This is a genomic window from Vibrio sp. 10N.247.311.13 (assembly GCF_041467595.1).
GTDB lineage: Bacteria > Pseudomonadota > Gammaproteobacteria > Enterobacterales > Vibrionaceae > Vibrio > Vibrio crassostreae_C.
The window spans coordinates 1-115,343 of record NZ_JBFSUX010000003.1; the positions used below are offsets into that span (position 1 = coordinate 1).

The 115,343-nt window shown below is 45.3% G+C and carries 93 protein-coding genes and 1 pseudogene (1 of these 94 running past the window's edge); 44 read left to right on the top strand and 50 right to left on the bottom strand.

Annotated elements, in window-relative coordinates:
- On the top strand, positions 1-739 hold a 739-nt coding region (locus tag AB6E52_RS01985; RefSeq protein ID WP_372189941.1), incomplete at its 5' end, for an IS110 family transposase.
- An 870-nt stretch (positions 740-1,609) separates the two neighbouring features.
- Positions 1,610-2,947, top strand: coding sequence for a group II intron reverse transcriptase/maturase (ltrA, locus tag AB6E52_RS01990; RefSeq protein WP_102319985.1), 1,338 nt, complete (start codon positions 1,610-1,612; stop codon positions 2,945-2,947).
- A gap of 101 nt (positions 2,948-3,048) precedes the next feature.
- Here ltrA and AB6E52_RS01995 read toward each other — a convergent pair whose 3' ends face one another.
- Positions 3,049-3,702, bottom strand: a complete 654-nt coding sequence (locus AB6E52_RS01995) for a hypothetical protein (protein WP_102321234.1) — start codon at positions 3,700-3,702, stop codon at positions 3,049-3,051.
- Between the two features lie 726 nt (positions 3,703-4,428).
- Positions 4,429-5,343, bottom strand: coding sequence for a competence protein CoiA family protein (locus AB6E52_RS02000; RefSeq protein ID WP_083190303.1), 915 nt, complete (start codon positions 5,341-5,343; stop codon positions 4,429-4,431).
- Positions 5,344-5,681: 338 nt separating this feature from the next.
- On the opposite strand from AB6E52_RS02000, the gene AB6E52_RS02005 reads away from it, so the two are divergent.
- From AB6E52_RS02005 to AB6E52_RS02020, 4 genes are all read left to right on the top strand, one after another.
- On the top strand, positions 5,682-6,638 hold the full coding sequence (locus AB6E52_RS02005) for an integron integrase (RefSeq protein ID WP_102321235.1): 957 nt from the start codon (positions 5,682-5,684) through the stop codon (positions 6,636-6,638).
- Between the two features lie 108 nt (positions 6,639-6,746).
- Entirely contained in the window at positions 6,747-7,646 is a 900-nt protein-coding gene (locus AB6E52_RS02010; RefSeq protein WP_017065219.1) for a homocysteine S-methyltransferase family protein, read from the top strand.
- A 113-nt stretch (positions 7,647-7,759) separates the two neighbouring features.
- Positions 7,760-8,770, top strand: a complete 1,011-nt coding sequence (locus AB6E52_RS02015; protein ID WP_102321236.1) for a Gfo/Idh/MocA family protein — start codon at positions 7,760-7,762, stop codon at positions 8,768-8,770.
- A gap of 10 nt (positions 8,771-8,780) precedes the next feature.
- Complete coding sequence (locus AB6E52_RS02020; RefSeq protein WP_102321237.1) at positions 8,781-10,301, top strand: SgrR family transcriptional regulator; 1,521 nt, start codon at positions 8,781-8,783, stop codon at positions 10,299-10,301.
- A 96-nt stretch (positions 10,302-10,397) separates the two neighbouring features.
- Here AB6E52_RS02020 and AB6E52_RS02025 read toward each other — a convergent pair whose 3' ends face one another.
- The 4 genes from AB6E52_RS02025 to AB6E52_RS02040 form a co-directional block, all read right to left on the bottom strand.
- The gene (locus AB6E52_RS02025; RefSeq protein ID WP_102321238.1) at positions 10,398-11,492 is read right to left on the bottom strand and encodes an HDOD domain-containing protein; all 1,095 of its coding nucleotides are present in this window, start codon (positions 11,490-11,492) and stop codon (positions 10,398-10,400) included.
- A 236-nt stretch (positions 11,493-11,728) separates the two neighbouring features.
- On the bottom strand, positions 11,729-12,784 hold the full coding sequence (locus AB6E52_RS02030) for an alcohol dehydrogenase family protein (protein WP_102321239.1): 1,056 nt from the start codon (positions 12,782-12,784) through the stop codon (positions 11,729-11,731).
- Positions 12,781-13,299: a TetR/AcrR family transcriptional regulator gene (locus AB6E52_RS02035; protein ID WP_102321240.1), complete on the bottom strand. Its 519-nt coding sequence runs from the start codon at positions 13,297-13,299 to the stop codon at positions 12,781-12,783. Before AB6E52_RS02035 ends, AB6E52_RS02030 begins: the two co-directional genes overlap by 4 nt.
- A 155-nt stretch (positions 13,300-13,454) precedes the next feature.
- Positions 13,455-14,588, bottom strand: a complete 1,134-nt coding sequence (locus tag AB6E52_RS02040; protein ID WP_102321241.1) for a multidrug effflux MFS transporter — start codon at positions 14,586-14,588, stop codon at positions 13,455-13,457.
- 97 nt (positions 14,589-14,685) lie between these two features.
- Between AB6E52_RS02040 and AB6E52_RS02045 the strand changes: the two genes are divergently transcribed.
- Positions 14,686-15,459, top strand: a complete 774-nt coding sequence (locus AB6E52_RS02045) for a helix-turn-helix domain-containing protein (RefSeq protein WP_017065211.1) — start codon at positions 14,686-14,688, stop codon at positions 15,457-15,459.
- A 99-nt stretch (positions 15,460-15,558) separates the two neighbouring features.
- On the opposite strand, the gene uxuA is transcribed toward AB6E52_RS02045, so the two are convergent.
- The 3 genes from uxuA to AB6E52_RS02060 all read right to left on the bottom strand — a co-directional run bounded on the left by uxuA (position 15,559) and on the right by AB6E52_RS02060 (position 18,827).
- Positions 15,559-16,746: a mannonate dehydratase gene (uxuA, locus tag AB6E52_RS02050; protein ID WP_017068145.1), complete on the bottom strand. Its 1,188-nt coding sequence runs from the start codon at positions 16,744-16,746 to the stop codon at positions 15,559-15,561.
- Between the two features lie 207 nt (positions 16,747-16,953).
- A complete protein-coding gene (locus tag AB6E52_RS02055; protein WP_017068144.1) occupies positions 16,954-17,736 on the bottom strand; it encodes an FCD domain-containing protein in 783 nt (260 codons plus the stop codon).
- A gap of 107 nt (positions 17,737-17,843) precedes the next feature.
- Complete coding sequence (locus AB6E52_RS02060; RefSeq protein ID WP_029235323.1) at positions 17,844-18,827, bottom strand: TRAP transporter substrate-binding protein; 984 nt, start codon at positions 18,825-18,827, stop codon at positions 17,844-17,846.
- Between the two features lie 299 nt (positions 18,828-19,126).
- Here AB6E52_RS02060 and AB6E52_RS02065 point away from each other — a divergent pair, with 299 nt between their 5' ends.
- The 9 genes from AB6E52_RS02065 to AB6E52_RS02105 all read left to right on the top strand — a co-directional run bounded on the left by AB6E52_RS02065 (position 19,127) and on the right by AB6E52_RS02105 (position 28,978).
- Positions 19,127-19,639, top strand: a complete 513-nt coding sequence (locus tag AB6E52_RS02065) for a TRAP transporter small permease (RefSeq protein ID WP_017068142.1) — start codon at positions 19,127-19,129, stop codon at positions 19,637-19,639.
- Between the two features lie 15 nt (positions 19,640-19,654).
- Positions 19,655-20,962 carry a TRAP transporter large permease gene (locus AB6E52_RS02070; protein ID WP_017068141.1) on the top strand — a complete coding sequence of 436 codons (1,308 nt, stop codon included), beginning with the start codon at positions 19,655-19,657 and terminating at the stop codon, positions 20,960-20,962.
- Between the two features lie 96 nt (positions 20,963-21,058).
- Positions 21,059-22,522 carry a fructuronate reductase gene (locus tag AB6E52_RS02075; protein WP_017068140.1) on the top strand — a complete coding sequence of 488 codons (1,464 nt, stop codon included), beginning with the start codon at positions 21,059-21,061 and terminating at the stop codon, positions 22,520-22,522.
- A gap of 12 nt (positions 22,523-22,534) precedes the next feature.
- Positions 22,535-23,947: a glucuronate isomerase gene (gene uxaC, locus AB6E52_RS02080; RefSeq protein ID WP_102321243.1), complete on the top strand. Its 1,413-nt coding sequence runs from the start codon at positions 22,535-22,537 to the stop codon at positions 23,945-23,947.
- Between the two features lie 3 nt (positions 23,948-23,950).
- The gene (locus AB6E52_RS02085) at positions 23,951-24,943 is read left to right on the top strand and encodes a sugar kinase (RefSeq protein WP_102321244.1); all 993 of its coding nucleotides are present in this window, start codon (positions 23,951-23,953) and stop codon (positions 24,941-24,943) included.
- A gap of 9 nt (positions 24,944-24,952) precedes the next feature.
- Positions 24,953-25,579 (top strand): bifunctional 4-hydroxy-2-oxoglutarate aldolase/2-dehydro-3-deoxy-phosphogluconate aldolase, encoded by a 627-nt coding sequence (locus tag AB6E52_RS02090; RefSeq protein ID WP_102321245.1) that lies wholly within the window; start codon positions 24,953-24,955, stop codon positions 25,577-25,579.
- A gap of 129 nt (positions 25,580-25,708) precedes the next feature.
- Positions 25,709-26,212, top strand: coding sequence for a YgjV family protein (locus AB6E52_RS02095; RefSeq protein WP_017057788.1), 504 nt, complete (start codon positions 25,709-25,711; stop codon positions 26,210-26,212).
- A gap of 272 nt (positions 26,213-26,484) precedes the next feature.
- Positions 26,485-28,533, top strand: coding sequence for a glycoside hydrolase family 3 N-terminal domain-containing protein (locus tag AB6E52_RS02100; protein ID WP_102321246.1), 2,049 nt, complete (start codon positions 26,485-26,487; stop codon positions 28,531-28,533).
- Positions 28,534-28,597: 64 nt separating this feature from the next.
- Positions 28,598-28,978, top strand: a complete 381-nt coding sequence (locus AB6E52_RS02105; RefSeq protein ID WP_102321247.1) for a hypothetical protein — start codon at positions 28,598-28,600, stop codon at positions 28,976-28,978.
- Positions 28,979-29,277: 299 nt separating this feature from the next.
- Here the strand turns inward: AB6E52_RS02105 and AB6E52_RS02110 are convergent, their stop codons facing one another.
- The gene (locus AB6E52_RS02110) at positions 29,278-30,225 is read right to left on the bottom strand and encodes a LysR family transcriptional regulator (RefSeq protein WP_017061092.1); all 948 of its coding nucleotides are present in this window, start codon (positions 30,223-30,225) and stop codon (positions 29,278-29,280) included.
- 126 nt (positions 30,226-30,351) lie between these two features.
- Between AB6E52_RS02110 and add the strand changes: the two genes are divergently transcribed.
- Positions 30,352-31,350, top strand: a complete 999-nt coding sequence (gene add, locus AB6E52_RS02115; protein WP_017061091.1) for an adenosine deaminase — start codon at positions 30,352-30,354, stop codon at positions 31,348-31,350.
- A 118-nt stretch (positions 31,351-31,468) separates the two neighbouring features.
- Positions 31,469-32,035, top strand: a complete 567-nt coding sequence (locus AB6E52_RS02120; RefSeq protein ID WP_102321248.1) for a sugar O-acetyltransferase — start codon at positions 31,469-31,471, stop codon at positions 32,033-32,035.
- On the opposite strand, the gene AB6E52_RS02125 is transcribed toward AB6E52_RS02120, so the two are convergent.
- Together AB6E52_RS02125 and AB6E52_RS02130 are read right to left on the bottom strand one after the other, a co-directional pair.
- Positions 32,032-32,226, bottom strand: a complete 195-nt coding sequence (locus AB6E52_RS02125) for a hypothetical protein (protein ID WP_017072485.1) — start codon at positions 32,224-32,226, stop codon at positions 32,032-32,034. The genes AB6E52_RS02120 and AB6E52_RS02125 overlap by 4 nt on opposite strands.
- Before the next feature lie 93 nt (positions 32,227-32,319).
- The gene (locus AB6E52_RS02130; protein ID WP_017061084.1) at positions 32,320-32,580 is read right to left on the bottom strand and encodes a DUF5062 family protein; all 261 of its coding nucleotides are present in this window, start codon (positions 32,578-32,580) and stop codon (positions 32,320-32,322) included.
- Between the two features lie 450 nt (positions 32,581-33,030).
- Between AB6E52_RS02130 and AB6E52_RS02135 the strand changes: the two genes are divergently transcribed.
- A complete protein-coding gene (locus AB6E52_RS02135; protein ID WP_065607368.1) occupies positions 33,031-33,246 on the top strand; it encodes a hypothetical protein in 216 nt (71 codons plus the stop codon).
- Positions 33,247-33,394: 148 nt separating this feature from the next.
- Here the strand turns inward: AB6E52_RS02135 and AB6E52_RS02140 are convergent, their stop codons facing one another.
- On the bottom strand, positions 33,395-33,826 hold the full coding sequence (locus AB6E52_RS02140) for an acetyltransferase (protein WP_102321249.1): 432 nt from the start codon (positions 33,824-33,826) through the stop codon (positions 33,395-33,397).
- A 119-nt stretch (positions 33,827-33,945) separates the two neighbouring features.
- Positions 33,946-34,602: a Qnr family pentapeptide repeat protein gene (locus AB6E52_RS02145; RefSeq protein WP_017088821.1), complete on the bottom strand. Its 657-nt coding sequence runs from the start codon at positions 34,600-34,602 to the stop codon at positions 33,946-33,948.
- Between the two features lie 318 nt (positions 34,603-34,920).
- Here AB6E52_RS02145 and AB6E52_RS02150 point away from each other — a divergent pair, with 318 nt between their 5' ends.
- Entirely contained in the window at positions 34,921-35,511 is a 591-nt protein-coding gene (locus tag AB6E52_RS02150) for a TetR/AcrR family transcriptional regulator (protein ID WP_017061080.1), read from the top strand.
- A 92-nt stretch (positions 35,512-35,603) separates the two neighbouring features.
- On the opposite strand, the gene AB6E52_RS02155 is transcribed toward AB6E52_RS02150, so the two are convergent.
- The 14 genes from AB6E52_RS02155 to AB6E52_RS02220 form a co-directional block, all read right to left on the bottom strand.
- Positions 35,604-36,851, bottom strand: a complete 1,248-nt coding sequence (locus AB6E52_RS02155; protein WP_102321250.1) for an anaerobic sulfatase maturase — start codon at positions 36,849-36,851, stop codon at positions 35,604-35,606.
- Between the two features lie 119 nt (positions 36,852-36,970).
- On the bottom strand, positions 36,971-38,716 hold the full coding sequence (locus AB6E52_RS02160) for an arylsulfatase (RefSeq protein WP_102321251.1): 1,746 nt from the start codon (positions 38,714-38,716) through the stop codon (positions 36,971-36,973).
- Between the two features lie 108 nt (positions 38,717-38,824).
- Positions 38,825-39,256, bottom strand: a complete 432-nt coding sequence (locus AB6E52_RS02165) for a tetratricopeptide repeat protein (protein ID WP_048610280.1) — start codon at positions 39,254-39,256, stop codon at positions 38,825-38,827.
- 194 nt (positions 39,257-39,450) lie between these two features.
- The gene (locus AB6E52_RS02170) at positions 39,451-40,656 is read right to left on the bottom strand and encodes an iron-containing alcohol dehydrogenase (RefSeq protein WP_102321252.1); all 1,206 of its coding nucleotides are present in this window, start codon (positions 40,654-40,656) and stop codon (positions 39,451-39,453) included.
- A gap of 215 nt (positions 40,657-40,871) precedes the next feature.
- A complete protein-coding gene (locus AB6E52_RS02175) occupies positions 40,872-41,315 on the bottom strand; it encodes a hypothetical protein (protein WP_102321253.1) in 444 nt (147 codons plus the stop codon).
- A 72-nt stretch (positions 41,316-41,387) separates the two neighbouring features.
- Positions 41,388-42,803, bottom strand: coding sequence for a coniferyl aldehyde dehydrogenase (locus tag AB6E52_RS02180; protein ID WP_102321254.1), 1,416 nt, complete (start codon positions 42,801-42,803; stop codon positions 41,388-41,390).
- A gap of 274 nt (positions 42,804-43,077) precedes the next feature.
- Entirely contained in the window at positions 43,078-43,560 is a 483-nt protein-coding gene (locus AB6E52_RS02185) for a MarR family winged helix-turn-helix transcriptional regulator (RefSeq protein ID WP_017061075.1), read from the bottom strand.
- 362 nt (positions 43,561-43,922) lie between these two features.
- Positions 43,923-45,137 carry a choline ABC transporter ATP-binding protein gene (gene choV / locus AB6E52_RS02190; protein WP_102321255.1) on the bottom strand — a complete coding sequence of 405 codons (1,215 nt, stop codon included), beginning with the start codon at positions 45,135-45,137 and terminating at the stop codon, positions 43,923-43,925.
- 2 nt (positions 45,138-45,139) lie between these two features.
- Positions 45,140-45,982, bottom strand: a complete 843-nt coding sequence (gene choW / locus AB6E52_RS02195; RefSeq protein ID WP_102321256.1) for a choline ABC transporter permease subunit — start codon at positions 45,980-45,982, stop codon at positions 45,140-45,142.
- Positions 45,983-46,077: 95 nt separating this feature from the next.
- Positions 46,078-47,049, bottom strand: coding sequence for a choline ABC transporter substrate-binding protein (locus AB6E52_RS02200; protein WP_102321257.1), 972 nt, complete (start codon positions 47,047-47,049; stop codon positions 46,078-46,080).
- 164 nt (positions 47,050-47,213) lie between these two features.
- Positions 47,214-48,926 (bottom strand): choline dehydrogenase, encoded by a 1,713-nt coding sequence (gene betA / locus AB6E52_RS02205; RefSeq protein WP_102321258.1) that lies wholly within the window; start codon positions 48,924-48,926, stop codon positions 47,214-47,216.
- Positions 48,927-48,998: 72 nt separating this feature from the next.
- On the bottom strand, positions 48,999-50,459 hold the full coding sequence (betB, locus tag AB6E52_RS02210; protein WP_102321259.1) for a betaine-aldehyde dehydrogenase: 1,461 nt from the start codon (positions 50,457-50,459) through the stop codon (positions 48,999-49,001).
- Between the two features lie 125 nt (positions 50,460-50,584).
- Entirely contained in the window at positions 50,585-51,187 is a 603-nt protein-coding gene (gene betI, locus AB6E52_RS02215) for a transcriptional regulator BetI (protein ID WP_004732441.1), read from the bottom strand.
- A 430-nt stretch (positions 51,188-51,617) separates the two neighbouring features.
- Positions 51,618-52,715: an alpha/beta hydrolase gene (locus AB6E52_RS02220; RefSeq protein ID WP_102321260.1), complete on the bottom strand. Its 1,098-nt coding sequence runs from the start codon at positions 52,713-52,715 to the stop codon at positions 51,618-51,620.
- Positions 52,716-53,003: 288 nt separating this feature from the next.
- Between AB6E52_RS02220 and AB6E52_RS02225 the strand changes: the two genes are divergently transcribed.
- The 5 genes from AB6E52_RS02225 to AB6E52_RS02245 all read left to right on the top strand — a co-directional run bounded on the left by AB6E52_RS02225 (position 53,004) and on the right by AB6E52_RS02245 (position 60,124).
- Positions 53,004-53,708, top strand: a complete 705-nt coding sequence (locus AB6E52_RS02225) for a response regulator (RefSeq protein WP_102321261.1) — start codon at positions 53,004-53,006, stop codon at positions 53,706-53,708.
- Positions 53,709-53,743: 35 nt separating this feature from the next.
- Positions 53,744-55,063, top strand: a complete 1,320-nt coding sequence (locus tag AB6E52_RS02230; protein WP_102321262.1) for a cell wall metabolism sensor histidine kinase WalK — start codon at positions 53,744-53,746, stop codon at positions 55,061-55,063.
- Between the two features lie 135 nt (positions 55,064-55,198).
- Positions 55,199-55,474, top strand: coding sequence for a hypothetical protein (locus AB6E52_RS02235; protein ID WP_017065177.1), 276 nt, complete (start codon positions 55,199-55,201; stop codon positions 55,472-55,474).
- Between the two features lie 572 nt (positions 55,475-56,046).
- Positions 56,047-58,416: a M4 family metallopeptidase gene (locus AB6E52_RS02240; RefSeq protein WP_102321263.1), complete on the top strand. Its 2,370-nt coding sequence runs from the start codon at positions 56,047-56,049 to the stop codon at positions 58,414-58,416.
- 151 nt (positions 58,417-58,567) lie between these two features.
- Positions 58,568-60,124, top strand: a complete 1,557-nt coding sequence (locus tag AB6E52_RS02245; protein ID WP_102321264.1) for a M28 family metallopeptidase — start codon at positions 58,568-58,570, stop codon at positions 60,122-60,124.
- A gap of 143 nt (positions 60,125-60,267) precedes the next feature.
- Here AB6E52_RS02245 and lhgO read toward each other — a convergent pair whose 3' ends face one another.
- From lhgO to AB6E52_RS02265, 4 genes are all read right to left on the bottom strand, one after another.
- Positions 60,268-61,482, bottom strand: coding sequence for an L-2-hydroxyglutarate oxidase (gene lhgO / locus AB6E52_RS02250; RefSeq protein ID WP_102321265.1), 1,215 nt, complete (start codon positions 61,480-61,482; stop codon positions 60,268-60,270).
- 26 nt (positions 61,483-61,508) lie between these two features.
- Positions 61,509-63,686 (bottom strand): TRAP transporter permease, encoded by a 2,178-nt coding sequence (locus AB6E52_RS02255; RefSeq protein ID WP_102321266.1) that lies wholly within the window; start codon positions 63,684-63,686, stop codon positions 61,509-61,511.
- Positions 63,687-63,903: 217 nt separating this feature from the next.
- Entirely contained in the window at positions 63,904-64,917 is a 1,014-nt protein-coding gene (locus AB6E52_RS02260; RefSeq protein WP_102321267.1) for a TAXI family TRAP transporter solute-binding subunit, read from the bottom strand.
- 317 nt (positions 64,918-65,234) lie between these two features.
- Positions 65,235-66,575, bottom strand: coding sequence for a sigma-54 dependent transcriptional regulator (locus tag AB6E52_RS02265; RefSeq protein WP_102321268.1), 1,341 nt, complete (start codon positions 66,573-66,575; stop codon positions 65,235-65,237).
- 230 nt (positions 66,576-66,805) lie between these two features.
- On the opposite strand from AB6E52_RS02265, the gene AB6E52_RS02270 reads away from it, so the two are divergent.
- On the top strand, positions 66,806-68,869 hold the full coding sequence (locus AB6E52_RS02270; protein WP_017065171.1) for an ATP-binding protein: 2,064 nt from the start codon (positions 66,806-66,808) through the stop codon (positions 68,867-68,869).
- 120 nt (positions 68,870-68,989) lie between these two features.
- Here AB6E52_RS02270 and AB6E52_RS02275 read toward each other — a convergent pair whose 3' ends face one another.
- From AB6E52_RS02275 to AB6E52_RS02300, 6 genes are all read right to left on the bottom strand, one after another.
- Positions 68,990-71,440, bottom strand: a complete 2,451-nt coding sequence (locus AB6E52_RS02275; protein WP_102321269.1) for a family 20 glycosylhydrolase — start codon at positions 71,438-71,440, stop codon at positions 68,990-68,992.
- A gap of 165 nt (positions 71,441-71,605) precedes the next feature.
- Positions 71,606-72,241: a bifunctional 4-hydroxy-2-oxoglutarate aldolase/2-dehydro-3-deoxy-phosphogluconate aldolase gene (locus tag AB6E52_RS02280; protein WP_017084927.1), complete on the bottom strand. Its 636-nt coding sequence runs from the start codon at positions 72,239-72,241 to the stop codon at positions 71,606-71,608.
- A gap of 19 nt (positions 72,242-72,260) precedes the next feature.
- Positions 72,261-73,208, bottom strand: coding sequence for a sugar kinase (locus AB6E52_RS02285; RefSeq protein WP_102321270.1), 948 nt, complete (start codon positions 73,206-73,208; stop codon positions 72,261-72,263).
- Between the two features lie 90 nt (positions 73,209-73,298).
- Positions 73,299-74,813 carry a sodium:solute symporter family protein gene (locus tag AB6E52_RS02290; RefSeq protein WP_102321271.1) on the bottom strand — a complete coding sequence of 505 codons (1,515 nt, stop codon included), beginning with the start codon at positions 74,811-74,813 and terminating at the stop codon, positions 73,299-73,301.
- A 206-nt stretch (positions 74,814-75,019) separates the two neighbouring features.
- Complete coding sequence (locus AB6E52_RS02295) at positions 75,020-75,412, bottom strand: RidA family protein (protein ID WP_017065166.1); 393 nt, start codon at positions 75,410-75,412, stop codon at positions 75,020-75,022.
- A 103-nt stretch (positions 75,413-75,515) separates the two neighbouring features.
- Positions 75,516-76,949: an amidohydrolase family protein gene (locus AB6E52_RS02300; RefSeq protein WP_102320915.1), complete on the bottom strand. Its 1,434-nt coding sequence runs from the start codon at positions 76,947-76,949 to the stop codon at positions 75,516-75,518.
- A gap of 176 nt (positions 76,950-77,125) precedes the next feature.
- On the opposite strand from AB6E52_RS02300, the gene AB6E52_RS02305 reads away from it, so the two are divergent.
- Both AB6E52_RS02305 and AB6E52_RS02310 read left to right on the top strand, forming a co-directional pair.
- Positions 77,126-78,400, top strand: a complete 1,275-nt coding sequence (locus AB6E52_RS02305; RefSeq protein WP_102320916.1) for an amino acid deaminase — start codon at positions 77,126-77,128, stop codon at positions 78,398-78,400.
- An 89-nt stretch (positions 78,401-78,489) separates the two neighbouring features.
- Positions 78,490-79,353, top strand: a complete 864-nt coding sequence (locus AB6E52_RS02310) for a MurR/RpiR family transcriptional regulator (RefSeq protein ID WP_017632021.1) — start codon at positions 78,490-78,492, stop codon at positions 79,351-79,353.
- A 121-nt stretch (positions 79,354-79,474) separates the two neighbouring features.
- Here the strand turns inward: AB6E52_RS02310 and AB6E52_RS02315 are convergent, their stop codons facing one another.
- Positions 79,475-80,017: an AAA family ATPase gene (locus AB6E52_RS02315; protein WP_102320917.1), complete on the bottom strand. Its 543-nt coding sequence runs from the start codon at positions 80,015-80,017 to the stop codon at positions 79,475-79,477.
- A gap of 68 nt (positions 80,018-80,085) precedes the next feature.
- Positions 80,086-80,625, bottom strand: coding sequence for a hydrolase (locus tag AB6E52_RS02320; RefSeq protein ID WP_102320918.1), 540 nt, complete (start codon positions 80,623-80,625; stop codon positions 80,086-80,088).
- Between the two features lie 189 nt (positions 80,626-80,814).
- Here AB6E52_RS02320 and AB6E52_RS02325 point away from each other — a divergent pair, with 189 nt between their 5' ends.
- From AB6E52_RS02325 to AB6E52_RS02345, 5 genes are all read left to right on the top strand, one after another.
- The gene (locus AB6E52_RS02325) at positions 80,815-81,387 is read left to right on the top strand and encodes a porin family protein (RefSeq protein WP_102320919.1); all 573 of its coding nucleotides are present in this window, start codon (positions 80,815-80,817) and stop codon (positions 81,385-81,387) included.
- 231 nt (positions 81,388-81,618) lie between these two features.
- Complete coding sequence (locus tag AB6E52_RS02330; protein WP_102320920.1) at positions 81,619-83,241, top strand: phosphoethanolamine transferase; 1,623 nt, start codon at positions 81,619-81,621, stop codon at positions 83,239-83,241.
- 228 nt (positions 83,242-83,469) lie between these two features.
- Complete coding sequence (locus AB6E52_RS02335; RefSeq protein ID WP_102320921.1) at positions 83,470-84,297, top strand: GNAT family N-acetyltransferase; 828 nt, start codon at positions 83,470-83,472, stop codon at positions 84,295-84,297.
- Positions 84,298-84,482: 185 nt separating this feature from the next.
- Complete coding sequence (locus tag AB6E52_RS02340) at positions 84,483-85,322, top strand: AraC family transcriptional regulator (protein WP_102320922.1); 840 nt, start codon at positions 84,483-84,485, stop codon at positions 85,320-85,322.
- Positions 85,323-85,455: 133 nt separating this feature from the next.
- A complete protein-coding gene (locus AB6E52_RS02345) occupies positions 85,456-86,088 on the top strand; it encodes a triacylglycerol lipase (RefSeq protein ID WP_102320923.1) in 633 nt (210 codons plus the stop codon).
- Between the two features lie 133 nt (positions 86,089-86,221).
- Here AB6E52_RS02345 and AB6E52_RS02350 read toward each other — a convergent pair whose 3' ends face one another.
- Positions 86,222-87,196, bottom strand: coding sequence for an arginine deiminase-related protein (locus AB6E52_RS02350; RefSeq protein WP_102320924.1), 975 nt, complete (start codon positions 87,194-87,196; stop codon positions 86,222-86,224).
- A gap of 586 nt (positions 87,197-87,782) precedes the next feature.
- Between AB6E52_RS02350 and AB6E52_RS02355 the strand changes: the two genes are divergently transcribed.
- Both AB6E52_RS02355 and AB6E52_RS02360 read left to right on the top strand, forming a co-directional pair.
- A complete protein-coding gene (locus tag AB6E52_RS02355; RefSeq protein WP_102320925.1) occupies positions 87,783-89,633 on the top strand; it encodes an ABC transporter ATP-binding protein in 1,851 nt (616 codons plus the stop codon).
- 286 nt (positions 89,634-89,919) lie between these two features.
- Positions 89,920-90,624, top strand: coding sequence for a hypothetical protein (locus tag AB6E52_RS02360; protein ID WP_017065155.1), 705 nt, complete (start codon positions 89,920-89,922; stop codon positions 90,622-90,624).
- Positions 90,625-90,732: 108 nt separating this feature from the next.
- Here AB6E52_RS02360 and AB6E52_RS02365 read toward each other — a convergent pair whose 3' ends face one another.
- Positions 90,733-91,221 carry an Lrp/AsnC family transcriptional regulator gene (locus AB6E52_RS02365; protein WP_004732526.1) on the bottom strand — a complete coding sequence of 163 codons (489 nt, stop codon included), beginning with the start codon at positions 91,219-91,221 and terminating at the stop codon, positions 90,733-90,735.
- Between the two features lie 278 nt (positions 91,222-91,499).
- On the opposite strand from AB6E52_RS02365, the gene AB6E52_RS02370 reads away from it, so the two are divergent.
- Entirely contained in the window at positions 91,500-91,670 is a 171-nt protein-coding gene (locus tag AB6E52_RS02370; RefSeq protein ID WP_017061196.1) for a hypothetical protein, read from the top strand.
- 638 nt (positions 91,671-92,308) lie between these two features.
- On the opposite strand, the gene putP is transcribed toward AB6E52_RS02370, so the two are convergent.
- From putP to AB6E52_RS02390, 4 genes are all read right to left on the bottom strand, one after another.
- Entirely contained in the window at positions 92,309-93,799 is a 1,491-nt protein-coding gene (gene putP, locus AB6E52_RS02375) for a sodium/proline symporter PutP (protein ID WP_102320958.1), read from the bottom strand.
- A gap of 183 nt (positions 93,800-93,982) precedes the next feature.
- A complete protein-coding gene (locus AB6E52_RS02380; RefSeq protein ID WP_102320926.1) occupies positions 93,983-94,687 on the bottom strand; it encodes a 1-pyrroline-5-carboxylate dehydrogenase in 705 nt (234 codons plus the stop codon).
- An 11-nt stretch (positions 94,688-94,698) separates the two neighbouring features.
- Complete coding sequence (gene putA, locus AB6E52_RS02385) at positions 94,699-97,836, bottom strand: bifunctional proline dehydrogenase/L-glutamate gamma-semialdehyde dehydrogenase PutA (protein ID WP_102320927.1); 3,138 nt, start codon at positions 97,834-97,836, stop codon at positions 94,699-94,701.
- A 181-nt stretch (positions 97,837-98,017) separates the two neighbouring features.
- The gene (locus AB6E52_RS02390; protein ID WP_102320928.1) at positions 98,018-98,842 is read right to left on the bottom strand and encodes an AraC family transcriptional regulator; all 825 of its coding nucleotides are present in this window, start codon (positions 98,840-98,842) and stop codon (positions 98,018-98,020) included.
- Positions 98,843-99,088: 246 nt separating this feature from the next.
- On the opposite strand from AB6E52_RS02390, the pseudogene AB6E52_RS02395 reads away from it, so the two are divergent.
- Together AB6E52_RS02395 and AB6E52_RS02400 are read left to right on the top strand one after the other, a co-directional pair.
- Positions 99,089-99,265, top strand: a pseudogene (locus AB6E52_RS02395) (SUMF1/EgtB/PvdO family nonheme iron enzyme); the annotation flags it as partial.
- Between the two features lie 364 nt (positions 99,266-99,629).
- The gene (locus tag AB6E52_RS02400) at positions 99,630-100,412 is read left to right on the top strand and encodes a helix-turn-helix transcriptional regulator (protein ID WP_032546410.1); all 783 of its coding nucleotides are present in this window, start codon (positions 99,630-99,632) and stop codon (positions 100,410-100,412) included.
- A gap of 102 nt (positions 100,413-100,514) precedes the next feature.
- Here AB6E52_RS02400 and pdxH read toward each other — a convergent pair whose 3' ends face one another.
- Entirely contained in the window at positions 100,515-101,150 is a 636-nt protein-coding gene (gene pdxH / locus AB6E52_RS02405) for a pyridoxamine 5'-phosphate oxidase (RefSeq protein WP_017061203.1), read from the bottom strand.
- Between the two features lie 167 nt (positions 101,151-101,317).
- Between pdxH and AB6E52_RS02410 the strand changes: the two genes are divergently transcribed.
- The 6 genes from AB6E52_RS02410 to AB6E52_RS02435 all read left to right on the top strand — a co-directional run bounded on the left by AB6E52_RS02410 (position 101,318) and on the right by AB6E52_RS02435 (position 110,892).
- Positions 101,318-103,240, top strand: a complete 1,923-nt coding sequence (locus tag AB6E52_RS02410) for an ATP-binding protein (protein WP_102320929.1) — start codon at positions 101,318-101,320, stop codon at positions 103,238-103,240.
- An 84-nt stretch (positions 103,241-103,324) separates the two neighbouring features.
- The gene (locus tag AB6E52_RS02415; protein WP_017061205.1) at positions 103,325-104,611 is read left to right on the top strand and encodes a sigma-54 dependent transcriptional regulator; all 1,287 of its coding nucleotides are present in this window, start codon (positions 103,325-103,327) and stop codon (positions 104,609-104,611) included.
- A 112-nt stretch (positions 104,612-104,723) separates the two neighbouring features.
- The gene (locus tag AB6E52_RS02420; RefSeq protein WP_017061206.1) at positions 104,724-106,115 is read left to right on the top strand and encodes an HlyD family type I secretion periplasmic adaptor subunit; all 1,392 of its coding nucleotides are present in this window, start codon (positions 104,724-104,726) and stop codon (positions 106,113-106,115) included.
- Between the two features lie 59 nt (positions 106,116-106,174).
- Complete coding sequence (locus AB6E52_RS02425; protein ID WP_019823329.1) at positions 106,175-106,843, top strand: transglutaminase-like cysteine peptidase; 669 nt, start codon at positions 106,175-106,177, stop codon at positions 106,841-106,843.
- A gap of 5 nt (positions 106,844-106,848) precedes the next feature.
- Positions 106,849-108,759: a LapD/MoxY N-terminal periplasmic domain-containing protein gene (locus AB6E52_RS02430; RefSeq protein ID WP_102320930.1), complete on the top strand. Its 1,911-nt coding sequence runs from the start codon at positions 106,849-106,851 to the stop codon at positions 108,757-108,759.
- Between the two features lie 18 nt (positions 108,760-108,777).
- Positions 108,778-110,892 (top strand): type I secretion system permease/ATPase, encoded by a 2,115-nt coding sequence (locus tag AB6E52_RS02435; RefSeq protein WP_017061209.1) that lies wholly within the window; start codon positions 108,778-108,780, stop codon positions 110,890-110,892.
- Between the two features lie 118 nt (positions 110,893-111,010).
- On the opposite strand, the gene AB6E52_RS02440 is transcribed toward AB6E52_RS02435, so the two are convergent.
- The 3 genes from AB6E52_RS02440 to AB6E52_RS02450 all read right to left on the bottom strand — a co-directional run.
- Positions 111,011-112,681 (bottom strand): DUF342 domain-containing protein, encoded by a 1,671-nt coding sequence (locus tag AB6E52_RS02440; protein WP_102320931.1) that lies wholly within the window; start codon positions 112,679-112,681, stop codon positions 111,011-111,013.
- A 419-nt stretch (positions 112,682-113,100) separates the two neighbouring features.
- Positions 113,101-115,194, bottom strand: coding sequence for a GNAT family N-acetyltransferase (locus AB6E52_RS02445; RefSeq protein ID WP_102320932.1), 2,094 nt, complete (start codon positions 115,192-115,194; stop codon positions 113,101-113,103).
- Between the two features lie 103 nt (positions 115,195-115,297).
- Positions 115,298-115,343, bottom strand: partial view of a ParB/RepB/Spo0J family partition protein gene (locus AB6E52_RS02450; protein ID WP_017061212.1) — the end only. Its footprint extends 929 nt past the window's final position; 46 of the gene's 975 nt are visible here — the last part of the coding sequence; the start codon falls outside the window, past its right edge; the stop codon is at positions 115,298-115,300.

The window sequence follows — 115,343 nt, forward strand, 5'->3', positions numbered from 1 at the left end:
CTGTGAAGCGGTATCTAGACCCAAAACACGATTTGTCTCTATAAAAAGTGAAGAGCAACAAGCTGTGCTTTGCCTGCACCGTATTCGACAGGGGCTAATTAAAACAAGAACGGCGACTATTAACCAGCTCAGAGGTTTGCTTTCCGAATTTGGTATTGTGATGCCTCAGGGGCGCTACTCGGCTCAAAACACTATTGGTAGTGTCCTTGAAGATGCAGAAAATGGTTTGCCTATACTCGCTCGAGAGCTACTTCAAGATCTATCGAACAAGATTCAACACCTTAACCTAGAAGTATTGCACTATGATCGTAGAGTCTCTGCTTTAGTTCGTGAGATGGCTTCAGCCAAAGCGCTCATGGATATTCCAGGTGTCGGTGAACACAGTGCAAGTGCCATTGTCGCAACCGTCAATGACGCCAAACAATTTGGCTCTAGCCGCCAATTTGCCGCTTGGATAGGGTTGGTTCCAAGACAATACTCAACAGGTGGTCATGTTCATCTTGGTCGCATCAGCAAAAGAGGCGAAAAACACATTCGCACTCTACTTATTCATGGCGCAAGAGCCGTTATTGCACGATGTAAAGAGAAAACCGATCGCAACAGTATTTGGTTAAATCAACTCGTTGAACGACGAGGTTATAAACGAGCAGCTGTCGCCCTAGCAGCAAAAAATGCTCGTATAATATGGGCATTATTAACAACAGGAAAAGAGTACAAGATTAACTATGTAAACGGTTAACACTCACCGAGTCAAAGCAATAGCAAATGATGACAATACGACCAGACCGAGATGCCTAAACCTGTTTAATTGGGAAGTAATAAATACTGTTTAACGAATGAGGCTGGCATCAAGCGAATATCATCAAGGTGACGGAACGATTCCGATTAAACACCGAATGTAGAGCTGCTGTCCGATCCACTGTTGTCAGCGGGAGCTATTGTTGACAAAAGAGGGAGTCCATGTAGTCCAATTAAGGTGTGAAGCACGCGACCACAGCACTTAATTTGACCACCGTAAACTCTGAACTAAATCCAAACCAAAAATGCCAAGCGTGCTGAATCACTCTTAAATTGTTTGTGTACGCCCAGCATGGGCATGAACTAATGAGGTGAAAGTCCTCTGTAGGAAGATCACCGTTACTCTTTCTAAAAGAGAATAACATACTGTTATTAAACGTTAACTACTAGCGAATGGCAAGGGCTTATCCGCGAGGATTGGTCTGAAGGAAGCCGCTAGCAAATTTGCGAGCTGATGAACAAGAACATCATATGAGGCGTAGGCTAGAGATGAGTTGGCACAAGACGACGAAATCACGTGATCTAATGGCCACCGTAAATGATGCAGCAGTGCAAAGAAAGTTCATGCTCTTATCTGGGGAGATCTGCTTAACTCGCGATCGGTCACTAACCAGTAAGGCTCTGGTTTATAAGTGCCTTGGCTTTTCAGCGTCATCGACTGAAAAGAGCGAATCAGATGGAAACCGATAGCGCATGACGGGGCAACTCGGCATGTGATTATGCAGAAGTCAGCAGACGGCATAGTAGCCCAACGCCCATCGTAATGGTTGGGATATGGTGAAGGCCTGAACATTTAGAAGAAGGAGGAGTCTTGTCAAACTTGTCGATACCCACTACGTCGCCAGACGATTACTATCAGCAGCGTATTGATCTGCAACCCGCCTTCAACAGCGATTTATTCCAGCAACTACTCGAACCTGAAAATCTACACCGAGCGTGGCGTCAAGTTAAAGCCAATAAAGGCGCACCAGGCATCGATGGCATGACCATCGAAGCTTTCCCGCTTTGGATGCAACAAGGCGGCTGGCAACAGTGTAAATCTCAATTAGAGCGAGGTGAGTATAAGCCCTCAGCAGTAAGGCGTGTTGAGATCGACAAACCCGATGGCGGTATACGCAAATTGGGGATCCCTAACGTCATTGACCGTGTGATACAGCAAGCGATAGCTCAAATACTCACGCCACTGTTTGACCCGTTCTTCTCGACTAACAGCTTTGGTTTTAGGCCGAATAGAAATGCCAAACAAGCGGTACTGCAAGTAAGGGATATCATCAAACAGAAACGCAAATTTGCCGTCGATGTTGATCTGTCTAAGTTCTTTGACCGAGTTAATCATGATCTCTTGATGACTCAACTTAGAAGTAAGGTGCAGGATAAGCGTCTGTTGGCGCTTATTGGTAAGTACCTACGAGCAGGTGTGATGGTCAATGGCCAATTTGAAGCAAGCTTTGAAGGTGTGCCTCAAGGTGGTCCACTCTCGCCATTACTCTCTAACATTATGTTGGATAGTCTGGATAAAGAGCTGGAAAGCCGAGGGCATAAATTCGCCCGCTACGCGGACGACTTTATCATTTTGGTAAAGTCTATTCGAGCGGGAGAACGAGTACTCAAGAGCATCACTCAATACCTTGCCACTAAGCTAAAACTGGTTGTTAATGAACAGAAAAGCCAAGTGGTTAAGGTAAGTCAAAGCAAGTTCCTAGGCTTCACATTTAATCGCGGGAAAATCCAGTGGCATGCTAAAACATTGCACATTTTCAAACAAAAGATGAGACGACTAACGAACCGAAATTGGGGCGTTAGTATGGAATATCAGCTGTTTAAAGTGCGTCAATACATGCAAGGCTGGATCAATTACTTTGGCATAGCTAACGCTTATCAAGGGTGTGTCGATTTAGACCACTGGATCCGACGTCGTGTACGTATGTGCTACTGGCGTCAGTGGCGAAAACCACGGACTAAGGTACAGAATTTACTTAAACGTGGCGTCAGGATCCAAGCCGCAGTTGCTTGTGGTATCACAAGTAAAGGCCCTTGGCGTAGCTCTAAAACGCCAGGGATACAGCAAGCTCTGAGTAATGAGTATCTGAAGAAAGCAGGATTATATTCACTAAGAGATGGATGGATCGCAGTTCATTATCCTAACTAGAAAGTCAGTTAGGTGTTCTAAATGAACCGCCCTGTGCGGAGCCGCATGCAGGGTGGTGTGGGGGCTGGAGGCTAGATACCTCCGGCTACCCGATTATATCACTACTCCACCCAAGTGCTGGTTTCAAAGCCTAAATCTAAATAAAGCTCTTTAGCTAACCAATCATAGCCGAAGTAACCTGTGACCTCTTCGATGCTATCAAATATTTCAGCTTGAGATTTAACTCTCCCATCAATATCAAATTCTTTGCTTATTTTTTCACAAATTACTTTACCTGATTTAGTAAGATATACAGACAACTCGTTGTACTGCTTTACTAATTTATCATCATTACAATATACACTAGCTAGTTTAACCCCGTTAAACATTAGATCTGAAAAGTTTGTACGATAAACCTTAAATTCCCTAAATAAATCTTCAAAATATTCTGGATATTCATCAGCAAACTTTCCGTGTTCATACACTAAACTCTTGAGAACGTTAGGGTTATGTTCATACTCTTCATCTGAGTCATAAGTTAATCGAATTGCATCGTTTATTTGATCCGCTATAAATTTAGCTTTTTCCTCGTCAAAAAATACTTTTGAAAAATCATGATCATTTCGTAGAAAAGGAAGTGTTAAATGATTCTCATATCGGACATTTGGATGCCCTCTTCGTACAATAAACCGTGAATACTTTCTTTGAATTGCATCTTCATCAATATCTTCGAAGTAACCATTCTCAAAATTAAAACCTAGTATGTAATATTTCATTAAACCCTCACTAGTGATATAACGCTGGCATAACACGTTTATTACTATGCAAACCAACCTGAATTAACCGCCTTAATCACGAAACTAAAGGCAAACCCAGAATACCGAATGTAATAAATCGTGTTGATGCGATTGTTGTGCGTGCTTACTTTCGGCTTGGCTAACTTGGTAAAGAACTGCCCTTCCAACATTTTCTAAGCCCTGATTCTAATTTACCGGTAGTAATTAAGCGAACAAAATATCCTTAAATTGCGAGATGAAGTAAATGGAAAACCAACACACTTTTTACATCATTTGAACGACTTAGTTTCAACAAGTTTAGAGCTGATAAACCAAATATCCTAACCACAATTGGGATTGAAAATGCCAAGAGTAAAGCACGGATGCAGACTAAAATGAGGCATAACCAAAGAACAATTGAAGCGTAAAAATGCCTCTGAAACGTCTGAACTTAGGGAAATAAGGGCTAATTTGCCGAACTTGATGAAACGGAAACCAAAAAGCAACAAAGAAGAAATTCACGCTTACTAAGCCGAAACTACGAAAGTCTCGGTTCTATTGATGAACCGTGCAAAAAATTTCGGACTCAGTACGCACAACGCCTGCATAACACGTTTGCTACTATGCAGACCTAGCTGAATTTTAACGCCTTAATCACTGAAACTAAAGGCAAACTGACAACGCCGAGTGTAGCAAATCGTGTTGATGCGATTGTTATGTTCGCTCTTACGTAATGTAATGTACCAAACGAGAATATAAATGAGTTTTACAATTAGGACATTTATTACCATCTGGATCCTTCCCTTCCCATAAAGCATTGCAAATTACACACTCATATCTTGCAATACGCTTAGGTATCTCAATATTAACTTTTGGAGAGTGATTATTCCATGAAATGGATTTCTCAGAGTCTAACTCTATAGCAAGATTTTTTTCATAAATATCAATCGTTTTCCGAAGTGACAATTGAGCATTGTAGCGCTTACTTTCTGCTCTTGGGTGAAATAACCACAATTTAGACTCTAAATTATATTGTAAAAAATCGCTAAGAATTTTCTTATGTGATTTATTTTTAGATTCAGGAGCTTGAAATAATGATAGTAATTCGTCTAGCTTTATTTCAACAACCCCACACTTTTCTTTCTGGTGACATAACTCTTCAGGAGTATCTCGGTTGGGATGGGAAAAGTAAATAACAAATGGGAAACCTTTGATGTTTGCAAGAATATCAACGCATACATGATTAAATTTCTTATCTAACTCAGGGGCTGACAGTTGAACCGTTTGCTCCGATGATATTTCGAATACTTCTGAGAAGTATTCGCCCGATGGTGATTCTTCTCCTACATAATCAATATTCGCGGGCAAATCAATATTTATGCCTTTAATAATTACTTGGCGAGCCATTAAACGAACTGAAACAAAAAAAGAGAAATCACATTCATCTTTTGTTTTCATTGATGATTTACGCGTAATATGAGCAAAATGCCATTGATTGACATCCCCTTGCCTAGCAGTTAAAGGGGTCTCACATGAAGGACAAATACAACCACATTTATTGCCTTTAATAACTTCGCTTACATCAACAATTTCTTGGTCTTCTTCTCTGAGACCAAAAGGAACTAATTGTAAATCACTCACAGAATCCCTCCGAGAACATAACATTTTAATATTGTGCAAACACGAATCCATCCGCTTAACATATCAAAAAGGTCACTCATAACCAACTGAATGCTATGCATTTAATATAAAAGTGGGTCTAAACAATAAGTGTGAAAACGTGCAAGCACATATTGCCGACTATGTAACGCTCGGCCTCATTCTTAACCACCCATAAATCTGCAGTATAATCAATAATTTAAAATAAGCCTCTCGTTAAATTCGTGCTCAATCAGAGTTAAAAACCACTCTTTTTTAAGTCATTAATTATTCAACAAGCAATAAACTGTCTGTATGTACAGATTTTGTGAGGGGAATATATGGCGAGTCAATTCATGCAGGCAATTTGCGAACATATGACGATGCGAGGCTATAGTCGCAAGACAATCAAAGCCTACTGTTACTGGATAAAATACTTCATTCATTTTCATAAGCTTAAACACCCTGAACAGATGCATGCCGATGAAGTTGTCTCCTTTCTTTCTCATTTAGCTAATCAACAAAAAGTAGCCATCAATACTCAAAAGGTAGCTCTCAATGCTCTAGCCTATTTATACAATCAATTTATTAAGCAACCTCTAGGAGACTTAGGGTTTAGCTATGCGACTCGGTCTCGAAAAATTCCTAGCGTACTCAATCATGCGGAAGCTATCTCGGTGATCAATGAAATAGATCCTAAATATCAACTGTTTTTTCGCTTGTTGTATGGTTCAGGTTTGAGAGTATCGGAATGTCTGAGGCTTCGAGTACAAGATATAGACCTAAAACAAGGGTCTTTCACTGTTCACCATGGGAAAGGAAATAAAGACCGAGTGACAATTTTAAGTTTTTCACTCACTGAAGCTATACAAGACAAAATTTCACAAGTTGCAGTTCTGCTTGCTAAAGATAACTTGAATGGGTTTAGGCCATCTTTGCCTCACCGATTAGGCAAAAAATACCCGAGTGCCTATCGACGACTTGCTTGGATGTACCTATTCCCATCAAAATCCGTCACTCAACACCCAGAGTCGGGGATCGTATGCCGACACCACCTACATGATTCGGTGATCCGAAAAACGCTGAAGAAGGCGACTAACTCTAACAAATTGCGCCACAAGCGAATTAGTTGTCATACTTTCAGGCACAGTTTTGCTACGCAACTTATAAACTCAGGCTCCGATATCAGAACGGTTCAAGAGTTACTGGGGCACAGTGGTGTTAAGACAACTCAGATATACACTCACGTTATTGGGCAACACTTTAGCGGTACGACTAGCCCGCTAGACCACCTATAACGAAACTCCCTCATCAATAGTTGAACCTTGGCTTGATGGCTTCTGTCTGACAAGGTTGTCTGATATGGTGGCGGCAGAACTTCAGCAATTGTTTAGATAGTATTGAATATGAAAACACTAACCATACTTGATGGCGGCATGGGCCGAGAACTCAAAGAAATTGGCGCGCCATTTTCTCAACCGCTTTGGAGTGCTCAAGCGCTGATTGAAGCACCCGAATTTGTCAGCCAAGCACATCAAAACTTTGTCGATGCAGGTGCTGAAATCCTAATCACCAATAGCTACGCCTGTGTACCTTTTCACTTGGGTGAAGAGCTGTTCGAGCAACGCGGTTTTGAACTAGCCACACTGTCTGGTGAGCTGGCTAAAGCAGTTGCAGACAATGCTACCCACACAGTGAAAGTAGCAGGCGCGATTCCACCGCCATTTGGCAGCTACCGACCAGACTTGTTTAAGGTAGAAGAGGCAGCGCCAATCATTCAAACGCTTTACGATGCCCAGGATCCAAACATCGATCTTTGGATCGCGGAAACCATCTGCAGCCTGCAAGAGTTCGAATCCATTCATGCGGTTCTTAAGCAGTCAGATAAGCCGTGTTACTACGCATTCAGTTTGGAAGATACCAAGGGCGATTCTGCCAATATTCGTTCTGGCGAGAGCGTAACAGACGCCATCAAACTTGCCTGCCAATCAAACGCGACAGGCATTATGTTTAACTGTTCAGTGCCTGAAGTGATGGATCAAGCCATTATCGATGCCAAGAAAGTGATCGATGAGCTAGGCAGTGATTTAGAAGTTGGTGTCTATGCCAACAATTTTGCGCCTATCAGCAACGAACATGAAGCGAATGATATGTTTCAGGAGATGCGTGAGCTGGATGGCCAAGGTTACTTAACTTACGCTAAACGCTGGCATGCACTGGGCGCGAATATTATCGGTGGCTGTTGTGGCATCGGGCCAAAACACATTAAAGCCCTAGCCGATTGGAAACACTCAATACAGAGCTAATCCTGAGCTTCAACTAGAATAAAAGAAATAGAGAACAGGTTGAGAAATCTGTTCTCTATTTGTATGTGACGTCTCTGAGTACACTGATACAAAACAACGATTTGGAGCAACAGATGAGCGACACGCAACGCAAAATAAAATGGGGCATCGCAGGGCTAGGCAATATCGCCAATCGATTCGCAACCGCAGTCACAGAGCACTCTCTGCATGGTGAGCTTGATGCGGTTGCCGCCAGAGATCACTCACGCGCAGCCACGTTCGCCAACAAGTTTGGTTGCGACAAGGCTTATGGCTCTTATGAAGAGATGGCGAATGACCCAAGTGTAGAAGCGGTTTACATCGCTACGGTTCACCCATACCACCAGCCACTCGCAGAACTGTTTCTAAAGAACAATAAGCACGTATTGGTCGAGAAGCCGGCTTTTACCAACCTTGGTGACTGGCTTGAGATGAAAGCCCTTGCGAAACAAAATGGCGTGATGCTGTTAGAAGCGATGAAAACCGTGGTGTTTCCCGCATATCGTGAGCTCCAATCATTCTTGGTCGATAACAACATTCAGATAGATTCAATCGAAGCCAGCTTTGGTAACCATCATGACTATGAGCCCGATTTGTTTATCTTCAATCCGGATTTGTCAGGCGGAGCAACACTCGATGTTGGGGTCTATGGGCTTTGGTTCTTTTACGATCTGTGCCGAACGCTGGGTGTAAACCCTTCAAAACCTCAGGTAGAGATGTCGTGTCTTTATGAGGGAGCGAATGTTGATACCAATGCATGCTTTACATTCTCTGGTGATATAAGCGGTAAGATATCGGCATCAACAGTGCAAAACCTTCCCCGATCAGCACACTTGAGTGGACCTGAAACCAAAATCACCATTCACGAAAAATGGTGGAATCCGGCCTTTATTGAGATTGAACATCAAGGCAAAAAGTCGACCATTAACTACCGAGTGACAGGGAATGGATTCGAGTTTGAAATCGACCATTTTTCAGATTTGGTGCTTCAAGGCAAAACTGAATCGAATATCCTGAGCTCAGAGATAACCTCTCGAGTTCTCGATACGATGGAAAACGCACTGATTGATTCTGGCTATTCACATTTAACTCAACCTCGTCGTTAGGAAAAGCAAATTGGGCAACCTTAAGCGTAAGCTTGAACTGTATGAAAAGATATTTCAGGCTTTTGGGCCTGGAGTATCACACTGTCAGGTCAACCAACTGGCCACACTGCTGCACGTGAGTGAACGTCACGTTCAGACCTTACTCAAAGCGATGACAGCACAAGGCTGGATTGAGTGGCAAGCTAGCTCAGGCCGCAGCAAGAAGGCACAACTCACGTGTCTGGTTGAACCCATTGAGGCGTGTTACCAATACGCACAAACCCAAGCTGACGCAGGCAACATAGAACAGGTGTTTAGCACCTTGAGCTTCAACGGCCGCAATGCTGGCACTGAGTTGCAAGCCTTTCTAAGCAATACCAATCCGTCGACGCAGAATATCGCGTACATCCCGTTTCACCGAGAACTCGAAGCGCTTCACCCTCAACGCGTGCTTAGACGCACCGAACGTTTCTTAGTTATGCAAGTTTGCCAACGCCTAACCTCCGTTAAGCACAGCAAACTCAGCGGCGATCTGGCTTATCATTGGCAGCCTAATCAAGATGCGACACAGTGGCACTTTCAGATTCGCAATGGTGTTCACTTTCATAACGGAAGAACACTCGAACCTCAAGACATAGCACGCAACCTTAACTCTCTCTGCCAAAGCAAAATATGGCGTCGCTGTTATCAGCATATTGATGAGGTCTCTGTCTCGGCAGGCAATGTGGTTGTCGTAAAGTTGAATCAACCTGATTGGCATTTACCGCGCCTACTTGCTAGGGCTGAAGCCTCCGTATTCGATCACTCATCACCGACTGATAGGCTGATTGGATCTGGCGCGTTCTCATTAGACATCTTCTCAAGCAAGATGTTGAGATTGAGCCGCAATAGCGCCTATTCACACAGCACGCCGATTCTGAATCGAGTCGAGTTGTGGGTCTATCAGGAATGGGCACAGAGCAAAGCCTGCGCTCAAAATCAGGTGTGCGTGAAACTGCCCGAGAAGACGACCACCGTGCGTGGGGATGACCATTCTTCCCAACCGGATTTCGGCTCAACCTTCTTTAAGATTCAAAGCCCGATGTTGTCTTCAACCGTTCGTGAGTTCACCGTTGAAGACACCTCTGAATGCCAAGCCCTTTTCGATCAGTTGTCAGTGTCTGGCGACCACAAAACCAGCGTGGAATATGGGCACTACCTAACTCACTACCTAACTACCAAAGACGTCGCGCTGTGCAGTATTATTGATGAGAACGACACCTTCACTTCGTGGTTAAGCTTTTTCACTCGCTTCCCGTTTGAGGAATTAACTTTACCTTCTGAGATGCTAGAGACAATCGAACAAGGCTTAGCCTCAATAACAAACCAACCAGACTTTGAGTTAGCGATGAATGCACTGTTGTCGCTCCGGCATTGGTTGCATGAATCTGGGGTTGTGGTTGAGCTCAAGCAAGAGGCGTTCAACTTAGAGGTTTCTGAAAAGATACACGGCGCACAAGTAAATGGTTTCGGTTGGTGCGAACTCGACAAGCTGTGGATTAGCCATTTGTAAGCGTATTTCGTAGCTGAATGTATTTCACAACCTAGCCCAACCAAGCTGCAACCAATCATTATGTTCAGTCACAGCGTAGGTCGAATAGGCTAAGGGTTAGCTCACTAGCGCCAATTCAGACTCTTTATAGATACGGTTAGCCACTTTGTATGCAGCCGGAGACATCAGTGTCTCTTTGCATCTGCGCTTAAATTGCTCGACTTCAATCGTTTGTTCTTCCAGTAAATAGCACAGCTCACTCAAGTAGTTAGCTTCAAACACAGCTTGACCAAGTGGTGTGCATTCGTATCGGCTCGACTCTTGGTAGCCAATTGCGGTCAACACAGACTCTGGCAGTTCCCAGAACTTAGCAATGGTGTAAGTCAGGCGAATAGAGTAGCTGTTCATCAGGCGCTTCAATGCCAACGAGTTAGGTGGAACAGAAGGATCAACATGCTTGAAGGCTTCTACCATCATCTGGAAAATGATCATCTTGCCTAAGTTGCGAATTAACCCAACAAAGTATGCCGCTGCTTGATCTTCTTGAGGTGAAGAGTCTTTCATCAACTCCTTAGAAAACGACGCAGTCTGAACACTGTGATTCCAAATTTTCTCACCGAAGTGACGCCAGTAAATATTGTTCCCCGGCGTGAAGTTCTTCATGTAGCTATTCACCACCCCTTCAACAAGCCCCTGAGAACCCATATTTAAGAATGCTGTTTTTAGGTCGGTAACCTGTTTTTCATTGCGTTTGTAAAAGGCGCTATTTGCCAGTTTAATCACATCGGCAGCCATACTCGGCTCGCGCTCAATCACTCTTAACAGAGTATCGACATCAAACTCATCGCTCTGTAATTCGCCCATTAACGTGGTCACAGAGGCTGGCATCACTGGCAGTTCATTAAGCAAGGCTTTTGGAGAGCGAATCAAGCGTTCGATTTGGCAAGCGACAAAATCACTAAATGGGTCTGACTCCGTGCGAAGGCGAGACTCTCCAAACAAATAATCAAGGAACTCACCATCGTGAAGGCTAAGCGTCTTATCGACGATTAATGATGATGGCTGAGCGGACGACGGCGGAACAAAGATTGAAGACTGAACAGAATCAGTAGCAACGGTTTGTTGTTGCTCTTGTTGGGCAGGCTCTGCAGAGGGTTTGTTTTTTGAATAAACAAAAGGTGAGAATAGTGCCTGCAATACCCTTTTAAACATCAATACGGCTCCTTGATAAATACAACATAGATAGGGATATATAATGGCGGTAATTATCGCACAGTTAATTCATAAACCACACAATGATAAATGAATCATTAACTTTTCAGCTGTATAGGATCTGTTACTCAACGGGTTGCAAGACTGAGCCCGCCAGTATTCGCCAGAAACAAGAAGAGCGAGCACATAACGCTTGCTCGCTCTTCCATAAATCTAAACCGTGAAGCTGACTAAAACTAGCGTTCTGCCACTTCCAACACGATCTTACCAACATGCTTTTTCTTTAAGAACTCATCTTGCGCTTTATGGATATCGGCTAGCGGATAAGACTCTGCAACGATGGCACCAATCTGCTGTTTCTCGATACGGTTGACTAGATTCTGAAATACTTGTGGTTCTAAAACTGTGCAACCAAAAAAGCTGAGATCTTTGAGATACAAAGTGCGAACATCAAGCTCAACCATAGCGCCACCAATTGCGCCAGATACGGCATAACGGCCATGTGGTTTCAGCACTTCAAGGAATTCCGGCCATTTGTCACCTGCCACTAAATCGATAACCACATTGACGCTACTTTCGCCTAGCGCTTTAACCAAATCCGCATCACGAGCAATCACTTCATCAGCGCCAAGTTCAAGTAACTGTTGGTTCTTGCTTGGGCTGGTAATCGCAATCACATACGCGCCGCGAGCTTTTGCTAGCTGAATAGCCGCAGAGCCCACACCGCCCGATGCACCAGAGATAAGCACGCGATCACCTTCAGCCACATTCGCGCGAGTTAGCATGTTCTCTGCTGTTGAGTAAGAACATGGGAAAGATGCTAGTTCAACATCCGACATGGTGCTGTTCACCGCATAAGCGTGCTTCGCTGCAACTTTGGTGTATTCAGCGAACCCACCATCGCACTCAGAACCGAAATACCATGGCTGTGGCAGATCTCGTCCGTATACTTCTGTTAAACAAGGTTCGATAAGAACACGCTCACCAATACGGTCAGCAGAGACTTCATTACCGACTGCTACGATGAAACCACACACGTCAGCACCTTGGATACGAGGGAACTTCAACGCTTCACCCGACCAACTTGCATCGTCTGAGTCATCGCTTTTTGAGTACCAGCCGATTCGTGTGTTGATATCGGTATTGTTAACACCTGCTGCCATCACTTTGATCAGCACTTCATTAGGTTCGATTTGAGGAACCGCGATATCTTCGCGGTAGCCAAGCATTTCTGCTCCGCCGTGCCCCAACATCTCTACGCCTTTCATTGTTTTCGGTATTTCGAATTTCATCGTGTTTCCTCGAGTAATTTTGTAACCATATTCTGTGCTGATGCCACCGCTTCTTCGCCTAATACTGGCCACGCGCTTGATACGCCTTCATGAAGTAAAAACAGTGGTGTCGCGAGATCATCTCGCAGGCTCTGCTTGCCTATTAGCAAACGGACTTGTTCTTTATGCTGTGTAACCGCTTGGCTGATAAGCTCATTATCGGGAAACGCGGCCATCGCATTCATCGACATACACCCGTGCGGCGCATACTCTTCTAACCATTGTTGGAGCTTGTTGAAGATATGAGTAACCGATTCGAGACCCTTTTCAGGAGACGTTTCCAACAAGAAATCTAGGTAACGTTGGTGTCGATATTCCAAGGCACCAACGATCATCGCTTCTTTTGAAGGGAAATGTTTATACAAGGTTCTTAGGCTTACATCGCACGCCGTTTTCAGCTGTGCAACGCTCGGCTCAGCAAAACCTTGCTGGCTAAATGCCACCTCTAAGCTTGCTGCAATCTGTTCTCTCAACATAGTGCTCTCTTAATACCCGACAAAGGGTAGAATGATTGTTCTACCTACAAGATAGAACGATCACTCTACCCCTGTCAATATCCAAATTTACACACCAAGAAATGATAAATTCCGCGCCAAACAGGACACGGAATTTATCAATACAGATGAGAGACTTAGCGTTTAAGCTGGAGTCGACTGCGTATCGTCACCAGAACAGATAAAGCGCCGCAAAGTACCAACACCCCCCCTAAATCTTGAATCATTCCCGCTAAAGCGAGCCCTGAGCCGATCAAGGTGTAATACATCAAACCAAACAGTGCACCTGCACTTCCCGCTTGAGATTGGTAGCTGACTAATGCTCGGCTCAATACATTAGGGATCGCAATACCAAATGCCATGACCACCAGCATCATCGGAAGTAAAAACCATATTGAGTGTTGTGAAAAATAGACACCCACCGCACCTAATGTTTGAAGCCCTGCCGCGATACCAATCAGAGACATTGAAGACACTTGTCTCTTCAACAATGTCTTGTTCACCAAGCTTCCCAACAGAGTCCCGAACCCAAGCACAATGCCGCTGTAGCCAAACTGCTCAACGCTAAATCCAAGTTGAATGAAGGCAAATGAACCCAATTGATAATAGGAAAATAGCGCAATATTGAACGACGCAACTAGCAACGCAGACATCCATATATCGCTATCTTTGATCATGTGAATACTGAGTGACTTTAACTGCAATGGCTGCTTAGATTGTTGCGTTTCAGGCAATGACCATAGGCTATGTGCCAACAACGCTAACACCATAATAAACAAGGCAATAAACACATATTGATGCCCGCCCGCTTGGCTTAGTTGACCGCCAAGAAGCAGCCCGATGATTGGACTAATCGACAGCCCCATCCCCATGTAACCAAACACCTTGGCCAGTTCCGCGCCGCTAAAGGCATCGCGCAACATGGTTTGTGTCACCACCGAGCCCACCGCAAGCCCGAAAGCACCCATGGCTCTGGCTATCATCAACCACGTAAAGCTGTCGGTTTGCATAGCAATAAGTGCTGAACAGGCGAATAACCCCATGCCCAGTAACATGGTTGGTCGGCGCCCCCATTTGTCTGCCAATATGCCCCATACCACAACACCGAGCGCAAACGCTGAGAAGTAAATCGATAGGGTTTGAGCAGCTTGTGTGTAACTGACATCAAAGGATTTCGATATTGAATCCAGAGTCGGGCTATAGATGGTTTCTGCGATTTGAGGGAACATCAGCAATAGCACCATTTGCCATAAAGAAGGTTTTGTTTTCATCATTTTTCCAAGACCAGTGAACTTGACGAGGAGTCTAGGGGAAACTAACCTTGGCTCGTTAACAACATTAAAACCAAAAACAACAAGATTGGGACAAATGGCATTAATCAGCGAAACCATTGAGTTTGATGCAGACAGCTTACCTGCGCCCGTAATAGGGATTGCGGCAGAGCTAGGTCAGCATGACTCAGGAATACATCACCACGTAAAAGGACAGTTGCTGTATGCTCCGCAGGGTTGCATCACCTTGACCTTAGAAAACGCCATTTGCATTTTGCCGCCGACTAAAGCCGTGTGGATCCCGCCTTATACCAAACATCGCGCGCAGATGACCAATGTGGTTGCTTATCGGTCGCTCTATTTTGATAGCAGTATTTACACCTGCCCAGAAGCGATTGAAATTGTGGAAGTGAATGAGCTTTTAAAAGCCCTGATCAATAAGATGGCTTTCTGGGATTGGGACGTTGCCCGCGAGCAAACCACCAATACCGCCAACCTATTCTGGGAAGAGTTTTACAGTGCTAACCAACACTCGTTTATCTTGCCACTACCGACAGATCGCCGCTTTAAAAGCTTTTGCAAACAAGTCCGAACCGCTTCCTTTCTTGCCCCAGCCCTCTCGACATTAGCGAACTCGGTTGGCGCAAGCACCAAAACGATTACTCGATTATTCAAAGCCGAAACAGGCATGACTTACCAAGAGTGGCGACAGCAATGGCGCTTGTTTAAAGCGATTGAACTGCTCTCAGAAAACCGACAAGTCGTTGATGTGGCTCATCTGCTAGAGTTCTCATCCAACAGTGCGTTTATCGCTTTTTTCAAACAGCAAACTGGACAAACCCCGTTGGCCTTTACCAAGTTAGGGGCGTGATTGTTGTTATCCAAACTCTGAAGTTTTACTGAGCTCAGATACAAAAAACCAGAACATGAGTTCTGGTTTTTAAAAGTATTTTAAAGCTAGATGCCGTCGTTACTTGGTATAGAAAGCGCGTTTCAATGCCATCTCTAAACCACGAACTTCAGCTAAGCCTTTCAATCGACCAATCGCCGAATAACCTGGGTTAGTGGTTTTCTTAAGGTCATCCAGCATTTGATGACCGTGATCCGGACGCATTGGAATTAAGCGGTGATCGCCCACTTCTGCACGACGATTTTCTTCATCCAAAATAGCCATCACAACGTTGTACATGTCCACATCACCATCGAGGTGCGCTGCTTCGTGGAATGTCATTGGGTTGCTCTCTTCACGCTTAGTTGAACGCAGGTGCGTAAAGTAAATTCGGTCACCGTGCTTTTTGATCATATTAACCAGATCATTGTCGCCACGAACACCGTATGAACCCGTACACATCGTCAAGCCATTCATTTTGCTCGGTACATGCTCGGTCAACCAATCAATGTCTTCGATCGTTGAAACGATGCGAGGCAAGCCTAGAATCGGACGCGGTGGATCGTCTGGGTGAACCGCCATCTTCAAGCCATTCGCATCACAGATAGGCATCAGCTCAGCGAGGAAGTAAGACATGTGCTCACGTAGCTTGTCTTTGTCGATTCCCGCATAGCGATCTAGCTGTGCTTGAAACGCTTCTAGTGTGTAACCTTCTTCAGCGCCTGGCAGGCCAGCGATGATGTTATTAGTCAGTTGCTGAATTTGCTCTGGCGTCATGTTGTTGAAGTAATCCAACGCTTGAGCTTGCTCTGATTCTGAATAGTCCGATTCTGCACCTGGACGTTTCAAGATATGCAGCTCAAATGCCGCAAACGCGATTTGGTCAAAACGCAGTGCGCGCGAGCCATCAGGCATTTCAAATTCTAAATCGGTACGCGTCCAGTCCAACACTGGCATGAAATTATAACAAACCGTATCGATGCCACACTCAGCAAGGTTAGACAGAGTTTGCTTATAGTTATCAATCCACTGCTGGTAGTTGCCAGTTTGAGTTTTGATCTCTTCGTGCACAGGCACGCTTTCTACAACCGACCACGTTAAACCTTTCTCTTCGATAATGGCTTTACGCTTAAGGATTTCTTCTTTTGTCCAAACTTCACCATTTGGAATATGATGCAGTGCATTCACAATACCAGTTGCGCCCGCTTGACGAATATCGTCTAGCGAAACTTGATCATTAGGGCCGTACCAACGCCACGTTTGTTCCATGAGACTTACCTTTCTTTAAGACGCACTTAGCCGGCTCGAATTAATCAAGCTAAATGCAATAACGACTTCTTAATGGCAGCAATGACAATTACTGCCCGAGATAGCACCGGTCTACGCCGGTCTAAAGACGATTACCTATCTACAACCTATTGAATGAATCAGCTTTCAAGAGGAGCCTTGTCGCTGAATTCAACATTAGCTTCAGAACTAGCTTTCTGAGCTAAGCAGCACCACTGGGTTGGAGCTAAATAAGTAACCATCAAAGTTTGGGTCATCAATGTCTGACAGCGCTAACAAACGCTGTTTAACATTCTCAAGGTGTTGCCACATTGCGTTCTTAGCAGCGACAGGGTCTTTGCGCTGTAAGGCGGCGAGGATACGAGCGTGATCATCTAACCATTCTTCACGGTAATCTTGACCACTGATGTGAGAGTGGAGTTTATTCCACATTGGACTCTTTTCGCGTCGATCCCAGGATTGTTTCAACATATCTACCAGCACAGAGTTTTGAGTTGCCTCTGCAATACACATGTGAAATCTTTCATCTCCGCTGCAATCGGTAGTGCCGCTTGCAAGCTCTTCGCGCTCGAGTTCGAGTGCAGAGCGCATCTTAATGATGTCGCCCGGAGTGACCTGAGTTGCCGCAAACTCCGCGATATTACTTTCCAGTAATTGGCGGGCCTGCAGCATCTCGAATGGACCAGCGTCATCACTGACCACATTCTCGCGAGAATGAGTTGGAATGTTCAGGACATAAACACCCGACCCTTTTTTCACCTCAACTAAGTTTTCAAGCTCCAGCATGATGATCGCTTCACGCACCACAGTGCGGCTTACATCTAGACGATCAGCAATATCGCGTTCTGGAGGTAACCTATCTCCGACCTTATACAGGCCTTCAATCAGTTCTTTTCTTAGTACTAACCCTATCTCCTGATAAGGTCTTTTCGGCTCGAAAGGCATCATGATGATATTGTCACTTCTTTCCATTGTATTTCTCTCGCCATCATAATGACCAAATATAATTGGTCAACCTCTATATCTTAAAATGCAGTAACACCTTGTTTTTGTATTACTCTTTTTTCTATATTTGCTCGTTATTCAACAGCCTGAATACGGTCAATCAATGCGCTCAATTCTGGGTCCGCTTTATCTAGCGCGTCGTACATAGGTTGAACCGCTAGTGCGAACGCAGCCTTGTCTGGTTCCACAAAAGTAACGCCCATTTTCTCGGCTTTAGCACGCTCTTTTGCTTCCGATTCAGCCCACAATTTTTTCATCAATTCAGATGAATCACTTGCCGCCTTCATTAGCGCATCTTGTTGTTCTGCAGTCAGTTTATCGTATGCTTTGGTTGAGATAACCAACACATCCGGAACCATCGTGTGCTCATCTAAGCTGAAGTATTTAGACACTTCACTGTGACGGCTCAAGCTGAAAGAAGGAATGTTATTTTCAGCCGCATCTACGACACCTTGCTGCAGTGCTGTGTACAACTCACCGTAAGCTAGTGGCGTTGGGTTACCGCCTAACGCTTTCACCATCGCAATTGCTGATGGGCTTGGTTGAACACGAACTTTCAAACCTTTCAGATCTTCTGGTGTGTTAATTGGCTTATTGGTATAGAAGCTACGCGCACCAGCGTCGTAGTAAGTCACACCAATAAAGCCGCTATCACGAGAAGAGTTAAGAATGTCACGGCCTACTTCACCATCTGTCACACTGTAGTAGTGCGCTTGATCGCGGAATAAGTAAGGCATGTTGAATGATGAATAAGCAGGAGAAAAAGCTTCTAGCTCAGCAGCATTACTTTTCACCATATCTAAAGCGCCGTTCTGCATCAGCTCCATAGATTCACGCTGTGTACCCAATTGAGCATCAGGGTAAATACGGATACGCACCTCACCATCAGTCAATTCACGTACTTCTTTCGCCATAAACGTCATCGCTTCATGTACTGCATGGTCACGAGGGTGGTTATGGCTCAGTTTCAATGTTGTCGCTGCATAAGCAGAAGCTGTTGCTCCAAAAGTCAAAGCAGCACCGACAACCGCACTAATCAAAGTTTTACGCGTCATCATCATTCTTATTCTCCGTGGATTGGTTATCCAAAATGTAGGGTGTTTTTTGTTATGGGCTCATATTGGGGCTCAAAAAAGGAACCGTCAAAGCTGAAATTAAAATTGATTGACCAATATCACAATAAAAACCCATAAATTGGTCAACCAAAATCATTTGTGAAGTTGCTCACGCCAACAAAAAAATGAATAGCTTATGATTCAGCCAGATTTTTGAACATCCCATCCCTACATAGAAACAATTTCTTACATTGGTAAACCAATTGTTATGAGATACGCAATTTTGTTGAAAGGAAATAAACATGAATAAATTGGTCAGTTACATAAATAGAGGGTTGGCCGCCTTTACAGTGTCTCTATCGTCTTTCTTGGTGCTATGCGTGATATGGCAGGTTCTATCCCGCTATGTTATTGGCAAACCAAGTACTGTTACCGACGAGCTCGCTCGTTACCTCTTTATGTGGGTAGCCCTGATTGGTGCTGCTTACACAACAGGTCTGAAACGCCACCTTGCCATCGACCTACTTACGATGAAGCTGACTGGCAAACGTAAATTAATCAACGAAATCATTATCCAAATAGCCATCGCTTCTTTCTCTTATATCGTTCTGGTACACGGTGGCAGCCAACTTGCAGCTAAAACACTTGCGATGGGACAACTGACTCCCGCTCTAGGTTTAGAAATGGGCTACATCTACTTCTGCTTACCGGTTAGTGGCGCTTTGATGATTTTTTACTCAGTCGTATTTACCTACGAACGCGTTAAACAATTAATGTCAGGTGACGATTTGATCACCGACTCACAACTTGATTGATAGAAGGATTTCACAATGGAATGGCAAGTAATACTGACATTATTCGGTAGTTTCGCTGTACTGCTTACAATCGGTGTACCGGTCTCTTTTGCGATTGGTTTATCGTCACTAGCAACCATCTTAATGAGCTTACCGCTTGAGCCTGCAATTGCTGTAGTTGCTCAACGTATGGCGGCAGGCCTTGATAACTTTGCACTATTAGCAATTCCGTTCTTCATTTTGGCGGGCAACATCATGAACCAAGGCGGCATCGCGCTGCGTTTGATCAACTTCGCGAAAGTGTTGGGTGGTCGTCTACCAGGTTCACTCGCCCACGTAAACGTGATGGCAAACATGATGTTTGGGTCTATCTCAGGCTCAGCGGTTGCATCGGCTGCTGCAGTTGGTGGCACTATGTCTCCTCTGCAAAAGAAAGATGGATATGACGAAAACTACTCGGCTGCGGTAAATATTACGTCATGTCCTGCGGGCTTGCTTATCCCACCCAGCAACACGCTGATCGTGTTCTCATTAGTTTCTGGTGGTACCTCTATTGCAGCATTGTTCTTAGCAGGCTACATCCCAGGCCTATTGATGGGGCTGAGCATCATGATGGTGGCAGGTATTATCGCGAAACGTCGTGGCTACCCAGTCGCAGCTCGTCCTTCCACATCAATGGTATGGAATACCTTCCTAAAAGCAGCACCTTCTTTAGCACTGATCGGCATCATCATGGGCGGCATCATTGGCGGTATCTTTACTGCGACTGAGGCTTCCGCAATTGCTGTGGTATACACGTTTGTTTTAGCTGTGCTTGTCTACCGCGAAGTGAAATGGGGTGATATTCCAAAGATCATCCTTGAGTCTGCAGTAACAACATCTATCGTTCTATTACTGGTTGGCGCATCAATGGGCATGTCTTGGGCAATGGCGAACGCCGATGTACCTTACATGATTGCCGATGCTCTACTCGCGGTTTCCGAAGACCCACTAATGATCCTACTGATTATCAACGTGATTCTGTTGATTGTTGGCATCTTTATGGATATGACCCCTGCGGTTCTTATCTTCACACCAATCTTCTTACCAATCGCGCTAGACCTAGGCATCGACCCTGTGCACTTCGGCATCATGATGACCTTCAACCTTGCTATCGGTATCTGTACACCGCCAGTAGGCAGTGCTCTGTTCATCGGTTGTTCGGTTGCCAACATTGCCATCGACAAAGTCATCAAGCCTTTATTGCCATTCTATGCCGCACTTATTGCAGCCCTAATGGCCGTTACTTTTATCCCTGAGCTGAGCTTGTTCCTACCTGAATTGGTACTGGGCTACGGTTCGTAATTTGGTCACAGATAGATTCTAAGACTGCTAAACACTCAAACGCTTTATCAAATAATAAAATCCCGCTGGTTCGCTGGCGGGAAAAGGAACTGAATAATGAAGACTGTTGCTAACTCTACGCTGCCAAACACTGTACTACGACCTGACTACGACCGTTCAGCACTCCAAAGCCGTATCGTGCACCTTGGCTTCGGTGCATTTCACCGAGCGCATCAAGCGTTGTTCACCAATGAAATGCTCAGCAAGACCAGCACTGATTGGGGTATTTGCGAAATTAACCTATTCGGAGGCGAAGACTTAATTGAATCACTTCGCACGCAAGATCACCTTTACACGGTTGCTGAAAAAGGCGCTGAATCCACAGACGTTAAAGTGATCGGCTCAGTGGCCGAATCTCTTCACCCAAGCCTAGACGGCATCGAAACCGTATTAGAAAAAATGGCCGAACCTCAAGTGGCTATCGTTTCTATGACCATCACAGAGAAAGGCTACTGCGCAGACCCAGCGACAGGAAAACTCGACAAAAATAACCCATTAGTCATCGCTGACCTAGCTAACCCAAGCGAACCTAAATCAGCATTAGGTTACATTGTGCAAGCGCTCAAAATTCGACGTGAACGTGGCTTAACACCATTCACGGTCATGTCTTGCGATAACGTGCAAGAGAACGGTCATGTAGCAAAAGCAGCGATCATTGAGTTTGCTCAACTGCTTGACCCAGAATTACGTGATTGGATTGAAACCAATGTCACCTTCCCATGCACCATGGTTGACCGTATCGTACCCGCAGCAACAGAAGAAACACTGACAGAAATTGCAGAACTGCTTGGTTGTGAAGACCCATGTGGCATCGCCTGTGAACCCTTCCGCCAATGGGTGATTGAAGATAACTTTGTGGCAGGTCGTCCAGATTGGAATGTCGCTGGCGCAGAGTTCGTAGAAGATGTAGTGCCTTACGAAGAGATGAAACTGCGCATGCTCAATGGCAGTCACTCTTTCCTTGCTTACCTTGGATACCTTGGTGGCTACGACCATATTTCCGACACTATGACGGATGCTGGCTACCGAAAAGCCGCTTTTGACATGATGATGAAATCACAGGCACCTTCGTTAACGATGCCTGAAGGGACTGATTTAGAAGGTTACGCAACCTTGCTGATCAACCGCTTCACTAACCCAAGCTTGAAGCACAAGACGTGGCAGATTGCGATGGATGGCAGCCAGAAGATCCCTCAACGTATGGGTGGCAGCTTACGATTCCATTTAGATCAAGGCTCAGATTTCTCGTGGCTTGCAACCGCCATCGCTGGCTGGATGCGCTATGTATCTGGCGTTGATGAGCAAGGCAATGAGATTGATGTCCGCGATCCAATGGCAGACACACTTCGCCAGATCTGCGACCAGCATGGACTCAATGTTTCTGTGGTTCCAGCATTACTTGCGGTTGAAGCGATTTTCCCTGCCGAGCTAGGCCAAGACCCGCAGGTCATTGATGCGGTAAGTTCAGCGTACCAATCATTAATTGAACACGGTGCCGTTGCGACCGTGGCTGCGTTATAAGGAGTACAAACAATGAAGAATTTCTTATGTGAAGACTTTTTACTGTCGAATGAGACTGCACGTCGTTTGTACCATGAACACGCAAGCCACCAGCCGATTTATGACTATCACTGCCATCTAAACCCGGCAGAAGTGGCTCAAGATCGTCAGTTCGAAAACATGTCTAAGATTTGGCTTGAAGGTGACCACTACAAATGGCGTGGTATGCGTTCAGCAGGGATTGATGAGCGTCTGATTACTGGAGGCGCAAGCGATTATGATAAGTTCATGGCCTGGGCTAGAACCGTCCCTCAAACCTTGGGCAACCCACTTTACCATTGGACTCATTTAGAACTACGCCGCCCATTTGGTATTACTGGCACTCTCTTTGGTCCAGAAACCGCAGACCAAATTTGGCACGAAGGCAACGAGCTATTAGCGACACCAGAATTTAGTGCTCGCGGCATCATGCAACAGATGAATGTGGTAATGGCAGGTACGACAGACGATCCTATTGATTCTCTTGAACACCACAAAGCGATCGCAGAAGACTGCACTTTTGATGTGAAGGTTCTTCCAAGTTGGCGCCCGGATAAAGCATTCAAAATTGAACTCGATGGCTTTGCTGATTACCTGCAAAAGTTAAGCACGGTTGCTGACGTTGAGATCACGCGCTTCCATCACCTATTGAATGCTTTAGACAGCCGCCTAGCGCATTTCAACGACCATGGTTGCCGCGCAGCAGACCATGGTATCGAAGTGGTTCGCTACGCGCCGATTCCATCAGAATCCGATCTGGATGCCCTGCTAACTCGACGCCTCAGCGGCGAAACACTCACCGATTTAGAATGTGCACAGTTCTCAACAGCGGTTCAAGTTTGGTTAGGCAAGCGCTACGCCGCAATGGGTTGGGTAATGCAACTTCACATTGGTGCTCAACGCAATAACAACACACGTATGTTCCAACTGTTAGGTGCTGATGCAGGATTTGATTCGATCAGCGACAAGACATTTGCCTTCGAATTGGCTCACCTGTTAGACGAAATGGATCAAAGCAACGAGTTACCTCGCACCATTCTTTACTGCTTAAACCCTCGCGATAACGAGATGATGGCAACCATGATTGGTAACTTCCAAGGTGGCGGCATCGCGGGCAAAGTTCAGTTTGGTTCTGGTTGGTGGTTCAACGATCAGAAAGACGGCATGCAACGCCAAATGGAACAGTTATCTCAACTTGGTCTGCTTAGCCAGTTTGTCGGCATGCTGACTGACTCTCGCAGCTTCTTGTCGTACACACGCCACGAATACTTCCGCCGAATTCTGTGTGACATGCTTGGTCGTTGGGTTGAAAACGGCGAGGTGCCAAACGACATGTCACTGCTTGGCCCTATGGTCGAAGACATCTGCTTTGAAAACGCAAAACGCTACTTCGAAGAGAGGGCGTAACCCATGAAACATATCGCCATTATTGGTGAGTGCATGATCGAGCTGAACGGCAAACCGTTCGGCTCAATGCATCAAACGTTTGGCGGGGACACACTCAATGCTGCGGTCTATCTAAGCCGCGGCTGCGAGGCCAACCTCAATCAAGATGACATAAAAGTGTCCTACGTCACGGCTTTGGGCGCAGACCCGATTAGCAAGGGAATGTTAGAACGCTGGCAACAAGAGGGGGTGTCGACGGACCTTGTTCTACAAGACAGCCAACGTACTCCGGGTCTATACCTAATTCAGCTTGATGACGCAGGTGAACGTACCTTTCTGTACTGGAGAAACCAGTCGGCTGCACGCTACCTGCTACAGCACCCAGATTTCAATCAGATAAAGCAGGCACTGCGCAATGTCGATATGGTCTTTCTCAGCGGCATCACATTAGCGATTCTGCCTGAACAAGATCGTATCGAGCTATTGAACATCTTGGTTGCGTTGAAGGCACAAGGTGTTGAGATTGCCTTCGACAGTAACTTCCGCCCTGCACTTTGGCCACAAGACGAAAACCAAACCGTCAAAAACAGCTACCAGGCCATGTATACATTGACGGATTTAGCGTTGGTCACATTCGATGATGAACAATTAATTTGGGGCGATAGCTCTCCAGAACAAACTATCGAACGTCTAACGACGCTGGGTGTTAAGCGATGCATCGTCAAACTGGGTGCAGATGGCTGTCTCATTCAAGATGCCACCATACAAAGTAACATACACCCAGATTCTGGTGCCGCTTCGGCTCCACTAGCGGTGCCAACCCTGCCTGTTGATCATGTCGTTGATACGACCTCGGCAGGAGACTCATTCAATGGCGGATTTTTATCGGCTTACCTTGCGGGCGAAGACTTAACAAAGTCATGCCAGCGCGGCAATACCATGGCAGGCGTCGTTATCCAACATCGTGGTGCCATTATTGCAAAAGAACTCACTCAAGCGGCCATCACAGCCATTTAAGGAATACCAATGTCTAACATCAAACAACAACTGAAAACACTGAAAGTTATCCCTGTGATCGCTATCGACAACGCTGAAGACATCATCCCTCTGGGTAAAGTGTTAGCTGAAAATGGTTTACCTGCAGCAGAAATTACATTCCGTTCGGAAGCTGCAGTTGAAGCTATTCGTCTACTTCGTGAATCACAACCAGATATGTTGATCGGCGCAGGCACTGTGCTCAATCGTGAGCAAGCTATTGCGGCTAAAGAAGCAGGCGCAACGTTCGTCGTCTCTCCTGGATTTAATCCAAACACGGTAAGAGCCTGCCAAGAGATTGGTATTGATATCATTCCTGGGGTCAACAACCCGAGTACAGTAGAAGCCGCTCTAGAAATGGGCTTAACCACATTGAAGTTCTTCCCTGCTGAAGCATCAGGTGGCATCAACATGGTTAAGTCACTTCTTGCGCCTTACACGGATATTGAAATCATGCCGACCGGTGGTATCAACCCAACAAACATTAAAGACTACCTAGCGATACCTCGCGTGCTCGCATGTGGCGGTACTTGGATGGTGGATAAGAAGCTGATTGAAGAAGGCAATTGGGAAGAGCTGGCTCATTTAACTCGTGAAGCCGTTCAGTTAGTCAATTAAACCTAATGCAATAGCATTTTGACGTTATATCTAGCCCTCCTTTTGGAGGGTTATTTTATGGTTGAGCATTATTCTTTCAAAGTTAATATTTAATCGTGCTCGATAGCATCTTAAAAATAAAGGCTAAATATGGAAAACTGGATAACACAAGGAGTTGGCGGCCTGGCTTTTTGTATCGGTGTAATGGCCTTTTGGCAAAAAGATGATATGCGTTTTCGCTACCAGATGATGATCTTTTGTTTTGTAATGAGTATCCATTTCATATTAATGGGCGCCATAGTGGCGGCTATAGGCGTAATTATTAATGCTATTCGCAGCTATGTATCGATAAAAACTCAATCGCGCAAAGTGATGTGGTTCTTTATTGGCTTGATGTGGTGCATGACTTTACCCAACATGAATCATTTCTTTGAATTTATTACGGTTGTTGGTTCATCCGTTGCGACATGGGCACTCTTTTCAAGACAAGGCATCGCATTGAGGTCCTTGATCTTATTCAATTCTTTCTGTTGGGCTAGCCATAACATTTGGATTGGTTCGATTGGCGGGTCCTTTGTCGAAATCACCTTTATTGTCACCAACATGGTCACTATCTATCGTTTACATCAACGCAGATTGTTAACTATAAAATAGGCAATATATTTTTTATTCTAAATTTAAAATATGGAAGTAATACATCACTAATTAAATGGGGGATTAATTGGATATCAAAAAATTAAATCTAGTTAAGTTTACGTTATTTAAACTTCGTCAATATATTTCCAATACTAAATTGAATTAAATCACCAATTAAATTTATATGGTGATCCAAACCTTTAGTTTGACCTATTTTGGTTAACCAATAGTCCATTAATTATTAAAATTGGTCATGTACTTATTATTATACTAACAATAGGATCGTGACCATGAAGCGTCTTACCCTGACACCTATAGCAATCGCGTTGCTTCTTGCAGGATGCAACTCATCTGATAGCGACAATAACTTCCAACAACCCCAAGTTCACTCTCGTGTTCATGATGTATTGAACGTTGAAGGTTACCAATTCCGAGATTCTAACGGCAATGGAACACTTGAACCCTTTGAAGACTGGCGATTATCTCCAGAAGAGCGAGCAGCAGACTTGGTTAGCCGCATGACGCTAGATGAGAAAGCCGGCATGATGCTCATTGACACCTTAAACTCGTCCAAAGGTGGGCTCGTTAGTAGTAAAGGACAAGACATGATTGCCGATGCCCAAATGACGCGCTTTATCTTCCGTAACAGCGTAGTTGAAACACCTACCAATGCGCCTGATTGCGATTCAGGCCGTTCAGGTTGTCAGATAACCCCAACAGAAGCTGCCCAGTTCATGAATAGTGTTCAAGAACTGCGTGAACAGACGCGAATGGGTATCCCCGCTCTATTCAAATCCAATGCTCGTAACCACATAGATCCATCAGCTAAAGCAGGGATCAACGTTTCTTCAGGTGCCTTTTCTGCTTGGCCTAAAGAGGCAGGTTTAGCAGCCACTCGCGACATGGATTTAATCACTGAATTTGCAGGTATCATGAATGAAGAATGGTCTTCAATTGGCCTACGCAGTATGTACGGATACATGATGGATTTGGCGACAGAACCTCGTTGGTACCGAGTACACGAAACCTTTACCGAAGATGCAGATTTAGCGTCTGACATTATGCGCTCACTTATCAAAGGGTTGCAGGATGGCGGTGAGGTCAACGAAGACAGTATCGCGCTAACCATCAAACACTTCCCTGGTGGCGGTCCACAAGAAAACGGTGGTGACCCACATTATGACTTCGGTAAAAACCAAGTCTATCCAAAGAACAATTTTGATTACCACCTAAAACCGTTTATTGCTGCGATTGAGGCTGGCGCTTCTTCAATCATGCCTTACTACGGCATCCCTGTAGATCAAAAGTGGATGCCAAACGATGTTGGTATGTCCTTCTCAAAAGGCATTGTTACCGACCTTCTCAGAGACGAATTGGGCTACACAGGTAACGTGAACTCAGATACCGGCATTATTGGCGATCGTGCATGGGGTGTGGAACACAAAACGATTGATGAGCAGGTTGCCATGGCGGTCGAAGCTGGAGTCGATGTTCTTTCAGGTTTCCATGATAAAGAAGTCATCGTGAAACTCGTGGAAAAAGATCTGCTTACCGAAGAGCGTGTCGACCTATCAGTCACACGCTTACTTGAAGAACAATTCAAGCTTGGCCTTTTCGAAAACACTTACGTTGATGAGAAAAAAGCCCAAGAGATTTTAGGCAACGAGAAGTACCAAGAACGCGCTGATTACGCACAGAAAAAGTCTGTCGTATTACTTCAAAATACCAATAAGACTTTACCTCTAGCTGAATCAACCGCACAAAATCCTGTTGCTCTGTATGTCATGGGAATGGACGAAAACATTGCAGGAGACGACAAGTACAACTTTACCGTGACTTCCGGAGATTACGAAGCGGGAGAAACGCGTCCACCAGTACCAGCCGATACGGACTATGCGGTTATTCGTGTTCGCGTATCTAACGAAGGCTCAGATCCTGATCTTATCTTTGGTGGCGCGAACCCAGATGAACTCGATATTCTTGCGTTCAGTGAAATGGCTACAGCTGCATCTTGGCATATTGAACCAAGCCTAAGCGACATTAAAGCCGTTATGAACGAAGTGGGCGCTGACAAAACGGTATTGTCCATCAACTTTAGACAACCCTTCGTGCTAGACGATCAAAGTAATCTTAAGCAAGCCGGTGCCGTGATCGCCACATTTGGTGTCTCGGACAGCAACCTAATGGAAGTACTTTCAGGCAACTTTGCTCCTCAAGGAAAACTGCCATTTGCTTTAGCGAACAGTGCCCAAGCCATTCAAAACCAAGACTCAGACTACCCTGGGTATGATCAAGCCGACACCCTTTACCCGTTCGGACATGGTTTAAGTTACGAATAATATTTGAGCTAATTCAGGCAGTGTTGAGCACTGCCTTTCCTTCTTAGATACCAAGGACAAAGTCATGGAACATATCTTACAACTGGGTTGGGATGATCACGCTATTCCACATAAAATCTGGATAGAACAATACTACGATGGGTGTCGTATCTGCTTGAAAGTCGTAAAAGACGTTGAGCCAGAAATGCTCTCATTGATTGTTCCAAATATTGATGTGCAAACCACTCATAAGGCGTGGCAAGGCAAAGCGACGAACATTACACCAGCCTATGATGACGGCGTGTTGTTCACTCAAACTCGCTCGCTATTCAATTTGCCTCATGGCTGCGTGATTTGGGCGGTAACACATATCCAGATGCAAAACGGCTTAAAAATGTCGGCAGACAAATTGTGCTTCGTACCAAAATACAGCAATCAAGTTTCTTGTTTTAAGGTTCCAGCATAACGTAACAACAAGCCGAGTCGCTTATCCAACTTGGCACTAATCTGCGAAGAACCATAAAAAAGGCCAGCGTATACACGTTGGCCTTACTTCTGTCTGTCTGTCTGTCTGTCTGTCTGTCTGTCTGTCATCAGGATTAAGCACTAATCAATCAACACCAACGAATCGATGGCATTGGATTCATTTAGATATCTCATTCTTGGCGGGCATTTGGCACCCGTAATAAGACAATGCTCATTCTAAAAAAACGAAATAAATTTAAAAAAACTTATTTCGCCGTTTTGATCATCGTAGCTCGCGGTTTACAGCTGAGGTTCTTGGGTCTTATTGACTATGAGGTCGCGAAGCCATTTGTGGCTTGGTTCAGAATCAAAGTAACGGTGCCAAAGCAAAAACAAACCACCGGGAACCAACTCAATAGGAATCGGCTTCATCACCAGTTCGCCACTCTCAATATAGTCACGAACCGAGTTGTACGGATAACACATCAGCAAATCGCTTTGTTTGCACAGCTTTACTGCGCTGGTGATGTCCGACACGTTGGCGGCTTTGTTAATTTGAAGCTGTTTGGCTTGCAAGATTTCCAGTAGCAACCAGTCGCCAACGCCACCGGTCACCAACTGAATATGACGGTATTTAAGGAAGGCTTGCAGATTCCACTCTTCTTGAAGTACTGGGTGATCATTTCGCATCAAGCACACAGAGTAATCTTGCAGCAACTCGACGTGGTTTAGCTCGGCAGGGATATTTTGAATGTGGGTGCTAGCCCTTTCATCGAGCTCAAAAATTCCAATCCCGAAATCGACCTCACGCTTTAGTAAGCGCTTAAAGGTTTCGCTGCTCCAAGTCGTGCTGTTTACCGTAATGTTCGGCGCATCTGCTAGCGCGTTAGGCATAAATTTAGGGTAAATCGCGGTATAAGCGGTTTCAACAAGATCGATATTAAAAGTACGTTCGCTGTCTTTCGGCTCAAAAATGTCCGGCACGGTTAGCTGTTCAACTTGCAGAAGGATTTGATGAATTTTAGGCGCTAAAGAGGTGGCTTTCGGTGTTGGAAACAGGCCTTTTGACTCACGTTCAAACAAAGGGTCGTCAAACAAAGAACGCAGCTTAGTGAGTTGTTTACTCACCGCAGACTGACTAAGGAACAATCGCTCTGCCGTTTTGCTCACGCTGCGCTCTTCAAGCAACACGTGTAAACACAGCAGTAAATTCATATCACATTTGAGTAAGCTTTTAACATCTACCATGATATTCCTTAGATTCAGATTAATGATGACTTTATGTCACTTTAAATCATATCACAAACTTGTTAATTTAAGCCCATGTAACCTATGAGTTAATAACTCAAAAAATAATAGACCTAAGGAATACTCATGAACTTTCTAGCACTCCCTAAGATTGATCTGCACTGCCACCTAGACGGAAGTGTTCGTCCAGACACCATTATTGATCTGGCGAAACAGTACGGAATCGAACTTCCAGAAGACCGTGAAGCGGTAGTAAAGTCTCTAACAGTGCCTGAAGATTGCAAAAACCTTGATGAGTACCTAGCTTGCTTTAGCCTGCCACTGCAAGTGATGCAAACGGAAGAAGCGATTGAGCGTATCTCTTTTGAGCTTTACGAAGACGCAGCACTAGAGAACGTTAAGTACCTAGAAGTTCGCTTTGCACCGATTCTGCACGTAAACAAGGGCTTGTCTCTTGATGCAATCATCGCAAGTGCGGTTAAAGGCATGAAGCGTGCAGAAGAGAAATACGACATTAAGGGCAACTACATCATGTCTGTACTTCGTATGTTCCCGAAAGACTCAATCAAAGATGTAATCGACGCTGGTAAACCATACCTTGGTAAAGGCGTGGTTGCGTTTGATATTGCAGGCGGTGAAAAGCCGGGCTTCTGCGCTGAATTCCCTGAGTACACGCAATACGCTATTGAACAAGGCTACCGTGTGACGGTTCACGCAGGTGAGCAATGGCATGGTCAGAACGTTTACGATGCAGTCACACTGCTTGACGCTGAGCGTATCGGCCACGGTGTCCACATCCAAGGTAACGAAGACGCGTACAACATCGTTAAAGAGAAGCAGGTTGCGCTTGAAACTTGCCCAACAAGTAACGTGCAAACTAAATGTATTCACAAATTCAGCGACCACCCAATTGCTGAATTCAAGAAAGACGGCATCGTTGTAACGATCAACACAGACAACCGCACTGTGTCGAACACAACCATGACTAACGAAGTGAAGCGTGTATGTGAAACGTTCGGTCTAACACAAGAAGACTACGCAGAGATCTACAAGTACTCTGTAGAGAGCGCTTTTGCTTCAGACGAAGTGAAACAGCACCTAATGGGTTTCGTTGAGCAAATCTAATTTGAGCAATCTTGATTGCTAAGTAGAAAAACAGGAAGAGAAAGGCTTAGGCTTTTCTCTTTTTTTATGTCCAATTATCCGTATTCTAATATCGATGTTGACGAATGGGATGCAAACAATGAAAACAGAACTCGAGAAAATGCTGTCCGGCGAGATTTTTGATGGCGCAGACCATGAGGTAGACCACATGCGCACTCACGCCAGCAAGGCGCTATCAGACTTGAATCAATGTTCAGACGATACTCAACTACCAAGTCTTCAGGCTAATCTGTTTGGTAAAGTAGGAAGCAGCGTTGTCCGTCCTCCTTTTCATTGCGAGTTTGGCAAAACCATCGAGATCGGTGACGACACCTTTATCAACATGAACGTGGTGATGCTTGATGGCGCGAATATCAAGATTGGTAACAATGTATTGATAGGGCCAAGTGCCCAGTTTTACACAGCCTCCCACTCACTGGATTATCTCAGCCGCCGTAAGTGGGAAACTTTCTGCCTACCTATCACAGTCGAAGACGATGTGTGGATTGGTGGAAACTCAGTCATCAACCAAGGCGTTACGATTGGCGCTCGCTCTGTTATCGCAGCGAACTCAGTGGTTAACAGTGATGTACCACCAGATTGCCTGTACGGCGGCACTCCAGCCAAGTTGATTCGGCATTTGAATGCCGAACAAACTCGCGATTAAACAAGAAAGCGCGTATCCAAATCTAAAAAAGAGCGATGTTTCAATAGCATGGCTCTTAATCTAATTATCAGCGTTGTTTTATCGCACGCTTGTTCACCGCGAATTTGAAGCACGACAGCCGCAACTAAAACCAGCGCTGATATAGTCAAAAACAAGAATGCAACGATAGACTTAGGTGGGTATCTTTTCATTTTCTACACCCTCAAATTTTTACTGCTCCATAAAGCAAAAAACCCAGCGAAAAATCGCTAGGTTTCAAATATAAAAAATGAGGTAATACAAGTTTACTTCAGCGGGTCATTGTCCGGCAGTGCCTTATGAAGCCAGAGTGCTAAACGCTTCTTGATGTTCGCGCCATCAAGCTTATCGTCCGGTAACGGTGTGATCTGATTGACTTCAACAAGGAACAAGTACACCGCTTTAACCTTTATCGGTTGGGATGAATTTGGCAAATCAAAACCTTGTAGCTTAGCCATCTTAAAACCGACTTCAACTGCTTTTTTTACCAGCTTATCTTCATTAATGATCTTCGCGGTTTTCGACATATCATCTCCATCACATTTATCGAATGTACATTGAGTATATCAAACAGAATTGCGAACGAGATTGCCGCGATCTCAAATCAAAAAATCTCTTTGATAAATAACATAAACCCCATCATAGACTAAAAAATGATTCTAATTATGTAAACATTGACGAGACAAATAATGATAAGCAAACGGTCCCTTAATAGAACACTCAATAAATGAGACCTTCAGTCAAGAAACCAAAAATCGGACAATTTTTGACTTATCATCATAAAGAATACGGAATATTATGAATTATCATATAGATGGTAACCATTCTATCAACAAGAGGTAACTTTATGTTATTTAATCAGTTTTATAACACAAAGGCCTAGATCATATTTACAGTCACCTGTAGTGAAAAAGATATTTACAAAACACTCACTAGGGAAATAGAATAAACCCACTAATATTATACTGGTGTTAAAAATGCGTTACCTATGGGCTTCATTCTGTCATAAAAATCCAATCCCTGGTCGGATCGTTCATATCTTTATTATCTTGGTAGCGTTAGCTTCTATCGTCGTACCACTGGTTTCAAAAGACGCAACAACGATCTTAGTATCACTAGGTGTTGCTCTAGTCTGTTTTGTGCTGTTTGTCTTCTTTGCGCTTGCCGATAAAATGCGCTCAGGTATGCACTAATCAGCTCAATATTCGCCAAGCATTATCTTTTCTAAACTTCATTATAAAATGCATGCGACTTAATACGGAAAAGCCCAAAGTTATTAGCTTTGGGCTTTTCTTCTAGCGACTGTGGTTGATTACAACCGAGTGATACGACAACCGAGTCTTACAGCGTCATATGCAGAATTGGAAATGGTTTTCCCATGTCATCATGTGGGGAGCGTGATTCAATTTTGAACCCCATGTGCTGATAGAAACCTACCGCTTGTGGGTTTTGCTCATTAACATCAACTTTGGTGGCTGCTAACTGCTCAATGGCATGTTGCAACAGCACCGTACCTACGCCTTGTCCTCGAACTTCATTCAAAACGAAAAGCATCTCAACTTTTGCATCATGGACACCCATGAAGCCAACAATCGAACCACTTTCATTTTTAACGCATTTCAAAGAAACCGCAGGGAGAGCATGTTCCATGATGATAGGTTTAAAAAACTCAATATCTTCTTCTGTAATAAAGTCATGAGTTGCTCGGACCGAATTCTCCCAAACCTTAAGCATCTCTGCATAATCTTCAGGAAGCACATTTTCTATAGTCATAATTTTCTCTAGATTAAACTGAATATAAACATGTGCAGCCGCGAAGCTATAGTGTAGCAGGCATTAATAATACAAAACAACAACGTTCACTATCGACTCACTCTACCTCACTGCCTCTATTAATCGGGCATGACCACAATACCCATGGTTTCAAGCAGTTGCTCTTGCTGCCACGCAACAATTTTGATTCCTGTTGTATCCACTTTTCTTGGGTCCAACCCTTCTAATTCAGCATGGCATAAATTAGCACCTTGCATACTGAATTGCCCCCATACTTCCTCCGAGAACACACCTCGGCTAAGATCGGACTCTTTTAGTGACGCGCCGCCAAGGTAAGTGCCTATCCAACGGTTCTCAAACAGCTCGCACTTCTCTAAACAAGCTTGTTCAAAATTGGCGTATGACAGGTTACAGCCCGTAATATATGCTGAGCAAAAGTACATTCTATTGCTTACCTGATTGGCAAAATTCGCACGAGTGAAGTTCGCCCCTTTCAGGTCGCATTCACGTAGCTCAATACCATAACAATTCGCGTTACTGAAATTCGCCATCGCCAACTGACAATTCTGAAAGCTTGCATCTCGTAAGTCGGCAATATCAAAGTGGCATCCCTCAATATCGCCTTGCTCAATAAACTTACAGTTAATAAACGTTGCATCACGTAAGTTAGAACGTCTGAAATCACAACGGATAAACGTGCAGGCTATAAATGTAAGCTCTGATAAGTCTTGCTGAGCAAAACTGTGGTGATGATAAGTGCTGTTATTGGTGTCCATTTAGCCCCCTAAAGAAATTACGCTAAGACTATCATTGCGATCTCAAGAAAACACTAAATTAAAAACCAATAAAAACAGCAACTTAAAACACCCCAATTTAGCCATTTTAAGGCACCAAACAAGCTCTTTAAGGTTGTTATTTTCGTTTTATAGCATGCGCTTATCTTGAAAAAAGTTTTGTCGCTTAGAAGGGGTCATAGAGAAAAATCACTTTGACGAAACGAGTCAATTATTGACCGCGTCCTAACGCGCTAGACTGGACGGTTGGTATGTTGCTCGTTACACTATTCCTCATTCTCAGCATAAAGAGTAAGAACAATGAAAGACATGCGACAAGCTATGCTCGATGCAGGATTTAGCCTTATTAATGAACACGGGTTTGCTGGTGTTGGCCTGATGAAGATCATCAACCAAGCGGAAGGCACGAAGGGTTCTTTTTACCACTACTTTAAATCCAAAGAGCACTTTGGTGAGATCCTTCTTACTAACTACTTTGATGAGCATCTCGCTAAGCTGGATGACTTTTTAAGTGATGAATCGCTTTCTCGTCGTGATCGCGTTAAAGCCTATTTCGAGTTTTGGTGTGCATCGAAACTGACTGAAGACTTCAATATCCAATGTCTTGTCGTAAAACTGGCGGGAGAAGTAGCTGGATCTGAAAACCCGTTGCAATCGACCATGGCTGAAGGCGCGGAAAAGATCATCCTGCGTATGGCGAAGCTGTTTGAAGAAGGCAATGAGGCCGGTGATTTCACTATCGCAGAGCCAGAATCGCTATCTCGAACGCTTTATGGTTTATGGCTTGGCTCAACGCTCATGGCCGCCATGCAGCGTAACCGTTCGATTCTAAACAATGCCATGGAAGAGACTCTTCTCGCCATGAGCCCAGCCCAAGAATCGGCTGACTAGATACCCGTTACCAAATACCAAAAGGCTCGCACAATTTAGCGAGCCTTTTATCTAACTTTAAATCTAGATTGAATCCATTCACGCTTACTCCGTTACCCCAGACGAGACGGGATATTATTGGCTTTGAATAAGTCCTTAATAACAGGGTCGATATGCTTGAAGAAGCTCAGCCAACCTTCACAGAGATAATTTAACCCCGCCTCACCATCTCGGCTTGTGATGATACGGTTTTTGGGGCATTCGCCATGACATGCAAATTTAAACTCACAGGCTTGGCATTGTTTCGGCAGAGACTTTTGTTTGGCGAACCCAAAACGCTGCTGCTTTGGCGAAAAGGCTAAAGTTGAAAGTGCTTGTTCCTGAATATTACCCAGCTGAAATTCAGGAAAGACATAATGATCACATGAGTACACATCGCCATTGGGCTCAACTGCTAACCCTTTGCCGCAGATCTCACTCAAGGTACACATGGTGCTTTCTCTGCCCATCCATACGCCGACAAAATTTTCAAAGTACGGCACTAATACCCGACCAAAATCATGCTCGAACCATTCGTCAAAAATGGTAGTGAGGAACTCTCCCCATTGCGCAGAGCCGACACTCCACGGTTCAACCTCACCTGATACAGGAATGATCGCTTGTTGGTTGCTCAACCATTTATTGTTGGTATGAGCCTCACGCTTATCGACCACAGGAATAAACTGCAATTGCTTCGAACCCACTTCATCGCGTAGAAAGCGATAAACCTCGAGTGGATACTTACCTGTCACATCATTCACGCAGCTTAGAGTCGCGAACTCGACGTTATGTTGTTTCAAGTAGCGAATGCCACGCATTGTTTGAGAAAAAGTGCCTTTGCCTGCACGGTTAGTTCGGTAGTGATTATGTAGGTGCTCTGGTCCATCAATACTGACGCCAATGATAAAATCATTGTTTTTGAAGAACTCGCACCACGCATCATTCAATAACGTTCCGTTGGTTTGAAGGTCATTGCTGATCTTACTGTGGTTGGGACAATATTTTTTCTGCAGCTCGACGACCTTTTGAAAGTACTCAATCCCCAACAAGGTAGGCTCTCCACCATGCCAAGAAAAGATGATTTCAGGCGTGTTCTGCCCCTCTATGTACTGTTTGATATAACGCTCTAACAGGACTTCATCCATCGTATATTGAGAGCCTTTTGGGTATTCAAGCAGCTGCTGTTTTTCTAAGTAATAGCAGTAGGTGCAGCTGATATTACACACCGCCCCAATCGGTTTTGCTAACGCCTGAAGTTTGCTGTGTGCTTTGCCATTAAACTGCGGAACTGAACTCAAATTTGATAGCGATAATGTCGTCATGAAGAGTGCCTCGATGTAAAAGTTATTGTATTAGCCAAAACAATTCGTAATTCCTTTACACGGCGTTCATCGGCCAACCAAGCTTGGTGGCATTAGGTTGGCCGAGTGGTTTTTTTCCTCTATTTCACGTTTTCAAACGGGTTCCACGCTTCGTCAACTGGGACGATATTTTGCGCTTTTTCGTATTCTTGATATTCAGCGACCATTTCAAGGAACAGATCTGGCATTTGGTTTCTCAAGTCATGTTGCTCAGCTGGATCTTTCTTGGTGTTGTATAAGTGCCACTCGCTGTCGCCACCCATTCCCGTAGAAATTCGGATGATCTTATGATCACCTTTAAGCAGAATTCCGCTACCAAACAATTCAAATGGAATCGCATTGTTGGCACTGTGCACGTCTGCCGTTTCCCCTTTGAAGTAAGGCAACAAGCTCACACCACTCATCGGCGCTACTTCTCGACCTTGATATTCCGTTCCTGGATGCTCTACCTCTGCAATCTCAAGAATCGTGGCTGCAATGTCTTTCACTTGTGATAAGTCATCTGTTTGAGTTCCCGGCTGTAACGCATCTTCTCCTTCTAGAAGCGCTTTGGCTGGCTTAACGATAAACGGCACACGGATACCGCCCTCTGCTGTGTAAGCTTTGTACCAAGATAGGCCGCCGGTTGAAGCGCTTGCCCACTCAGGTCCAAGTGACACACTGGAGCTCGCCTTACCTAAGTTTTCGGTCGAATTATCGAAATGATGAGCAGTCCACGTTCGGATCAGGTCACTGATATTTTCACCAGTAATATCCGCCGCTTCTGGGCCGTTATCCGCTAGATACATGATGTAGGTATTATCGTATTCCCCGATATCTTTCAGGTAATCGACTATCTGGCCGACTTGTTGGTCCTGCATTTCCATCATGCCCATTGCGACAGCCATTTTCTTGCCGTACCACTTTTGTTCTTTCTCTGAGAGCGAGTCCCAAGGTCGGCTTAATGCGTTACGATCTGAAATATCGGCGTCTTTTGGAATCACACCCATATCTTTCATACGTTGGAAACGATCTTCTCGAACCGAGTCCCAACCATGTTCAACGTAGTAATCGACTTTATCTTGATAAGCAGACTCAGGCGCTTGCAATGGCAGGTGAATACCGGTGAATGGGACGTAAGCGAAGAAAGGCTTACCGTCGTCTTTTTTGCTGTCGATCATCTTGATGATCTCGTTGGTGTAAACTTGGTCTGAGTACTCGCCTTTGTACTTGTCCTCAACCACTTCACCGTTACGGTAAGTTGGCTCAACTTCGACGCCGGGAATATCCCCTTTTTGCAGCGCATCCGCTGTCGCGGCATTTTCGGCCGGGAACATCATATCTCGATTAAAGTGATTCGAGCCGCCCGCTAAGATACCGTAACTCTCTTCAAAACCTCGATCGTCAGGTAAGAAACCATCGTCGTGCCCCAAGTGCCATTTCCCAGAGAGGTAAGTGTTATAACCACTCTCTTTAAGCAGCGTTGCGACCGTAACCCCTTTCTTGGTGAGGTAACCTTCATAACCCGGCTTGCCAATCGCACCCGGATAGACAGCATAGTCGAAGGTGCCTAGCCCAACCTCGTGGCTATTTGCTCCGGTTAACATCATAGAGCGCGTTACCGATGAGGTTGGTGACGCGTGAAAGTTAGTAAACTTAACCCCCTCTTCAGCCAGCGCCATTAGGTTTGGTGTATTGGCTTCTGAGCCATAAGGCTGAGTATCGGCAAAGCCCACATCATCGCCAACAATAACAACAATATTCGGTTTTTCTGATTCAGCCGCAAGAGCAGCACTGCTTGCCGCAGCCATTGCAGTGAAGACTAAAGATTTCTTGAATGTCTGCATAAGACGTTCTCCAATTTCTGTGATTAACTTGTTTCAGTAATTAACTTTTCTGCGAGTAACTTTTTCTGTGGTTAACCGTTCTGTGATTAACCTGAGTTAGAATTTGAATTAGTGCGCGGCTTGCGACATCCAATGTAATAAGTCGAGCGCAGGGTCATACTCTTGAGCTGCTGCCATGCCGATCCAGGTGACAGCTTCCGCTTGGCTGGCTTGAACGCCACTTCCAGAGATATACATCAACCCAAGCTGCGTTTGAGCTTCAGGGCTACCGTTATTGGCTGCGGTGACGAACCACTCCGCGGCTTTTTCATCATTCTGTTCTACGCCCTCTCCGCTCAGATATAGGTAAGCGACAGAGAGCTGGGCATCCAATTGCCCTTGGTAAGCCTCATCCAACAATTGCACGACATCTTGGTGCTGCTGCGATTGATCCATGGTGGCTGCGTTCTTAGAGCTTTCGCTTCCAACGCTTGCTTTGGCAAAAAACAGAGCAGCCAAAACACCAGTCAGAATCACGGTAGTTAAACGTTTATTGATCATTTATTTCCTCCTCGGGAATAAAGGTCACAACGTCCCTGTCGAATGAATTAGGTGAAAAGTAGGAATGGCGCGATGATGCACAAGCTTGATAGCAATACGTTTTCAATTTTCATAATTGGCTCTCGAGTAATAGTTGTGAGTGAATCAGGGACTGAACTAAATGGTCATAAGATTCAGTCGATTAAGACAGAGACTTAAATCGCTTTCTCAATGATGGTTTCAATCGTCTGTTTCGAGATTGGGTAGAACTGAAAGCAGATGTCTTTTTCAATAGCTTCCGCAATATTGCTCTTCTCTTGCTCATCAAAGTCCCAGCTGCTGAAACGCTTCATCGCACCGACGCGGGTTTGGAAGTTATTTAAAAAATCCAACACTCTCTGGTAAACCATCTCATCGGTTCCGGTAGTATCGACCGAGAAAGCTTGAGCTAACTTCGCCGCATTAGGCATATAGAATTCAGGCAGAGCTTCAATCACAACCGGCATCAGCACCGTGTTGGCATCGCCATGTGGAATGTGACTAATCGCACCAAAAGCGTGAGCACAGTTATGAATCGGAATACCGCCCAAAGACGAATAGAAAGCAGAGATCGCCATGGTGCTCGCTTGAAGAAGATTGCCGCGTGCTGTTAGGTTTTCTGGCTCTTTAAGTGCCAAGGGTAAGTTCTCAACAATCAGTTTTGCAGCCTGAATGCCGTAAGCGTCGGTGAATGCATTACTCATTGGTGAGACAATCGCTTCAACAGCGTGTGTTAGTGCATCCATAGCGGTAGAACGAGTCAGGTGAGCTGGCAGCTTAGTGGTAACGGTTGGATCAAGAATTGCGATATCGGCTTCCAATCCCGATGCGACTAGGCTTGCCTTAATGTTTTCATGTTCGTTGTAAAAAACAGCAATAGGAGAAGCTTCTGCGCCCGTACCAGCCGTTGTCGGAACAGCAATGTGGGGGACTCGAATATCTTCATTATTTGGCCACACATCCATATGACCACCACCTGCAATTACGGTGCGAATGTCATCTATCTGCTTATGAAATGCGTATTTCACACCTTTAGACGCATCAATTACGCTGCCGCCGCCAACAGACAAGATCGCATCAGCATTGACGCTGTTTGCAAACCCAATGGCCGCGTTGATGTTGTCGCAAGTCGCGTCTGGCGCGATATCGGTGTAAACGCCAACAAGCTGAACCGCTTGTTGGTTCGCTTCCTGATTCCCATTCTGGTTTACAAACAACGCCGAGAACTGCTCAACAAAGCCAAGAGACTCCAAACCTTTATCAGAAAAGAGCACGACTCTTTGCGCACCTAAGCGACCAAACAAAGAAGGGATATTTTCAATACCGTTCTCTTGAGCATGAACAATGGTTTTAAGTTGAAAGTTAAAATTATTGGTTGTCATGGTGTTTACCTCATTTCTAGTTGATGACTAAACAATAACCAAAACAAACCGGTCGGTCTAGAGCGTAAATGTCAAAGATATGTCAATTAAGATCTTTATGGATCATTGCCCCAAAACGAAAAAAGCCCGCAAATGCGGGCTGTAATCATAAGTAAGCTATTGATCATTAAAGAAGTGTATTGACTCACCCTGAGCAACTCACAAACAGTTAACGATTAACGAAGGTGAGCTGGGACCTTGCTCTTATCTCTAGTGAGGTAGTAGTACAGGTAAACCAAAGAATAAACGGTCACAAATCCATCGAGCGCAAACACGCCGCTCCAGCCATAGAGCCACTCATAATCGTTGATACACACGTTGTATAAGAAGATACCAACAAACATCGACTTCTCAAATGCGCTGTAAATCATGGTCGAGGTTCGCAACGATTTGTACTTCGCCGAGAACATCAACAACACACCAATACAGCCAACCATCACACCCCAGTGTTGATAAGTACCGAGCAAGTACTCCTTGTTTTCCATCATGGTATCGTTGTACGAGAACAGCGTCTGCATACTCCAATCTGGCGCTAGGAAAGTGGAAAATGCCGTCGCTGTTAAGAAACCTGTAATCATCAAATACGATTTGATCGTACGTTCAAAAAAACGTTCCAACATAAAAGTAACCTCTTAAAATAATTTCGTGAAAATAACTTTTTGAAAAATAAACAGTGTCATACCAACAGTGATTTACTGGCCAAGCATGCCCATCACTGCTGTTTTTAATTCGTTGTCTTCTTTTGAAAACAGATGCTTAACGCGGTGATCTAAACCTGTTTCCAACACAGTTTTAGCGTGGGAGAAAGTCAGGAAACCTTCTTTACCGTGATAGTTGCCTTGACCTGATTCACCAATGCCACCAAACGGCGCGTCATCAACCGCTAAATGAAAAACACAGTCATTAATACACATACCACCGGAGTGAACTTGGTGCTTAACCTGAGCCTGTAAACTCAAATCAAAGCTCATCAGGTAGAGTGCTAACGGCCTTGGTTTGCTATTGATGACTTGGAACGCCTCTTCGACATTGCGATACGTAATCAAAGGTAATAATGGGCCGAAAATTTCTTCGTTCATCACTTTGGATGACAGGCTTGGTTCAACGATCAAATGTGTCACCAATCGATGAGTATCTAAGTCCATCGCTTCGTCATGGCAAGCAACGATTCGTGTCCCAGCTTGCTGCTCTTCATTCAACAGACCAACAATACGATCACATTGGCGAGGGTTAATGAGCGAGGTTAAACCCTCAGAGTAGATCCCTTCATCAAACGGCTGTTGGTATTGTTTTTTGTACTCCAGAATGAAGGCTTCGAGCTTATCTTCAGGGAGTAGCACGTAATCTGGAGCGACACATACTTGGCCGTTGTTTAAGCTTTTACCATAAATAATTCGCTCTACCGCAATATCGATCGGCATGTCTTCTGCCACGATAACCGGTGACTTACCGCCTAGCTCTAGCGTGACTGGAGTTAGCGTGTCAGCCGCTGACCTCATCACTTGGCGACCCACTTGGGTTGACCCCGTAAACAGAAGATGATCAAACGGCAACGCCGAAAATGCGGCTGCGATTTCTACCTCGCCTTCAACCAAGCACACCTCATCGGATTGGAAGACTTCCGCCAATAGCGCTGTTAATACTTGGTTCGTCGCTGGGGTAAATTCACTCATCTTGATCATGGCGCGATTGCCCGCTGCCAACGCCGAAATAAGCGGGCCGACGGATAACATGATCGGGAAGTTCCACGGAGCAATGATCCCGACAACACCTTTGGGTTGATAAACCACTTCAACACGAGAGGTTGAAAGCAAAGAGCCGGAATGACGAATTGAAGATGTCGACCAATGAGGCAAACATTCAATGCTGTGATCAATATTTCCGATACAAGGCAATATGTCAGCCATCAAAGTATCTTGTCGGCTGCGGTGACCATAGTCCTCACTCACGGCTGAACACAAACGATCTGTGTAATCGATAAGCGCAGATTTAAGTGCAAGCGACTGCTCAATTCTCACCGATACCGCTGGCATCGGGTTCTGTGCAAAAGCTCCCTGCATGTTGTTCAACGTCATGGTCATTTGTGTTGGCGTCAATTCGTGTTTCATACATCACCTCGTGGTTAAGATGAGCACACAATAATACACAACAGACCGGTCGGTCTAGCGTTTTATTGTCAGAGAATAGTCAATGGAGTTTTGATGACAATCCAATGAGGCGGCTACAAACGGGGCAAAAAGTCAGGGGAATTTAAAATAAGAAAGCGTAACTAACACACAGGGTAAATAGAGATTTTAAATGGCAAGATCAAAAATGGCCGCTTAATGCGACCATTTAATAATTACTTAAGTTATTGTTCTAAAAAACAATTTAAAATTAACGTTAACTCTTGGCTACGTTTGCAATGCCTTCAAGCTGAAGTACTGGAGCGGCGTCGATGTCTTCTGCGTTCATCATTGATGATACTCGCTGCATTGAAGAAAGCAGTAAGCTTTGCTCCCACGGCTCTAGGTTTTGGAATTTTTTAACGAAGTTATCTTGCAGCGGTGGCGGCGCATTGTTTAGCAACTCTTGACCTTTTTCAGTCAGGTTTGCGTGTACTTTGCGTCGGTCTGACGAGCTGCGAACACGTTGTACATAGCCATTCAGTTCCAAGCGATCGATGATCGTGGTTGTGGTGGCTTGGCTTACATTGGTGTGATTAGACAATTCTTTGATCGTCACATTACCCATTTCTTGGATTGCTCTCATTAAGATTAATTGAGGGCCAGTCAAACCATACTCTTTACTCAGCTTTTTCGAGTGTAAATCGATAGCGCGAATAATTTGGCGAATAGCGACCAGGATTTCGTCATGTTTGTCCAAGATGCAGACCTTTGTACTAATATACTGTGAATGGTTTTACAGCGTCGAAGCGATGATATGTCCTGATTATTTACGTCAGGTGAGCTCGAATTACACTGTAAATTGATAAATTACTTCATTGATTTTTCCGCATTGTACTGATGTTCATACTATTCTCAATCTTTTCTATACCACTAAACTTGTGTGGTACGGCACTTTTACTTAATGAAGGGGAAATGCAAGCTTCAATGAAGGTAAAAATAGTGAGTCCGAGAATACAAGTTCAAACAATAATATATTTTAATAATCATAGAGGTAGAGAGACTTAACCCTCTCCACCTAATAAAAAACCAGCCCTAATCGCCAAACTGCAAAACGAAATTTTACGCGGCTGTATTCATCTGAAAATTACCCGTTAGTGCGTTGTAAAACTCGCTGTTATCCAGAATACCGACCAGTTGATTGTCTTCCACCAGCAAAATCGGGTGGTTACTGATCTGCTTGAGCTTAATCGCATCACGCATGCCAATTTCCGGACTTGCCACGACCACACTCGACGCGCTGATCGCGGTTAGGTCGTCAGACTCGCTCCACTCGACAAGCGCCAAAGCAGATTCACCTTTCACAGATAAAGCACCTTCATTCTGTTCAATCCAGAGATCTTTAGAATCGCAGATCTTCCAGCTTTCATTCTCTTGCGTCAGTGAATCAAGAGGCTGCATCAAAGAACGACCTTTAAGCACATTCAATGGATTGGTGTGTGCAACGAAGTCTTTTACGTATTCTGTTTTTGGCGTCAATACGATCTCTTCAGGCTTACCGTGTTGAATCAGCTTTCCTGACTCCATGATCGCGATGTTGTTACCAATCTTCAGTGCTTCATCTAGGTCGTGACTCACGAACAGAATCGTTTTGTTGAGTTTGTTTTGCAGTGTGATCAGTTCATCTTGCAGTTGAGCACGAATCAGTGGATCAAGCGCCGAAAACGGTTCATCCATCAATAGAATGTCGGTGTCCATTGCGAACGCACGCGCCAAACCAACACGTTGCTGCATGCCGCCAGAAAGCTCATGAGGGAATTTGGTTTCCCACTCCGCTAGGCCGACCATTTCTAATTGTTCACGCGCTTTAGCACGACGAACATCTTTGGCTACGCCTTGCATTTCTAGACCAAACGCCACGTTATCTAACACGTTTAACCAAGGCATTAGGGCAAATTTTTGGAACACCATAGAAACGCGGTGAGTACGAAGATGACGCAAGGTCGCTTCGTCGCACTGTTCACCTAAATCAACCTGCTTGTCTCCATCTTTGATCGCCAATGAGCCACGGCTGATCTCATTCAGGCCGTTAACTGCGCGAAGCAAAGATGATTTACCAGAACCAGACAACCCCATCAGCACACAAATCTCGCCTTCTTCAACGGTCAGCGACACATTATCTACGCCGACAACTTGACCTGTTTCATCGATGATCTCTTGGCGAGTTTTACCTTGGTCGAGTAGCTCAAGCGCTTGTTTCGATTTATTACCAAACACAACATCGAGATTCTTAATGGTAATCGCGTCCATTGTCTTTTTTTCCTGAGAGTTAGACATGATTAAGCCTCCTTCTGGTTTGGTGTTTTGCACAAGCGATCAAGAATGATAGCGACTAATACAATCGCCAATCCGGCTTCAAAACCTTGTGAGATGTTCACTGTGTTCAGTGCACGAACTACTGGTTTACCAAGTCCGTCTGCACCGACAAGAGCGGCGATAACCACCATCGAAAGCGACAACATAATACATTGGGTTACACCCGCCATGATGCTTGGTAGAGCCGCCGGTAATTCGACCTTCATCAGCAATTTCATGCGGCTGGCACCAAACGCTTTACCCGCTTCAATCAACTCTTCAGGCACTTTGGTGACACCTAAGTAGGTCAAACGAATTGGCGCGGCAATGGCAAATATGATGGTCGAGATTAAGCCAGGAACGATGCCCAAACCGAATAAAACCAAAGTCGGAATCAGATACACAAACGTTGGAACCGTCTGCATTAAATCAAGAATGGGTCTAAGCACCGTATATAACCAAGGGCGATGCGCAGCCATGATGCCAACCGGTACGCCAATTAATACGGAAATCGTTGTCGCCGCAAAGACGAGAACAAAGGTTTCCAGCATTTCTTGCCAATAGCCGAGGTTAAGAATAGTCAGCAGTGCTGCGACCACAAAGATCACCAGCGAAGGTTTACGGTGTAAGTACCATGCAATCGCAGCAGTCATCACGATTGGCAGTGCAGGCGGCATCCACTTAAATACATCGACTAAAAACATAATGACGGTTTCTAGAAAAATCGAAATAGCGTCAAAGAATCCTGCTGCATTGATTGTTAGCCAATCAACACCCGCTTCCATCCATTGACCAACAGGGATTTTGTTTTGCGTAATAAAATTCACAATATTGCCTTTTATTATAGGTGGGCTACTTCAAACCAATCGATAAATTGGCAAGCCCACCTTTATTATTTATGTAGCTGTTGAGATAGGTAGAACTAAGCTTTAACTTGTTTTAGGTATTCAGTAACCGCTTGAGTCGCTGATTCACCTTTATGCGTTTTTACGTTGTCTAACCAAGCTTCAACTTGTTGAGGGTTATTGTTCAACCATTGTTGAGCCGCTTTCTCTGGCTTAACTTTTTGGTTAAGAATCTCTTCCATCAACTGGTTTTCCATCTCTAGAGTGAACTCTAGGTTTTGTAGAAGTTGACCGACGTTTGCACATTCAGACAGGTAGTTTGAACGAACATTGGTGTAAACATTCGCGCCGCCGTAATTAGGGCCGAAGAAGTCGTCACCACCTGAAAGGTATTCCATCTCAACATTGCTGTTCATTGGGTGCGGCGCCCAACCTAGATAAACGATCCACTGGCTACGACGAGCAGCGCGAGATACTTGCGATACCATGCCCGCTTCACTTGATTCCACTAGGCTGAAATCTTTCAAGCCAAACGCGTCAGAATCAATCATTGATTGGATTAAGCGGTTGCCATCGTTACCCGGCTCAATACCGTAGATGCGGTCTTTAAATTTGTCGGCATGTTTTGCTAGGTCGGCGAAGCTTTTCACGCCAGAGTCGTACACGTATTTTGGTACGGCTAGTGTGTATTTTGCACCTTCAAGGTTGGCACGCACGGTCTCAACCGTTCCCGCTTCGCGGTACTTAGCGATGTCGCCTTCCATAGTTGGCATCCAGTTACCTAGGAATACGTCAATATCGCCGTTCGCCATTGAAGAGTAAGTAACCGGTACTGAAAGTAGGTCGGTTTTGGTTTTGTAGCCTAGGCCTTTCAGTAGCTCAGAAGTGACAGCGGTTGTTGCGGTAATGTCTGTCCAACCAACATCAGCGAAGCGTACGTTTTCACATTGTTGTGGTTCAACAGAAGCGTTCGCACCAAATGCAAATGAGCTGATGGCTAGTGCTGTTAACGTTTTTGTCGTCACGTTCTGAATATTTAGAGTCGTCATAATGGTTCCTTTTTATCTTTCCTTTTACTGCTCGATATCAACACCGATAGAGAGCAGTTCTTCTGACTTTTGACTTTTGACTAATTAGTTTTATTATTTTTTGCTTGTTACTTGTTGTTTTTATTCTTTGCTGCTTTTGCTATTTTTTAACCAATAACAGACGCTTACGCTTCTCGTACTGGCTTATTGATTCTTTGTGTTTCTTCCCAATCCGGTGCTATCCATACCGGAACGTTTTGCTCTTTTAGAACGGGCTTGCCCAAAATCAGGTCCGAGGCACGCTCAGCAACCATAATGGTCGGTGCGTTCAAGTTACCGTTTGGAATAACAGGGAAAACAGACGAGTCGACCACGCGCAGATTATCAATGCCGCGAACACGACACTCTTCATCAAGCACCGCCATTGGGTCGTTATCAGCACCCATTTTGCAACCACATGAAGGGTGATACGCACTTTCTACGTTCTGCTTAACCCATTCATCGATTGCTTCATCGGAAGTAATATTTAGACCCGGCTGAATCTCTTCACCACGGTAAACATCCATCGCAGGTTGCGACAAAATCTCACGCGTCAGACGAATACAATCGCGCCAATCTTGGCGGTCTTGTTCGGTTGAGATGTAGTTGAAAATGATCTCTGGCTTGGCATGCGGATCAGCAGAGGTGATCGCAACCGTACCGCGACTCTCTGGCTTGTTAGGTCCAACGTGTACTTGGAAGCCGTGGCCATCAAAGGCCGCTTGGCCGTCGTAACGCATTGCTGCTGGTAGGAAGTGATATTGAATATTTGGCCACTTCAATCCTTTACGAGAGCGAATGAACGCGCACGATTCAAAGTGGTTAGTGGCACCAAGACCCTTACGAGTCAGAATCCACTCGGCACCAATCATGCCCTTACTGACCAAGCCAAGCTTGCTGTTGAGCGTGATCGGTTCGTTGCAGTGATATTGGAAGTACACTTCTAAGTGATCTTGAAGGTTTTCACCGACGCCATTCAGTTCGTGTTTCAGCTCAACGCCGGCCTTTTCAAGCACGGCTTTCGGGCCGATACCAGAAAGCTGAAGCAGTTGAACAGAACCGATAGAACCCGCAGAAGAGATCACTTCTTTGTTCGCTACCGCCACTTGGGTATTGCCTGACTTTTCAAACTCGACACCAACCGCTTTCAAGCCCGATAGACCTTCTGAGTCTTGCGCTTCAAGTAAGAAACGACGCGCCACGATACCCTTCTTCAAGGTTAGGTTTGAACGCTTCAATGCTCGACGTAAATAAGCGTTAGAGGTTGAGGCTCTAACACCCTTGTCTACCGTCATATGCATAGTGCCGAATCCTTCTTGCTGGTAGCCGTTGTAATCGTTTGTTTCTGGGTAACCGGCATCTTTACCTGCATCGATGAACGCTTGGTAAAGCGGGTTGAGCTCCATATCGTTACCGTTACAAGTGCCGACAGGGCCATTGTCACCACGGTATTCATCACCGCCTTTGTTCCATGATTCAGCACGGCGGAAGTAAGGTAAGCATGCTTGGTAGTTCCAACCCGCTGCGCCCTCTTCTTCCCATTGGTCAAAATCACACGCGTGGCCACGAACATAAACCATCCCGTTGATCGATGAGCTGCCGCCTAACACTTTGCCACGTGGGCAGTGCAGTTCACGTCCATCAAGACCCGGTTCTTTCTCTGTTTCAAATTGCCAAGCGTACTTTTCAGTATTCATTGGGTAAGAAAGCGCGGTTGGCATCTGGATAAAAATACTCTTATCCGTGCCACCAGCTTCCAGTAATAAAACGCTATGTTCACCGCTTTCCGTTAGCCTATCCGCTAACACACAGCCGGCCGAACCCGCGCCGACGATAATATAATCGTAGCGTTGTTCCATGTTTTGATTTCCCTGAGATGAGTCAGTAGGGCTAGCTCTGTTAAGCTAACCCATAAAATTGAGTGTTACGCTTTAGGCATAAGGGCTGGCGTAGTCGCCAAGTTCAATAAGAATGCTCTTAGTCTGCGTATAATGAAGTAGGGTTTCTGGTCCATTTTCACGGCCAATACCCGAAAGCTTGTAACCACCAACAGGCATTTCTGCCGGTGAGTCGCCCCACGTGTTCACCCAACAAATACCTGCCTGCATTTGATGAATAACACGGTGCGCACGAGAAAGGTTTTGCGTGAACACACCAGCCGCCAGGCCGTATTTGGTGTCGTTAGCGCGGCGAATCACATCGTCTTCGTCCGTAAACTTCAACACTGACATCACAGGGCCGAAGATCTCTTGTTGAACATGAGGCATGTTGTCTTCGCAATCCACAAACACCGTTGGAATAACAAAGTTGCCGTTTTCGAGACCGTTGTCTGTCACTTGATAGCCGCCCGTCAACAGGGTTGCACCCGACTGCTTAGCTAGCTCAATTGCTTCAAGGACTTTTGACAGGTGTTCTTTAGAAATCAACGCGCCGATCTGAGTCTCCATGTCCATTGGGTTACCAATGATCAGCTTCTCAGTGCGTGTTTTAAGTTGATCGATGAATGCGTTGTAGATGTTTTCGTGTACATAAACACGAGTACCGTTGGTGCACACTTCGCCTTGGGTGTAGAAGTTAGCAACCATCGAAGCGGAAACCGCATCATCCAATTTCGCATCATCAAACACGATCATTGGTGACTTGCCGCCAAGTTCCATGGTGACTGATTTCAGCGTCTTAGCGCTATCTGCCATTACCGCTTTACCGGTACCGGTTTCGCCCGTGAACGACACTTTCGCGACATCTGGGTGCGCCGTTAGCATTTGACCAACACGGTAATCGCCCTGAACCACGTTAAACACGCCATCAGGAAGACCAGCTTCAGTAAAGATTTCTGCAAGCTTGAGCGCCGTTAGCGGCGTTTCTTCTGAAGGTTTGAAAATCATCGCGTTACCCGCGGCCAATGCCGGAGCCGATTTCCACATCGCGATTTGAATGGGGTAGTTCCACGCGCCAATGCCCGCACAAATGCCTAGCGGCTCGCGGCGAGTGTAGAAAAATTGAGATTCGCTCAGCGGCTGTTGGTCGCCTTGTAGCGTTGGAGCCAAACCAGCAAAGTATTCAATAACATCAGCGCCAGACGCCACATCCACTTCAATCGCTTCTTGCAGCGGCTTGCCCGTATCAACAACCTCAAGATTTGCAAGGTCATTATTTCGAGCTCTAAGTATTTCCACTGCCTTCAAAAGAATGCGGCTGCGTTCCACAGCGGTCATTGCTGACCATACCGCAAATCCGCGCTTCGCAGATTCAATAGCACTGTCGACATCCGCTGAAGATGCTTGGCCTAACGTCGCGATAGGTTCGCCGTTTGCAGGGTTAATGCTATCAAAGGTTTCACCAGAGGTTGCTTTAACCGCTGCGCCATCGATGTATAACGAGTTCATTTCCATTTGAGATTCTGACTTAATTATTGTTATTAGACTCTACTGGTCTATATGTGAGTATTAGGTGTAAATAGTGGTCGTTCTAGCTCTTGCTCTAGGTCTAGCTCAAGGTCTAACGCTACCACTTCGATCTATTTGCTGTGACACGAGTAGAATGTAAGTTGTTTATCTAGATAATCATTGATGATGGCACGCGCCTTTTGAGCATCGATACCATCTGGGTTTAGTGTGCCTCTCAGCCACAAACCATCAATCAGAGACGCAATCCCGTGAGCAACGAGATCCGCTTGTTCATGATTCAAAATACCTTTCAACTCAAGACGTAAGTGTGAAATCAAACGTTTTTCATTCACACGCTGCAGTCTTTTCAGCTGCTCGTCATGCATTGAATATGACCAAAATGCCAACCACGCCTTCGCGACCTTATTTTCTGCTTGGTAACCTTCGAAGTTACCATCGATGATCGCGTTAATTCTCTGTTGGTGAGCATCAACAGGAAGTGCTTTTAGTGACGTGGTGATGGTATTAGAAAGTTGGCGAAGGATTTCACGCATGGTCTCTTCTAGCAGCCCATGCTTTCCACCAAAATAGTGATTAATAATGCCAGTGGAGACTCCCGCTTCTTTGCTGATCAACGCAATACTCGCGGCATGCAAACCCACTCGATCAATCACCGTCATGGTGGCTTGAACAAGCTGTGGTTTACGTATATCAGGCATCCCAACCTTCGGCATTTCTTAGTCCTTTTATTTTATATTGAACGTTCAGTTAAATATAAAATGACAGAAATTTAGTTAGGGTTCAAATGATTATTTAAAACAAACTCGTAACAATACAGCATTCAAAACAACAAAAATCATTATAAAACAATAAATTAAATATCATTTAGAGCACTAACGAAAACAATTAAAGATTTGAGGTGTGATAGTTATTGGTCAAATGTTTTTGCTTAGAAAGTTCAAGAATCAATCAGTGAGAGTCCTTGTAGAAACTTTTTGGGGAGGGAGTGGAAAGGAAGTATCAAGGAATTTTTATACTGAAATGTAAGACAAGGAAATCCACAATCAACACAGGTAACGAATCAAAAAATGAACAAAAAAGGTTGGCGACAACAGCGTCATCACCAACCTTCTCAGTCGTTTCTAATGTTATTGCAAGCCTAAGCTACTCAATGCGTGTGATGAAACCGTATTTATCTGACTCAGCCTTAGTCACCCAGTGTTCGCCAGAAGCCGGAGCAGAATCCAACGTGAAGATATAGAAGTCGATTCCTTTGTCTCCCATTACCTTTTTAAAGTAGGTCGCTTGCTTGCGATGGCTTTCGTTCGTGTATGGGAAGTCTTTGGCTGTTTTATCATCCTCAGCCCAACTGTGCACACCAACCTGCTTATTAAGCTCAATGGCTTTAGTGGTATCTGCTCGTTGCAAAACTCGTGGGTTACCCGCAGCGAAAAGATCCGTGCCGCCAGAGAACACCGACCCCGTAGGCGTTACGATCGTCGTCATGTTGTTACTGTGGATCATGCGACCGGTGTACATATTGATATCATCGTCGGCACTTCCACCAATATGGTTGGTAAACTTCAACGTCATCTCACTGCCTTGATACAATTTCACGATATCAAAAAGCTGAGAATAGGTTGATGCGCCTAGAGTGGAAGTAATGCGATCAACAGCGCCAGTCTCGTTGAGCACATCACGGTAAAAAGCGTTGAAAGCAAACGAGGTGGTTATCGTTACCTTATTCCCACTTTTAGTGTTACTCAGAATGGTAGACCCAAGGCTAGTCACGTATTGAACCAGTTCATTGTGATACTCAAGCTCGACGGGCTTATGAGTATTCGTCGTCGTGTTAATTAACGTGGTGTCATTGCCGATTGAGCGTTGAGCCGCACCACAATCAAACACGTCCAAACCCTTGCTCTCTGTGTAGATACCGCAGCTATCAAATCCTGCATCAGGGAGGTACAGATCTACACTTTGACCTAAACTATCCGCAAGCCTAGCCACTTTTTGCTTATCACTAATATCTTCCGCAAACAGAACGATTTCATACTGCACACCGTTGTAATCAAGTTTTATGGATTCTTGGACCTCTTGTCGCTCTTTATACAACTCACCCAGTTTCGCTGATGAAAATACGTAATCCGCTTGAGGTTTTGCTTGCACTTTGGTGGCAGCTTTACCTGAGTTAGAGCTTGAATTACAGCCCGCTAACAGAATCAAAGGTAACGCCAGTAATGCATTTCTATAGTCGTTCATACCGTTATTCCCAAAATGTTTGATGAGAAAATTCTATTGTTTAGCGCTGAATTTATCTGTCGTGGAAATGTATGAGAATGTCGAGCCTATTTGAACGATGTTTTTTATTTTCCTATAAATGCCAATTCATCATTGAACTAACTTATAAAGTGTTTAATCATTCGCTTTAGGTATTTGGCGAAGCATCTGAACTTATATGCAATAGCGTATAATCGTAATGGTTCATCACGACGAAGACTCGCTCACCTAATCTCAATAAGTGAAACGCACGACAAGGCTGATAATGGAATGACAAAACCTAAAATGATCATCGTGGAAGACGATTTGAAACTTCAGAAAATGTTGCAGGACTACTTCGTCGCGCAAGATTTTGATGTCACGGTGTTGGACGATGGCAGTGATGCCGCACACACCATCCTCACGGAGCAACCTGACATCGTACTGCTGGATTTGATGCTTCCTGTAACTGATGGACTTACAATCTGCCGACAGACGCGTACGCACTATAAAGGTAAAATCTTGATGCTCACTGCTAGCGATGACGACTTTGACCACGTCGCTGGTTTAGAGACAGGGGCTGATGACTATGTCACCAAGCCAATCAAACCAAGAGTTCTGCTGGCCAGAGTTCGTTCGCTATTACGCCGCCAAGACACCAATACCGCTTCAGTCGATGACTCAGACACCCTTCAGTTCGATCAACTCGTTCTGAAAAACACTTATAAGAAGTGTGAACTTTCAGGTGCGGTTTTATCACTCACTGACAGCGAGTTTGACCTACTTTGGTTATTGGCAAGCAACCCAGACACGCCGTTATCTCGTGACTACTTGACGCAAACATTGCGCGGGATTGAGTACGACGGAATAGACCGGACGATTGACAACAAGATTGTACGTCTAAGGAAGATTTTGGGCGACGACCACACACCAGCAGAGAAAATTCAGACCATTCGCGGTAAAGGCTACTTATTTGTTTCGACCGCCTGGCGTTAACCTCGCTCAATACGAGCGTAATAGAGAGAGCGATTATGCGACGTATCTTTTTGGAGTCCCTATTAGGGCTGTTAGTTTGCTTCATGGCCGGCCTTGTCGCCTACGAGATTAGCGTCTATCAGCTCAATACCGACTACGAATATGTACTGGAAGATTACGAAGCGACTGCCCACCAGCAATTGATCGAAAATATCGCTAAAAATCAGGGTCTTGAAGCTGCTCATCAAGCGATAAACCAATTTGTAGAAACCACACGAAATAAACTGGTTACGTTCAGCCCAGACGATGAAATACCAGGCCCCGTTTCAGAGTTCTTCAGTACCAATCCGAATACCTTTATCTTTCACGATGATGAGCGTGACCTATGGTTTCGCTTAGCAAGCAGCGACAATACCTATCACTACCTCCCCAACAGTGAAGCGTTCGTTAGGCAAAAAATTGAGTTGGAGGATGACCTCATTTGGTTGTTCTTTTTAGCGAGCTTTATCTTATATGGCTTGTGTCATCTATTTATTATCTTCCGCCGAGTCAAAAAGCTTGAGTCTGCCACTCTGCGTTTTGCTGAAGGGGATCTCTCCACACGAGCCGAGACTTCAAGCGGTGTTGCGATTGGTTCACTGAACAAATCCTTCAACCTGATGGCCGACAGAATTCATCGCTTAGTTGAAAGTAATCGCTCACTCACTAATGCTGTCGCTCATGAACTGCGCACGCCAATATTCCGTATTCAGTGGCAAGCTGAAATGTTGAAAGACACCCAGCTAAACGCAGAGCAAGAAAGCACGATTGAGAGTATTGTCGAAGACACGGAAGAGATGGAAAAGATGGTCGATGAACTATTGTATTACGCCAAACTCGATAGCACTGACCTAGAAAACTTAAAAAAGCCATTAGAGATTCGAGACTTTCTCGACCACGCAATGGCGCGTTGGAACAAAGACACTCAGCTCAACATCGACCTATCGCTACCAGAGCAACCTAGCTCAATAATGGCGGATGAAACGCTATTTAACCGAGCACTAGATAACCTAGTGCGTAACGCAATGAAATTCGCACGCTCACAAGTGTCGATTGCAGCGACCGTGCATCAAGATCAGCTACAGATTGCGGTACACGATGACGGTGATGGTGTGGCTCAAGAACATCAAGCTCGCCTGTTCGAACCCTTTTACGTTGGCGACAAAGCGCGTAACAAAGCCAAGAGCGGCCATGGTTTAGGGCTGTCTATCGTCGAGAAGATCTGTGCTCAACACGGCGCTACCGTGGAGGTAGGTCAGAGCCAAGCCTTAAAGGGTGCGGTATTCACCATTACCATTCAGCTGTGTAATGATTCAGCTGACAAACCCATACAGTAACTAAAAAACACCTCTGGAATAATGTTCAACATCGGTCGGGAGATGCTGTCTCCCATGAACTTATTAAATCTAGATAATCATGCCACTGCCTTTGTGCCTTGCCATCTAGGTTCCAATCATTCTTAAGGTATTTTTATGAAAAAGTTATTAGTTGTTTTAGGCATTGTTTCTCTAGCGGGTTGTTCTGGTATCAGCCACAACGAAGAAGTGTACACAGCGCACGCAGAGAGCTTCAACATTGTCGGTTTCCAAGTGCCAGGTAACACTCAAGACCGCGCAATGGAATTAGTACCTGAAGGTGCAACGGTTGATACGATTCGCTCAACAAACTCTGATACGAGCTCTGTTCTGGGTATCATCAACCGTATTATCGGTATCGACTACGTACAAGTTGGCGGTAAAAAGCAGTAATTCGCTATAGTGACGTTAGCCACGTACCATAATTAAGTGTCGCAGTTGCCTACCTATATTCAGTAGCCTGCACAAACTAAGTTAATCTAAGCCAGTGACCCGTCGCTGGCTTTTTTCATCCAGCAGATTTTGTGCTCTGTGCCAAACAAGTGCCCGATTCCCCTTCCCTCTTTTAACTAACAATTCGAAAAATAAGCCGAAAAGTCTTCGATTTCTTATCAAAATTGCCCCTAAATTCGCTAAATGGCCTTCTGTTTAAAGTGACACTTTCAAATCGTTGATCCTTCTATCAACCCAGAATCCGTTAATTGAGGCACAGATCAATTTACTCGAAAATCTTAATTTCCAAGAGAAATAAACACTTAATAAAAGTGTCACGATTTTATAAATAAACATATAGGTGCGTTCAAAAATAAACAGAAATGATAACTATCTGTAAATACGAGAAATATAAGTTGCATGAATAAAAGAGATCATTGCCATGCTACTAATTAATCAGATCGAATGATGTAAATTCGCTGTGATTAATTTGTTACGTTTTCTTGGATTTTACATGGAAAGAGAAAACAACAATGAAAATAAGAAAACGTTTAGTTGCCGTTGCTATAGCCAGTGCTATGTCTTTGTCAGTGCATGCAAGTGAATCCGTTCAAATCGATCAACCGATCAACTTTACTAGCTTCTCTGGGTTAAACGCTCAGTTAGGAGTCAGTAACGCCTCTAGCTTCAAGATGGTGAAAGAAGTAAACCTGAAAAAGCGTGGTATCTATAAAGTTAAGATCCAGCAGAACATCTGGGGAACACCGGTATGGGGACATTACCTAAATGCCACCCAAAGTGTCCAAGGTGGCGCACTTAAGTCCGTTCAAGGTCGCTACCTTAAAACAACGACCTTAGAGCGATCTTTTGTTAAGCCATCAATCAACAGCGCTCAAGCGGTTGAACTCGCAAGTAAAGATCTAAAGACTCAAGGCTTAACCAGCAAATCTCTAGACAACGTTCAACATCAGCTATTTATCTATCAAGGCTCTGTGAAGCAAGGCATCGGACAGCAAAGCGTAGATAAAACACGACTAGTGTACGTTGTCTCTTACCTAGTAGAAGGCAGTGAACAGCCGACTCGACCGTTCACCATGCTAGACGCGCACACAGGCGAAGTCATCGACCGCTGGGAAGGTATTGCCCATGCTCAGATCGGCACTGGCCCTGGCGGCAACGAAAAAACCGGCATGTACGAATACGGCACCGACTACCACTACCTTGATGTTCAAGAAGTGGGCACAGAGTGTGTAATGGAGTCTGAAAATGTCGTTACCGTTGACCTTAATGGCGCGACCGACGGCGACACCACTTACAGCTATGAATGTCCTCGTAACGAATATAAAGCAGTGAACGGCGCATTCTCACCACTCAACGATGCCCATTACTTTGGCAACATCGTGTTCGATATGTATAAAAACTGGTTCGACACAGCGCCACTCTCCTTCAAGCTCATGATGCGTGTTCACTACGGTGAAAACTACGAGAATGCATTTTGGGACGGCAGAGCCATGACCTTTGGTGATGGGGAGAGCTTCTTTTACCCGCTTGTTAGCCTAGATGTATCAGCCCATGAAGTGAGCCACGGTTTCACTGAGCAAAACTCAGGTTTGATCTACGCAAACCAATCCGGCGGTATGAACGAAGCCTTCTCTGACATGGCCGGTGAAGCCGCAGAATACTATATGAAAGGCACCAACGACTGGATGGTCGGACGCAATATCTTTAAAGGCGAAGGTGCGCTGCGTTACATGGACGATCCATCACGCGATGGCTCTTCAATCAACAACGCATCCGAGTACTACGATGGCTTAAACGTGCACTACAGCTCTGGCGTGTTCAACAAGGCGTTCTACCATCTTGCAACCACACAAGGTTGGGACACCAAAAAAGCGTTCGAACTGTTCGTGCTAGCCAACCAGATCTACTGGTCTGAAAACAGTGACTTTTGGCAGGGCGCCTGTGGCGTGAAAAACTCAGCAACCGACCTTGGCTACAGTGCCGATGATGTTGTTTCTGCGTTTAACTTAGTGGGTGTATCACCGTGTGGCGAACCACCACTTCCACCAGAACCGGAATATCAACGCCTTGAAAACGGTGTTGAAGCCGCAGTTGCTGGTGAAACAGGCTCAAAAACTTACTTCGATATCGAAGTACCAGAAGGCCAAGACAAGCTAACGATTGATCTTGCTGTGTCTACTGGTGATCCGGATATGTATGTTGGTCTAGATTATGCGCCAAGCTCTCAAGAGAATATCTGTAAGAGTGAAAGCGTAACCGATGAAGTATGTGTAATTGAAAACCCAACAGCTGGTCGCTACACGGTGAACATTCTGGGTTACTCAGATTACGCAGGTGCAAATCTGAAAGCGTCGTACGAATCAGGCAGCGCTAACGTGCCGCCCGTCTCTTCTTTCGAACACACGATTGTCGGTAAAGAAGTCGAGCTACGCAGCACAAGTTCAGACAGCGATGGTCAAATCGTTTCTTACCAATGGAACCTAGGCGATGGCAACACACAAACCGGTGAAGTGGCTCGTTATACCTACGCTGAAGCTGGCGACTACGTGGTGACTCTGACCGTGACTGACGATGCAGGCGTTGCAACATCAACCAGCAAGTCGATCACGATTGAAGGTGACTCTGCGGAAGGCTTCCCACTAAAACTGAAGTTTGGTAACAAAAATCCGAACGGTAAGGCGCGCGTTAAGCTGGCATGGGATTACGACACCAATGACTACTTTGTGATTAAGCGTAATGGCAAAAATGTTGGTGCTACAGACTTCAACTCATACGTCGACAAGTTCCGTCACAACGGCACAGTGGATGTGGAGTACCAAGTGTGTACCTCAAGCGATATCTGTTCAGAAACCAAGCATTACCGTTTCATTAAAACTCAATAATCGAAAGTAGATTCAGGGCTCCTTATAGGAGCCCTTTTCGCTATTTGGCAATGAGCTATTTAGCGAATGAAACGTCTACATGAAAAACCTACGCATTACACAAAAATCGAACCCATCAACATAACAATACTCACCATAAAAAGGACGACAAATGGCTATTCAAAAAAGCATGCTAGCTTTAGCTGTGCTCGGGGGATCGTTAACCCTAATCAACAGTACTGCGGCTTACGCATCCCTAGGTATCACACCACCAGCGAACGAAGAGGTTTGGATCACCACCGATGCGGACGCACAACATATTATGACTCAACATGGCGCAACGGTTTACCCAGGCGTGACCGGAAACAAGCATTCCATCGTCGCGAAAATCAACCAGAAAGAGCTCGCGAAGCTCTCCAGCCACATGCACGAAGAAACTCACCGTTGTGGTGGCTACATGGTGCACGAAGACAAAGCAAGCGCACTCAAAGCCGCAGCGATGCCATTGACAATGAGCACCTTCGAAAAGCCGGTGATCAGCCATCAAGACACAGTGAACGACCTACTCGCTCAGGTCGAGCCGAACAACATGGTCACGACCATAGAAAATCTAACCAACTTCACCAACCGTTTTTATACTACTTCTACTGGTGTTGCTGCTTCGGATTGGCTTTTAGAGCGTTGGGAAACAGAAATTAAAGATGTGCCGTATGCGTCTGCACGCCAAATCACACATGCTGAATATCCGCAAAAATCTGTTGAAGTGACACTGCTTGGCGCGAAATATCCTGCAGAGATCGTCGTGGTTGGCGGACACCTTGATTCAACGGCTGGTTCTTGGACAAGCGAAGGCACCATCTCACCGGGAGCCGATGATGATGCGTCTGGCATTGCAACGGTAACAGAGTCGCTTCGCCTGATGATCGCCAGTGGTATTCAACCAGACAAAACCATTAAGTTCTATGGTTATGCTGCTGAAGAAGTAGGGCTACGTGGCTCACAAGATGTCGCCAACGCTTTAAGAGATGAGCAAGCCAACGTTGTATCGGTATTGCAATTAGACATGACCAACTACAACGGTTCAGCGCACGATATCACCTTCATCACAGACTACACCGACAGCAACCTCACCGCCTATTTAAGCGAGCTGATCGACACTTACGCGAGCGACATCAGTTACGGTTTCGATGATTGTGGCTATGCCTGTTCTGACCACGCCTCTTGGCACAATGTTGGCTACCCAGCTGCCATGCCATTCGAAAGCATGTTCAATGATTACAACCCAAGTATTCACACTGAGCACGACACGCTTGAGAACTCCGATCCTACGGCGACACACGCGACCAAGTTCGCCAAACTAGCCATTGCTTACCTTGTCGAAACCAGCCTTGATTCACCCGTTGCAGGCCCTAAAGAGCTGCAAAATGGCGTGCCTGTTAAAGGACTTACTGCAGGATATGGTGAAGAGCAGTTCTTCACATTTACGACTCAAAGTGCAGGTCAGTTAACGGTAACATTAACCGGCCCTCGAAGTGGCGATGCCGACTTATATGTGAAACACAATGGCACCGTATCGAAAGCGAACTACGACTGCCGCCCATACCAGAACAGCAGCAACGAACAGTGTGTATTGAACAAGCCAGCGGGTGAATTCAGCATCATGGTGCGCGGTTACCGTAACTTTAGTGATGTCACCATCGTCGCTAACTTCGTTCCTGATTGGCTTTAAGGTTGGTTAATTGACTAACAATTAAACCTAGCAAACACGGCTAAAACTAAAAATCCGCAAGCCCACGATCATAAATAGATTGGAGCTTGCGGATTTTTTATTGTCTTCGGAGAGCATCTCAACTTAATAACCTTTAGTTATCATCAAGCCGTCTTTTTCATTACCTTGCCACAGATGTACTCACCAATCGGCATTGCAGAGGTCGCAGCCGGTGATGGCGCGTTACATACATGTAAGCTTCTTGGGCTTTCGGCAAACAGGAAATCATGGACCAAGGTGCCATCCTTCAGTACCGCTTGAGCACGAATCCCAGCAGGATAAGGCTTAAAATCATCAACCGTAATACTCGGGCAGTATTTGTTCACTAGCTTTAGATATCCCGGTTTCCACCACGAGTTCTTAAACTCGACCAAACCCGTTTTCAAGTGATTCGCAGTCACTTTCCAAAAACCCACAAAGCTCAGCATCTGCCAAGTGTCCTTGAAGCTAAAGTTAAGCTTGCCATAACCTTCTCGCTTCCAGCCTTGAACTGCATTTGGCCCTACTGTTACGGAGCCATCAATCATGCGTGTTAAATGCACGCCCAAGAAAGGCAGTTCTGGGTCAGGGATCGGATAGATAAGGTGATTCACCACTTGGTTGTGTTTGGCGTCCAACTGATAATATTCACCGCGATATGGAACGATTTGGAAGTCGGTTTCAATGCCAAGCATGCTGGTCATTCTGTCGGCCATCAAACCAGAGCAAGTGATCAAGAATCGGCTGTTCAGTTGTAGAGTCTGACCATCGACTTTGCACGTTAACTGCACCTCATCTTCTTGCTCATCCGCCATAATCACTTCCGTGCCTAGACTGAGCTTACCACCCGCTTCAACAAACTCTTGAGCCATCACTTCGGTGACTTTTTTGTAGTCCACGATACTGGTGGTTTTGACATAAATCGCGCCCAAACCGGTGATGTTAGGCTCTGCAAGTTTCAGTTGCGCTTGATCTAAGAGGTCGACATCAATATCGTTATCATGACAACGTTGATAGAGCGCGTTCATGCGCTCCACTTCCTGCTCATTGGTCGCGACCAACAGCTTGCCACAGTTTTCGACAGGGATATCGTGTTGACTGCAAAAGGCGATGGTGCGCTCTACGCCACGCTTACAAAAATCCGCCTTTAAACTGCCCGGAGCGTAGTAAACGCCAGCGTGAATCACACCACTGTTATGGCCAGTTTGGTGCTGCGCGAATCCACGCTCCTTTTCGACTAAAAGGATACTTTTATCAGGGTGAGCTTGCTGTAATTGCCATGCCGTCGACACGCCAACAATGCCACCACCAACGATAATATAGTCGTATGTTGAGTTCATAATATTCCTACATTCAATCCTTTTAATTATAGGGAAGACGCGACAGTGTTAGACCCAGTTTGAGGTAACTTTTGTTCCTCACTTTCTAATTCTTTTTTAACTTGATTTGCATCGTATTTACGACCGCTGTAGATGAAGATGCCAACAAAAATGGCGACACATACCAAGCGAATCACGACTGAAACATCAGGCCATACTAAAGCTGCACCTATTACTACCAACACTACTCGAGTAATGACATTAATTTCGCTCTCTAGATAGCCTTCAATCGCCGCGATAAATGCGTAAGTGCCAATAATAGCAAAACCACCAGTGACCAATACCGAGGTAATATCCCAACTCACCAAGTTAGTGTAGGCAATCAACAACGGCACTAGGTATAAACCTTTAGCTATCTTCCAAGCCATTAAACCGGTTCTCATTGGTGGTGTTTTAGCGATAGTCGCTGCGGCAAACGCAGTTAAACAAACAGGCGGTGTTACGTTACTGTCTTGCGACAACCAGAAAATAATTAAGTGAGCCGAAAGCAGTGCAAGACTGATCGCTTCTAACCCCAAGCTTTGCTCAAGCAGAGTTTCCACAAAATCAGCAGGGACTAACGCAATCATCTCTTTGGCTGTTTCGAGTGTCATCGGTGCATTCAACAAATCAAGCTTATCTGGTGCAGCCAACATGAAGATGGCTTTAGCTTGCTCAGGAAGCTGACCTGACACCAACAAGTCGAGCAGCTGACTTTCAGCAATCAATTTATACAAGGCAGGAGCTGACAGAGTGCCCAACACAATATAAGCCGCCGTTACCGGTAAACCCATACCGAGAATCAAAGACGCCAACGCGATCAACGCGATCATCACTAGCAACTCGCCATTCGCCCAGCTGTTGATCATTAAAGAAAAGGTGTTACCAATTCCCGTGGTACTGATGACATTGACGACTAAACCAATGCCCACCAACAACACCGCCGTGGTCGCCATGTTTTTAGCGCCTTGAGAAAGCGCTTCAATGATCGCCTTTGGACCCATTTTGTGATTTTTAGAAAACCATGATGCCACCACCACAGAAAGAATCGAGATACCCGCAGCGTAAGTCGGCGTAAAGCCCTTCACCAACAAAGTCACTAACACGGCCAGTGGGATCAGGTTGTGCCAACCCGACAGCAATACCTTTAACAAAGGTTCACAGCCAGAAGTCACCTTTTGTACTCCACTGCGCTTCGCTTCAATACGCACGAAAAAGGCCACCGACAAAAAGTAGATAAGCGCAGGAACGAAGGAAACCGCAATAATATCGACATAAGGAATTTGCGTGTAAGACGCCATGATAAACGCGCCCGCACCCATCACAGGTGGCATCAGCTGCCCGCCAGTAGACGCAGCCGCTTCAACACCCGCTGCGAAACGCGAAGGGAAGCCCGCCTTTTGCATCAAAGGAATACTGATTACGCCCGTCGATACGGTATTTGCTACACTCGAGCCGGAGACCGAGCCCATCAAACCAGAGCCAATCACGGCAATGAAACCGGGGCCGCCAATCACCTTGCCAGCGGCGGCGCGAGACACATCAATAATGAAATCACCCACCCCCGAACGCACTAAGAATGCGCCAAATAGGATGAACATGAACACGAAGGTCCAACTGATTCTTGAGATCGAACCGAACATACCTTCTGATGAGTAAAAGCTTCGATAAAGCAATGTTTCAAGGCTCAGGCCTGGAAAGTGAAAGATACCGCTGGTCCATTGCCCCCAAAGTACCACATAGCTCAAACACACCAAGATAAGTACCGGAATGAACCAACCCATGGTGCGGCGAATCAACTCAATAACGATGGCAATCGCCAAGATAGAGAAGAACCAATCACTGGCGATGAACTTCACGCCTCGCTCATAAAGAGCGTCTTCCGCAAACGGAATATAGATAAGACAAGCCAGAGCAGCGAGGGCAATACCGATATCAACGGCTAAGGCGATTTTGCTATTTTTAAGTGAAATGTGGGCGGGATACCAAAGCGCGCATATAATCGCGAAGCCAGCAAAATGGGTCGCCGAAACCCAAAGTTCCGGTAAGGTAGATAAGGTGTTAAACCAAATGTGTAATAAAGAGAGAATCACGCCCATTGTTGTTATAGCTTTACCCACCCACGGGAAATCCGTCCGGGTCGGTAATTCAAATTTTTTCAGTTCCTGCTGCAGCGAATCGCTCATAGAAAACTCCTGCTCTCCACAGCAAACGCGCAGAGAAAATCCATAAAGTGAGGAGGTGCACGAACACATTTTTGAGCGAGCGCGCACCAAGCAATTAAGTCACGAAGGGGTTAGTTGATGGCAAATAGTAGTTCGTAACAAACCGTTAGTTCATAGGCCAGTATTTAGTTCACAGGCCAACAGCTCATAAACCAATAGTTACCTGACAACAGATAAGCTAGTTAACGATCAACTCAGAAGGGATCTCGATGCCCATCTCTCGATAATAACGAGCAGCGCCTGGGTGAAGAGGAACAGGCAGACCTGCGATCCCTTTCTCGAGTGCCATTGCTTTGGTTGCTTTATGGATACCTTGTAGGAAAGGTAGGTTTTCATAGATAGCTTTGGTCAGCTGGTACACATCTTCTTCAGAGATGTCTTCACGAACCGCTAGAAAGTTAGGTTGGGCGATAGTGGTGATCGGCTTATCAACACCTGGGTAGGTGTTTGCTGGGATCTCATACTTGGTCCAGATATTGTAATCGCCGTTCGCTTGTTTGATCTGCGCATCGGTAAATGACAGGATTTGAATGTCTTCCCCCAAGGCAGCAAACGCTTGAGTTACTGCGCCAACCGGCACGCCAGCAGGTGTGTTCATGCCATCAATGGTGCCATTCTGTAGTGCACTGGCACTGCCGCCGTAACCCATAAAGGCGAGTTTAAATTGTTCTGGATCTACCGACAGGCCTTGCATGATCTGGCGTCCTGAGTTTTCAGTACCTGAGTTTTTCTTACCGATAGAGAATTTCTTACCGTTTAGATTTTCCAAATCGCTCACGGTGCCTGTTTTTGCTAAATCAGAGCGCACAATGAAGTGTTCTACGTTTTGCCATAACATAGACACAGAGCGAAGCTGTGTTTGTTGACCTGATTTCTCATATGGACCAAGCCCTTGCCACGCCCACGCACCATACAAACCTTGCAGAATGGCAAACTGTGCTTCGTTCTCGTTCAACAACTTTACGTTCTCACCCGAGCCCGCAGAACTAATAGCCGCCAAAGAAAAGTGCTGCTTAGGCGCAAGCTTAACTTTACTCAATGTCGCTAGAGCAACACCTACCGGATAGTAAGTCCCACCTGTTGAGGCCGTCGCTAAAATATAGCTGCGATCTTCTTCAGCTGACGCATTACTGATAAGGCCAAGAGAAGCCATTGCTAGCGCTAAAGTTTTAACCAGCTTTTTGTATTTCATTGTTACTCTCCATGTAGGGTTATTCACGTTATATTTTTGTTAACAACAATAGATAGCAAGCGTAATGCCAGTTTTTAACTATTTGTTTTAATTTACTTTTATTTTAAAACCTATTCAAAATAAGCCGTTTTTTGCTTATTCCCCTGTTATTAAGTAAGCCATTTTTGGCTTATCGGCTACCGGAATTAACACCTGTAGATCGGGAAGCAAGTCACACTATGTTGCAGTTGTGTGATCAATGTATGTAAATTGATAAATATGCAATGAGCCATTTATTGCTCATTAAAAATCAACAAGCACTGCGATGAAGCCGCTCTCTAAGGGTCAACATAGTCACTTCGATTTAACCCATAACGCACCATCTTTTGGTTCAATGTTCGACGAGGTAAATCCAAATCTTGCATCACGTCATTGATACGCCCTTTATAACGAACTAAGGCATCATGAATCACTTTCCTTTCAAAGCTCTGTACTTGAACCGCCAAAGGGATGCCCGCCGTTGTGGACTCTGTGACAGAATTGGGACGACACGCCAAAATATCCCCAACGGTCAAGCTTTCATCCAATGCAAAACGAATCGCAACATTACGCAGTTCACGCACATTGCCCGGCCACGCATACGAGAGCAGTGCATAGCGATCAGCCTCACTGGCTATACGTGTTTCGGAATTGGCTTCTTGGGTGAAGTGTTCAAACAAAAGTAAGGCATCTTCTTCACGCTCACTGAGTGGAGGCAAATGCAGCTGGGCAACATTCAAACGATAGAATAGATCTTGGCGAAAGTCGGGGTGATTCAGTAGATCGCTTTTCGAGGCAGAGACCACTCGTAGATCAACATGTTGTTGCTGATTCCCCCCCACGCGTTCGACGACATTATCTTGCAAGGTGCGCAGCACTTTTACCTGCATCGACAGCGGCATACTCTCTATTTCATCAAGGAACACTGTACCTTTGTCGGCAAATTCCAGCTTACCAATGCGTCGTTTGGCCGCACCAGTAAACGCTCCGGCTTCGTGTCCAAACAGCTCGCTTTCAAAGAGATTTTCTGGGATTGCGCCACAGTTGAGCGGAACAAACGGATGGGTTTTACGTTGGCTGAATTCATGTAAGCAAGAGGCGACCAGCTCTTTACCACAACCCGTTTCACCATAGATGATCACGTTGGTGTCTATGGAAGCGACTTTCTGGATTTGCTCGCGCAGTTCACACATCACTTTACTGCGACCGATCAGCACCTGTTCAATGCCCTTAAGGTTATCCAGATAGTTCTGACGACTGTTTCTGTCTTGGCCACTTTGATGTTTATCTACCGCTTCCGATACCGTTTGAGACAGACGCTCTGGGTCGAATGGCTTCTCAATGAAGTCATAGGCACCTTGCTGTAAGGCTTTCACCGCCATATCGACATCACCATGCCCAGTAATCAAAATAACAGGCACATCTGGCACAAGACCTTTGAAACGCCCTAGCAGATCAACACCATCAATATCAGGTAAACGAACATCGGTGATAATGGTTTGAAAATCACCCTGCTCTACGGCGTTTAACGCATCTTGTCCTACTTCAAATGCGGTGACATCGAAGCCCGCCAGCTGCAACCATTGGCTGGTTGCTTGACGCACAATCGCGTCATCTTCAATTAAAGCAATACGCTGCATAGTTTGGTTCCGCCACTCTACATCTGATTAATATCGTCCACGGTATGTAAAAAAACCTCAGACGAAAAGGAGCTAGCTCCCACTTTGAATAACACTCCTTTAACAGTTTAATAATGTTTGTTAGCTTCGATTTGTCTCACTCTCCATTCGCTTAAAAAGCAAACATAAAACCTTGTCAAACCACTAGCTCAAAGAGGCAAGCCACTAATTTTAAAGGGATTTGATCAGAAATGATGAATAACAATCGATATTGGTTATTCCTGTGTACCTGTTTATTGATTGGTTTGGTGCAGGTCACCACCAAGAATGGCATCAGCCAGTGGAAGCTTGAACAAGCCCAACGCTATGCCGAACAGCGCTTCCTTGGCTACATTGCCGAAGCAAGGCGAACCCTTAAGCGTTTCTATTATCTGCCCTACCTAGTAACCAATGATGAAACCAGTGTGCGCTTCATTGATGGTGAAGCCCGCCTAGAAAAACGCATTAAGAAGCAGCTAATTCAATTGGATAAAGCCGCCAACACCAAGGGCTGGTATCTGCTTTCTGGCGAAGGGGACTTGTTGGTATCGAGTGTTGAAAGAAGCAAACTGAGCAATAAGAACGCCAGTACAATTGTTTCGAAGATCCACCAACAAGGTGGTGCGATTTCAGTGGTGACAAAAAACAAAGGCGTGACACCCGATTACTTCATAGCGGCACCCGTATATCGAGCCTCTGATGTGGTTGGCATTGTCGCGGTGCAAATCGATTTGTCATTGTTAACCGATCAATGGTTTGCCGATGGTGAGGCGATACTGTTTCAGAACCCTCGCGATCAGTTCTTTCTCTCCAGTGACAACAGGTTGAGTGCCGATTGGTTCAATGACACCTTCAATTCTCAGCCCACAGCGACAAAACGTGAGCTGTATGACCAAACCCATATTCGCGTGTGGCGATTGCAAGATAAAGATTACCTAATTCAGTCCATCAAGTTAGACGATCTGAATTGGCGTTTAACCTACCTAACGCCATTAACCAGCCTCAACCAGACCACGAACTGGATCAGCTGGAGTGTGGCGGTTGGCTGTCTTTTCATTCTGTTACTGTTGGTTATTCTTTACCAAAGACGCCAGAAAAAGCTCAGCAATCTGAGAATCCAAAAGCTTATCGAAGAGTCTGAGAAACGACTGTCTGGGATGATCAATAAAACCCATGTTGGGTTAATACTGATCGATAAACACGGACGCATTCACGATATCAACCTGATGGCGAAGAACTACTTTTCACTATCTGATTCAATGATCAATAACATCAAGGCGTGGCAGTTATTTGAGGCAGGTAATCCGAATTCAACCACCTTGCAACTGCTCAAAAACTTAGAGCAGCATCAAGAGCTGGCCGAGATAACTAGCGTCGAAACCATGGCAAGACGCAGCGATGGCAGCTACTTCCCTGTTTTATTCTCTATTAGCGCCTTTCCTTGGCATGCGACGACTTACTACCTGTGTACCGTAATCGATATCAGCAAACGTAAGAAAGCCGAAATTGCGGTGCAAAACGCCAATAAAACGCTACAACTGCGGGTCGAAGAGCGAACTCAAGATCTAAAAGATGCGCAGCAAGAACTTGTCGAATCTAGCAAACTGGCTGCACTAGGGCGGATGTCGAGTGCGATTACTCATGAACTCAATCAGCCGCTTACTGGCCTAAAAACCCTACTTTCGAGTAACCAGTTGCTGATGGAAAGAGGCGAGACTAAGATGCTGAAAGCGAACATGGATCTGGTGATGAGCCTAATCGACCGAATGGCTAACATGACTAGCCAGCTGAAGTCATTCGCCTTCCAAAGACTTGAAAAGCCTTACCCAGTTTCACTGACAGACGCATTGCAAGAAACCCTGCGAATTCATCAAGCCGAACTGGAAAACGTCGATATTCGCGTGCGTGTCGCTTCCAATATTTCGATGGTAATGGGAGAAGAGGCGCGACTTCGTCAAGTGCTTGGTAACCTGCTTAGAAACGCTGTCGATGCCACGCAGAATCAGAAACCAGCAACCATTGTGATCAGCGCTCATACCGAGCAACAACGCGTGATCATCAAGGTTCAAGATAACGGTTGTGGTGTGTCTGAAGATCAACTCGAAACCATTTTCGAACCATTTCATACCAACAAAAAGATGGGCGAAGGCTTGGGGCTCGGGTTGGCTATCACAGCGAACAACGTGCGCGATATGCAAGGCACATTAATAGCGAAGAACAATTCAGACCAAGGCATGACATTTACGTTAACACTAAACAATAGCGATAGTGAGTAGTTACTTACACAGACCTTGAACTCCACATTCTATTGAAGCGCTAGAACTAAAAAACCGCCCACAGAGGGCGGTTTTGATTCACTTATTGGCGTGTGACTTATTCACTAATCCGTTAACGACTTACTCAGCTAACTGCTTCAACAACAGTTCTGTCGGGCGAACAATCGCGATGATAGATTCATCATAGATCTTCGCTGACTCAGACAGTATCGCTTGGTAGGCATTCGCATCTGATGCTCGAATTTTTTCACCCGCTTGTGCTTTAGCAATCAAGGTTAACGCCAAGTCTGCGACTTCCGCCGTTTTCTCTGCGACAACCACAGTATCTACCGAAGACACATTACCTGCAAAAACGGTCTCAGCCGCAAGTGCAGCCGCTTTTGCTTGATGATAATGCTCTGCAAGTTGCTCAAGCGCTTGTTGATTACCCGTCGCGACTTCATTGACCAAATCTTGCATCTCATACACGGCGTAGCTTTCTACTGGCAGCGCATCAACAAAGCGGTTTAAGCGCTCGTATTGGCTATATAAAGTGCCCTTAGGTTCAGTAGAATTCCACTTTTCCCAGTTACGTGCATAGTATTGAGCTGGCTCGGTGTATTTAGCTAGCACTCGCAGGTCGTGAATATCTTGGCCTTTTGCAATGCGCTTCAACAACATGTCAGCATCGGCGTGGTGACGCAGGCCTACCGACACTTCCGACCATGTATCCATCGCTTTCATGCGCTTGTACATGCTGCGTTCGTCAGTCAGTTCTGCATCCGACCAGAAACGCTCTGCAATTGCATAGCTGCGAGGCCATAGGTAATTTTCTACCGTGAGGCTGTCTTTGTTCTCTAGCCACATGGTGATCTCGCCGCCCAAGATAAGCTCTTTTTCTTTGTCGGTTAATTCTGCAGGGTAACCACCATTTGGTTCAGGAATCACGCTGCCTTCAACATCACTGCTCGCAATCACTTCACCTGTGGTTGGCCAACGCACGTTACCGACCAATTGGTAACTGCCTTCTGCAAAACCCTTTGGATTCAGGTTTAGGTTGAATTCGGTGTAAGACATGAAGTTATCGAAGTGGCCAACAAAGGTTTTACCCGGCACATAATTAAGGATGTAAATCTCTTCGCGAGACTTGCCGTTGTAATCACTGAATGCGCGGAAAGTGCCGTCTTTCGCTTCAATAATAGTCAGTGTTCCCTTACGTGGGCCGCCTTTTGAACGTGGCTTCTCCCATTGATACGTCACGAACTTTTCGCCGCTGTGCAGCTTATCGTCAACTGTGATGCCACTTGGCATTGGGTCATTGCGATAGTGGTAGCTAGTCGGCTGAGGTTGATCTAGGTAGTAACCTGTAGAAAGAATACCTGGGTAGCCCTCTTTCGCAGCACGACCAATGCTATCGTGCCCTTGCCAGCTTTGAATCACGATTGAAGTCGGCAGGTCTTTATGCCAAATCTCATCCCAACCGGTCATCTTCTTACCACGCTCTTCGAGCATCTTCTCAACTTTTACATTGAGGTAAGACTGCAGACCACGCTCGCCATCGATATTGTTCTCTTCAATGAACTGTTGGTGCTTTTCGCTGTTTTTCCATTGCGCATAGTTCGGCTCATCGCCACCGATATGAAAGTACTCATCAGGGAACAGCTCGGTCACTTCGTCAAACACGTCACCTAGCATCTCGTAGACTTCTGGGTTCAGTGGATCCATGAGAGGTTCAAACACGCCCCAGCCTCTTTCTTGCTCGTAGTTTTGCCCTTCACCGCCCGACATCAAACGCGGGTAAGCGTGAGCCACCGCAGAAGAGTGACCCGGAAGAGACACCTCTGGAATCACACGAATACCAAGGTTACGCGCGTATTCAACTAGGTAGCGAACCTGGTCTTTGGTGTAGTAATTACCATCAGCGGTTTCAGACCACAGACGCGGCCATGATTCGGTTTGAATGCGAATGCCTTGGTCGTCCCAGAAGTGCCAATGAAATACGTTCATCTTCGCCGACGCCATCGCATCTAACTGACGAATCAGCACATCGAATTCAATGAAGTGACGTGAAGTATCGTAAGAAACACCACGCCAGCGGAAGCGAGGCTCATCGACTATCGTAACGGCAGGAATATGGTAGCCAGTCGCAGTGGTCTCAACGAGCTGTAAAAGGGTTTCGATGCCGTGAATAGTGCCGTATGGGCTTGGAGAGCTCAGCGTGATTTGTTCACCCTGAGTGGTAATTTTGTAGGACTCTACAGAGTCGATGTTCTGTACTTCAGACTTTGGCGCCGCGTCGATATCAATGATCAGGTTCGCTTGGTCTGCACTATCCACCTGCCAATTTAAAATCGGCACACCCGTCTGACGCTCAAGGCGATCAATAAATCGTTTCGCCGTGTATTCAACGCGATCAGAATTAAAGCCTTTGATGTAAACCTTGAAGTTACCGTCGACCTTCACTTGCCCAGCTTTCAGCTCGACCGTTTGTGGGTACGGCATTAAATTTAGATCGGTATTTGGAGCCATTGCTAACGCCATTGGGGACACTACTGAACCTGAAATCAATAGGGATAATATAGTTTTTTTCATTATTAGTTTTCCTATATAAATATGGTTCTGTTTTGTTTATCGGAGGCGATTCACAAAACAGAACCATCAGCCACTGCTGTTGCTCGTTATCTCTGATTCGAAAGCTTGTTCTCACTAGTTAAAAAAAATTGTTGCGAGCTTCAAGCTTATCGTTAGGTCAAAAACTTATTGCTCGTTAACAAGAGCGACCGCTTCACGAACCAATACTGCAATCTCATCCCATTGCTCGTTCTCGATCATCTTTGGCGACACCATCCAAGTACCACCACAGCACACCACGCGATCCACTGCTAAGTAGTCATTCACGTTGTGTTTACCGATACCGCCCGTTGGCATTAAAGACACATCAACGTATGGCGCTAGCAGAGACTTCACCATGTTGATGCCACCAGACGCTTCTGCAGGGAAGAACTTCAAGAAGTTAAGACCAAGCTCTAGCGCTTGCTCAACTTGGCTTGGGTTGTTTACGCCCGGAACGATTGGCATGCCTATTTCTTGGCAACGTTTTACGGTGTTTGGATTCAGGCCCGGAGCCACGATGAATTCACTGCCCGACTCTTTCGCAAGGTCGATCTGCGCTGGCGTTAATACTGTGCCGGCACCGATACACATTTCTGGATACGCATCGCGCATCGCACGAATCGCGTCTGCTGCCGCTTCAGTACGGAATGTGACTTCAGCAACTGGTAGGCCGTTTTCTACCAACACTTTTGCCAGTGGAATCGCGTGTTCAACCTTGTTGATTTGGATAACAGGGATAACTTTGAATTGCTTAAGTTTGTTGATCATTTCTTGAGACATAATAATTCCGCTTTTTATTTTATTTTTTAATCAGTTGGCTCATAGCGCTCACGGGGATGATCGCGCCAGAGTATTGAATAACGATTGAAGCCAGTTGGTGGCCAAGTTCGGCTGCGTCGGTGGTGCTCTCGCCAGTAAGACGCGCAGCTAAATAACCCGCGGCGAATGAATCGCCCGCCGCGCAGGTGTCGACCACGTTAGAAACACGCATCGCTGAAACATAATTCTCAACAATGTTGCCCTGTTCAACTTGAACAATCTTGCATGGCTCACAGCCACGTTTGATGACGATCTCTTGGCAACCCAAACGGATACAACGTTGTTGAACGCTCTCTGAGTTCCCCCAGACAAGCAGATCGTCGTCTTCGGTAATCAAGGCGATGTCCACCAGCGGCAGTAACTTGGCATACCAATGTTGAGCTTGCTCGGTGCTCCAAAGTTGCGGGCGATAGTTATTGTCAAAAATCACCTTACCGCCTTGGTTTGAGAACACGCTAATCGCTTTGAATAGGCGCTCGCGAGAGGCATCATCCAAGATCGCGATACTGATACCGCTGATGTAAACCGCGTCGACTTGCTTCTCTGTCAGCGCGATTTCAAGCTTATTCAGGTCGTCAGTTTGAAAGTAAGATTTTACTGCCGCGTCATTGCGCCAATAGTGGAAATGTCGCTCACCCGTTTCGTCCGTTTCTACCATGTACAAACCGGGCAACTTGTTTGGAATACGTTCAACGAAATTGGTTTGAATGCCTTCTAGTTGCCAGCTATCAATCATGTTTTGAGACAGTTCATCGCTACCCAAACCAGTCGCGTAATGAACAGACAGGTTTTGATGTTGGGTTAAGCGAGAAAGGTAAAGCGCGGTATTGAGCGTGTCACCGCCAAATTTTTTGGTTAATGGAGAGCCGCTTATTTCGACCATACATTCGCCGAAGAAAGCAATATTGAAATGAGAAGATGCAGGCATAGCCGATCCTAAAATAGAGAGATATATGTGGGAGAAGGCCCTGCCACTAAGCAGGACCTGAATTAAGCAAACCAGTTGTGGAGACTAGGTTTAGCTTGTTTGATTTGCAGGACGTTGAGGTGCCGCTTCTTCTTCAAGTACGCCAGTCTCAGACATTTCCATCTCCATCAGAGCACGCTCGTCATCAAGAATCGCTTTTGCCATTTCAGGTGTTACTTGGTTAGCCGGAGTCACTAGGCTCACAACCACACCTGCCGTTAGAGCAAGCAGACATGATGGGATAACTGGGTTGCCCCAGAAGGCTGTGTAGTCAGCGTTTAACATTACTACGAATGAAGCTACAGAAGCACCCGCTAGTGTTGCAAGCGCACCTTGCCAGTTGTAGCGTTTCCAGAATTTACCCAACATACCGCACACAAACATGCCCGACATAACCGTTGAAATCATCTTAGTGATGTAGCCAATGATGTCGTTTGACGTCAGTGCGAACAGTAGTGCGAAGCCAATCACCACAACCAAAGCTAGACGAGAGTAGTTCAACATTGATTCTTTGTTTGGTACGCGGCCTGTGAACATCACGTACACGTCACGCAGTAGGATAGATACACCGGCAATCGCATCTGAGCTTGCACTCGACATGGTTGCTGATAGACCTGCGATAAGAACAATCATGCCTACGCCAACAGGTAGTACCGTCGCTGCAATGTAAGGGAACGAGAAGTTCGGGTTATCCAGCGTTGGGTCAATAGCGTGTGCCGCCATACCTATGATTGCTGGAATAATAGAGAAGAAAAGGTACAACACACCAGAAGCCACGAAAGAGCGACGGATAGTTGAAACATCTTTACCAGAGTAGATACGCTGGCGGAATGAAGGTGTTGCAAGTACGCCCACACCGATAACCACAGCCAGAGAAACAGCAGGCAGAATGCCCAGTTTATCGATTGCTAAAAAGCTTGTAGCAGCAGGGTCCATCGCAGCGTAAAGGTTGTCCATGCCACCAATGTGATCAACAGACATTACCGCCATTAGGATGAAGCCAGCAAAAAGGATGATTGCTTGAATCGTATCGGTCCATACAACTGCTGTGTAACCACCGATAACAACGTAGATAGTGAAAGCTGCAGCAATAATAATTTTCGCAAGGTTAAGGTCGATGTCTGCAATCCACGCTAGGTACATGCCGCCACCTAGAATGTGCGCACCTAACCAACCGATTGACGCGATAAAGATAAGTAGGCCAACCACGTTTTTTACGATTCGGTTAGCGCCAACGTAATAAGCCAGCTCTTCACTCATGGTCATGAAGTTCAGTTTACGAACCGGAGCAAACCAAAGTGCAAGCAATAGGATGCCGACAGCACCGCCTATTCCGTACAGAGCACCCGCCCAACCATTTGCGTAGCCGAAGCCAACCGCGCCCATACTTGAACCCGTGCCGACCATAGTCGCAACTGTTGTACCAAGTACTAAGAATAATGGCAGGCCACGGCCGCCTAATAAGAAATCTTCGCCAGATTTTTGATTACGCGAGACAAACCAGCCTAACCAAATTAAAAAACATACGTACACGCCGAAGCCTGTAAGAAAAAGTGTGCTGTTCATTTGACACCTCTCAGTGAAATATTAAGTTCATTCTTGAACTTTATTTATGATTCATTCATTTTTATATTTCATATAATTACTTCATTGATTTTATCTATTTTAATTAAAGTAATTTTTATAAATGTAGGGTGAGAGTATTAAAGGATAATAACAGGGATGACTAACCCCTAATACTCTCTAAGTAGGTATTTGTGATTAGGTTATTACTAAACGCGATCCGCGCGGTAGCAAGTCACATCTACTTCAACCTTCACGTCTACAACTAGGTCGCAAACCATGCAGATACGAGCCGGTGGGTTAGCACCGAAGAACTCTTTGAATACCTTATTAAAAGATTGGAAGTAACGAGAATCCGTTAGTACAACCTTTACGTGCATTACGTCTTCTAGGCCGTAGCCCGCTTCAGTCATGATATCGACACAGTTTTGGATCGCTAGACGAGACTGGTCAACAATGCCACCCTCTACCACTTCACCATCTGTCATCGGTGTCTGGCCAGAAACGTATAGGAAACCACCCGCTTCAGTTGCGCGTGCAAATGGTAAATGTTGTCCGCCTGTACCTGTACCGCCTTCAACACCGTAACGTTTAATAGTCATTTTTTAACTCCACTTCTTTATAGATAATATTGGTTCTTTACCAAAATATTTAAATTAATTCGTCGTTTTCTTATTACTGTATATTTAATAAAATAATTAAATTCTAGTTACGGTAAATAAAAACGCCTGAACGATTATTTTTTACTTTTCCTTTTTGGTAAGTTAACTCACCATTTACAAATACACTTTCTATTCCCTCAGCAACTGAAATAGGATTTTCAAATGTTGCTGTGTCTTTAATATTCTTTGGATCAAATAAAACTAAATCGGCAAATGCGTCTTGGCGAATCTCACCTCTTCCCGCGAGGTTGTAACGCTTCGCAGACATTCCGGTCATTTTGTGAATCGCTTCTGGCAGCGCGAACAGTTTTTCATCTCGGCAGTAATGGCCTAAGACTTTCGGGAAAGTGCCCCACAATCTTGGATGTGGATGCGGGTCATTGGGTAAACCATCAGAACCAACCATGGTCAGTTTGTATTTCAATACTCGCTTTACGTCGTTCTCATCCATGCAGTGGTAAACCGCACCTGCTGGTTGAAGCGCTTTTGCTGCGTCCATCAAGGGTAGGTTCATCTCATCAGCAATCTGCTTAAGCGTTTTGCCTGCATGTTCTGGCTTTGCTTTAGACCAAGTGATGAAGATATCGAAATCGTCTGTCACCTGTTTCAGATCTAATGTCGAAGAGCTCGCTGAATATGGGTAGCAGTCGCAAGACACATCTTGGTGCTCAGAAACCTTGTCCATCAAATCAAGTACTTCAACGGTTCTGCCCCAGTTACCTGCACCTGCACATTTAAGATGAGAGATAACAACGGGCACTTTCGCGTATTGGCCGGTCTCAAACGCTTCTTCCATCGCGCTTAAGATCTCTTCGAATTCGGTACGCATATGCGTGGTATAGATGCCGCCATGGCTAGAAAGCACTTTTGCTAACTGCATTACTTCATTAGCGTTGGCCTGTTTCGCGCTTGCGTAAGCCAAACCTGAACTCAAACCCAGTGCACCTTGCTCCATCGCTAAATCAAGGTTGGTTTGCATTGCTGCAATTTCTTCTTCGCTTGCGGTGCGTTGTAGGTCGTCCATCACTTGGTTACGTAGTGTGGTGTGGCCAACTAACGCTGCTACGTTCACCGCTGGTTGCGCTTGCTCTACAGCTTGTGCATACGCGGCAAAGGTTGGGTATTTGAAATCAGCCTGCGCGCCTAATAGGTTCATTGGATCTGGTGGATCGCCCGCCAAAACCGTTGGCGATGCGCTAATACCACAATTGCCAACAATTACGGTTGTCACACCTTGGCTGATCTTAGGTAGGCAGTCTGGGTAACGAATTACATTCGTATCGTCGTGTGTGTGTACATCGATGAATCCAGGAGCCAATGCTAAGCCAGCTCCCTCAACCAACTGGCTACAATCTTCATGATCGATTTTGCCAATTTCGGCGATTTTTCCATCTCGGATTGCTACATCGGCACAAAACGATTGTTCGCCGGTGCCATCAAACACCTCTACATTTTTAATTATCGTATCGAACAACATTTCTCACTCTCTCAATCCACTTTGTTGATGGCGTTATATTAGAAATCCAGCCGATTATTTTCAGTGACAAAAAACACATAATATTTTAATTTGTGTGATAGTTTCTATCACAAAGCACATTACAGATATATTTAAACATTAAATAACAACCACTTAAATCATGTTAGGAATCAGCAATGAAACATAACCCTGCACAAAAAGATGTTATAAAGTATCAAAAAGATAGTTTCATCTTGACTGAAAAAGGCCAAAAAGGGAGAGCAATATCACAATCTGAGAACGGTATTTATCGATTGATTGATGAAGACATTTCGCTTCCGGTAGCAATTATCAAACAATCAGCGTTGACCAATAACCTGAATTGGATGCAATCATTCGCCGATCATCACCAGGTTAAATTGTCGCCACACGGCAAAACATCGATGACACCTGATTTCTTCCGTCAACAGCTAGAAAATGGTGCTTGGGGAATTACCGTTGCGACACCTGCACAAGCAGAAATTGCAGCAATGGCAGGTGCAAAAAGAATCATCATGGCTAACCAATTGGTGGGTAAAACCAACATGGCGATCATCGAACAGCTTATTAGTGAGTTCGACGTTGATTTCTATTGCTGTGTGGATTCGTCAGTCAACGTGCAGCAACTCAACCAATATTTCTCCAACAAAAAGCAGACGCTAAAAGTTCTAATCGAGTTTGGTGTTCCGGGTGGCCGTTGTGGTTGTCGTTCACCTCAAGAAGTTCTAGAGCTAGCGCAAACTATCCAAGATTCGCCTGCGCTTTCGCTAGCGGGTATTGAGGTATACGAGGGTGTGATTCATGGCGACAATGCCGAGCAAGACATTCGTACCTTCTTAAACCAAGCGCTCACTTCGGTCGAAAGCCTCGCATCAGACGGCTTAATTACCGGTCAACCTATCATTACGGGCGCAGGTTCGGCTTGGTATGACGTGGTGGCAGAATGTTTGGCGAACCTAACTGATTACTTAGCGATTATCCGCCCAGGTTGTTATGCCATTCAAGATACTGGGATCTATCTCGATGCCCAAAGCAAGGTGTTGCAACGTGCCCAAGTAAACCAAGGTTACGCGTGTGAATTGGGTGGTGATTTAGAGTCGGCACTTGAGGTTTGGGCGTATGTTATCTCTCGTCCGGAGCCAACCAAACTGGTGATCGGGCTAGGTAAGCGTGATGTGGCCTTCGATGCAGGTTTACCTATTGCCGAGCGCGGCTATCACAATGGTGAAGCTATCTCAGTGAAAGGTCTGACTGCTACCGCGGTAATGGATCAGCATACTTTTGTTGAAACGGACGGCTCTGCTGAGATTGAAGTGGGCGACATGATTGCGTTTTCAACCTCACACCCATGTTTAACCTTCGATAAGTGGCGTTACATTGCTATCAGCGATGACGACTATCAGGTAACAAACTGGGTAGAGACCTGCTTCTAGCTCGATTTTTCAATAAGCTAGAATCAGCGAAGCAATCAGATATACTAACGGGGCTAAGCCTTAGCCCCATCAACAAAGGATCAGGATTCTTGAGTTTAGAAGTAGATATCATTTCACAGATAACCGAGCGTTTTCCCGCTCTTCGTGATGCAGAGAAAAAAGTCGCTAAGCTGATCATGGACGACATTGATTTTGCAGCCAATGCCAGTATCACAGAGCTTGCTGAAGGTGCTCAAGTCAGTGAAGCCACGATTACCCGTTTTGCTAAGGCGATCGGCTGTAACAACGTGCGTGATATGAAAATCAAGCTTGCTCAAACCCTAACCGTCGGCCAGCGCTTTATTCTTGAACCGGTAAACCAAACGGGCTATCAAGGTATCTACGAATCGATCAAGCAGAGCCTAGACATCAACCGCACTCTATTCAAAGAGCAAGACGTAGAAACCGCGGTGAGTTGGTTGCACAACGCCAGACAGATCATTGCTATCGGCATGGGTGGCGGCTCGACCATCGCCTCTCAAGAGCTGCAACACAGACTGTTTCGCTTAGGTTACCCAGTGGTGTCGTACAACGATGGCTTGATGTCACGCATGGTTGCTGCCACGGCAGATGCCAACGATGTGATGGTGATGATTTCCGCGACAGGTTTTACGCCAGTGATCACCGAAACCGCCGAACTAGCAAAGCAGTATGGCCTTAAGATCATCGCGATTACCCCGCAAGACACGCCACTGGCAAAGATTGCCAATATTGTTTTGCCAATCAAACACATGGAAACCGACTTCATCTACAAACCATCAGCATCTCGCTACGCAATGCTGGCATTGGTGGACGTGCTTTCGATGGGTATGGCGGTCAATCATAAGAACCGCTCGCGCGATAAACTGCGTCGCTTGAAGGTTGCACTCGATTCTTACCGAGGTGGTGGCGACCGACAACCTCTCGGTGATTAAACGTTACCGAAACCAAGCTTCTCGCAGCTAAATCAAAATAGAATCTGAATGAAAAAGCCCCGCAGTATTCACTCAATCGAGTCGATACTGCGGGGCTTTTTAGTTGTGGATTTGCTAGAAATTACTCGCCTGAGTCAATTGAAGTTAAAATGAACTCGACTCGTTCCTCAACAGATAACTTAGGCACTTCCACCAGCTGATAACCAAACTGGGTATAGGCTACGACCATTTTTTCGTAAGTGGCGATCGCTTCATCTAAATCTTGCTTGCGCTCTTGGTCATTGATGAAAATCGAATCCCATGGCGGGAAGATAAATACCTTGGCGTTGTATGCGAGTTCATTACAGCTGCTCAGCAAGAATTCGGGAACGGGTAACGTTTCTAGCAAGCTGTAACCGTATGAATCCACAATGCTTCTATCAAAGAAAACGAGTTGCTCACTTGCCTCAAACACTTGGTAATTGGCTAACTCTTCTCGCACCATCTCATCACGAAAAGCCACTTTGTCTAACCATGGTAAGGCGTGACCTTGTTGCTCAACTTGATGCTGAATCACTTTACGCCCAACTTCTGATGCGCAGCTATAGCCCTTGCTTTTCAAAGCGTCGATGACCGAGGTTTTGCCCGATCCCGGCCCACCGGTAAATACGATTAGATTGTTCAAATAGACCTCTTCAAAGGGGGAAAATAACGAATTGAACGTTAACGAAACTCAAGTTAACGAAACTCAAGTTAACGAATCAAGGACAGAATGGACTTAAATTCTGGTGCGCGGCAATCTTTCACTAGCTCATATAAGCTCATTTCTAATCCCGTAATTTGGACACCAGCGTCACGCAAACGGCTGATAGCCAGTTTCTTATTCAATGCTGTTCGTGAACTAATGCAATCACCAACGACCTGAACCTTGTAGTCAAGTTCCAACAAACCCATTGCGGTTTGATAAACACAAATATGAGCCTCAATGCCACACACCAACCACGTATCCACATCTTTAGCTTGCACTGCCTCAACAAACTTGGGCTCGTTACACGCGTTGAACGTAAATTTTGCTATCGGCTTAGAGTCACTCAATAGGTCATTCAGCTCACTAACGGTTGCCCCCAACTTCTCTGGATTCTGCTCCAAGCTCACAATAGGAAGGCCTAAAACCTGAGCTCCCTCAATCAGCTTTCCACAGTTAGAAATCAGTGTATCGCTCTCATCAACAAGGCGTGCGAGCTTGCCCTGAACGTCCACAACCACCAAGCCTGTCTTATGTTTCGTTACCATGTGTATTCCTTGTTTTAGCAGCCTAACTCAATAAGCAATCTGATTAGTATTTTTTCTACTATGTAATGATTTAGCTTACAAAGCCATACAGTAATAGGTATGAGACTACGGAATAATACTCACCAACGGTCGAAAGGCCGAAAACAAAAATAATTGATACTGCATGACATTAAAGAGTGAGTAAGAACAATGAACAAATTCGCGAAATCAGCATTAGCACTGGGTTTAATCAGCGCGGTTTCTCTTCCAGCTTTAGCCGCAGGTACTGACGGCGGTGCGTACATCGGTGGTGGCCTTGGTGTGTACCAAGATTCTGATACAGACGGTCAAGGCAACCTAGACTCAGACGGCATGGGTTACAACCTATATGGTGGCTACCAGTTCAACCGTATTGTTGGTGTTGAACTTGGCTACAACGATTACTCAGACTACAAACAGGGCACTGCAAAAGTGTCTCCAACGTCTGTTTCTGTATCTGCAAACCTAGGTTACACGTTCGACAACACGATTCGCCCGTTCGTATTGGCAGGTTTAAGTTCTGTTGACCTAAATGCAAATAAGAGTGCTGGTTACGCTGATGACAGCGGTACAGGCTTCCACTTTGGTGTTGGTGTTGAATACACGCCAATCGAAAACCTGACACTGCGCCTAATTTCACAAGCTGATGCTGTGAGCGTAGAAAACTACTACGGTCCATTCAAAACCGAAGATAAAACACTGGCATTCAGCAGTGTTAGCCTAGGTGGTTCATACAACTTCTAATGTGATTGAACCACATAGGATAAGCTAAACATACTAATTCACTTTGCTGTTCCACCTTGTCATGAAGGTCACTCAGTAAAGTGAATTTTTTGTTTCTACACGCCTATCGCGTCATTTCACTTTAACCAGTTATCGCTCATCACCACCCAATTGAGCTTTGTGCGTTGATATTAGAGCTTTCTTGGTAGCGAGACTAAAATAAAGGAATAAGAGACGCAGGAAAACAAACCTATGAATCTACCAAGCTTAAACATGTCGATAAACAAACTGCCCTTTGTGTTGGCTGTGTATTATCTGCTTGTCATCAACATCCCTCTCTCCCACGAGTTGTTTAGTATTGTTCAGGCATCTAAGTCTGAAAGCGTTGCGTTTCTTATATCCATCCCTATCTTCTTCCTTGCTGCCTTCAATTTTATCTTCCAAGTCTTCAACTGGCCGATATTCTCCAAGCCATTTTTTATCTTCTTACTCATCACCTCAACACTCGTCAGCTACAGCATGTTCAATTACGGCATCTATGTCGATTATGGGATGATAGAGAACGTCTTCGAAACCAATAGTGGCGAAGCAGCAAGCTATGTAAGTACCCACTCCATCTTGTGGTTATTCGCGATGGGTATTGTCCCGTCACTGCTGCTACTGTTTACCAAGCTTAAGCGAGAATCATGGAAAGATTTCTTTGTCTGGAAGTCGATTGGATTGCTCTCTTCATTGATTGTTATCGCGATTATTGCAGGGCTGTTTTACAAAGATTATGTCTCGATTGGTCGCAATAACTCGCACATCAAAAAGATGATCATCCCAACCGAATGTGTGTCATCCGCAGTCAAATACATCAATAACACCTACATCAAAGAGCCTATCCCCTACCAAGAGCTAGGATTAGATGCGAAGCAAACACCGCAAGCTAAAGCGGCAACCAAACCGACCTTATTGGTGTTTGTGCTAGGTGAAACTGCGCGCGTGTATAACTACCAATATCATGGCTATGAGAAAGAAACGAACGCTCACACTCAGCCTTACAACCCGATATTTTTCTCTGATGTTCAGTCGTGCGGCACAGCCACTGCGGTTTCTGTGCCGTGTATGTTCTCGAACATGAATCGCAGCAACTACGACCGAGACAAGGCTTACAATCAAGATAACGTGGTCGACATCATGAACCGCGCGGGCATACACTCTATCTGGCGAGAACATGATGGTGGAGACAAGGCGGTTGCACACCGAATCAAAGAGATGACGCTAGTACCCAAAGACAGCGATCCGTTGTGCAATAACGATGTGTGCTACGACACAGCAATGTTAGAGAACTTCGAGCAAGATACTCAAGATCTCAACCAAGATAGCATCATTTTCTATCATATCGCCGGATCTCATGGCCCTACTTACTTTGAACGCTATCCAGAAGAACATAAGAAATTCACGCCTGATTGCGCTCGCGCCGATATTGAAAACTGCACCAAAGAGGAAGTGGTTAACACCTACGACAACACTATCTTGTACACGGATTTCTTCCTATCACAGGCGATGCAAAAGCTTGAGAAACTCACCGATAAATACAACGTGGCGTTGATGTACGTGTCCGATCACGGCGAGTCTCTAGGAGAAAATGGCGTCTACTTACACGGTATGCCTTACTCTCTAGCACCAAAGGAACAAACCCACGTTCCACTGATCTTTTGGATGTCGGATGGCTTTGCTGCCGAGAAAGGCATCAGTGACACGTGCTTGCGTAAAGCAGGAAAAGAGCAGAGCTTCTCACACGATAACCTGTTCGACTCTTTGCTCGGGCTGATGGACGTTCAAACCCAAGAATACCGAGAAAACCAAGACATTTTCGCACCGTGTCGTTAATTCTCTTCACTACTGATTTTAAAGGGGCTCATTGTATGAGCCCCTTTTGGTTTTCTATCTAGTCTAAAACTGTCGTTTTTGTTCAATACCTATCTCAGTTACTCGCCTACACTAGCTGTCATTGAAACGTGGCTCAGCTAATCAATTTATCTCATCGTCAATCGACGCACCTGAGAACCAGACAGCAGCCACGCACTCTACCGAATCGAAACAACAGGAATTAAAGCGATGTTAGACATCAAAAAAATCACAACACTGAGCGACTTAAGCGAACTTAAAACGGCTTACTTTGCTGATTCAACAGCACCACTTGATGGCATGTGGCACTTCGGTTTTGTGCCAATGTCTGACCATTACGGTTTTTACGAAAATGACAAGCTTGTGGGTTACTGCGTGTTGAATGGTGAAGGTTACTTACTTCAATTTTACCTAGCACCAACAGCCAGCGCGAACATTGCCGACTTGTTCACCTTGATCATCGAAAACAACAGCTCTGTGATTGGTGAAGTGAAAGGCGCATTCGTCAGCACCGCAGAGCCACAATACCTGTCACTGTGCATGGACAATACTGAGTCATTCAAAGTAAATGCGATGATGTACCGTCAAAACCAAGAAAGCGGCGCTAGCCGTCATTCAGGTCGTATTGAAGATATTAAAATGACGCTCACGACGGAAGAGCAACTCGATAAGCTTGTGGAATTTGCTTCATCAGCGATTGGCGCACCTAAAGAGTGGCTAACTGGCTACTACAGCAATTTAATTGCTCGCCAAGAGTTGTGGGGTTACTGGGAAAATGAAAGCGTTCTTGCCACGGGAGAGTGTCGTAAATTCGATGAGCACCAAACGCAGTTTGCAGACTTAGGGATGATTGTCGCGCAAGCAGAACGTGGCAAAGGGTTAGCAACGCGCGTGCTGAACTTTCTAACACAGCACGCTAACAGCCAAGGTTTGGAAGCGATGTGTTCAACAGAAAGCAGCAATATTGGCGCGCAGAAAGCGATCGCTCGTGCTGGTTTGTCATCGAAGAACCGAATCCTGCAGTTCGATTTTGATTAGGGTTCTACCCTAACGACTTGCTCGCGCCCGAGCGAAGCCAACTAAATAAAGCCCATAACTGTGACTCTATACATCCACAGTTATGGGTTCAGCTTTTGGTGGCTATCGATTTCATAGACAAAACTATCTTCCTCAACAATAGACACATATAGTTATTACAACGCTAACCTCAAATAGAATGTCGAATGATCAATTGGTTACAGTCTCCGAAATCCTCCGTTGTTGCTCAGTACATTGATTGCTATTGGCTAATCGAGAAGACGCCCGACGCCCAAACTCATCAATTTCCTAAGCTCAACCCTGATCCTTCAGCGCATTTGATTTTGTCTCCAAGCGACCAGCCTTATCACTACACGATAGAGCAGCAGGTCGATCAAGGCATTGGCTGTCATTTACTGCTACCACACCATAGAGCGATTGAACTGGATCACTCAAAGCCGTTTATTCATTTAGGTATCAAATTCCATGTTGGCGCCTTGTACTCGTTAAATATTCCAGACTGTCCGCATCCTAGCCTAGACAGTGTTAACCCTATCGATCTCGCGAGTTTGTTAGGTAATCCTAATGCCGAAGCAATGTCGCTGATCAAGCTCGCTCAAACCGACTTTGAGGCCTGTTGTCAGCAGTTGGATGAATTGCTGCTGCCTTGGTTATCGTCAGCTAAAACAGACAGGCACAGCGAACTCACCTGCAAAGTGTTAGAAGTGCTTGGTACAACACCCATTGCAGAGCTCGGCGACAAGCTGTTTTGCTCGCAGCGCACCTTAGAAAGAAGCTTCAACAAAGTAACAGGACTGACGTTAAAGCAGTGTCAGTCGATGAACAAACTCGAAGCGATGCTCGAATACCTTTATAAGCGAAACTTTGATGACATTGATTGGATAGATGTCGCCTATCAGTTTGGATTTAGCGATCAACCACACCTGATTCGATACCTTAAGAAAACCATTGGCCTAACGCCGAACACCTATGCCAAAGAAGGTGGCTTAACCATAGATGTATATGGTGGAGTGAGATCGGAATAACTCATTCTTTATCTATAACGCACATTCTTTCTACAGTGAATACTCTGTCTGTTGTGTCCCATTAGCCGCAAGTTTTATTGAGTTTAGATTTGCGACTAAATATACTGGAGACACCATCAGACGGAGGACAAAAATGAATAATAAAAACAAACATATAGTTTTAATTCATGGTCTATATATGCCTGCGTTGATCATGCAATATCTGGATAGAAACTTCAAAAAACGCGGCTTTCAAACTCACAAGTTTGCCTACAACTCGCTGCGCTTCCCTTCTGCCGCTAAGCGCCTCAATCGCTTCGTGAATGCACGCTTTGATGAGCACGATGAAGTCTATTTCTTTGGTCACTCACTCGGTGGCTTGCTGATTCGTCACTACTTTAAATTTTACCAACCCGACTTTGCCGACACCTGCATCATTACCGCGGGGACTCCACACAACGGCGCGACTATCGCTAAAACGCTGTCGAATCATGGTCTTGGGTTTATCTTTGGTTCGAGCAAGATGATCTTAAGCGATGGCTTGGGTGATTATGATATTGATGTACCGATTGGAGTGATTACTGGCACCTACGACGCAGGTGTAGGTCGCATTGTATTGGGCAGAAACCCAGGTGATGGCACGGTGACGCTTGAAGATGCGAACCTGCGGGGTGCAACAGACACCTGCGCCCTCAAACTCAACCACACCGCGCTTGTGTACTCTAAGGAAGTGGTCGCACTCTCAACTCAGTTCATCCAACACAGGGCTTTCAAGAGCGCTTCATAGCTTATTTACGTTAGCTTTCGCACATTTACTCCTGTATCGAGCTCTTGTTCTCTTATTTGTGATAGATAAAAACAAAAATACCACTCTGCAATGAGAGTGGTATTCAAGATTTATAACTGCAACTGAATACTTGTTATAAGCGATTCACTCGTGTTGGTAAGAACACCTCACCCAACATGCATCGCACCGAACCACCACCAATATCTTCAATCGTTTTCACGTTAAATGGTAACAGCTTACCGTGTGTCGAAAGTTGCGCGAGTTGAGCAGGAGAAAACGCATCGTAAGCCGATTGAGACATAGCAATCACCTTGTCGCCATTCACGGTTTCCAACTGTAGGATGTTGCCACAGAATCGGTTCATCTGATCGATTGAGATAGAGATAACCTGCTTATCTTTAGCAAGTGACTTCACCACAAAACGGCGTTCAAACTCTGGGATCACTTCATCACAGATCACGCAGAAGTTATCACCAATCGCCATCATCACATTGGTGTGGTAAATCGGCTGACCAGACGGCAGTGCTGTTTGGAATGACACCACGCGAGAATAACCAATGCGCTTTGCATAGTCTTCTAACACTTCACGGTCACAACGCTGAGAAAGCGCCGCGTAGATGGTCTTATTGATATGGTCGATCACCATCACGCCCGTGCTCTCTAGATAAGAACCTTGAGCAATGTAAGATTCTAGAGACTCACTGTGATTGACAATGCGACCAGATGCTTCAAGCGCTTCAATAAGGGCATTTGGCTTCACTTCATTTTGACGATTTTCACACGCCATAGGGAACGTAAATAAGCTTCCGTCACCGCAGGTGCTGAACCAATTATTAGGGAAAACCGCATCTGGCGTTTCCACACCAAGTTCTGGGTAATCAAACTCTACAACCTGCACACCTTCTTTACGCAATGAAGCGACCATCGCCTTAAATTCGGCCATCGTTTCTACTTTCACCTCAGCTTCGGTCAGATTAACTCTGTGCTGAAATTCGTTATCACGTGCTGTTTCTTCGTTAAATTTAAACTCTTTTGGTGGCACCATAACAACGCAATTGGCGTTTTGAACATTAGTGATATGAAGTGATTTTTTGTGTAGGTTTAACATTTCAACCGTCCCTATCTTTTATTTACTTCAGAATTGTAAACAACTTGTTACGACAAGATTCACTGAAAAGAATATTGATTTGAATATTTGTCCCAAACAATTACTGCAGATCTTAGATTAATCGGTAATTTTTACTGCAAGATAACAGCACATCAGAAAGAACCAACTGTATGCATATTCGTTAAGTCACTTTATGGATAAATATTCTGATTCCATTTTCTCGCCCATCACGAGTTTTGATTACAATTCAATCCATTTAACGTTAGGATTATCACCGTTGCATAACAATCAATTACGTTTGAAATCAGCTTAACTTTTCCTGTCTAATTCAATCTAAAATAAGCGTCATGAAAGACACTCTTTGGACCTTTCCTGCATCGCTTAGACAAAGTTTTAGTGTTTTAAAGCCAAGTGCCTAAATAGGCGCTAGAACAAAATCCATCGAATGATTTAATACTGATAAGAACCCATGGGCGCTTATATAATTTCAAACTAAGACAGTTAAATTTCAAATCAAGACTATAAAAACAAAGCTGCACCAACGATGCAGTCGCTTATAGATGCACTAGTTTATAAAGGGAAATCTATGTACAAGAAATTTGAAGGCTTTACTGAAGCCTTTCCAAAGGGAGAGCCGATACAACCTCCTACTGGCATACTGGCATTCTGCCGCCATTACACTCGAGGTTTCGAAAAACCATTGATTTTGCTCGGGTTGATGAGCATGACCATCGCGATCATCGAAGTCGCGCTGTTCGGTTACATGGGGCAATTGGTCGACTGGCTATCAACAAGCAACCCAGACACTTTCTTAGCAGACAACGAATCGACATTGATGGGGCTCGGTATTCTGCTGTTGGTTGTGATGCCAATCTTGATCAGTGTTTACTCGCTATTGCTTCACCAAACTTTGCTGGGCAACTACCCAATGTCGATTCGTTGGTTAGCACACCGCTACCTTTTGAAGCAAAGCTTGTCCTTCTATCAAGATGACTTCGCCGGACGTGTCGCGACCAAAGTGATGCAAACCTCGCTTGCAGTGCGCGAAACTGTGACCAAGATGGTCGATGTGTTTGTCTACGTGACGGTTTACTTCACGGCGATGCTGTTCATGCTTGCTGAATCAGATTGGCGCTTGATGGCTCCGATGCTGATTTGGCTATTCGTTTACATCGGTATTCAACTGCACTTCGTGCCAAAGCTAAAAGACGTGTCTTCAGAGCAAGCGGATGCTCGTTCACTGATGACAGGTCGTATTGTTGATAGCTACACCAACATCGCGACGGTGAAATTGTTCTCACACAGTAAAAGAGAAACCGAATACGCCGAAGAAGGCATGGAAGGCTTCCTAGATACTGTGCACCGCCAAATGCGCTTGGTAACCGGCTTCAACATCTGCGTGGAATTCGCTAACTATCTATTGGTGTTCAGCATTGCGGGTATCTCTATCTACCTATGGCTAGATAGCGCAATCACCGTGGGTGCAATCGCGATTGCGGTCAGCTTGGCTCTGCGTATTAACGGCATGTCGAAATGGATCATGTGGGAAATTGGTGGTCTGTTTGAGAACCTTGGTACCGTGATTGACGGCATTAAAACTCTGTCTAAGCCTATTGCTATTGAAGACAAGAAAGACGCGAAGCCTCTGGAGGTTCCACAAGGCGGTATCAACTTCGACAATGTAAGCTTTAACTACGGTGAGAATAAGGGGGTGATCAACAACCTAAACCTCAACATCAAACCGGGTGAAAAAGTGGGCTTGGTTGGCCGTTCAGGTGCAGGTAAATCGACCCTAGTTAACTTACTTTTGCGTTTCCACGATGTAGAAAGTGGCCGCATCCTGATTGATGACCAAGAGATCTCGAGCGTTACTCAAGATTCTCTGCGTAGCAACATTGGTATGGTGACCCAAGATACTTCACTGCTGCACCGTTCGATCAAAGACAACATTCTTTACGGTCGACCAGAGGCATCAGACGAAGAAGTATACGCGGCGACTAAACAGGCACACGCGCATGAGTTTATCGAAACGCTAACCGACCCGTTTGGCAACGTTGGTTACGATGCTCAAGTGGGTGAACGTGGCGTAAAGCTTTCTGGTGGTCAGCGTCAACGTGTGGCTATCTCACGTGTTCTTCTAAAGAATGCTCCATTACTTGTTCTCGATGAAGCAACTTCTGCACTCGATTCTGAGGTAGAGGCAGCGATTCAAGAGAGCTTGATTGAGCTAATGGAAGGCAAAACGGTTATTGCGATTGCACACCGCCTGTCGACCATCGCAGCGATGGATCGCCTGATCGTGCTTGATGCCGGCAATATCGTAGAAGAAGGCACGCACCAAGAGCTGATTAACCAGAATGGTATTTATGCGCAGCTATGGAATCACCAAACCGGTGGCTTCATTGCCGATGACCTTGAGCAAGCCACGAGCGCTTAATTTTTGTGCTATTTTAAAAGTGCGGCGTGATTCACATCAATTTGTTTATTAGCGGTAAATTACACGTGGCAGAATGTTATGTCGTAATTATATAATGACATTAACACCAAAGACGCCTCGCTTGCGCGTTCTGGAATAAGGCTAGACTTCGGGGGGAGGCTAGCCTTTTTTATGCCTGCTATTTGGTGCTCTTTGCTAGCTGTCCGATAAACTTCATCGATCCTTTTGTTTTTTTCTTGGCGTTTTTTTCTTAAAATGCGCGCAATATTCTTTCTAGAGATCAACCATGAACAAAAGTGTCTTAACTAACGTTATCGCGTTAGCGCTGCTTGCTGGCGGCTATGCGACAGCAAACCAATACTTGCTTTATGCAGGCCTATTCGCCTTTTCTGGTGCCATCACCAACTGGCTTGCGATTCACATGTTGTTCGAGAAAGTACCCGGCCTATACGGTTCTGGAGTGATTCCAGCGCGCTTTGAAGAGTTCAAGGCAGCCATCAAGCAACTGATGATGGAGCAATTCTTTACAGAAAGTAACATCGACCGCTTCCTAAGCAGCGAGATGACAGGAAAGTCGCTCAATCTAGAGCCTGTGATTCAGAAGATCGACTTTAACCCTGCATTCGACTCACTGGTGCATGTTATCGAGAACTCTCAGTTTGGCGGTATGTTGGCAATGTTTGGTGGCACAGAAGCACTAGAGCCAATGAAAGCGCCGTTTGTTGAGAAGATGCAAGAATCTGTGATTGAAATCAGCAAGAGTGATTCTGTAAAAAATGCCATCAAAGACGAGCTAGAATCGCCTGCGATGATGGATGAAATCAAAGAAAACATTGAGGCGATCATCGATCAGCGCTTGAATGAACTAACACCTAAGCTGGTTAAAGAGATGGTTCAGACCATGATCAAGAAACACCTTGGCTGGCTTGTGGTTTGGGGCGGTGTATTCGGTGGTGTGATTGGCTTAATCTCTGCGGCCATTACGCTTTAAGGCGAACAAGTTTATCGGATTGCTCTTTATCTGACGCTCAACAAAAAATGGAAGCTTATTGCTTCCATTTTTTATATCTAAATCACGTTGGTAAGCGAAATTAGGCCACTATTTTAGAGTTGCCAACAACTCAGGGTTCACGCCGAAGCCCTTTTTATGCTCTTCAATCACCACTTCACTACGTGTCTGAATCACACCAGGCAAGGTGCCCAGCTTGGTGGCCATAAACGCTTGGTACGCCTTCATGTCTTTCACTCGAACCTTGATCATGGTGTCAAAGTCACCCGACAGTGAGTAGCACTCTTCCACCTCAGGCATCATTTCCACGGCTTGGGCAAATTTGTCGAAGATCGAAAAGCTAGTCTGATCGAGACGGATATGGATAAAGACTTGAACATCGAGTCCCAGCTTTTCTGAACAAAGCTCAGCATGATAGCCCGTGATGTAGCCCTCTTTCTCCAATCGCTTGAGTCTATCAGAGCAAGGTGACGTCGTAAGGTTGACCTGTTTTGCCAGTTCAACAACAGGTAAACGCCCTTTCATATGCAGAATTCTTAGTATCTCTTTATCGATACGATCGAGCTGATGCTGAGACATAACATTCCTTAAACATTCTAAATTCCGCTCAGTATATTCCATACCAAGTGCAATCGAAGAAAACCTCGCTCACACATTTAAAAACTAAATGCACGGATGATATTCACGCCAGATATAAACACATACAAATAGATAAGAACCCTTATAAATCAAACTCTGGTTATTAACAAATTATTATAGAAATGACCCGATTAACAAATAAGTTGAGCCGGAAACGAAAGAAAGGATATAGGCCAAAGTGAATAATATAATTATCAAAGAGAAAGGATGACTCTATTATGAAAACGCAAGAACTCGCATATAAACCTTACGGTATTGGTTCATGGACACACGTAACGGTATCAAAAGATGTTGCTCAGGCACTAGCAAATGAATACTCAAACTATGGTTGGGATGTGAAGATTGATGGCGACGCCATTGTTGCCGAGCTAGCACTCAAAGCCGCATAGAAACGCAAAAACCTCCTAAAACGGAGGTTTTTTGATCTAAGTTAGTGAGCGCTTACTGTAAGTTAAGCTAAACCAATTTGGGGTACAGTACTTCCTGTTTCGCAACGACAATTGCACGTGCGGCAGAAGTGCTGAGTTTCCATATCGTAGTACAGGTTTCCACTAAATAGTTTTGACGTCCATTGCATCATACGGCCAGAAGCTGTCTCGGGCTCTGATTCACAACGTTTCATTATAGACTTATGTAGTGTTGTTTTTTTACATCCTTTGCAATAGAGATCAGGCATACCTTTGTCCTATAGGTCTTTAGTGGTTACTGACAATTGACACATCATGTCCAATTCGGTTCCACAATTCACCGAGCTAATGACAAAAGTGAGCGCCAAGTTCAAAAAATAGCCATTTTTCTGTTTTATTTTTTGACATCACACGCCACCAACAAGACAGACCTTTCATTTCTCGCTCAAGATCCTTCGCTTTCGATTTACATTGTAAACCCCCATTTCAATATCAGAAAACCTCGAATAAACTTAATTTGAAATAAGACAAAGGTCGTACTCACATAAAAAAATAGAGTCACCGAAGTGACTCTATTGTTCATGTCTTTTGCTAATTCATTGGTATTTTTACAATGTAAATTAGTCTAGCTCAACAAGGTTCTTCTCGAACTCAGCGTGTTGCTTCTTAACTTCGTCTTCTGGCTCGCCAGTGATTAGGCTCACGATAACGATAGAGATAGTTGATAGGATGATTCCCGGTACGATTTCGTAAACATCGAACCAACCGCCCGTGAACTGTTTCCAAAGTACAATCGTAACACCACCAACAACGATACCCGCTAGAGCGCCGTTACGGTTCATACGAGACCAGTATAGGCTCAATACGATAGCTGGGCCGAATGCAGCACCAAAACCAGCCCATGCGTAAGACACAAGGCCAAGTACTGAACTGTCTGGCGTCATCGCTAGTACAAGTGCAATAAGAGAGATTAGGATAACCGCGAAACGGCCTACACGAACAATCTCTTCTGACGTAGCGTCTTTCTTCAGAACTTGCTTATACAAATCTTCTGCCATTGCAGATGAAGAAACAAGAAGTTGTGAATCCGCAGTACTCATGATTGCCGCTAGGATTGCAGCAAGTAAGATACCTGCGATTACTGGGTGGAACATCGCGTTCACAAGAAGCATGAAGATCTTCTCGCCATCGTCTAGCTTAGGCGCGCCAGAGTTAGTCACGTAGATTAGACCAACAAGACCTACTAGCATTGCACCAACCATAGACAGAGCAGACCATACCACCGCGATACGACGCGCTGTTGTTAGGTCTTTGTTGCTACGTGTTGCTTTGAAACGAGCAAGGATGTGTGGCTGACCGAAGTAACCTAGACCCCATGCCGCTAGCGAGATGATCGCGATAGCAGAAAGTGGCTCACCTTTCACATCATTCCATAGCGTGAGAAGCTCTGGGTTGATGTTGTGAAGATCAGTCGATAGCTGACCAAGACCACCGTTCATCGCTGCGATTGGTACAATCAATAGCGCAGCAGACATCAGCAGACCTTGAACCAAATCCGTCCAAGATACCGCAAGGAAACCACCAAATAGCGTGTAAGAAACCACACATACTGTACCGATGATTACCGCTGTTGTGTAATCTAGGCCGAATACTGTTTCAAACAATTTACCACCTGCTACCAAGCCAGAACTTGTGTAGAAAAGGAAGAATAAAAGGATAAAGAAAGCAGAAATTGTTTGGATCAGCTTAGAATTATCATTGAAACGACGAGATAGGAACTCAGGTAGCGTCAGTGACTCTGTTGTAATGCTGTAAGTACGCAGACGCTTAGCACTGATTAACCAGTTCGCCCAAGTACCAACTAGCAGGCCACCAGCAAGCCAGAATGCTTCAAAACCAGCAGCATAAGCGTAACCCGGTAGACCAAGTAGTAGCCAACCACTCATGTCTGATGCACCAGCAGAAAGTGCAGCAGGCCATGGGCCTAGCGAACGACCACCTAGGAAGTAGTCTGTCGAGCTAGAAGTACGTTTGTAAGCAATAACACCGATTGCCAGCATCATAATTAGATACGCAATGAACGTCGTCGTTATTGCAAAACTGTTTTCTATCATTTGATAGTCCTCATTTGTAAAAAGCCTTCCATACCTAATTCAATGCAAGACACTCACCGTAAAGGCAAGCGAGTGCATTGAGTTAGGTATTGAGGCTCCAAGGCACTATGAGTTAAATCCAAAGATGGTGAAACCAACAATGGAGAAAACAAAAGTGCTTAGAGCCAATGTTACTGAAGGTTAGTGAGCTTCGCTTCCAAGTTCGAGCAAGGTCGCGTTACCGCCCACGGCTGTTATATTTATAGTTCGCGTACGCTCGGTAATGAAACGCAGCGATAAGTGTGGATCGTGAGCAACATGCATTGCTGTCAGATCCGTTTCAGCTACTAAACTGACGATGGCACCGTCACGCTTAGCAAGTTGTAAATTGATAGCTTGAGCCGTTTGTGAGTTACCTACGTAACCTGCGCTACGTACATCGCAAGACAGCAGCTGTTGAGCCGCGTCGTACGAAGCAACCTGCACCAAGTTCGTCGGTAAATTCGCTTGTTTCGCTGCATCAGCGATCAAGGTGTTGAACTGCACGTCATCACTGCACAATTGAACGCTGTTACCTGCCAATAGTGCTGCAGTAATCATCGCTGTTGCAGTTTGCAGTGCCGGCAGCTTCTCTTCGCAATCATCAACAATCACCAAAGCCACACCGCGGCCTGCGGCATACAGCTCATTGGTTTCGCCCGTTGGACCCGCCATTAGGTGATGCTCAGAAAGCAGCGCAGACGCTTGCTCTAGGTGATAAGTTGCCACTGCCGCCAAAGACGTAGATTGGCTTTCGATCTCTGATTTGAATGCAAGTACCTGAGCACTCTTATGATCAAAGTCGGTAAGATTCCATTGTTCCCACGCTAACAAAGCATCAGAAAAACCTGTCACTTGATGAACCATGATACTGCTCCTTATGCCTTGTCTTGTGATTGAGAAAAATGAACATCAGTAAAGCGGTATAGGTAGTGAGGACCACCCGCTTTAGGGCCAGTACCCGACAAACCTTGACCGCCGAATGGTTGAACACCAACAACAGCGCCCACTTGGTCACGGTTGATGTAGCAGTTACCCACACGAATGTGTTTCTCGATCCAACGGTAAGTTGTTTCGTTACGGCTGTGGATACCCATAGTTAGACCAAAACCGGTTTGGTTAATTTGGTCTACTACTTGTGTCAACTCACTCGCTTTGAAGCGAACGATATGCAGTACAGGACCAAACTGCTCTTCTTTCAAACAGCTGATGTCATCGATTTCAAATGCACTTGGTGGAACAAAGTCACCATGTTCACAATCCGCTCCTAGAGAAAGTTGAGCCACTTTCTTCTGGGTCTTAGTCATATTTTCTAGGTGCGTCATCAACTTCTGCTTCGCGTTTTGGTCGATAACTGGGCCCACATCCGTTTTATGAAGATGTGGAATACCAACGCTTAGCTCATCCATCGCACCGTGAATTAGTCCAATCACGCGATCTGCAATGTCTTCTTGAATGTAAAGCACACGTAGCGCAGAACAACGTTGACCTGCTGAAGCAAAGGCAGAACGAATCACATCACGAACCACTTGTTCAGGCAGTGCAGTACTGTCGACGATCATCGCGTTCTGACCACCGGTTTCCGCGATAAACGGTACTGGTTTAGCGTTGCGGCTTGCTAGTGACACGTTAATGCGTTGTGCAGTCGGTGTTGACCCCGTAAAGGCAACGCCCGCAATCGCATCATGACTGGTTAGCGCACTGCCGATCTCAGCGCCACGACCCGGTAGTAACTGAATCGTGCCAGCAGGGAAACCCGCTTCATTCATCAATTCCACTGCGCGAGCTGCAATTAAGCTTGTTTGCTCTGCAGGTTTCGCCACAACCGTGTTACCCGCCACTAGTGCAGCTGCAATTTGGCCAAGGAAGATCGCCAATGGGAAGTTCCAAGGGCTGATACAAACGAATACACCACGACCTTGTCGCGAAGCGATTCGAGTTAGACCATCAAAGCCTTTTAGCTCAAAACCTTGTAGGTTGTTCGCTTGTTTTGCGTAGTAACGACAGAAGTCGACCGCTTCACGCACTTCATCAATGCTGTCGTGAATTGTCTTACCCGCTTCTTGATGACAAATTGCCACCAGCTCAGCCAGGTTTTCTTCCATCAGATCCGCCAACTTCTCAAGCGCAGCGGCTTTGGTTTCAACCGATGTCGCATTCCAATCAGCAAATGCGGCGTCTGCACCAGTGATCGCTGCGGAAACATGATCAAGGTTTGCAAAAGCCACCTGACCCACGCTAATACGACGATCGTAAGGTGCTGTTACTTGTTCAACATTCTGATCAGCCTTGATCATGCTTTCGGCAAGAGATTCGCCGTTGATCACAGGTCCAGCAGTCCATTGATTGTTCAAAAAGCCTTTTACTTGCTCTTCAAACTGATGCGCTTCGCTCTCGATATCAATGTTCACACCGTATGAGTTCTTACGCTCAGGGAATACCGCTGGCGGCAGAGGAATCTTAGTGTTGTTCAACGTATCGAATGCCAAAAGCATGTCGACTGGATGCTGTGTTAGCTCTGCTACAGGGCAACGAGCATCAACCAAACGGTGTACAAACGAGCTGTTTGCGCCGTTTTCTAGCAAGCGACGTACTAGGTATGGCAGTAGATCTTTGTGGCTGCCAACCGGTGCGTAGATACGTACCGACTGTTGGTAAGCTTCCATCGCATGGTTGTAAAGCGAGTCACCCATGCCGTGTAAGCGTTGGAATTCAAAGTCTTTATGATCTGTCATCACTGCAATAGCGGAAACCGTATGAGCATTGTGGCTAGCAAACTGCGGGAAGATATTGCCACGAACACTTGGGCTCAATAGATAACGCGCACACGCTAGGTAGGCTACATCAGTCGCTTCTTTGCGAGTGTAAACAGGGTAGTTATCGAAACCAGCTTGTTGTGACCATTTGATCTCACTATCCCAGTAAGCACCTTTAACTAGGCGAAGTGGGATTAAGTCACCCTGCTCTTTTGCTAGGCGGTTTAGCCAAACTAGAACCGGTAACGCACGCTTTGAATACGCTTGAATAACCAGACCAAACTTGCCCCAGCCTTTCACTAGCTCGCTGCGATACAGTTTTTCGAATAACTTAAGCGAAAGCTCTAGGCGATCCGCTTCTTCTGCATCAATCGTGATCGCAACATCAAGCTCAATCGCACGGCGCAGTAACTGCTCTAGCGTGTCGCATAGCTCAGTCAGTACGCGGTCTTCATTCGCCACTTCATAACGTGGGTGAAGCGCAGAAAGCTTGATAGAAACAGACGGTGCTGGGCTAGATTTTGAAGAGACGTATGTGTCTCGACCTACGGCTTCAATCGCCATTAGGTAATCTTTGAAGTATTTGTTTGCGTCAGCAGTGGTCAGTGCCGCTTCACCTAGCATGTCGTATGAGTAGGTAAAACCTTTATCACGCATAGACTTACCGTTCTTTTGCGCTTCAGCAATGCTGCGGCCAAGAACGAATTGGTGACCCATGACCTTCATTGCTTGGTGCATCGCTTTACGAATTACCGGCTCAGAAAGCTTGTTCACTAAACGGTTAACCGCTTGACCTGCACTCTGCTCTTTAGATGAAAGCCCAACCACCTTACCCGTTAGCATTAATCCCCAAGTAGATGCGTTGACAAACACTGAGTCAGAATTCTTTAGGTGAGATTTCCAATCCGCAACGCTTAGCTTGTCGCGAATCAGTGCATCAGCCGTTGCTGAATCAGGAATACGCATCAAGGCTTCCGCCAGACACATCAGCAAGATGCCCTCTTGAGTATCTAAGCTGTATTCAAGCAACAGTGCATCGATCATCTGGATAGAAGTCTTATCCGCACGGATAGCTTCGATCAAAGAAGTCGTTTTGTCTGTGATTTGCTGCTTTTCAGACTCAGAAGGGGTAGCTAGTGGCAGAAGTTGCTCTAGCCATTGGGTTTCATCCACCATATATAATGGTGAGATAAGCGACCATAGATCATCAAGCGACTGCTCGTTGAATTCTGGCTTTAACACATCAGTAGCTGTAAACATGCGTTTTCCTTAATCTCACACCCGGAATTAGCCCGGGATCTCTACAATGGCTGCAGTGTATTTAGAGTATATAAGGATTACTTGTCAAAAACTCCGAGTTTTTTGCTAAAAACTCGCTTTATTAACAAAACAAACACAACGTCACATATGAAACTTTAAAATAATATGCCGTTTTGTTTCACTATTTAACAGAAATTTTCTTTTTGTATTGGGATGGAGACATGCCTTGAAGGCGTGAAAAGGTGTGAGTAAAAGAGGATTGACCGGAGAAACCAGCCAGTTCTGCGACCTGACCAAGGCTAAGGTTACCCTGTTCAATTAAACGGCGAGAACGATCGATACGCTTACCAAGAACATACTGGTGAGGGGTAATGCCCATTTGCTCTTTGAACAGCATATGGAACTGGCTTTCGCCCAAGAACACGCTGCCCGCAAGCTGCGCGACGGAGATCTTATTTGCTAAATGCTGTTCTATGTAGCGATCCAACGCTTCAAGATCAAAGCGTGAATCTTTGATTGAGGTTTCAAATGCCGAGATGTGTCTTTGCATCAACGCAATCACCGTATCATTGCACGCACGGCTTAATAACAGATCATCAGGACTGGCCTGCATCTCTTGCACCAACATATGGATAAGCTTTTGAATTTGCGCATCTAATTGGAAGTAGACGTTCGATGATTCTAACTGGTTAATCTTCTCTAGCATCAGAGGGTCATCATCGGTTGGCATAGGCATGTTGAGCACGAGAATATCCGACTGACCAACCACTCCGCCGAAAGCATGATCAGAGCGAGCCGTGACTACGCAGCCTTGCCCCGGACCGACAAGATTACCTTTACCGCTCACTTCAAATTCCGCCTGACCTTTTAGCCCAATAACCACCTGCGAATAGTGATGCTCGTGGCAATTCATATGCGATGGCAAAGTAATGATCTCCGCAGGACGAGGGCCAGTAAGGCCTAGCGGGGACAGGTCTAGGTTTGGAAAAGGTAACGGTTTTGGCATAACAGCAAAATATTCAGGTCGACATAGTAAGAATAATACTCTGAAATCTGCATAAGATGAATTTGTAAATGATCATGAGAGTCATTTCCTCACCTTTAGCAAAAGATCATTATCGCGATCGTCTTGATCATGCCTCCGGAAAGATGATCAAGAGCGTACAAACTACGGGCATTGTAAAACCAATCGTTCCGGCGAATTTAGGGGCTTCACAAGCAATCACACGAACACGAACACGAAAAACATTTTACAGGCTTCTACGACATGGTGGGTAATGTATGGGAATGGACAACCGTTCAGAAAGGCCTAGCGAAAGGTGGCGCGTGGAGCTTCTCTCCTGAAGAAGCAAAAGTGTTTAACGAACTGTACGTACCGCCTTCAACGGCAGCGAACTATCTAGGATTCCGAGTAGTACGAGAGCTGTAGGCTCCCAGTCATAGGCTCAGAACCCCAAATATTTACTCTAGGTTCTCAATTATCACATTGAGCAACATTTATAGGGGAATTCCCCCCTTATGCATAAGCACTCCTAGGAGTAGATTCGTCGATAGAGTAGTAAGTCACTCTGGGTATCAAATTGATGCCTCAGTTTAATTTACCTGACCCTCGTAAATTAGACTGAAAATCTTCTACATGTCGACAAGGCATATCTTGTCTTTAGCCAGCCCCTCTTCAGGCTGGCTTTTTTTTGCCTGATTATCACCCTTTATGCCCATCGATTCTCCGTGATTGACACAGTTAATCAACAGTCCGTTTAACTGTCAGTCACCCCTTATTTTTCGTACTCTAATTGCCATTGCAGCGCTATAAGAAACTGATATTATTGCAACATCGCAACACACGAGATAAAACCTTGCCAGATCCACTCAACTCCATACATCGTTCTTTATTCGAACAACTTCCAGGCTGCTGGGGCTGCAAAGATACTGACTCGGTCTTCGTGTACGCCAACCTTGCTTACAACCAATTGATTGGCTTAAAACCCAATGAGACTTGTACTGGCTTGACCGACTTCGACATGCCCAGTCAAACCACGGAGTGCGCACAAGATTTCAGGGCTCAAGATAAACATGTGATGGATACACGCAGTACCCTTAAGATTCTCGATATTCACCCCTATCCAGACGGACGCTGGCACGCCCATATCTTTACCAAAACCCCTTGGCTTGATGATGACGACAACGTCCAAGGCACCATCTTCTATGGCCAAGAGCTTACCGATACCGCGATCTTAGAGGTTGGTCATTGGGTTTGTCAGGCCACAGGAACAAAAGGCGATCAGGCATCGCTTGCGGGGTCAGAGCCGCGCGTGTCTAAGCTGCAAAAGCGGCTGACTTCGAGAGAATCAGAGGTACTGTTCTTACTGCTTTTCGGCAAGAAACCACAGTACATCGCGTCGACGTTAAACATTTCAATCAAAACGGTCGAAGGTCATGTCGCCAGATTGAAACAGAAGTTTGATGCACGCAGTAAAAGCCAATTGATTGAGTATGCATTGGATTCAGGATTGGGCTCAGTGATCCCAGAAACTCTGCTCAAAAAACAGATCTCTGTTGTTCTTCACAGTGACTGATTGACTGTTCAGCTGAAAATGCAGACAAAAAAATGCCGTTGATTTGATCAGTCTAATCAACGGCATTTTTGGATCTGTTAAGCAGCTAAGCGATCAAGCAGCCTAAGGCGCTAGGCGATCAATATCCCAACTGTTGTCTTGGCGTGAGAACAAGAAACGGTCGTGCAAGCGGTGTTCACCACCCTGCCAGAACTCAATACTATCCACACGAACTCGGAAGCCACCCCAGAAAGAAGGCACAGGAATCTCGCCTTTGGCAAACTTCTGTTTAAGCTCTAGATACTTACCTTCTAAAATCCCACGCGCTGAAATGCGGCTACTCTGCTTACTTGCAATCGCGGCCAATTGGCTCTCTTTTGGGCGTGACGAGAAGTACTTCATATTTTCCATAGCCGTCAGCTTTTCAGCCGTGCCCGTAATATGAACTTGTCGCTCAAGTGGATGCCAAGGAAAGTGCAAACTGATTTTGCTGTTGTGCTCAAGCTGGTGCGCTTTACGGCTACCTAGGTTGGTGTAAAAAACGAAACCGTCTTTATCCACATTCTTCAGCAGAACAATGCGTTGGAATGGCTGACCATTTTCATCAACCGTAGCAACTGTCATGGCAGTAGGGTCCGTCAACTTCGCTTCAATGGCTTGCTCTAGCCATAAATTGAATTGCTCAATCGGGTCTGCGGCCAAGTCTTTACGTCTCAATCCACCCTTAGCGTATTCGCGACGAATATCTGTCAGTTCCATTTGCTTGCTCCTTTAAATTTTTTTGTGATTTTGCGCCGTAATCCTTTGAAAAACAAGTCTAAGCCATGGTTTTGTCTCACAGAAGGTGCTCTGTGTTAACAAGATCTCGGTACTCTCTCCATCATATTGATAATCTTTATACAAACCGATGACAAGCTGAGATCCGAGTGACCAAAATACTGCCTAACCTAATGACACCCTTTGTTTTATTCTCATTGTTATTGGGAGCTGCAGGGCTGACCGCAACCCACTTTATGGCAGTGCAATTCCAAGAAAAAATCGTCACTCAGCAACTCGATGAAGCAGCAAGTAAAGCCAATCTACAAATCGACTCTGAATTGGATAAATTCAAACAGATCCCGGATTTGCTCAGCCATGACCCGCGCTTGCTCTCTTATTTTGACTCAACACAACGAGCAGACAAGATTTCCGCTGCGCAGCTCAATCAATTGCTATTTGAATGGTCGAATCAAAGCCAAGCCGACACCATCTATATTCACGATCCGAACGGTACTGTGGTCGCTTCCAGTAATTACCAAAAGCCTCGCACTTTTGTGGGTGAGAACTTCTCGTTTCGTCCCTACTTTGCTTCTGCCATTCAAGGTAACAACACACAATATGTCGCGCTAGGCGCTCGTTCGAACGTACGCGGTTATTTTCTGTCTTCACCTCTGTATATCGACAAGGAAATTGTTGGCGTTATCACCGTAAAAGTGAGCTTAGAAAATCTCGAAAACATCCTAACCAGCGACGATTTTGAGATCGTAGTACTCGACTCTAACCAAGTGGTCTTTCTATCAAGCCAAGCTCCATGGCTTTACCATTCATTGTTGCCACTAACTCAGCAACAACAAACGGATATCGCACTTCAACGCCAATACGGTCAAAGCGAAATTTCGATCATCGAAGCCTTTCGCTCTTCAAGCTCTCAATCAGAAACTAGCAACGCCAATCAATCTAGCAACCTTCAATCCAATGAAATCCGAAAAGAGCTCACCGCCAACCAGTTATTCAAGCTTGGTGCATTTAATCTTTACCCCGCTACCATCAGCAACAATCAGTACCAAGTTGTTGCCCTAAAAGAGACCAGAGCTGAACTTATTAAAATCTTGCAGATCGATGTCATCTTCGTGGTGATTTACAGCTTGGTGATGCTCATCGCTTGGTCGTGGCGCCAGACTTATCTCGCGAAAGTGGCGTTGACCCGACTCAACCAAAACCTAGAACAAACCGTAGATAAACGTACCCACTACTTGAAGCAATCCAATCAACAGCTGCAACAAACCCTTTTTCAATACCAAGAGTCGCAATCCAAGTTGAAACAGACAGAGCAAGAGCTGACACAAACCGCGAAATTAGCGGTACTCGGTGAGCTGTCAGCCAGCATTAACCACGAAATCAACCAACCGCTTGCAGCACTGCGAACCTACAGTGAAAACAGCTTAAAGCTACTGGAAATGGAACGAACCGATTTAGTGAAAAGCAATCTTGAGAAAATGATTGTCCTCAACAACACCATTACCGACATCATCGCGCGACTCAAAGTCTTTACTCGCAAGGTCACCAAACAAGAACATCATGTGGCGAACCTGCATCAAGCGGTCAATAACGCCACTAGCATTCTCAGTGCGCTGATGATCAAGCAAGGCATTACGCTAAGGCTAAGCACGGTGCCAGATGACATCAATATTGCGATTCATCCAACCGAACTCGAACAAGTACTAGTGAACCTGATTCACAACGCGACTCAAGCGCTGCAACATCAAGTTCTTGAACAGAAAATCTTGCAGGAGCAACAAAACCTGGAAAGCGTTGACCAACAGGCTAGCCCACAGATAGGCATCGAATGGCAACTGCATCATGACTCTTGTCAGCTGATCATTTGGGATAACGGAATTGGCATGCCGAACGATAAGCTAGAACAACTGTTCGACCCGTTTTTTACCACCAAACCGGAAGGTTTAGGGCTAGGGCTTTCAATATCGAAACGGATTATTGAAGCGTATCACGGCACGATCAGTGCGAACCGGTTAGAGCCTTCAGGCATGGTATTCTCGCTAAACATCCCGTTATATAACGATAAGCGCTAACACGCCGTTGTTATTGTTAACGGAAAACGAATTTCACATTACTGCTAATCTCACCTACAGCTAAGGAATCGGCTTTTGCACTCTATGCCTAAACTCTATTTTGTCGACGATGAACCCGCCATTCGAGACTCGGTAGAACAAGCCATGCTCATTGAAGGCATCGATATCGTCTGCTTTCCCAATGCTATTGAGGCATTAAAGAAAATAGATACCACGCAAGCCGGAATTGTCATCACCGATATTCACATGCCAGTGATGGATGGCATTCAATTAACGCAAAAATTACTGAGCCAAAACCCTCATTTTCAGGTCATCGTACTTACCGGACATGGTGACGTGCAAACCGCGGTATCCGCAATGAAAGCCGGCGCTTACGATTTTCTGGAAAAGCCATTTGTGGTCGATGCCCTACTCACTGCCGTTAAAAAAGCCGCAGATAAACTCGCACTGGTTGAAGAGAACAACCTATTGCGCAAAGAGTTGGCAATGCAAAATCAGGTTGGCCCAAAACTGATTGGTCAATCTCCATCAATGCAGGCATTGCGCCGAGAATTGATCACCCTAGATACCAAAACTAACCCACTTCTATTGTTTGTTGGTGATTTAGGGACGGGGAAAAGGGTCACTGCACAATACACCCATGATTTACACAGTCATCAAACCGCGGAGCTTTGCCCTGTCGCGGCGTTTAATTTGCCACGCAGTGACGAAGCGACATTCCATCAGTTTGTTTTGCAACTGTTCTTAAAGCATCAAGGTGGAACACTCTATATCCATGAAACAGAAGCGTTAACTTCGCAGCAATGGCTATGGTTAGCCGCTCTAAAACCCACTCTACTTCATGAAAACTCATGCAAGACCAATGCAACTTGTATCATTATCGCAACTACAGTAGTTCCTACTACAATTACAGGTGAACTACGCCGGTTTAATTTACTACCCTTGGCGCAAAGAACGGAAGATATTGGCTCTTTATTCAAACACTTTGCTCGTGGTGCAGCCAGTCGCTATCAACTGCCGCCACCCGTCATTACAGAAAAAGAGATTCAGCGACTCATTGCAACGCATTGGACGGAGAACATTCGTCAGCTTCGCCAACATGCTGAACTCAGAGTGCTGACTCAAATTAAGCAGCCGTCGCTCGACAGCGATACTGATGAGCAAAATGAACTCGATATGAGCATTGAAGAGCAACAACAGTCGTTGAACCAACGCACCGATAGCTTTGAACAAATTATCTTGATTGAGGCGCTACATCGCCATCAAGGTCGTTTAAAAGAGGTACAACAAGAGCTGCAGGTGTCGCGAAAAACACTGTATGACAAACTAAGAAAGCACCAACTCGATAAAACAGATTTCAAGAACCGATAAGTCTTAAAAAATATATAAATTCAAAGATTTAAATGAGCAAAATCTTAACATTTATCAAAAGTAAGAATACACTCAATAGGCTTGCACTTTTATTTAGCGAACAAGGACTGTTATGAGTCAGAAAAATTTCAGCAAATTGAACGAGACCGAGCTTGAGTATGTCGATGATAAAACAGCGGCACTACTCCTCAATACGCCCACCAGTGCGCGAATTATGTTGTGGGTGATCGTTCTGTTTTTTATTGCTGCTATTGGGTGGTCTGCATGGGCAGAGATCGACAAAGTTACCGTTGGCCAAGGCAAAGTGATCCCCTCCTCTCAGATCCAAGTGGTACAAAACCTTGAAGGTGGCTTGGTTAAAGAAATCTTAGTTAAAGAAGGCCAACGCGTTCAAAAAGGTCAACAACTGCTGTTAATCGATGACACACGATTCCGTTCTGACTTCCGCGAACGTGAACAACAAGTCGCGAACTTGACCGCCAACGTGTTAATGCTTTCCGCTTCCCTGACCAGTGTTGTCATCAATGAAGAATTCTCTGAAAAAGAATGGAAGAAAAGTGTCACTCTCGATTATGGCAAGCTTGCGTTCCCACCTAAATTCTATGAACTTCAACCTCAACTGGTTAATCGTCAAAAAGCAGAATACCGTCAAGATCTCAATAATCTGAGAAACCAGCTTTCCGTTTTTGATCAACAAGTTGAACAGAAACAGCAAGACCTAGTTGAGATTAAAGCGCGTGTTCGAAACCTAAAACAGAGCTACCAGTTTGCTCGCCAAGAACTGGATATCACCAAACCTCTCGCCGATGAAGGGGTGGTACCACGAATTGAATTACTTAAACTGCAAAGACAAGTGAACGACACTCGCCGAGAAATGACTTCGAGCGAGCTAAAAATTCCTCTTTTACGCTCAGCAATCAAAGAATCCATGCTCAGCCGTATTGACGCCGCACTGAACTTCCGCTCCGAACAACAAGAAAAACTCAATCAAGCCCAAGACAAGCTCTCTGCAATGACCGAATCTGCCGTTGGCCTAGAAGACAGAGTAAACCGTACCGTGGTGGTTTCTCCTGTGACAGGCACCGTTAAAACATTGGGTATTAATACTGTCGGCGGGGTTATCCAACCGGGTATGGACATCGTTGAGATTGTACCAACAGAAGACTCTCTATTGGTTGAAGCGAAAATCGCCCCGCAAGATATCGCGTTCCTACGCCCAGAATTGACTGCCATCGTTAAATTCAGTGCTTATGACTTCACTAAGTACGGTGGTCTAGAAGGCGTGTTAGAGCACATCAGTGCCGATACCACTCAAGATGAAGAAGGCAATAGCTTCTATATCGTGCGCGTGCGCACCGAAAAACACAATTTTGGACAGAACGAAGAGTTGCCAATCATTCCAGGTATGACCGCCTCTGTCGATATCATCACGGGTAAAAGAACCGTGCTTGAGTACATGTTGAAGCCACTATTAAGCGCTCAAAACAATGCACTAAAAGAGTAATGACGTTTGATGTTTGATAACGCCTTTCAATACACAGCAAATAGACAAGAGCAGAGGCTATGAAGTCTCGGATTTCGCTATTGCTGCTGGTCCTCACCTCTTTCACCTCTGTGGCGCTCAACAAGAGCGACCAACGGTGGATAGATGCAGTGACCAAAACCTACGGCGATAGAGCCGGAAAGCGAGTGGCAACATGGCGCTCAAATATGACGTCATACGACGGATTAAGTGAAAAAGAGAAGCTCAGGTCGGTGAACCAGTTCTTCAACCAGATGTACTTTGTCGATGACAACATACTGTGGGGAAAGAATGATTACTGGGCAACACCACTGGAATTTTTAGGCAGCAACGCCGGTGATTGTGAAGACTTCACAATCGCAAAATACTTCTCTTTGCTTGAACTGGGCGTCCCAGATAAGAAATTACGATTAGTGTACGTAAAAGCACTGGAACTAAACCAGTTCCACATGGTGTTGGCTTACTACTCAACACCGAGTGCAGAGCCATTAATTTTGGACAACTTAAACCCTGAAATTAAACGCGGTTCCAAACGCCCAGATCTACGACCAATTTACAGTTTTAACGGTAAAAACCTTTGGTTGATCAAGTCGGCAGCAGGCAGCGGCAAATTGGCAGGGAAATCTTCAAGATTGAGCTTATGGAACGACTTACGTTCACGTGAGCGCTCTCTAAAATTAAACAAACCCATTATCAATTACGATGAGTAGGTACAATGACTTTATATAAACAGCTTGTGGTCGGGATGGTTGCAGTGTTCATACTGCTGATGACGTCAGTTTTTATGATCGAATTCAATACCACCCGTGGATACTTAGAGGAGCAGCAACGCTCTGAGGTAAGTAATACCATTAATACTGTTGGACTGGCTCTCGCCCCTTACCTAGAAGAAAAGGACAAGGTGGCAGTGGAGTCTGTTATCAACGCCCTGTTTGATGGCAGTTCTTACTCAGTCGTTCGATTGATCTTTCTCGATAGCGGTGAAGACATTCTCCGCTCATACCCTGTAAAGCCAACTGGCGTACCAGAGTGGTTTACCAACCTAAACCTGTTCGAGCCTGTTCATGACCGCCGCGTGATCACCAGTGGCTGGATGCAATTGGCCGAGGTCGAGATAGTAAGTCACCCAGGCCCTGCCTACGATCAACTTTGGCAAGCATTCATCCGCTTACTGAGCATATTTGGCACGATCTTCTTGCTCGGTTTGGTGTCTATCTCTTGGATCCTTAAGCGCGCTTTACGCCCGCTCTCGTTGATCATTACCAAGATGGATCAGATCGCCAAGAATCAGTTTGGCGAACCTCTGGCTCGTCCAAAGACAAAAGATCTCACCTTGGTTGTCGATGGTATCAACCACATGTCGACTCAAGTTGAACTGGCATTTAAAAACCAAGCGAAAGAAGCTCAGAAGTTACGTGAAAGAGCATATATCGACCCTGTATCTCAGCTAGGTAACCGTGCTTACTACATGTCTCAGTTAACTCAATGGTTAGAGGAGTCGAGCTTAGGTGGTTTAGCGGTACTTAAAGCGGAGTTTATCAGTGAAGAGTACGATGAAAAGGGCTATCAAGAAGGTGATGCCTTGGTTCATCAACTGGCTGAACAGCTGCAAGCTTCAATTTCATCTCCAGATATCACCATCGCTCGTATTTCTAGTGACGAGTTCGGTTTCATCATGCCAAACATTGATGAGAGCGAACTGAAACTTGTCGCGAGCAGCATCGTAAACTGTATCCAGAGCCTAGGTTCAGACCCAACAGGCACTGCGAATCCACATATTGCTCTTGGTGTGACCTACAGCAACAAGCGTAAAACCAGTACTGAAATCATGTCGCTGGTGGATAACGCACTCTCAAGTGCCAAGGCGAATCGAGAACTTGCTTACGGCTACGTAACCGCAGACGATCACGGCGCAGTGATGGGCAAACAACAATGGCGTATGTTGGTTGAAGAAGCGATCATCAACGACCTCATTACCTTCCGTTTGCAGGCTGCAAACAATGCCTTTGGTAAAACGTATCACCAAGAGGTGTTCTCTGCGATTGAAAAAGATGGCGTGCGTTACGGTGCTAACCAGTATCTATACGCGCTAGAACAGCTTGAAATGAGCCACATTCTCGACCAATACGTTATTGAGAAGATGGTTGAAAAGCTCAATGCAAAAGAAGTAACCAGCCCTGTCGCTATTAACATTTCACCAAGCAGCATTTCTCAACCAAGCTTCATCCGTTGGATCGGTAAGACGCTTGAACAGAATGCTTCAATCGCTCACCTGTTGCACTTTGAGATTCCAGAAAACTGCTTCATCAACGTTCCGCACTACACGGCACTATTATGTAACACCATTCGCAACGCTGAAGCGGTGTTTGGTGTCGATAACTACGGACGTAACTTCCAATCACTGGATTACATCAACGAATACCGTCCAAGTTATGTGAAACTAGATTACCTGTTCACACATAACCTTGATGACGAAAAACAGAAGTTCACCTTAACGTCGATCTCTAGAACCGCTCACAACCTAGGCGTCACCACCATCGCGTCTCGAATAGAAACTCAGACTCAGCTAGATATCCTGTCTGATAACTACGTAGAAGTGTTCCAAGGCTTCATTGTTGATAAATAGTTGTAAGGGTTATATCACATGCAAGATCCACTATTGAACTCACTGATCTACGTTAGCCGGTATTACGGGTTAGCTAACTCGCCCGAAGCGTTGATCAATGGGCTACCACTATCTGATGGAAAGCTAACCCCTTTCCTATTCCCTCGTTCTGCTGAACGAGCAGGATTAGTGGCAAAAGAAAACCGTTCCGACTTAGAAAAGATCCCTCACCTGATTCTGCCTGCAGTTTTATTGCTTAAACAAGGTGAGGCGTGCGTTCTCAACAGTATCGATTTAGAGAAGCAAGAAGCGGAAATCATTACAGCGGAAAGCGGAATGGTGCCAATCATCATTCCCGTCGAAGAGCTGAAAGAACAATTCATCGGTCGCTACTTCTTGGTCAAGAAACAGTTCCGTTATGATGAACGTTCACCAGAGGTTCTAAAAACACGCAAAGGGCATTGGTTTTGGAGTACGATTTGGGAATCGAAAAACATCTACCGAGATGTGTTGATTGCCTCCATTCTGATCAACATCTTCGCGATAGCCGCGCCCATGTTTACACGCTTGGTGTACGACAAAGTCGTACCTAACCTCGCCTTTGAAACTTTGTGGGTGCTAGCGAGTGGTATCTTTGTCGTGTTCCTATTCGATTTGCTGCTCAAATTGATGCGAAGCTACTTCATTGACGTTGCTGGTAAGAAATCCGATATTCTCATTTCCTCCAAGCTGTTCAGTAAAGTACTGGGGATACGTATGGAAGCGAAACCTGCTTCTGTCGGTGCTTTCGCTAAAAACTTGCAAGAGTTCGAATCCATTCGTGAATTCTTTACCTCTGCAACCATTGGCTCGCTCATCGACCTCCCCTTCGCACTGATGTTCTTAGCGCTAATTTGGCTAATGGCTGGAAACCTTGTATTCGTTCCCGTTGCTGGCGTGGTCATTTTGATCGTCTATGCATTGCTAATCCAAGGCCCACTGCGCCGCACCATTGAAGAAGGATCTCGTCTTGCCTCGCAGAAGTATGCAAACTTGATTGAAAGTTTGGCGGGTCTAGAAACCGTTAAGCTATTCAGCGCGCAAAGCCAATTCCAATTCCGTTGGGAAGAAGCCGTGGCTCACATGGCGAATTGGAATATCAAAAGCCGACGCATCACAGACAGCATCCAAAACACCGCCGGTTTTGTTCAGCAGAGTACTAACGTAGGTATGATCATCTTTGGTGTGTACCTGATTGCGGAAGGTGAGCTTACGATGGGTGGCTTGATCGCTGCGACCATGCTGAGTGGCCGAGCGATTGGTCCTCTTGTTCAGTTATCTTTGCTTTCGACTCGTTACAACCAAGCGAAGTCATCAATGACTCTGATTGAGCAAGTGATGTCGATGCCTGATGAACAAGAAGAAGGTAAACGCTACATTCACCGTCCGATTATTCAGGGCCATATCGCGCTAGATAAAGTGACGTTTCACTACCCAGATTCACCCGTTGCTTCAATTAGAGACTTAACCCTCAATATTAGTCCAGGCGAGAAAGTGGCGATCATTGGTCGTATTGGTTCAGGTAAAACCACACTAGAACGTCTGATTATGGGCCTGTACAAGCCAACAGAAGGCCATGTACGCATTGATGACACCGATATGGAACAACTGCATCATGTCGACGTACGACGCAATATAGGCTGTGTGCCGCAAGACAGTAACTTGTTCTACGGTTCGGTAAGAGACAACATTACTTTAGGCCGCCCTTTGGTGGATGACCGTGACGTGATGGATGCAGCAAACCGTGCAGGGGTAACCGCGTTTACTCAACAAGATCCTGCAGGTTTGGAACGCCAAGTGGGTGAAGGTGGTGCTTTGCTGTCTGGTGGTCAACGTCAGTCAATTGCCATTGCTAGAGCCTTCCTTGGCCGTCCGCCAGTGTTGTTGATGGATGAGCCGACCAGTGCTATGGATAACCGTTCAGAGATGCACATCAAACACCAACTTAACCAATTGCTACCAAGCGAGACGTTAATTCTGATTACACACAAAACGTCGATGTTGGACATTGTCGATCGAGTGATCGTAATGGAGAAAGGCTGCATCATTGCAGATGGTCCTAAAGCACAGGTTCTTTCAGACCTTAAACAAGGCCGAGTGAGAGCCGTTAGTTAGAGCGCTCAAGCCACCTAAATAATTATCAGTAGAAACCAAAAGGGGGAGCATCAGCTCCCCTTTTTTATTTGTCAGTATCGGCACCTTAACCATACATCACTTATGTTCAACACAAAGCCTACAAAGCAATATCCTCTTGCTCCATCTTAAACGAACATTGGATCTCGTATTGGTTGAATGAGAAAACACTTCCGCCGTGGGTCCGCTTGGTTGTGACTGTCTCATCACCAAATTGAATCGTCACTCGGGTATACACTTTTTCGTGTACCTCTACAGTGCATTCAGCAAGGTTGGTTGCAAACTCCGCTTCGAGTGTATCTAGCTGCGACTTTGTGTTTTCTATTGCGAGGTTATTCTTCTCACGTTGCTGCTCTATTTCTAGGGCTTGCTCTTCGCTTCTCTCTGCTTTCGGGCGCTTCTTAAATTCTAACTCTTGGCGAATCACACCCATGGTTTGCTCTTGAGTGTGTTTATAAGTTTCCTTCAGCTCGGCTATCTTTTGGCGGTAACCATCGTAGCGCGCAAAACCATGTACCTTAGTTGCGGTGTCTCCCTCAACACCTAAGAAGACACATTCTACTTTTCCCCCAACTTTGGCTTCACCACCGCTTAGCGTGCCGTGTTTTTTCAAACTGTCCATCACGATAAGGTTGTTACCACAGCGAATGTCATTACTCATACTGTGTACACCAAGTCGAAGGTCGTTGGCCGTTTGTAGCTCAGCATTCTGTGCGTAGCTTGCTGTGATAGAGCCTTTACTGAATACCTTACAACTTTTTGGCTCACCCTCTTTGGTCGTGTGGCCGATAATGCCTTTCGCGACTTTGATATCCCCCTGAGCTTGCACTTCGGCCGATTCGATAAAGCCACCAACCGTAACACTTCCGGTCGCCTTGACGATCATCCCCGGCTCGATGTTGCCAGAGACGAAGACATTACCTTTAAATTTAACATGCCCAGTTGAGACATCGACGTTGCTGACACATAAGGCGTCATCCACTTCGATGGTTCGATCTTTAATGATGGGCAATCCAGGGTGTGAGGCGAGTAGTAAATTGGGATCTTCAGGGGAGATGTAGGTGCCCTTTCCTGGCTTGATTAAACTGTCTTGCCCAGGAAGCGGTGGGATAATTCGGCCTTGAACGGTAAAGCCAGCGATACCTTTGGTAGCGGGGGTACGTTTCATTAAGTGATCATTTTGACCAACGGTAATGGTTTGTCCCAAGTCTCGCATATCAATCTTGCCTTCGTCTTTGCTACGAGGCTTCAAGACTTGGCGAGTAATATCTTCAACCAAAGCGGCAAACTTAGCATCCTTACCTTTTACTGGTTGTGTCCCTTTAGCGACGGGCTGAGTAAACTTTTCGCCGGGCTTAAGTTTGCTACTCATCATCAGAACTTTTCTGAGCGCTAACTTATTTATTCCTTTTGTTATTTGAGCTTGAGATAAGCACTGAATGATGTCGCTACCACGCAGTGGGTGTCCATTGTAGGGACCAGTGACCACGAGGTTCGCCAACATCTCATCATCAGACAGTTCGACCGCAACAGTGGCATTTCGAACTTCGGCAATCAAGATTCCTTCATAAGCTTCACCCTTACCTTCTTTAGCAAGAGTAACGAAACGCAACACCTCTTCTTCGAAAAGAAAATAGTTTGATGCATTCAAAGCTTCCAAGGTTGGTGGCAGCGTCTTGTTATCAAAGCTTGCGTCAACCACAGTCCCGGTTGGCAGACATGCCATTACTTGTTGCTTGTCTTCCGACAATGTAACGATGTTATCCCACATTCGAATTGAGTATCCCTAATGACTCAGTTGTTATTCAGTCTATATAATTCATTCTGCGCTGAGTATCACATTATTAGAATAATCAGCGTCACATCACTTACTTTCGATTCTGCAAACATGACTCATAAATAAGACTTACACATTTTATGATCTGCTTCGCCTTTACAAATACATAGGAATATTTTTTCAGAATATTTCGTGCGATTGAATGTTGATTCGATGTAAGGCTAGATAGTAAAGGCGAATAGCTTTAGAAGATTAAAGGCTGTACTGGAGAGATAAAACAGAAATGATGTAACAGATAATCAGGGTAAAAACGGGTTTCAATATGGAGCTTCAGTTTACAGTGTAAATCCAATATTCTAATTTACACTGTAAATCTAATTTGTTGCGGTCAGTCTATTTAAATGATGGCTAGCCTATTTACACTGTAAATTTGCTAACAGAGCATCGACATCTTTACGAAACTGAATCTCTGCTTGTTTACGACCAACAAGATTAAACTGTTCAACACAAGTCCCCCACTCTTTCTGCTGAACAACCTTTGCGATGAGTAAGTCAGAAATACCTATGTTTCGATCGTTACTGAGTAGAATCAAGTTCAGTACGCTGAAGCTGATCGCATCATAACTGTTGCCACCGTTCACGTAATTTCTAACTAACTGAGTTTCAAACTCGCTAACAGTGTGAACACTCTTTGGCAGCAGCGCTCGTACCATATCGGTTTCAAGTGAAACCAAAGAACCTGAAACAAGAAAACAGTAGCTACGCTCGAAGTGATTTTGAACTTGGCTTATCCAGCCTTGAGAGTTTGAGTTAAGCGCCTTAACCATCAGAACCGAGTGACAGCCACTGGCCTGATCTCGCTGGTGGCCGATGTGCACAGCTTCAAATTCACTACCACGCCAAAAAGAAATCAATTCGCTGGTCGCGCCAAAACTTGTCGCGAGATAATCTGCTTGGCTGGTTTGCTGTGATAACTGAGCCAACATCCAACGGCCAATACCCAAACCTTGATGACGCGCTGAAACAGCAATGCGCATCACTCGAAGGCAACGACTGGTCGCCGCATGAGTACAGCCAAGTTGGTTTGCCAGTAATACTGGAGCAAGGTGACCTTGAGGCCTGCGTTTTCCAAGTTGAATTTGAGTAATCAACTCGCTGTCCAAACCACCCTCTTCCGTCACCAACATACAACCTAAACATTCACCTTGCTGCCAAGCGGCGTATAAACGGATTGCTGGATTGTTGAGAAACTGCATTAAGTCATTAGGCGAGGTCTGATAGTGCGCATCCACAAGAAGAGAAAAACATTGTTGTAGCTGCTCAGGATTAGCCAAGCATTCTGCTTTTGATAACTCGACTAAGTTTAATTTTTTGATTGCGTCAGCAGAAAAGCCATCGAGTTCATCAACCGCCGATTCAGTGACTGATGCGTCATTACCAAGTAGAAAGCAATCAAACAACCAAGCTTCTAGCGGATCGTTGCTATTCCAACGAATCGGTTGTTCGAGCTTAAAGCCTTTCCACCCCGGACGATGCTCAGAAAGCCAAGACTCAAACTTAATACCGAACCCTCGTCCACTGCCTTCGTAACCGTGTACCGTGGTCGAAAAAACCATACGGTGATAGATGTCGACCATGGATTTAAGCATCGGAATTGGAATTGTAGCCGCTTCGTCAACAAATAGAAGGTCACAATCGGGCTTGGATTTAAGTAATTTATCTGGCGCGACGAATCTCAAACTTCCCCCTTGATGGCGAATGTGAGTAGCGTTGACCACTTCGCAAGATTCTAACCCTTGGCCAGCATGAGAAAATACCGGCTCTACCGCTTTCACTGAAGGTGCAGTAACAATAATATTAAAACCGTGACGCTCAACTAACAGCTGCGCTGCGGCAATACCCAATGTCGAGCTTTTACCACGCCCTCTATCCGCAGTGAGAATCAAAGGACGTTTACGATGTCCAGACACCACTTTTTTGACTAATTCAACAGCCGTGTTTTGCTGTTCAAATTTATCCAATCCGTTTTGGGCGCTTTGCATCTGAGGAAGAGCGTGAGTTGCTTGAACTACATCGCCGGCTTCATTGTGTTGTGAAACAGAAATCAGTTTATCGAAATGACGTTTTAACCAACGTTGGCCAAAGCTTTCACTATCTTCAGAGGCATTAACTTTTGGCGGCAACACCAACAACAACCCACCACCAACTAACGAACCCAACGCGGCACTAAAACCATTCGCATCGAACTGCTCTCTAAAATCACAAACAAGAACTTGGCACTCACGACCAAGCAGTTGTTGGCCTTTTTTTACTGGAGCATGAATCACACCTTCAAATGGCGTACCGCCAACCTGGAAGATGCTCGGAGTGTTTGAATCTTGAAGGAAGGTAAAAACAGCAGAGTTTTGCCAATCAAAATCGCCATCAAAGACCACGCCGTAACGGTGATCGTTATGCTGAGCAATATTAGAAAGTGTATGTAGAAAAGTGTTGGTTGGGTTTGTCATAGTTAGCGTCCAGATTCATCTAAACACAGTTTATCACAGCCAAATAAAAAGCCGCATAAAGCCGCATAAAGCGGCTTTAGAGGAGTAATGAAAAGTCGTCGACTTAGTCGAGCTTCGATTGTACGAAGGCGAGGATTTCTTCCATTGTT

Coding starts and splice junctions, on each gene's coding strand:
- AB6E52_RS01995 (WP_102321234.1), bottom strand. CDS start 3,702: ATGAAATATTACATACTAGGTTTTAATTTTGAGAATGGTTACTTCGAA.
- AB6E52_RS02005 (WP_102321235.1), top strand. CDS start 5,682: ATGGCGAGTCAATTCATGCAGGCAATTTGCGAACATATGACGATGCGA.
- AB6E52_RS02010 (WP_017065219.1), top strand. CDS start 6,747: ATGAAAACACTAACCATACTTGATGGCGGCATGGGCCGAGAACTCAAA.
- AB6E52_RS02015 (WP_102321236.1), top strand. CDS start 7,760: ATGAGCGACACGCAACGCAAAATAAAATGGGGCATCGCAGGGCTAGGC.
- AB6E52_RS02025 (WP_102321238.1), bottom strand. CDS start 11,492: ATGTTTAAAAGGGTATTGCAGGCACTATTCTCACCTTTTGTTTATTCA.
- AB6E52_RS02030 (WP_102321239.1), bottom strand. CDS start 12,784: ATGAAATTCGAAATACCGAAAACAATGAAAGGCGTAGAGATGTTGGGG.
- AB6E52_RS02035 (WP_102321240.1), bottom strand. CDS start 13,299: ATGTTGAGAGAACAGATTGCAGCAAGCTTAGAGGTGGCATTTAGCCAG.
- AB6E52_RS02040 (WP_102321241.1), bottom strand. CDS start 14,588: ATGAAAACAAAACCTTCTTTATGGCAAATGGTGCTATTGCTGATGTTC.
- AB6E52_RS02045 (WP_017065211.1), top strand. CDS start 14,686: ATGGCATTAATCAGCGAAACCATTGAGTTTGATGCAGACAGCTTACCT.
- uxuA (WP_017068145.1), bottom strand. CDS start 16,746: ATGGAACAAACGTGGCGTTGGTACGGCCCTAATGATCAAGTTTCGCTA.
- AB6E52_RS02055 (WP_017068144.1), bottom strand. CDS start 17,736: ATGGAAAGAAGTGACAATATCATCATGATGCCTTTCGAGCCGAAAAGA.
- AB6E52_RS02060 (WP_029235323.1), bottom strand. CDS start 18,827: ATGATGACGCGTAAAACTTTGATTAGTGCGGTTGTCGGTGCTGCTTTG.
- AB6E52_RS02065 (WP_017068142.1), top strand. CDS start 19,127: ATGAATAAATTGGTCAGTTACATAAATAGAGGGTTGGCCGCCTTTACA.
- AB6E52_RS02070 (WP_017068141.1), top strand. CDS start 19,655: ATGGAATGGCAAGTAATACTGACATTATTCGGTAGTTTCGCTGTACTG.
- AB6E52_RS02075 (WP_017068140.1), top strand. CDS start 21,059: ATGAAGACTGTTGCTAACTCTACGCTGCCAAACACTGTACTACGACCT.
- uxaC (WP_102321243.1), top strand. CDS start 22,535: ATGAAGAATTTCTTATGTGAAGACTTTTTACTGTCGAATGAGACTGCA.
- AB6E52_RS02085 (WP_102321244.1), top strand. CDS start 23,951: ATGAAACATATCGCCATTATTGGTGAGTGCATGATCGAGCTGAACGGC.
- AB6E52_RS02090 (WP_102321245.1), top strand. CDS start 24,953: ATGTCTAACATCAAACAACAACTGAAAACACTGAAAGTTATCCCTGTG.
- AB6E52_RS02095 (WP_017057788.1), top strand. CDS start 25,709: ATGGAAAACTGGATAACACAAGGAGTTGGCGGCCTGGCTTTTTGTATC.
- AB6E52_RS02100 (WP_102321246.1), top strand. CDS start 26,485: ATGAAGCGTCTTACCCTGACACCTATAGCAATCGCGTTGCTTCTTGCA.
- AB6E52_RS02105 (WP_102321247.1), top strand. CDS start 28,598: ATGGAACATATCTTACAACTGGGTTGGGATGATCACGCTATTCCACAT.
- AB6E52_RS02110 (WP_017061092.1), bottom strand. CDS start 30,225: ATGGTAGATGTTAAAAGCTTACTCAAATGTGATATGAATTTACTGCTG.
- add (WP_017061091.1), top strand. CDS start 30,352: ATGAACTTTCTAGCACTCCCTAAGATTGATCTGCACTGCCACCTAGAC.
- AB6E52_RS02120 (WP_102321248.1), top strand. CDS start 31,469: ATGAAAACAGAACTCGAGAAAATGCTGTCCGGCGAGATTTTTGATGGC.
- AB6E52_RS02125 (WP_017072485.1), bottom strand. CDS start 32,226: ATGAAAAGATACCCACCTAAGTCTATCGTTGCATTCTTGTTTTTGACT.
- AB6E52_RS02130 (WP_017061084.1), bottom strand. CDS start 32,580: ATGTCGAAAACCGCGAAGATCATTAATGAAGATAAGCTGGTAAAAAAA.
- AB6E52_RS02135 (WP_065607368.1), top strand. CDS start 33,031: ATGCGTTACCTATGGGCTTCATTCTGTCATAAAAATCCAATCCCTGGT.
- AB6E52_RS02140 (WP_102321249.1), bottom strand. CDS start 33,826: ATGACTATAGAAAATGTGCTTCCTGAAGATTATGCAGAGATGCTTAAG.
- AB6E52_RS02145 (WP_017088821.1), bottom strand. CDS start 34,602: ATGGACACCAATAACAGCACTTATCATCACCACAGTTTTGCTCAGCAA.
- AB6E52_RS02150 (WP_017061080.1), top strand. CDS start 34,921: ATGAAAGACATGCGACAAGCTATGCTCGATGCAGGATTTAGCCTTATT.
- AB6E52_RS02155 (WP_102321250.1), bottom strand. CDS start 36,851: ATGACGACATTATCGCTATCAAATTTGAGTTCAGTTCCGCAGTTTAAT.
- AB6E52_RS02160 (WP_102321251.1), bottom strand. CDS start 38,716: ATGCAGACATTCAAGAAATCTTTAGTCTTCACTGCAATGGCTGCGGCA.
- AB6E52_RS02165 (WP_048610280.1), bottom strand. CDS start 39,256: ATGATCAATAAACGTTTAACTACCGTGATTCTGACTGGTGTTTTGGCT.
- AB6E52_RS02170 (WP_102321252.1), bottom strand. CDS start 40,656: ATGACAACCAATAATTTTAACTTTCAACTTAAAACCATTGTTCATGCT.
- AB6E52_RS02175 (WP_102321253.1), bottom strand. CDS start 41,315: ATGTTGGAACGTTTTTTTGAACGTACGATCAAATCGTATTTGATGATT.
- AB6E52_RS02180 (WP_102321254.1), bottom strand. CDS start 42,803: ATGAAACACGAATTGACGCCAACACAAATGACCATGACGTTGAACAAC.
- choV (WP_102321255.1), bottom strand. CDS start 45,137: ATGTCTAACTCTCAGGAAAAAAAGACAATGGACGCGATTACCATTAAG.
- AB6E52_RS02200 (WP_102321257.1), bottom strand. CDS start 47,049: ATGACGACTCTAAATATTCAGAACGTGACGACAAAAACGTTAACAGCA.
- betA (WP_102321258.1), bottom strand. CDS start 48,926: ATGGAACAACGCTACGATTATATTATCGTCGGCGCGGGTTCGGCCGGC.
- betB (WP_102321259.1), bottom strand. CDS start 50,459: ATGGAAATGAACTCGTTATACATCGATGGCGCAGCGGTTAAAGCAACC.
- betI (WP_004732441.1), bottom strand. CDS start 51,187: ATGCCGAAGGTTGGGATGCCTGATATACGTAAACCACAGCTTGTTCAA.
- AB6E52_RS02220 (WP_102321260.1), bottom strand. CDS start 52,715: ATGAACGACTATAGAAATGCATTACTGGCGTTACCTTTGATTCTGTTA.
- AB6E52_RS02225 (WP_102321261.1), top strand. CDS start 53,004: ATGACAAAACCTAAAATGATCATCGTGGAAGACGATTTGAAACTTCAG.
- AB6E52_RS02230 (WP_102321262.1), top strand. CDS start 53,744: ATGCGACGTATCTTTTTGGAGTCCCTATTAGGGCTGTTAGTTTGCTTC.
- AB6E52_RS02235 (WP_017065177.1), top strand. CDS start 55,199: ATGAAAAAGTTATTAGTTGTTTTAGGCATTGTTTCTCTAGCGGGTTGT.
- AB6E52_RS02240 (WP_102321263.1), top strand. CDS start 56,047: ATGAAAATAAGAAAACGTTTAGTTGCCGTTGCTATAGCCAGTGCTATG.
- AB6E52_RS02245 (WP_102321264.1), top strand. CDS start 58,568: ATGGCTATTCAAAAAAGCATGCTAGCTTTAGCTGTGCTCGGGGGATCG.
- lhgO (WP_102321265.1), bottom strand. CDS start 61,482: ATGAACTCAACATACGACTATATTATCGTTGGTGGTGGCATTGTTGGC.
- AB6E52_RS02255 (WP_102321266.1), bottom strand. CDS start 63,686: ATGAGCGATTCGCTGCAGCAGGAACTGAAAAAATTTGAATTACCGACC.
- AB6E52_RS02260 (WP_102321267.1), bottom strand. CDS start 64,917: ATGAAATACAAAAAGCTGGTTAAAACTTTAGCGCTAGCAATGGCTTCT.
- AB6E52_RS02265 (WP_102321268.1), bottom strand. CDS start 66,575: ATGCAGCGTATTGCTTTAATTGAAGATGACGCGATTGTGCGTCAAGCA.
- AB6E52_RS02270 (WP_017065171.1), top strand. CDS start 66,806: ATGATGAATAACAATCGATATTGGTTATTCCTGTGTACCTGTTTATTG.
- AB6E52_RS02275 (WP_102321269.1), bottom strand. CDS start 71,440: ATGAAAAAAACTATATTATCCCTATTGATTTCAGGTTCAGTAGTGTCC.
- AB6E52_RS02280 (WP_017084927.1), bottom strand. CDS start 72,241: ATGTCTCAAGAAATGATCAACAAACTTAAGCAATTCAAAGTTATCCCT.
- AB6E52_RS02285 (WP_102321270.1), bottom strand. CDS start 73,208: ATGCCTGCATCTTCTCATTTCAATATTGCTTTCTTCGGCGAATGTATG.
- AB6E52_RS02290 (WP_102321271.1), bottom strand. CDS start 74,813: ATGAACAGCACACTTTTTCTTACAGGCTTCGGCGTGTACGTATGTTTT.
- AB6E52_RS02295 (WP_017065166.1), bottom strand. CDS start 75,412: ATGACTATTAAACGTTACGGTGTTGAAGGCGGTACAGGTACAGGCGGA.
- AB6E52_RS02300 (WP_102320915.1), bottom strand. CDS start 76,949: ATGTTGTTCGATACGATAATTAAAAATGTAGAGGTGTTTGATGGCACC.
- AB6E52_RS02305 (WP_102320916.1), top strand. CDS start 77,126: ATGAAACATAACCCTGCACAAAAAGATGTTATAAAGTATCAAAAAGAT.
- AB6E52_RS02320 (WP_102320918.1), bottom strand. CDS start 80,625: ATGGTAACGAAACATAAGACAGGCTTGGTGGTTGTGGACGTTCAGGGC.
- AB6E52_RS02325 (WP_102320919.1), top strand. CDS start 80,815: ATGAACAAATTCGCGAAATCAGCATTAGCACTGGGTTTAATCAGCGCG.
- AB6E52_RS02330 (WP_102320920.1), top strand. CDS start 81,619: ATGAATCTACCAAGCTTAAACATGTCGATAAACAAACTGCCCTTTGTG.
- AB6E52_RS02335 (WP_102320921.1), top strand. CDS start 83,470: ATGTTAGACATCAAAAAAATCACAACACTGAGCGACTTAAGCGAACTT.
- AB6E52_RS02340 (WP_102320922.1), top strand. CDS start 84,483: ATGATCAATTGGTTACAGTCTCCGAAATCCTCCGTTGTTGCTCAGTAC.
- AB6E52_RS02345 (WP_102320923.1), top strand. CDS start 85,456: ATGAATAATAAAAACAAACATATAGTTTTAATTCATGGTCTATATATG.
- AB6E52_RS02350 (WP_102320924.1), bottom strand. CDS start 87,196: ATGTTAAACCTACACAAAAAATCACTTCATATCACTAATGTTCAAAAC.
- AB6E52_RS02355 (WP_102320925.1), top strand. CDS start 87,783: ATGTACAAGAAATTTGAAGGCTTTACTGAAGCCTTTCCAAAGGGAGAG.
- AB6E52_RS02360 (WP_017065155.1), top strand. CDS start 89,920: ATGAACAAAAGTGTCTTAACTAACGTTATCGCGTTAGCGCTGCTTGCT.
- AB6E52_RS02365 (WP_004732526.1), bottom strand. CDS start 91,221: ATGTCTCAGCATCAGCTCGATCGTATCGATAAAGAGATACTAAGAATT.
- AB6E52_RS02370 (WP_017061196.1), top strand. CDS start 91,500: ATGAAAACGCAAGAACTCGCATATAAACCTTACGGTATTGGTTCATGG.
- AB6E52_RS02380 (WP_102320926.1), bottom strand. CDS start 94,687: ATGGTTCATCAAGTGACAGGTTTTTCTGATGCTTTGTTAGCGTGGGAA.
- putA (WP_102320927.1), bottom strand. CDS start 97,836: ATGTTTACAGCTACTGATGTGTTAAAGCCAGAATTCAACGAGCAGTCG.
- AB6E52_RS02390 (WP_102320928.1), bottom strand. CDS start 98,842: ATGCCAAAACCGTTACCTTTTCCAAACCTAGACCTGTCCCCGCTAGGC.
- pdxH (WP_017061203.1), bottom strand. CDS start 101,150: ATGGAACTGACAGATATTCGTCGCGAATACGCTAAGGGTGGATTGAGA.
- AB6E52_RS02415 (WP_017061205.1), top strand. CDS start 103,325: ATGCCTAAACTCTATTTTGTCGACGATGAACCCGCCATTCGAGACTCG.
- AB6E52_RS02420 (WP_017061206.1), top strand. CDS start 104,724: ATGAGTCAGAAAAATTTCAGCAAATTGAACGAGACCGAGCTTGAGTAT.
- AB6E52_RS02425 (WP_019823329.1), top strand. CDS start 106,175: ATGAAGTCTCGGATTTCGCTATTGCTGCTGGTCCTCACCTCTTTCACC.
- AB6E52_RS02430 (WP_102320930.1), top strand. CDS start 106,849: ATGACTTTATATAAACAGCTTGTGGTCGGGATGGTTGCAGTGTTCATA.
- AB6E52_RS02435 (WP_017061209.1), top strand. CDS start 108,778: ATGCAAGATCCACTATTGAACTCACTGATCTACGTTAGCCGGTATTAC.
- AB6E52_RS02440 (WP_102320931.1), bottom strand. CDS start 112,681: ATGTGGGATAACATCGTTACATTGTCGGAAGACAAGCAACAAGTAATG.
- AB6E52_RS02445 (WP_102320932.1), bottom strand. CDS start 115,194: ATGACAAACCCAACCAACACTTTTCTACATACACTTTCTAATATTGCT.